Source organism: Stenotrophomonas sp. Ps181, assembly GCF_025697425.1.
In the GTDB taxonomy this organism is placed as follows: Bacteria; Pseudomonadota; Gammaproteobacteria; order Xanthomonadales; family Xanthomonadaceae; genus Stenotrophomonas; species Stenotrophomonas sepilia.
Map to the genome: position 1 here is coordinate 1 of NZ_JAHWBI010000007.1, position 113,182 is coordinate 113,182.

The 113,182-nt window shown below is 66.5% G+C and carries 102 protein-coding genes and 1 riboswitch (1 of these 103 cut by a window edge); of the genes, 48 read left to right on the plus strand and 54 right to left on the minus strand.

All coding sequences use genetic code 11. The features are described 5' to 3' along the window. Positions 1-300: 300 nt before the first annotated feature. Positions 301-2,004, plus strand: a complete 1,704-nt coding sequence (locus tag KXV01_RS16190) for a proline--tRNA ligase (RefSeq protein WP_263467922.1) — start codon at positions 301-303, stop codon at positions 2,002-2,004. Positions 2,005-2,226: 222 nt separating this feature from the next. After that, positions 2,227-2,610, plus strand: a complete 384-nt coding sequence (locus KXV01_RS16195; RefSeq protein WP_010480700.1) for an H-NS histone family protein — start codon at positions 2,227-2,229, stop codon at positions 2,608-2,610. 109 nt (positions 2,611-2,719) lie between these two features. Here the strand turns inward: KXV01_RS16195 and KXV01_RS16200 are convergent, their stop codons facing one another. Beyond that, positions 2,720-3,979, minus strand: coding sequence for a threonine/serine exporter family protein (locus KXV01_RS16200; RefSeq protein ID WP_046428410.1), 1,260 nt, complete (start codon positions 3,977-3,979; stop codon positions 2,720-2,722). 92 nt (positions 3,980-4,071) lie between these two features. Here KXV01_RS16200 and KXV01_RS16205 point away from each other — a divergent pair, with 92 nt between their 5' ends. The 5 genes from KXV01_RS16205 to KXV01_RS16225 all read left to right on the plus strand — a co-directional run bounded on the left by KXV01_RS16205 (position 4,072) and on the right by KXV01_RS16225 (position 8,633). After that, entirely contained in the window at positions 4,072-5,193 is a 1,122-nt protein-coding gene (locus KXV01_RS16205) for an ABC transporter permease (protein ID WP_049416828.1), read from the plus strand. A gap of 1 nt (position 5,194) precedes the next feature. Further along, on the plus strand, positions 5,195-6,022 hold the full coding sequence (locus KXV01_RS16210; RefSeq protein ID WP_263467924.1) for an ABC transporter ATP-binding protein: 828 nt from the start codon (positions 5,195-5,197) through the stop codon (positions 6,020-6,022). A 3-nt stretch (positions 6,023-6,025) separates the two neighbouring features. Next, on the plus strand, positions 6,026-6,952 hold the full coding sequence (locus KXV01_RS16215) for an MlaD family protein (RefSeq protein WP_049416832.1): 927 nt from the start codon (positions 6,026-6,028) through the stop codon (positions 6,950-6,952). Beyond that, positions 6,949-7,590, plus strand: a complete 642-nt coding sequence (locus KXV01_RS16220) for an ABC-type transport auxiliary lipoprotein family protein (RefSeq protein ID WP_099495420.1) — start codon at positions 6,949-6,951, stop codon at positions 7,588-7,590. The genes KXV01_RS16215 and KXV01_RS16220 overlap by 4 nt, the downstream gene beginning before the upstream one ends. Before the next feature lie 80 nt (positions 7,591-7,670). Next, the gene (locus KXV01_RS16225; protein ID WP_158229309.1) at positions 7,671-8,633 is read left to right on the plus strand and encodes a glycosyltransferase family 2 protein; all 963 of its coding nucleotides are present in this window, start codon (positions 7,671-7,673) and stop codon (positions 8,631-8,633) included. 6 nt (positions 8,634-8,639) lie between these two features. Here KXV01_RS16225 and KXV01_RS16230 read toward each other — a convergent pair whose 3' ends face one another. From KXV01_RS16230 to KXV01_RS16240, 3 genes are read right to left on the minus strand one after another with little or no spacing between them, the layout of a single operon-like run. Next, positions 8,640-9,227 carry an alpha-ketoglutarate-dependent dioxygenase AlkB gene (locus KXV01_RS16230; RefSeq protein ID WP_099486256.1) on the minus strand — a complete coding sequence of 196 codons (588 nt, stop codon included), beginning with the start codon at positions 9,225-9,227 and terminating at the stop codon, positions 8,640-8,642. A 48-nt stretch (positions 9,228-9,275) separates the two neighbouring features. After that, a complete protein-coding gene (locus KXV01_RS16235) occupies positions 9,276-9,908 on the minus strand; it encodes a CoA transferase subunit B (protein ID WP_049440689.1) in 633 nt (210 codons plus the stop codon). Between the two features lies 1 nt (position 9,909). Beyond that, the gene (locus KXV01_RS16240) at positions 9,910-10,644 is read right to left on the minus strand and encodes a CoA transferase subunit A (protein ID WP_111096336.1); all 735 of its coding nucleotides are present in this window, start codon (positions 10,642-10,644) and stop codon (positions 9,910-9,912) included. A gap of 140 nt (positions 10,645-10,784) precedes the next feature. Here KXV01_RS16240 and KXV01_RS16245 point away from each other — a divergent pair, with 140 nt between their 5' ends. Together KXV01_RS16245 and KXV01_RS16250 are read left to right on the plus strand one after the other, a co-directional pair. After that, entirely contained in the window at positions 10,785-12,131 is a 1,347-nt protein-coding gene (locus KXV01_RS16245; protein WP_049416852.1) for a phosphomannomutase/phosphoglucomutase, read from the plus strand. 11 nt (positions 12,132-12,142) lie between these two features. Further along, positions 12,143-13,546 (plus strand): mannose-1-phosphate guanylyltransferase/mannose-6-phosphate isomerase, encoded by a 1,404-nt coding sequence (locus tag KXV01_RS16250; RefSeq protein WP_099486267.1) that lies wholly within the window; start codon positions 12,143-12,145, stop codon positions 13,544-13,546. Between the two features lie 90 nt (positions 13,547-13,636). Here KXV01_RS16250 and glmS read toward each other — a convergent pair whose 3' ends face one another. The 5 genes from glmS to rfbB form a co-directional block, all read right to left on the minus strand. Beyond that, entirely contained in the window at positions 13,637-15,484 is a 1,848-nt protein-coding gene (glmS, locus tag KXV01_RS16255; RefSeq protein WP_263467925.1) for a glutamine--fructose-6-phosphate transaminase (isomerizing), read from the minus strand. A gap of 111 nt (positions 15,485-15,595) precedes the next feature. Next, the gene (gene rfbD, locus KXV01_RS16260; RefSeq protein WP_263467926.1) at positions 15,596-16,534 is read right to left on the minus strand and encodes a dTDP-4-dehydrorhamnose reductase; all 939 of its coding nucleotides are present in this window, start codon (positions 16,532-16,534) and stop codon (positions 15,596-15,598) included. Then, entirely contained in the window at positions 16,531-17,088 is a 558-nt protein-coding gene (gene rfbC / locus KXV01_RS16265) for a dTDP-4-dehydrorhamnose 3,5-epimerase (protein WP_263467927.1), read from the minus strand. Before rfbC ends, rfbD begins: the two co-directional genes overlap by 4 nt. Beyond that, a complete protein-coding gene (rfbA, locus tag KXV01_RS16270; protein ID WP_180885640.1) occupies positions 17,085-17,972 on the minus strand; it encodes a glucose-1-phosphate thymidylyltransferase RfbA in 888 nt (295 codons plus the stop codon). Before rfbA ends, rfbC begins: the two co-directional genes overlap by 4 nt. A 14-nt stretch (positions 17,973-17,986) precedes the next feature. After that, positions 17,987-19,042 carry a dTDP-glucose 4,6-dehydratase gene (rfbB, locus tag KXV01_RS16275; protein WP_263467928.1) on the minus strand — a complete coding sequence of 352 codons (1,056 nt, stop codon included), beginning with the start codon at positions 19,040-19,042 and terminating at the stop codon, positions 17,987-17,989. A gap of 259 nt (positions 19,043-19,301) precedes the next feature. Here rfbB and KXV01_RS16280 point away from each other — a divergent pair, with 259 nt between their 5' ends. From KXV01_RS16280 to KXV01_RS16305, 6 genes are all read left to right on the plus strand, one after another. Then, positions 19,302-20,048 (plus strand): electron transfer flavoprotein subunit beta/FixA family protein, encoded by a 747-nt coding sequence (locus KXV01_RS16280; RefSeq protein ID WP_099486275.1) that lies wholly within the window; start codon positions 19,302-19,304, stop codon positions 20,046-20,048. Beyond that, on the plus strand, positions 20,048-20,986 hold the full coding sequence (locus KXV01_RS16285; RefSeq protein WP_263467929.1) for an electron transfer flavoprotein subunit alpha/FixB family protein: 939 nt from the start codon (positions 20,048-20,050) through the stop codon (positions 20,984-20,986). The genes KXV01_RS16280 and KXV01_RS16285 overlap by 1 nt, the downstream gene beginning before the upstream one ends. A gap of 404 nt (positions 20,987-21,390) precedes the next feature. Next, complete coding sequence (locus KXV01_RS16290; RefSeq protein ID WP_263467930.1) at positions 21,391-22,782, plus strand: UbiA family prenyltransferase; 1,392 nt, start codon at positions 21,391-21,393, stop codon at positions 22,780-22,782. Then, positions 22,779-24,092 (plus strand): FAD-binding oxidoreductase, encoded by a 1,314-nt coding sequence (locus KXV01_RS16295; RefSeq protein ID WP_263467931.1) that lies wholly within the window; start codon positions 22,779-22,781, stop codon positions 24,090-24,092. Before KXV01_RS16290 ends, KXV01_RS16295 begins: the two co-directional genes overlap by 4 nt. Before the next feature lie 2 nt (positions 24,093-24,094). Further along, entirely contained in the window at positions 24,095-24,826 is a 732-nt protein-coding gene (locus KXV01_RS16300; RefSeq protein ID WP_263467932.1) for an SDR family oxidoreductase, read from the plus strand. Next, positions 24,823-25,251 (plus strand): GtrA family protein, encoded by a 429-nt coding sequence (locus KXV01_RS16305; protein ID WP_263467933.1) that lies wholly within the window; start codon positions 24,823-24,825, stop codon positions 25,249-25,251. Before KXV01_RS16300 ends, KXV01_RS16305 begins: the two co-directional genes overlap by 4 nt. A 360-nt stretch (positions 25,252-25,611) precedes the next feature. Here the strand turns inward: KXV01_RS16305 and KXV01_RS16310 are convergent, their stop codons facing one another. Beyond that, positions 25,612-27,210 (minus strand): hypothetical protein, encoded by a 1,599-nt coding sequence (locus KXV01_RS16310; RefSeq protein WP_263467934.1) that lies wholly within the window; start codon positions 27,208-27,210, stop codon positions 25,612-25,614. A gap of 181 nt (positions 27,211-27,391) precedes the next feature. On the opposite strand from KXV01_RS16310, the gene galE reads away from it, so the two are divergent. Continuing rightward, a complete protein-coding gene (gene galE, locus KXV01_RS16315; protein WP_263467935.1) occupies positions 27,392-28,402 on the plus strand; it encodes a UDP-glucose 4-epimerase GalE in 1,011 nt (336 codons plus the stop codon). Between the two features lie 46 nt (positions 28,403-28,448). On the opposite strand, the gene KXV01_RS16320 is transcribed toward galE, so the two are convergent. The 10 genes from KXV01_RS16320 to KXV01_RS16365 all read right to left on the minus strand — a co-directional run bounded on the left by KXV01_RS16320 (position 28,449) and on the right by KXV01_RS16365 (position 41,268). After that, positions 28,449-30,473: a glycosyltransferase family 2 protein gene (locus tag KXV01_RS16320; RefSeq protein ID WP_263467936.1), complete on the minus strand. Its 2,025-nt coding sequence runs from the start codon at positions 30,471-30,473 to the stop codon at positions 28,449-28,451. A 19-nt stretch (positions 30,474-30,492) separates the two neighbouring features. Beyond that, the gene (locus KXV01_RS16325; protein WP_263467937.1) at positions 30,493-32,664 is read right to left on the minus strand and encodes a glycosyltransferase; all 2,172 of its coding nucleotides are present in this window, start codon (positions 32,662-32,664) and stop codon (positions 30,493-30,495) included. A 2-nt stretch (positions 32,665-32,666) separates the two neighbouring features. Next, a complete protein-coding gene (locus KXV01_RS16330) occupies positions 32,667-34,907 on the minus strand; it encodes a methyltransferase (RefSeq protein ID WP_263467938.1) in 2,241 nt (746 codons plus the stop codon). Continuing rightward, on the minus strand, positions 34,907-35,632 hold the full coding sequence (locus tag KXV01_RS16335) for an ABC transporter ATP-binding protein (RefSeq protein WP_012509968.1): 726 nt from the start codon (positions 35,630-35,632) through the stop codon (positions 34,907-34,909). Before KXV01_RS16335 ends, KXV01_RS16330 begins: the two co-directional genes overlap by 1 nt. 4 nt (positions 35,633-35,636) lie before the next feature. Beyond that, complete coding sequence (locus tag KXV01_RS16340) at positions 35,637-36,497, minus strand: ABC transporter permease (protein ID WP_143592520.1); 861 nt, start codon at positions 36,495-36,497, stop codon at positions 35,637-35,639. Next, complete coding sequence (locus KXV01_RS16345) at positions 36,494-37,666, minus strand: cystathionine gamma-synthase (protein WP_180881093.1); 1,173 nt, start codon at positions 37,664-37,666, stop codon at positions 36,494-36,496. Before KXV01_RS16345 ends, KXV01_RS16340 begins: the two co-directional genes overlap by 4 nt. A 123-nt stretch (positions 37,667-37,789) precedes the next feature. Then, a complete protein-coding gene (locus tag KXV01_RS16350; protein WP_100477502.1) occupies positions 37,790-39,160 on the minus strand; it encodes a pyridoxal-phosphate dependent enzyme in 1,371 nt (456 codons plus the stop codon). Positions 39,161-39,460: 300 nt separating this feature from the next. Next, the gene (locus KXV01_RS16355) at positions 39,461-39,697 is read right to left on the minus strand and encodes a YdcH family protein (protein WP_005407964.1); all 237 of its coding nucleotides are present in this window, start codon (positions 39,695-39,697) and stop codon (positions 39,461-39,463) included. A gap of 324 nt (positions 39,698-40,021) precedes the next feature. After that, complete coding sequence (locus tag KXV01_RS16360; protein WP_263467939.1) at positions 40,022-40,906, minus strand: hypothetical protein; 885 nt, start codon at positions 40,904-40,906, stop codon at positions 40,022-40,024. Then, positions 40,903-41,268, minus strand: coding sequence for a DUF4398 domain-containing protein (locus KXV01_RS16365; protein ID WP_005415160.1), 366 nt, complete (start codon positions 41,266-41,268; stop codon positions 40,903-40,905). Before KXV01_RS16365 ends, KXV01_RS16360 begins: the two co-directional genes overlap by 4 nt. 121 nt (positions 41,269-41,389) lie before the next feature. On the opposite strand from KXV01_RS16365, the gene KXV01_RS16370 reads away from it, so the two are divergent. The 3 genes from KXV01_RS16370 to KXV01_RS16380 all read left to right on the plus strand — a co-directional run bounded on the left by KXV01_RS16370 (position 41,390) and on the right by KXV01_RS16380 (position 45,373). Next, a complete protein-coding gene (locus KXV01_RS16370) occupies positions 41,390-42,517 on the plus strand; it encodes a PilT/PilU family type 4a pilus ATPase (protein WP_049416904.1) in 1,128 nt (375 codons plus the stop codon). Between the two features lie 131 nt (positions 42,518-42,648). Then, positions 42,649-43,932, plus strand: a complete 1,284-nt coding sequence (locus KXV01_RS16375) for a putative DNA modification/repair radical SAM protein (RefSeq protein WP_235647366.1) — start codon at positions 42,649-42,651, stop codon at positions 43,930-43,932. After that, positions 43,913-45,373: a UdgX family uracil-DNA binding protein gene (locus KXV01_RS16380; RefSeq protein ID WP_263467940.1), complete on the plus strand. Its 1,461-nt coding sequence runs from the start codon at positions 43,913-43,915 to the stop codon at positions 45,371-45,373. The genes KXV01_RS16375 and KXV01_RS16380 overlap by 20 nt, the downstream gene beginning before the upstream one ends. Before the next feature lie 43 nt (positions 45,374-45,416). Here KXV01_RS16380 and maiA read toward each other — a convergent pair whose 3' ends face one another. Together maiA and KXV01_RS16390 are read right to left on the minus strand one after the other, a co-directional pair. Further along, positions 45,417-46,085 carry a maleylacetoacetate isomerase gene (gene maiA / locus KXV01_RS16385; protein WP_049414451.1) on the minus strand — a complete coding sequence of 223 codons (669 nt, stop codon included), beginning with the start codon at positions 46,083-46,085 and terminating at the stop codon, positions 45,417-45,419. 14 nt (positions 46,086-46,099) lie between these two features. Further along, a complete protein-coding gene (locus KXV01_RS16390; protein WP_099486317.1) occupies positions 46,100-47,089 on the minus strand; it encodes a fumarylacetoacetate hydrolase family protein in 990 nt (329 codons plus the stop codon). Between the two features lie 908 nt (positions 47,090-47,997). Here KXV01_RS16390 and KXV01_RS16395 point away from each other — a divergent pair. Then, complete coding sequence (locus tag KXV01_RS16395) at positions 47,998-49,419, plus strand: DEAD/DEAH box helicase (RefSeq protein WP_049414254.1); 1,422 nt, start codon at positions 47,998-48,000, stop codon at positions 49,417-49,419. A 396-nt stretch (positions 49,420-49,815) separates the two neighbouring features. Here KXV01_RS16395 and KXV01_RS16400 read toward each other — a convergent pair whose 3' ends face one another. Together KXV01_RS16400 and KXV01_RS16405 are read right to left on the minus strand one after the other, a co-directional pair. Continuing rightward, positions 49,816-52,410, minus strand: coding sequence for a M14 family zinc carboxypeptidase (locus KXV01_RS16400; RefSeq protein WP_263467941.1), 2,595 nt, complete (start codon positions 52,408-52,410; stop codon positions 49,816-49,818). 73 nt (positions 52,411-52,483) lie between these two features. Further along, positions 52,484-55,123: a TonB-dependent receptor gene (locus tag KXV01_RS16405; protein WP_164283733.1), complete on the minus strand. Its 2,640-nt coding sequence runs from the start codon at positions 55,121-55,123 to the stop codon at positions 52,484-52,486. A 192-nt stretch (positions 55,124-55,315) separates the two neighbouring features. On the opposite strand from KXV01_RS16405, the gene queD reads away from it, so the two are divergent. Together queD and KXV01_RS16415 are read left to right on the plus strand one after the other, a co-directional pair. Next, complete coding sequence (queD, locus tag KXV01_RS16410; protein WP_049414818.1) at positions 55,316-55,678, plus strand: 6-carboxytetrahydropterin synthase QueD; 363 nt, start codon at positions 55,316-55,318, stop codon at positions 55,676-55,678. 117 nt (positions 55,679-55,795) lie between these two features. Next, positions 55,796-56,143, plus strand: a complete 348-nt coding sequence (locus KXV01_RS16415; protein WP_049440089.1) for a phasin family protein — start codon at positions 55,796-55,798, stop codon at positions 56,141-56,143. Between the two features lie 1,044 nt (positions 56,144-57,187). On the opposite strand, the gene asnB is transcribed toward KXV01_RS16415, so the two are convergent. After that, positions 57,188-59,089 carry an asparagine synthase (glutamine-hydrolyzing) gene (gene asnB, locus KXV01_RS16420; RefSeq protein WP_164283731.1) on the minus strand — a complete coding sequence of 634 codons (1,902 nt, stop codon included), beginning with the start codon at positions 59,087-59,089 and terminating at the stop codon, positions 57,188-57,190. Between the two features lie 349 nt (positions 59,090-59,438). Between asnB and KXV01_RS16425 the strand changes: the two genes are divergently transcribed. Together KXV01_RS16425 and KXV01_RS16430 are read left to right on the plus strand one after the other, a co-directional pair. Further along, positions 59,439-60,128 carry a winged helix-turn-helix domain-containing protein gene (locus tag KXV01_RS16425; RefSeq protein WP_010484092.1) on the plus strand — a complete coding sequence of 230 codons (690 nt, stop codon included), beginning with the start codon at positions 59,439-59,441 and terminating at the stop codon, positions 60,126-60,128. Beyond that, a complete protein-coding gene (locus KXV01_RS16430; protein ID WP_049440093.1) occupies positions 60,125-61,471 on the plus strand; it encodes an ATP-binding protein in 1,347 nt (448 codons plus the stop codon). Before KXV01_RS16425 ends, KXV01_RS16430 begins: the two co-directional genes overlap by 4 nt. On the opposite strand, the gene KXV01_RS16435 is transcribed toward KXV01_RS16430, so the two are convergent. Continuing rightward, a complete protein-coding gene (locus tag KXV01_RS16435; protein ID WP_049414822.1) occupies positions 61,468-62,937 on the minus strand; it encodes a HAMP domain-containing sensor histidine kinase in 1,470 nt (489 codons plus the stop codon). The genes KXV01_RS16430 and KXV01_RS16435 overlap by 4 nt on opposite strands. After that, on the minus strand, positions 62,934-63,653 hold the full coding sequence (locus tag KXV01_RS16440) for a response regulator transcription factor (protein ID WP_111097235.1): 720 nt from the start codon (positions 63,651-63,653) through the stop codon (positions 62,934-62,936). The genes KXV01_RS16435 and KXV01_RS16440 overlap by 4 nt, the downstream gene beginning before the upstream one ends. Before the next feature lie 144 nt (positions 63,654-63,797). Between KXV01_RS16440 and msrB (KXV01_RS16445) the strand changes: the two genes are divergently transcribed. The 4 genes from msrB (KXV01_RS16445) (at position 63,798) to KXV01_RS16460 (ending at position 68,552) form a co-directional block, all read left to right on the plus strand. Then, positions 63,798-64,370: a peptide-methionine (R)-S-oxide reductase MsrB gene (gene msrB / locus KXV01_RS16445; protein WP_049414827.1), complete on the plus strand. Its 573-nt coding sequence runs from the start codon at positions 63,798-63,800 to the stop codon at positions 64,368-64,370. 2 nt (positions 64,371-64,372) lie between these two features. Continuing rightward, a complete protein-coding gene (locus tag KXV01_RS16450) occupies positions 64,373-66,142 on the plus strand; it encodes a cytochrome c biogenesis protein DipZ (RefSeq protein ID WP_263467942.1) in 1,770 nt (589 codons plus the stop codon). Between the two features lie 14 nt (positions 66,143-66,156). Further along, positions 66,157-66,894 (plus strand): peptide-methionine (S)-S-oxide reductase MsrA, encoded by a 738-nt coding sequence (msrA, locus tag KXV01_RS16455; protein ID WP_263467943.1) that lies wholly within the window; start codon positions 66,157-66,159, stop codon positions 66,892-66,894. Positions 66,895-67,103: 209 nt separating this feature from the next. Then, positions 67,104-68,552, plus strand: a complete 1,449-nt coding sequence (locus KXV01_RS16460) for a PLP-dependent aminotransferase family protein (protein ID WP_263467944.1) — start codon at positions 67,104-67,106, stop codon at positions 68,550-68,552. Positions 68,553-68,616: 64 nt separating this feature from the next. Here KXV01_RS16460 and bioD read toward each other — a convergent pair whose 3' ends face one another. Continuing rightward, entirely contained in the window at positions 68,617-69,309 is a 693-nt protein-coding gene (bioD, locus tag KXV01_RS16465) for a dethiobiotin synthase (RefSeq protein WP_263467945.1), read from the minus strand. A 68-nt stretch (positions 69,310-69,377) separates the two neighbouring features. Between bioD and KXV01_RS16470 the strand changes: the two genes are divergently transcribed. Together KXV01_RS16470 and KXV01_RS16475 are read left to right on the plus strand one after the other, a co-directional pair. After that, a complete protein-coding gene (locus KXV01_RS16470; RefSeq protein ID WP_004140850.1) occupies positions 69,378-69,860 on the plus strand; it encodes a GAF domain-containing protein in 483 nt (160 codons plus the stop codon). Then, complete coding sequence (locus tag KXV01_RS16475) at positions 69,857-70,219, plus strand: TfoX/Sxy family protein (RefSeq protein ID WP_099495399.1); 363 nt, start codon at positions 69,857-69,859, stop codon at positions 70,217-70,219. Before KXV01_RS16470 ends, KXV01_RS16475 begins: the two co-directional genes overlap by 4 nt. Positions 70,220-70,310: 91 nt before the next feature. On the opposite strand, the gene KXV01_RS16480 is transcribed toward KXV01_RS16475, so the two are convergent. Beyond that, positions 70,311-70,889, minus strand: coding sequence for a histidine phosphatase family protein (locus KXV01_RS16480; RefSeq protein WP_099495398.1), 579 nt, complete (start codon positions 70,887-70,889; stop codon positions 70,311-70,313). A 143-nt stretch (positions 70,890-71,032) separates the two neighbouring features. After that, a riboswitch (cobalamin riboswitch) is annotated at positions 71,033-71,256 on the plus strand. A 114-nt stretch (positions 71,257-71,370) separates the two neighbouring features. On the opposite strand from KXV01_RS16480, the gene btuB reads away from it, so the two are divergent. Continuing rightward, positions 71,371-73,212 (plus strand): TonB-dependent vitamin B12 receptor, encoded by a 1,842-nt coding sequence (gene btuB, locus KXV01_RS16485; protein ID WP_049414833.1) that lies wholly within the window; start codon positions 71,371-71,373, stop codon positions 73,210-73,212. A 108-nt stretch (positions 73,213-73,320) separates the two neighbouring features. On the opposite strand, the gene gph is transcribed toward btuB, so the two are convergent. From gph to KXV01_RS16500, 3 genes are all read right to left on the minus strand, one after another. After that, positions 73,321-73,983: a phosphoglycolate phosphatase gene (gene gph, locus KXV01_RS16490; protein WP_099495397.1), complete on the minus strand. Its 663-nt coding sequence runs from the start codon at positions 73,981-73,983 to the stop codon at positions 73,321-73,323. Positions 73,984-74,047: 64 nt separating this feature from the next. Next, complete coding sequence (locus tag KXV01_RS16495) at positions 74,048-74,839, minus strand: class I SAM-dependent methyltransferase (RefSeq protein ID WP_099486332.1); 792 nt, start codon at positions 74,837-74,839, stop codon at positions 74,048-74,050. Continuing rightward, positions 74,836-75,765, minus strand: coding sequence for a LysR family transcriptional regulator (locus tag KXV01_RS16500; protein WP_049414839.1), 930 nt, complete (start codon positions 75,763-75,765; stop codon positions 74,836-74,838). Before KXV01_RS16500 ends, KXV01_RS16495 begins: the two co-directional genes overlap by 4 nt. 108 nt (positions 75,766-75,873) lie before the next feature. On the opposite strand from KXV01_RS16500, the gene KXV01_RS16505 reads away from it, so the two are divergent. After that, a complete protein-coding gene (locus KXV01_RS16505) occupies positions 75,874-76,512 on the plus strand; it encodes an NAD(P)H-binding protein (RefSeq protein WP_099495396.1) in 639 nt (212 codons plus the stop codon). 91 nt (positions 76,513-76,603) lie between these two features. Continuing rightward, positions 76,604-77,515 (plus strand): MBL fold metallo-hydrolase, encoded by a 912-nt coding sequence (locus KXV01_RS16510; protein ID WP_099495395.1) that lies wholly within the window; start codon positions 76,604-76,606, stop codon positions 77,513-77,515. Positions 77,516-77,790: 275 nt separating this feature from the next. Here KXV01_RS16510 and dinB read toward each other — a convergent pair whose 3' ends face one another. Then, positions 77,791-78,885 carry a DNA polymerase IV gene (gene dinB, locus KXV01_RS16515; RefSeq protein ID WP_099495394.1) on the minus strand — a complete coding sequence of 365 codons (1,095 nt, stop codon included), beginning with the start codon at positions 78,883-78,885 and terminating at the stop codon, positions 77,791-77,793. A gap of 191 nt (positions 78,886-79,076) precedes the next feature. On the opposite strand from dinB, the gene fabA reads away from it, so the two are divergent. Together fabA and fabB are read left to right on the plus strand one after the other, a co-directional pair. After that, the gene (gene fabA, locus KXV01_RS16520) at positions 79,077-79,592 is read left to right on the plus strand and encodes a 3-hydroxyacyl-[acyl-carrier-protein] dehydratase FabA (protein ID WP_049412752.1); all 516 of its coding nucleotides are present in this window, start codon (positions 79,077-79,079) and stop codon (positions 79,590-79,592) included. After that, on the plus strand, positions 79,592-80,800 hold the full coding sequence (gene fabB, locus KXV01_RS16525; protein ID WP_049412751.1) for a beta-ketoacyl-ACP synthase I: 1,209 nt from the start codon (positions 79,592-79,594) through the stop codon (positions 80,798-80,800). The genes fabA and fabB overlap by 1 nt, the downstream gene beginning before the upstream one ends. A gap of 93 nt (positions 80,801-80,893) precedes the next feature. Here the strand turns inward: fabB and KXV01_RS16530 are convergent, their stop codons facing one another. The 3 genes from KXV01_RS16530 to KXV01_RS16540 are packed head-to-tail and all read right to left on the minus strand — an operon-like array spanning position 80,894 to position 83,336. Further along, positions 80,894-81,577, minus strand: a complete 684-nt coding sequence (locus KXV01_RS16530; protein WP_049412750.1) for an HAD family phosphatase — start codon at positions 81,575-81,577, stop codon at positions 80,894-80,896. Beyond that, on the minus strand, positions 81,574-82,275 hold the full coding sequence (locus tag KXV01_RS16535; RefSeq protein WP_049412748.1) for a pseudouridine synthase: 702 nt from the start codon (positions 82,273-82,275) through the stop codon (positions 81,574-81,576). Before KXV01_RS16535 ends, KXV01_RS16530 begins: the two co-directional genes overlap by 4 nt. Continuing rightward, on the minus strand, positions 82,272-83,336 hold the full coding sequence (locus KXV01_RS16540) for a class I SAM-dependent methyltransferase (RefSeq protein ID WP_049412746.1): 1,065 nt from the start codon (positions 83,334-83,336) through the stop codon (positions 82,272-82,274). Before KXV01_RS16540 ends, KXV01_RS16535 begins: the two co-directional genes overlap by 4 nt. 158 nt (positions 83,337-83,494) lie before the next feature. On the opposite strand from KXV01_RS16540, the gene KXV01_RS16545 reads away from it, so the two are divergent. Beyond that, entirely contained in the window at positions 83,495-83,758 is a 264-nt protein-coding gene (locus tag KXV01_RS16545; RefSeq protein WP_005407925.1) for a hypothetical protein, read from the plus strand. 70 nt (positions 83,759-83,828) lie between these two features. Here the strand turns inward: KXV01_RS16545 and KXV01_RS16550 are convergent, their stop codons facing one another. Next, entirely contained in the window at positions 83,829-84,122 is a 294-nt protein-coding gene (locus tag KXV01_RS16550) for a DUF3247 family protein (protein ID WP_005415124.1), read from the minus strand. A 43-nt stretch (positions 84,123-84,165) separates the two neighbouring features. After that, positions 84,166-86,154 (minus strand): ATP-binding protein, encoded by a 1,989-nt coding sequence (locus tag KXV01_RS16555; RefSeq protein WP_049412744.1) that lies wholly within the window; start codon positions 86,152-86,154, stop codon positions 84,166-84,168. A 244-nt stretch (positions 86,155-86,398) separates the two neighbouring features. On the opposite strand from KXV01_RS16555, the gene KXV01_RS16560 reads away from it, so the two are divergent. Further along, positions 86,399-86,962, plus strand: a complete 564-nt coding sequence (locus tag KXV01_RS16560) for a DUF3016 domain-containing protein (protein WP_049412742.1) — start codon at positions 86,399-86,401, stop codon at positions 86,960-86,962. Between the two features lie 88 nt (positions 86,963-87,050). On the opposite strand, the gene alr is transcribed toward KXV01_RS16560, so the two are convergent. Together alr and KXV01_RS16570 are read right to left on the minus strand one after the other, a co-directional pair. Then, positions 87,051-88,118 carry an alanine racemase gene (gene alr / locus KXV01_RS16565; protein WP_111097034.1) on the minus strand — a complete coding sequence of 356 codons (1,068 nt, stop codon included), beginning with the start codon at positions 88,116-88,118 and terminating at the stop codon, positions 87,051-87,053. Beyond that, positions 88,097-89,401, minus strand: a complete 1,305-nt coding sequence (locus KXV01_RS16570) for a D-amino acid dehydrogenase (RefSeq protein ID WP_099486354.1) — start codon at positions 89,399-89,401, stop codon at positions 88,097-88,099. The genes alr and KXV01_RS16570 overlap by 22 nt, the downstream gene beginning before the upstream one ends. Before the next feature lie 149 nt (positions 89,402-89,550). Between KXV01_RS16570 and KXV01_RS16575 the strand changes: the two genes are divergently transcribed. Further along, complete coding sequence (locus tag KXV01_RS16575; protein ID WP_005407919.1) at positions 89,551-90,030, plus strand: winged helix-turn-helix transcriptional regulator; 480 nt, start codon at positions 89,551-89,553, stop codon at positions 90,028-90,030. Positions 90,031-90,085: 55 nt separating this feature from the next. Here the strand turns inward: KXV01_RS16575 and KXV01_RS16580 are convergent, their stop codons facing one another. Both KXV01_RS16580 and KXV01_RS16585 read right to left on the minus strand, forming a co-directional pair. Continuing rightward, positions 90,086-90,259: a hypothetical protein gene (locus tag KXV01_RS16580; RefSeq protein ID WP_049440114.1), complete on the minus strand. Its 174-nt coding sequence runs from the start codon at positions 90,257-90,259 to the stop codon at positions 90,086-90,088. Between the two features lie 143 nt (positions 90,260-90,402). After that, entirely contained in the window at positions 90,403-90,774 is a 372-nt protein-coding gene (locus tag KXV01_RS16585) for a hypothetical protein (protein WP_049412735.1), read from the minus strand. A gap of 140 nt (positions 90,775-90,914) precedes the next feature. Here KXV01_RS16585 and msrB (KXV01_RS16590) point away from each other — a divergent pair, with 140 nt between their 5' ends. From msrB (KXV01_RS16590) to KXV01_RS16610, 5 genes are all read left to right on the plus strand, one after another. Next, positions 90,915-91,382: a peptide-methionine (R)-S-oxide reductase MsrB gene (gene msrB, locus KXV01_RS16590; protein WP_049412733.1), complete on the plus strand. Its 468-nt coding sequence runs from the start codon at positions 90,915-90,917 to the stop codon at positions 91,380-91,382. 91 nt (positions 91,383-91,473) lie between these two features. Next, positions 91,474-92,328, plus strand: a complete 855-nt coding sequence (gene motA, locus KXV01_RS16595; RefSeq protein ID WP_263467947.1) for a flagellar motor stator protein MotA — start codon at positions 91,474-91,476, stop codon at positions 92,326-92,328. Positions 92,329-92,331: 3 nt separating this feature from the next. Next, on the plus strand, positions 92,332-93,270 hold the full coding sequence (gene motB / locus KXV01_RS16600; protein ID WP_111097033.1) for a flagellar motor protein MotB: 939 nt from the start codon (positions 92,332-92,334) through the stop codon (positions 93,268-93,270). 98 nt (positions 93,271-93,368) lie between these two features. Continuing rightward, a complete protein-coding gene (locus tag KXV01_RS16605) occupies positions 93,369-93,863 on the plus strand; it encodes a hypothetical protein (protein ID WP_049440119.1) in 495 nt (164 codons plus the stop codon). 13 nt (positions 93,864-93,876) lie between these two features. Continuing rightward, positions 93,877-94,152: a DUF4031 domain-containing protein gene (locus KXV01_RS16610; RefSeq protein ID WP_049412728.1), complete on the plus strand. Its 276-nt coding sequence runs from the start codon at positions 93,877-93,879 to the stop codon at positions 94,150-94,152. 162 nt (positions 94,153-94,314) lie between these two features. Here the strand turns inward: KXV01_RS16610 and KXV01_RS16615 are convergent, their stop codons facing one another. Further along, on the minus strand, positions 94,315-94,857 hold the full coding sequence (locus KXV01_RS16615) for a hypothetical protein (protein WP_049440122.1): 543 nt from the start codon (positions 94,855-94,857) through the stop codon (positions 94,315-94,317). Between the two features lie 88 nt (positions 94,858-94,945). On the opposite strand from KXV01_RS16615, the gene KXV01_RS16620 reads away from it, so the two are divergent. Beyond that, positions 94,946-95,194: a DUF3297 family protein gene (locus tag KXV01_RS16620; RefSeq protein ID WP_005415112.1), complete on the plus strand. Its 249-nt coding sequence runs from the start codon at positions 94,946-94,948 to the stop codon at positions 95,192-95,194. 148 nt (positions 95,195-95,342) lie between these two features. Here KXV01_RS16620 and KXV01_RS16625 read toward each other — a convergent pair whose 3' ends face one another. The 3 genes from KXV01_RS16625 to KXV01_RS16635 all read right to left on the minus strand — a co-directional run bounded on the left by KXV01_RS16625 (position 95,343) and on the right by KXV01_RS16635 (position 98,340). Next, positions 95,343-96,992 carry a Na+/H+ antiporter gene (locus KXV01_RS16625; protein ID WP_005415111.1) on the minus strand — a complete coding sequence of 550 codons (1,650 nt, stop codon included), beginning with the start codon at positions 96,990-96,992 and terminating at the stop codon, positions 95,343-95,345. Positions 96,993-97,109: 117 nt separating this feature from the next. Beyond that, a complete protein-coding gene (locus KXV01_RS16630) occupies positions 97,110-97,898 on the minus strand; it encodes a class III extradiol ring-cleavage dioxygenase (RefSeq protein WP_099486360.1) in 789 nt (262 codons plus the stop codon). A 31-nt stretch (positions 97,899-97,929) separates the two neighbouring features. After that, positions 97,930-98,340 (minus strand): DoxX family protein, encoded by a 411-nt coding sequence (locus KXV01_RS16635; RefSeq protein WP_049412721.1) that lies wholly within the window; start codon positions 98,338-98,340, stop codon positions 97,930-97,932. A 96-nt stretch (positions 98,341-98,436) separates the two neighbouring features. On the opposite strand from KXV01_RS16635, the gene KXV01_RS16640 reads away from it, so the two are divergent. After that, positions 98,437-99,318: a LysR family transcriptional regulator gene (locus KXV01_RS16640; RefSeq protein WP_111097032.1), complete on the plus strand. Its 882-nt coding sequence runs from the start codon at positions 98,437-98,439 to the stop codon at positions 99,316-99,318. A 182-nt stretch (positions 99,319-99,500) separates the two neighbouring features. On the opposite strand, the gene KXV01_RS16645 is transcribed toward KXV01_RS16640, so the two are convergent. After that, positions 99,501-102,563, minus strand: coding sequence for an EAL domain-containing protein (locus tag KXV01_RS16645; RefSeq protein WP_049411420.1), 3,063 nt, complete (start codon positions 102,561-102,563; stop codon positions 99,501-99,503). A gap of 176 nt (positions 102,564-102,739) precedes the next feature. Between KXV01_RS16645 and KXV01_RS16650 the strand changes: the two genes are divergently transcribed. Then, positions 102,740-104,851 (plus strand): M13 family metallopeptidase, encoded by a 2,112-nt coding sequence (locus KXV01_RS16650; protein ID WP_111097031.1) that lies wholly within the window; start codon positions 102,740-102,742, stop codon positions 104,849-104,851. Positions 104,852-104,945: 94 nt separating this feature from the next. Here the strand turns inward: KXV01_RS16650 and KXV01_RS16655 are convergent, their stop codons facing one another. Both KXV01_RS16655 and KXV01_RS16660 read right to left on the minus strand, forming a co-directional pair. Beyond that, the gene (locus KXV01_RS16655) at positions 104,946-106,118 is read right to left on the minus strand and encodes an MFS transporter (protein ID WP_111097030.1); all 1,173 of its coding nucleotides are present in this window, start codon (positions 106,116-106,118) and stop codon (positions 104,946-104,948) included. Continuing rightward, entirely contained in the window at positions 106,115-107,329 is a 1,215-nt protein-coding gene (locus KXV01_RS16660) for an MFS transporter (RefSeq protein ID WP_263467948.1), read from the minus strand. The genes KXV01_RS16655 and KXV01_RS16660 overlap by 4 nt, the downstream gene beginning before the upstream one ends. 132 nt (positions 107,330-107,461) lie before the next feature. Here KXV01_RS16660 and KXV01_RS16665 point away from each other — a divergent pair, with 132 nt between their 5' ends. Next, positions 107,462-108,049, plus strand: a complete 588-nt coding sequence (locus KXV01_RS16665) for a TetR family transcriptional regulator (RefSeq protein WP_049411431.1) — start codon at positions 107,462-107,464, stop codon at positions 108,047-108,049. Between the two features lie 109 nt (positions 108,050-108,158). Here KXV01_RS16665 and KXV01_RS16670 read toward each other — a convergent pair whose 3' ends face one another. After that, on the minus strand, positions 108,159-109,088 hold the full coding sequence (locus KXV01_RS16670; protein ID WP_099495386.1) for an oxygenase MpaB family protein: 930 nt from the start codon (positions 109,086-109,088) through the stop codon (positions 108,159-108,161). 309 nt (positions 109,089-109,397) lie between these two features. On the opposite strand from KXV01_RS16670, the gene KXV01_RS16675 reads away from it, so the two are divergent. Then, positions 109,398-110,012 carry a hypothetical protein gene (locus KXV01_RS16675; RefSeq protein WP_049411437.1) on the plus strand — a complete coding sequence of 205 codons (615 nt, stop codon included), beginning with the start codon at positions 109,398-109,400 and terminating at the stop codon, positions 110,010-110,012. A 39-nt stretch (positions 110,013-110,051) separates the two neighbouring features. On the opposite strand, the gene KXV01_RS16680 is transcribed toward KXV01_RS16675, so the two are convergent. The 4 genes from KXV01_RS16680 to KXV01_RS16695 form a co-directional block, all read right to left on the minus strand. After that, the gene (locus KXV01_RS16680) at positions 110,052-110,396 is read right to left on the minus strand and encodes a hypothetical protein (protein WP_099495385.1); all 345 of its coding nucleotides are present in this window, start codon (positions 110,394-110,396) and stop codon (positions 110,052-110,054) included. A gap of 34 nt (positions 110,397-110,430) precedes the next feature. Next, positions 110,431-111,201 (minus strand): LytTR family DNA-binding domain-containing protein, encoded by a 771-nt coding sequence (locus KXV01_RS16685; protein WP_049464569.1) that lies wholly within the window; start codon positions 111,199-111,201, stop codon positions 110,431-110,433. Next, positions 111,191-112,450 (minus strand): histidine kinase, encoded by a 1,260-nt coding sequence (locus KXV01_RS16690; protein ID WP_049439164.1) that lies wholly within the window; start codon positions 112,448-112,450, stop codon positions 111,191-111,193. The genes KXV01_RS16685 and KXV01_RS16690 overlap by 11 nt, the downstream gene beginning before the upstream one ends. A 211-nt stretch (positions 112,451-112,661) precedes the next feature. Next, on the minus strand, positions 112,662-113,182 hold the 3' portion of the coding sequence (locus tag KXV01_RS16695; RefSeq protein WP_049411451.1) for a M28 family metallopeptidase. Its footprint extends 1,129 nt past the window's final position; the window shows 521 of its 1,650 coding nt (coding positions 1,130-1,650); its start codon lies beyond the right edge, outside the window — the gene reads right to left on this strand; the stop codon is at positions 112,662-112,664.

Genomic DNA, 113,182 nt, shown 5'->3' on the forward strand with positions numbered 1-113,182 from the left:
GGCGGATCAAGGGAGATTCCGGCGTGGGCGCCAAGCTACATGGCGATCGTCGAGATCCAGGCTTACACGGCGGCCCACGCCGGCTCTCGACACCTACGCTGCCAGATTCCGATCAGATAAGGCTTGGTCGCCGCATCCATGCGGCTCACACCCCGCCAACCCACGGAATGTGGGCCTCTGCTCTTGATGTTGCCGGCCAGCGGCCGGCAGTACCGCGGGTGCAGGGCGCAGCCCTGCCGATACCCCTCCCCCCGGCCGGGCTGGCAGAATAGACGTCTCTGCCGTTATCCGAAGCCGACGATGCGCCTCTCCCAGTTCCACCTGCACACCACCAAGGAAACCCCCAGCGACGCCGAGCTGACCAGCCATCGGCTGATGCTGCGCGCGGGCATGATCCGCAAGCTTGCGTCGGGCCTGTACACCTGGTCGCCGCTGGGCCTGCGCGTGCTGCGCAAGGTCGAGCGCATCGTTCGCGAGGAAATGGACCGGGCCGGCGCGGTGGAATTCCAGATCCCGACCATCCAGCCGAAGGAACTGTGGGAGCAGACCGGCCGCTGGCAGAAGTTCGGCCCGCAGCTGCTGAAGATCAAGGACCGCAAGGACCAGGTGTTCTGCTACAGCCCGACCGCCGAAGAAGCCGCCTGCGACTTCGCACGCAGCGAGCTGTCCAGCTACAAGCAGCTGCCGGTGAACTTCTACCAGATTCAGACCAAGTTCCGCGACGAGATCCGCCCGCGCTTCGGCGTGATGCGCGCGCGCGAGTTCCTGATGAAGGACGCCTATTCGTTCCACCTGCACGATGAGTGCCTGGTGCGCGAGTACGAGAACATGAAGTCGGCCTACAGCCGCATCTTCACCCGCCTCGGCCTGGACTTCCGCATGGTGCAGGCAGACTCCGGCGCGATCGGTGGCGATGCCTCGCAGGAGTTCCACGTGATCGCCGACTCCGGCGAAGACGCACTGGTGTTCTCCACCGGTTCGGACTACGCGGCCAACATGGAGGCGGCGATCGCCGCCGATCCGGCACCGCGTGCGGCCGCCACCGAAACGATGCGCAAGGTGGATACCCCCACCCAGAAGACCTGCGAGGACGTCGCGGCCCTGCTCGGCATCGATCTGCAGCGCACGGTGAAGTCGGTGGCACTGATCGCCGGCGAAGGCGAGGCACAGCAGTTCGTGCTGGTGCTGGTGCGTGGCGACCATGAGGTCAACGAGATCAAGCTGGCCAAGGTGGCCGGGCTGGACGAGCAGCGCTTCGCCAGCGAGGCGGAAATCGCCGAGTACCTGGGCAGCGTGCCGGGCTTCCTCGGCCCGGTCGCCCCGGCCAAGGCCATCCGCGTGGTCGCCGATCGCGAAGTGGCGGCAATGGCCGACTTCGTCGTCGGCGCCAACGAGGCCGGTTTCCACCTGGCCGGCGTCAACTGGGGCCGCGACCTGCCGGAACCGGAAGTGGCCGACATCCGCAACGTGCGTGCCGGTGATCGTGCCGTGGACGGCGGTGAACTGAAGATCGCCCGTGGCATCGAAGTCGGCCACGTGTTCCAGCTGGGCCGCAAGTACGCCGAAACGCTGGATGCCACCGTGCTGGATGAAAACGGCAAGGCGGCGGTGATGGCGATGGGCTGCTACGGCATCGGCATCTCGCGCGTGGTGGCTGCCGCGATCGAACAGAACCATGACGAGGCCGGCATCATCTGGCCAGACGCGATGGCGCCGTGGCAGGTCGTGGTGTGCGTGATCAACCCGAAGGGCGATGCCGCCGTGGCCGATGCCGCAGCCAGCCTGCTGCAGGAGCTGCGCGACGCGGGCCTGGACGCCGCGCTCGACGATCGCGGCCTGCGCCCGGGCGCGATGTTCGCCGACATGGAACTGATCGGCATCCCGCACCGCGTGGTGGTCAGCGAACGCGGCCTGGCCGCCGGTACCTACGAGTACCGCGCGCGCCGCGCCAGCGAGGCGGAGAGCCTGGACAAGGCCACCCTGCTGCAGCGACTGCAGGGCTGATCAGCAAAAACGACCGGGGCCTGCCCCGGTCTTTTTTTTTGCCGCGGCCTTCCCCGATATTGCAGCGGACATAATCCGGTCAAAATCACCGCGACGGCGCCTGCATGCCGCCACGCCATGACCCGCCTGCATTTGTGCTGTGATTAATTCATCTCTATTCTGTCCGCCGACGCCATGGACTGGCTTGTCCCGTCCACACATTAGTTTCCGGAGTAACCGTAAATGAGCATTGACCTGACCGGCCTGTCAGCACGCGAGCTGGGCGCCCTGATCCGTACCGCGAAGAAGCAGCAGACCATCGTCGCCAAGCGCCGGCCGATCACCAAGGTCCGGGCCCAGCTGACCAAGCTGGCCAAGACCGAGGGTTACACCATCGAAGAACTGTTCGGCAGCGCCCCGGCCACGCGTGCCCGCAAGGCCGCCCCGGCCGCCAAGGCGCCGTCGAAGACCGCCGGCCGCAAGCTGGGCAAGGTTGCCCCGAAGTACCGCAACCCGGCCAACCCCAAGGAAACCTGGACCGGCCGTGGCAAGCAGCCGCGCTGGATGGCTGAACTGACCGCCAAGGGCAACAAGAAGCCGGAAGATTTCCTGATCAAGAAGGCCTGAGGCCGGATCGGGGAGCAATGAAAAACGCCGGCGATAGCCGGCGTTTTTTGTTTGTAGAGCCGAGCCCACGCTCGGCTATCCATATCCGAAGCCGAGCGTGGGCTCGGCTCTACAGGGTCTTGCGCGCCGGCATCAGCAGGTTGCCGAACAGCAGGCCCGCCACCAGCGCCATCACCACATTCAGAACGGTGAGGAACACGCTCTGGCCGGCGCCCACGTCCTGCTGCTGGACCAGGGTCAGCACGCCACGCAGGCTGGTGCTGCCGGGCACCATCATGATGATGCCCGGCAGGCGGATGATCGCGCCCGGACGCCCGACCAGGCGTCCGAACAGGTTGCCGCCGGCGGTCAGCAGCATTGCCGACAGGAAGATACCGGCCGGTGCACCCCAGGCGTGGCCGCCGAACTTGGAGATCGCATAACCGGCCACCGAGGCGGCAATCACCCACGGATAATCGCGGCGATTGGCCTTGAACAGCATCGCGAAGGCAAACGCGGCGGTCAGCAGCGAGCCCCACTCCACCCACGGCCCCTGCGGCCGCGCGGCCCGGATCACCGGATCCAGGCCGAGCACATCGGCCAGGGTCACCGCGATCATCGCGCCGACGCTGAGCTTCATGATGGTGGTCAGCGCGCCGGCAAAGCGCGCGGTACCCGATACCCAGTGCTGGCTGGCCAGCTCATTGACCGCATTGGTCAGCGACATGCCGGGCAGCAGCACCACCAGCGAGGCGATGATCACCGTATTGAGGTTGAGCGCGCCGATGAAGGACGCCACCAGGGTGGCAACCATGCCGGCCAGCAGCGCGGCCAGTGCCTCGGCGGCTTCGCGGGTGGCCGGGCGGCGATCGGTGACCATGCCGAGCAGGCCGATCATCAGGCCGATGACACCGGCGGTGGCGATGTCCAGCCACGGCAGCTTCCACATGCCGGCCACGCCCGCCGCGCCGAGGGTGAACGACAGGATGGTGCGCAGCTTGCCGCGCCGGCCCGGATCCTTGTCCAGCTGGCGCAGCGCAGTGTGGCCCTGGGCGATGCTCATCCGCCCGTTGGACACCTCTTCGGCGATGTGGTCGGCAACGCTGAGCTTGTGCAGGTCGTTCTCACCCGGTGCCAGGCGGATCACGCGGGTGATGTCGCTGGAGCCGATCGCCTGGGCCGGATCGCTGAAGCTGAGAATGATACCGGTGGGATTCGACCACGGTTCACAATCCAGATCGAGCTGGCGGGCCAGTGCAACCACCGCCGTTTCCAGGCGCTGGGCCGTGGTGCCATAGCTGTGCAGGCGTCCGGCGATCTCGGAAACGAAGGCCACGCGCTGTGCGTAGGTGGCCTGGGGCGTGGGGATCGTGTGAGCATCTGCGGACATGCGCCGTAGTATTACCTACGCTGGGGCCCACCGGAGAAATTCATCCAAGTTCGACGCGAAGCCCGATACAGACCGGTTATGCTGCGACCCGAATGGCCCACGTCACCCCGAACCTCGCCCCCCAGCTCGAACAGGATGCCCACGACCCGGGCCTGATCCGCCTGTCCGGCACCTGGACCTTGAAGACCGCGCTGGCCGCGGCCGAAGTCCTGCGCGGCGTTCCCGACGCGCTGACCGGCATCGATGCCACCGGCATCGAGCAGCTCGATTCGGCCGGCGTGCTGCAGGTGCTGCGCGTGGCCCATCGCGCCGATCTCCACGAAGACGCGCTGCAGTTCCGCCCGGACCACCAGGCGCTGGTGTGCACCATCGAGGAAGTGGCCGATGACCGGCCCAAGGCCAAGCGCGATTTCGGCGTGCTGGCCGCGCTGGAGCGGCTGGGCGTCAGCGTCCACGCCACCGGCCACAACATCAAGGCCCTGTGCAGTTTCCTCGGCGAGAACCTGGTCAAGGCGGCGCGGCTGATCAAGGAACCCCGCCGCTTCCGGCTGACCGCCACCGTGCATCAGATGGAGCAGGTCGGGCTGGATGCGGTGCCGCTGGTGGCGTTGCTGTCCTACCTGGTGGGCGCGGTGATCGCGTTCCTCGGCTCGACCATCCTGCGCGACTTCGGCGCCGAGATCTACGTGGTCGAGCTGGTCAACATCGCCTTCCTGCGCGAGTTCGCCGTGCTGCTGACCGCGATCGTGCTGGCCGGCCGTACCGCCAGCGCGTTCACCGCGCAGATCGGTGCGATGAAGGCACGCGAGGAGATCGATGCGATGCGTACGCTGGGCCTGGACCCGGTCGACCTGCTGGTGCTGCCACGCTTGCTGGCGCTGCTGGTCACCCTGCCCTTGCTGACCTTCATTGCGATGATCGCCGGCCTGGCCGGCGGCATCACCGTCGGTGCGTTCGACCTCGACATCCCGCCGCAGATGTACATCGCGCGCATGCACGAGACGATGGAAGTGCGGCACCTGCTGGTGGGCCTGTCGAAGGCGCCGGTATTCGCCCTGGTGATCGGCCTGATCGGCTGCCTGGAGGGCCTGAAGGTCGAGGGCACCGCGCAGTCGGTCGGCGAGCGCACCACCTCCAGCGTGGTGCAGACGATCTCGCTGGTGATCATCATCGACGCCTTCGCGGCGTTGTGGTTCATGCACATGGACTGGTGACATGAGCACATCCGCCCTCCCCGAATCCATCGACATGCGCGACCTCCAGGGCCACGAACTGGCCATCCGCGTGCGCGGCCTGGTCAACCGCTTCGGCAGCCAGACCGTGCACGAAGACCTGGACCTGGACGTACGCCGCGGCGAGATCCTGGGCGTGGTCGGCGGCTCCGGCACCGGCAAGTCGGTGCTGATGCGCTCGATCCTCGGCCTGCGTGTGCCGGATGCTGGGCAGATCGAAGTCCTCGGCCGCGATGCGCGTGCCGACGACGCCGAGAGCCGCCTGCACATCGAACGCAACACCGGCGTGCTGTTCCAGGACGGCGCCCTGTTCTCCTCGCTGACCGTGGGCGAGAACGTGCAGGTGCCGTTGAAGGAACACCACCGCGAACTGCCCGAGCGCTGGCACTACGAACTGGCGCTGCTGAAAGTGAAACTGGCCGGCCTGCCCGCCGACGCGATCAACAAGCTGCCCTCGCAGCTGTCCGGCGGCATGCGCAAGCGCGCCGGCCTGGCCCGGGCGCTGGCGCTGGATCCGCCGTTGCTGTTCCTGGACGAACCCACCGCCGGCCTCGACCCGATCGGCGCGGCCGCCTTCGACCGCCTGATCAAGACGCTGCAGGAAGCGCTGGGGCTGACCGTGTTCCTGATCACCCACGACCTGGACACGCTGTATGCGATCTGCGACCGGGTAGCGGTGATCGCCGACCGCAGGGTGGTGGCCAACGCCGCCTTGCCCGACATCGAGAAACTGGATCATCCGTGGATCCAGGAATACTTCCACGGACCCCGCGCGCGCGCCGCGCGTGGCGAACAGATCGAGAGTGCCTGAGCCATGGAAACCAAAGCCAACTACGTGCTGATCGGCGCGTTCACCCTGATCACCGGCCTGGCCCTGCTGGCCTTCGGCCTGTGGGCGGCCAAGTACTCCTCCGACCGCACCTGGCAGGAGTACCGCGTGGTGTTCCGCGAAGCGGTGACCGGCCTGTCGGTGGGCAGCCCGGTGCAGTACAACGGCATCGCGGTGGGCTCGATCACCGAACTGAACCTGGTGCCGGACGACCCGCGCCAGGTGGTTGCGCGCATCCGCCTGAACTCAAACACGCCGGTCAAGACCGATACCCGCGCCAAGCTGGCGATCACCAGCCTGACCGGCCCGTCGATCATCCAGCTCAGCGGCGGCACGCCCCAGTCGCCGGCGCTGACCACGGTCAACAAGGACCCGGCACCGATCATCCCGACCACGCCCTCTGCGCTGCAGAACATCACCGACGTCGCCAACCGCATCGTCGAGCGCATGGACCAGATCCTCAGCGACCGCAACGTGGCGTCGATCAACGCGACGCTGGCCAACCTGGAGACGATCAGCGGCGGCCTGGCCGACCGTGACCAGGGCACGCAGGCGCTGCTGCTCAGCGCGCGCGATGCCGCCCGCAGCCTGGACACCACGCTGAAGACCACCAACGGCACCATCGAGCGCCTGGACAAGAATCTTGTGCAGCAGCTGCCCGGCATCATCGACAAGCTCGACGCGACCCTGGCCAAGCTCGATTCGGCCGCCGGCAACGCCGATTCGATCCTTGGCGAGAACCGCGCCGCGATCAACAGCTTCGCCAACGATGGCCTCGGCCAGTTGGGCCCGACGCTGACCGAACTGCGTGGCCTGATCCGCGACCTGCGCCGGGTCAGCGACCGCCTCGAGAACAACCCCGCGCGCTACCTGCTGGGCCGCGACGCACCGAAGGAGTTCGAACCCAAATGAGCCCGACCACCCTTCCGCGCCTGCTGCTGGCCGCTTCGATGGTCACCCTGCTGGGTGGCTGCTCCATCCTCGGCAGCAGCGAGAAAACCGCGGTGACGCTGTACTCGCCGTCCGTGCAGGTCAAGGCGGACCCGGCGTGGCCGCAGGCCAGCTGGCAGCTGGTGCTGGCCAAGCCCAGCGCCGCGCGCATGGTCGACAGCCCGCGCATCAATGTGCGCCCGACACCATCCCAGCTTGAGATCTACAAGGGGGCCAGCTGGGCGCAGCCGGCCACCGACATGATCGAGGACACTTTGCTGCGTGGCTTCGAGGATTCCGGCCGCATCCGCGGCGTGGCCCGCAGCACTGCCGGCATCCGCGCCGACTACAAGCTGTCCACCGACGTGCGCCGCTTCGAATCGGATTACCAGGGGCAGGCCACGCCGACCGTGGTGATCGAGGTCAACGCCAAGCTGATCCACGTCGCCGACCAGCGCGTGGTGGCCGACCGCACCTTCCGCCAGGCGCAGCCGGTCGGCAGCACCGATGTGCCGGCGGTGACCGCGGCGTTCGAGCGCGGCCTGCAGCAGCTGGCGCAGGATGTGGTGGGCTGGACGTTGCAGAGCGGACAGGCCGATCAGCCAACTGTTGCGCACTGATGGCAGCCTCGCCAGGCACGCCCGGCGAGGCCCCAGTGGGTACGTGCGATAATGACGAATCACGGTCTCTTGCCACACTGATGCCCGCATCCGTCTCCATCGCCGTCTGCACGTACAACGGTGAGCGCTTCCTGCAGGAGCAGCTCGACAGTCTGCTGGCACAGACACGCCGCCCCAACCAGATCGTGATCCGGGACGATCTATCAACTGATGGCACCTTGGCGTTGCTGCAGGCCTTCGTGCCACGTGCCGAAGCTGCGGGCATTACCGTGGACCTGCAGGTGAACCCACAGAACGTCGGCTATCGACGGAACTTCGATGGTGCGCTGCGTGCCTGCACTGGCGAGATCATCTTCCTGTGCGACCAGGATGATGTATGGCATGCCAACAAGATAGCGCGCTTCTGCACCGAGTTCGGTGCGCGGCCTGGCTTGCTTGCCCTGCACTGCAATGCTCAGTTGATCGATGAGGCCGGGCAGCCGCTGCAGCAGACATTGTTCGATGCGCTGCGTTACCTGCCCGAGGATCTGGCGCGCATGCATGCCGGCGGCGGCTTCCGTCTGATGCTCAAGCGAAACCTGATGACGGGCGCGGCGATGGCGTTCCGTCATTCGGTGCTGGCCGATGCTCTGCCACTACCGGACAAGGACTGGGTGCACGATGCCTGGATCGGCACGCTGGCAGCCATGCGTGGGGACATCGACAGCCTTCCCGAGGCACTCATCGGCTATCGCCTGCACAGCGGCAACCAGTTGGGCCTGGGCGGCAATGACACGGCGCCACGCGCGGTGCGACGCAAGCGGCAACTGGAGACCGAGTGTGCGCAATCGGGCTTGTTGCTGGCGCGCGGACGCGAACTGAGCCTGCCCCAGCCATTGCTGGCGTGGGTGGAGCGCAAGCAGCATCACGTTTCGGTACGAGCGACGCTGCCCACCTCCCGCATACGGCGTTTGCCGGTCGTGATGGGGCAATTGCTCTCCGGAAACTACAGCAATTTCGGTCGCGGCCTGCTGTCAGCCTGCATCGATCTGGTACGCGCGTGATTTCTTTCAGCTGGGCTGGATCCAGCGGAACGTCAGGTTGATCCGCTCGCCCTGCACCCGCGCCATCTTCGGCAGCGCGTGCTGGTAGAAGCGCTGGGTCTGCCCGGCCATCAGCAGCAGGTCACCGTGGCCCAGCACGAATTCGGCCTTGCGCGCCGTATCGTCGCGTCGGCGCAGCAGGAAACGGCGCGCGGCGCCCAGGCTCAGCGACGCGATCACCGGGGCCGGTCCCAGCTCCGGCTCGTCATCGCTGTGCCAGCCCATGGAGTCACCCCCGCTGCGATAGCGGTTCAGCAGCACGCTGTTGAAGCGGCCGTGGCCTTCGGCCTGCAGGCGCTCGCGCACGGCCTGCAACACGGGCGGCCACGGATGCGGCACGAACTCGGCACCGGAATAGCGGTAGCGGGCCTGCGGATCGCCGATCCAGCAGCTCAGTCGCGGCGAATCCACCCAGTTGCCGAACATCCGGATGCGGTGGACCTCCCACGGCACGTCGGCCTGCAGCGCCCCCATGAGCCGGTCAGCGTCGGCAGCGGCCAGCCAGCCCGGCAGGTGCTGGACGTCGGCGTCGGGCAGGTCGTGGGGGAACAGCATGGCGGCACCTCAAGAAACAGGGCGGCACGCTTGGCCGCCCTTGCAGCCTCAGCCGCGCTGGAACGCGACGCCGGTCTTTTCCTCCAGCTCTTGATCGCTGACACCCGGCGCGGCCTCCACCAGCAGCAGGCCCTTGTCAGTCACGTCGAACACGGCCAGATCGGTGATGATCCGGTCGACCACGCCCACGCCAGTCAACGGCAGCGTGCATTCGGCCAGGATCTTGTGCTCGCCGTTCTTGGCGGTGTGCTCCATCAGTACCACCACGCGCTGCACGCCGGCGACCAGGTCCATCGCGCCGCCCATGCCCTTGACCATCTTCCCGGGCACCATCCAGTTGGCCAGATCGCCCTTGTCGGTGACCTGCATGGCGCCGAGGATGGCCAGGTTGACGTGGCCACCGCGGATCATCGCGAAGCTGTCGTGGCTGCCGAAGTAGCTGGCGCCCGCACGTGCGGTGACGGTCTGTTTGCCGGCGTTGATCAGGTCGGCGTCGACCTCGGCGTCGGTCGGGAACGGGCCAATGCCGAGCAGGCCGTTCTCCGACTGCAGCCACACATCCACGCCGTCGGGAATGTGGTTGGCGACCAGGGTCGGCAGGCCGATGCCAAGGTTCACGTAGGCGCCATCGGTCAGTTCCTGGGCGGCACGGGCCGCCATTTCATCGCGGGTCCACGCCATGTCAGTTGCCCTCCGCGCGGATGGTGCGCTGTTCGATACGCTTCTCGGGATGCGGGTTGTGCACGATGCGGTGCACGTAGATGCCCGGCAGGTGCACCTGATCCGGGTCGATGGCGCCGACCGGCACTACCTCTTCAACCTCCACGATGCAGACCTTGCCGGCCATCGCACAGGCAGGGTTGAAGTTGCGTGCGGTCTTGCGGAACACCAAGTTGCCGGCCTCGTCGGCCTTCCAGGCCTTGACCAGCGCCACGTCGGCGCGCAGCGCGGTCTCCATCACGTAGTGCTTGCCGTCGAACTCGCGGGTTTCCTTGCCCTCGGCCACCACCGTGCCGTAGCCGGTGGCGGTGAAGAACGCCGGAATACCCGCGCCACCGGCACGCAAGCGCTCGGCCAGCGTGCCCTGCGGGTTGAACTCCAGTTCCAGCTCGCCGGCCAGGAACTGCCGCTCGAATTCCTTGTTCTCGCCCACGTAGGACGAAATCATCTTCTTGATCTGCCGCGTTTCCAGCAGCTGGCCCAGCCCGAAGCCATCGACGCCGGCATTGTTGGAGATCACGGTCAGGCCCTTGACGCCACTGTCGCGCAGCGCAGCGATCAGCGCCTCGGGGATGCCGCACAGGCCAAAGCCGCCCACGGCCAGGGTCTGCCCATCGGCGACCACCCCCTGCAGGGCCTCCGCCGCACTGGCGAAGCGCTTGCCGCGCTTTCCGCCGGTCGTTGCCGGATTGCTCATCTACGCCCTCACCTCGTTGATGTAATCACACCATTCTAGGCCAGCGCAGCAGGCGGTCACGTGGCATTGCGGCATGGAAACGCTTCCCATACAGGACTGGGACTACAATCGCGTGCTGAGCCACCCAAGGATCCCGATCAATGCCCCTGCCCGCCTTCAAGGCCTATGACATCCGCGGCCGCGTGCCGGAAGAACTGAACGAAGATCTGGCCCGCCGCATCGGCGTGGCGCTGGCGGCGCAGCTTGCGCCGGGCCCGGTGGTACTGGGCCATGACGTGCGCCTGACCAGCCCCGCGCTGCAGGATGCACTGGCCGCAGGCCTGCGCGGTACCGGGCGCGAGGTGATCGACATCGGCCTGTGTGGCACGGAAGAAGTCTATTTCCAGACCGACCACCTGGGCGCGGCCGGCGGCGTGATGGTCACCGCCAGCCACAACCCGATGGACTACAACGGCATGAAGCTGGTCAAGGAGAACGCACGCCCGATCAGCTCCGATACTGGCCTGTTCGCGATTTCCGATGCGGCTGCCGCCGATACGTCCGCGGCGCAACCGCCGCGTGCCGCGCAGAGCGTCCAGCACGACAAGAGCGCGTACATCCAGCACCTGCTGAGCTATGTCGACACCGGCAAGCTGCGAGCGCTGAAGCTGGTGGTCAACGCCGGCAACGGCGGCGCCGGTGCCATCGTCGATCTGCTGGCACCACACCTGCCGTTCGAGTTCATCCGCATCTGCCACGAGCCGGACGGCAGTTTCCCCAACGGCATTCCCAACCCGCTGCTACCGGAGAACCGCGCCGCCACCGCCGACGCCGTGCGCGAACACGGTGCCGATTTCGGCATTGCCTGGGACGGTGACTTCGACCGCTGCTTCTTCTTCGATCACACCGGCCGCTTCATCGAGGGCTACTACCTGGTCGGCCTGCTGGCCAAGGCAATCCTGGCGCGCAACCCCGGCGGCAAGGTCGTGCACGACCCGCGCCTGGTCTGGAACACCGTGGACATGGTCGAACAGGCCGGCGGCGTACCGGTGCAGTGCAAGAGCGGCCACGCCTTCATCAAGGAAAAGATGCGCGCCGAAGACGCGGTGTACGGTGGCGAGATGAGCGCCCACCACTATTTCCGCGAGTTCGCCTATGCCGACTCCGGCATGATCCCGTGGCTGCTGATCGCCCAACTGGTCTCTGAAAGCGGGCGCTCGCTGGCCGACTGGGTCGAAGACCGCATGGCTGCCTACCCGTGCAGCGGCGAGATCAATTTCAAGGTCAGCGATGCCAAGGCCGCCGTCGCACGCGTGATGGAGCACTTCGCGGCGCAGTCGCCCACGCTGGACCACACCGATGGCATCAGTGCCGACTTCGGCGACTGGCGATTCAACCTGCGCAGCTCCAACACCGAGCCACTGCTGCGCCTGAATGTCGAAGCCCGGGGTGATGCCGCGCTGATGCAGGCGCGCACCGACGACATCTCCCGCCTCATCCAGCAGTAACCGAGGAACGCATGAGCAGCATCCAGCCCGTCATCCTGTCCGGTGGATCCGGTACCCGCCTGTGGCCGCTGTCGCGCGAGGCGTACCCGAAGCAGTTCCTGCCGTTGGCGGGCGAACTGACGATGCTGCAGGCCACCTGGAAGCGCGTCGCGCCGATCGCCGCGCGGGGGCCGCTGGTGATCGCCAACGAAGAGCACCGTTTCGTCGCCGCCGAGCAGCTGCAGCAGGTTGGCGCCGAGCCGGCCGCGATCATCCTTGAACCGGTCGGCCGCAACACCGCCCCGGCCATCGCCGTTGCCGCGCTGGAAGCCACCCGCGACGGTGGCGACGCACTGCTGCTGGTGCTGCCGTCTGATCACGTGATCACCAACGAGGCCGCCTTCCGCAGTGCGGTGCAGGCCGCAGCCGGTGCCGCCGAGGCCGGCAAGCTGGTGACCTTCGGTATCGTGCCGACCGGACCGGAAACCGGCTATGGCTACATCAAGGCCGCCGAGGGCCAGGGCCTGCGCGCCGTCGAGCGCTTCGTCGAGAAGCCCGACCTGGACACCGCGACCGGCTACGTCAGCAGTGGCCAGTATTACTGGAACAGTGGCATGTTCCTGTTCAAGGCCTCGCGCTACCTGCAGGAACTGGAACGCTTCCAGCCCGCGATGCTGGCTGGCAGCCGCCAGGCTTGGCAGCAGGCGCGCCGCGATGCCGACTTCACCCGCCTGGATAAGGACGCCTTCACTGCCGTTCCGTCCGATTCGATCGACTACGCAGTGATGGAGAAGACCGCTGATGCGGTGGTGATTCCACTGGATGCGGGCTGGAACGATGTCGGTTCGTGGACTGCGCTGCGCGACGTCTCGCAGCAGGACGGCGATGGCAACGCGCACCAGGGCGACGTGATCGCCATCGACTGCCGCAATACCTATGCCTACGGCCAGCGCCTGGTGGCCATGGTCGGCCTCGATGACGTGATCGTGGTCGAGACCGACGATGCGGTGCTGGTGGGCAAGGCCGACCGCATGCAGGAGGTCAAGACCGTGGTGGCACAGCTGAAGGCCGAAGGCCGCAGCGAGGCCACCTGGCATCGCAAGGTCTATCGCCCGTGGGGCGCCTACGATTCGATCGACAACGGCGAGCGCTTCCAGGTCAAGCGGATCACGGTCAAGCCCGGTGGCACGCTGAGCCTGCAGATGCACCACCATCGCGCCGAGCACTGGATCGTGGTCAGCGGCACCGCCGAAGTGACCCGTGGCGATGAAGTGATCCTGCTCAGCGAGAACCAGAGCACCTACATTCCGCTGGGCGTGACCCACCGCCTGCGCAATCCGGGCAAGCTGCCGCTGGAACTGATCGAAGTGCAGTCCGGCAGCTACCTGGGCGAGGATGACATCGTTCGGTTCGAGGATACCTACGGGCGCAGCTGATGTCCCTGTTGCCTGACTAGCGCCCGGCATCCACATCTACCGGATTTGAGCGGAATCCAGTGCCACTGCGGCTCTGGATTCCACCTCATCTCACTCCACCGTCACGCTTTTGGCCAGGTTGCGCGGCTTGTCCACGTCGGTGCCGCGTGCCAGCGCGGTGTGGTAGGCCAGCAGCTGCACCGGGATGGTGTGCACGATCGGGCTGAGCACGCCGGCGTGGCGCGGGGTGCGAATCACGTGCACGCCTTCGGACGCGTTGAAGTTGCTGTCCTGGTCGGCGAACACGAACAGCTCGCCGCCACGCGCGCGCACTTCCTGCATGTTCGACTTCACCTTTTCCAGCAGGCTGTCGTTGGGGGCGATCACCACCACCGGCATGTCCTCGTCCACCAGCGCCAGCGGGCCATGCTTCAGCTCACCGGCCGGGTAGGCCTCGGCGTGGATGTAGGAAATCTCCTTGAGCTTGAGCGCGCCTTCCAGCGCGATCGGGTAATGCAGGCCGCGGCCCAGGAACAATGCGCTGCTCTTGCGCGCGAAACGCTCGGCCCAGGCAGCGATCTGCGGCTCCATGTTCAGCGCGTGCTGCACGCTGCCCGGCAGGAAGCGCAGCTGCTCCAGGTAATCCGCTTCCTGCGCCGCGTCGATGCGGCCATGCAGCTTGCCCAGCACCACGGTCAGCTGGAACAGTGCCGCCAACTGGGTGGTGAAGGCCTTGGTCGAGGCCACGCCGATCTCGGCGCCGGCGCGGGTGTAGCAGACCAGTTCGCTGGCGCGTGGAATCGCACTTTCCGGCACGTTGCAGATCGACAGCGTGTGCTTGTGGCCCAGCGATTTGGCGTACTTCAGCGCTTCCATCGTATCCAGCGTTTCGCCGGACTGCGAGATGGTCACGATCAGATGCCTGGGGTTCGCGTAGGCCGCGCGGTAGCGGTACTCGCTGGCGATCTCCACGCTGCACGGCAGGCCGGCGATGGCTTCGATCCAGTAGCGCGCGGTCAGGCCCGAGTAGTAGCTGGTGCCGCAGGCGATGATCTGCACGCCCTCGATGCCAGACAGCACCGCTTCGGCGTTCTTGCCGAACAGCTCGGCCGGGAAACCACCGGCATCGATCGCCGCCTCGATGGTGTCGCCCAGCGCGCGCGGCTGCTCGTGGATTTCCTTCTGCATGAAGTGGCGGTACGGGCCCAGCTCCAGCGATGCCAGCGACACGTCGGACAGATGCACGTCGCGCTCGACCGGCTGGTCGTGCTCGTCGAAGATGCGCACGCCATCACGCCGGATCTCGGCGGTGTCGCCCTCTTCCAGGAAGATCACCTTGCGCGTGGCCGAGATCACGGCCGAGACGTCGGAGGCAACGAAGTTCTCGCCCTCGCCCAGGCCGACCAGCAGCGGGCAGCCCATGCGCGCGCAGACGAAGCGCTCCGGCTCGGCGCGGCTGACCACGGCCAGCGCGTAGGCACCGGTCAGCTCCTTCACCGTGTGCTGCAGCGCCACCAGCAGGTCGTCGCCGGCCTTCAGGTGATGGTGGATCAGGTGCGCGATGACTTCGGTATCGGTCTGCGATTCAAACGTGTAGCCCAGCGCGCGCAGCTTCTCGCGCTGCTCTTCGTGGTTCTCGATGATGCCGTTGTGCACCAGCGCCACACCGTGGCTGATGTGCGGGTGTGCATTGGCCTCGGTGACACCGCCGTGGGTGGCCCAGCGGGTGTGGCCGATGCCCAGCACCGCATTGAAGCCCTCGGCCTCGGCCGCCGTGGCCATTTCCGACACTCGACCGGTACGACGGACGCGACGGACGCGACGGACTTCGGGGCGCTCGGCGTGGTCGATCACCGCGATGCCCGAGGAGTCGTAACCACGGTACTCGAGCCGCTTCAGGCCTTCGATCAGTACCGGCACCACATCGCGATCAGCGATTGCACCCACGATTCCACACATGTCACGCGATTCCTTGGAGACGATCCGCGCATTCTAGCCCGCCTGCCCGGCTTCCCCCTCCTGTCCGCTTAATGAAAGTGTCCGGAAAGGTGTCTGCAGGGGGGAACTAGTCTAGTTCGTCCTGGAGGCCCTGTCCCCAGCTGGTCTATCCACCAAGCGTTTGACCTCATTCATCACAATGGTCAGCCCCTCATGCCAATCCGGGAGAGGAATGCCCAAATCCTGCTGCAGCTTGCGGTTGTCAAGTACCGACCAGGCCGGACGCTTGGCCGGGGTCGGATACTCGGAGCTGGGAATCGCCTCGACCGTCGGCACCTTGGCCAACACGCCGGTGGCCAACGCTTCGGCGAAGATCGCTTCGGCGAACCCATGCCAGCTGGTCTGGCCGCTGGCGGTCAGGTGCCAGGTACCCGACAACTGCCCCGGATGCTGCAGCGCCTGCAAGGTGACATCAGCGATCAGCGCGGCCGGCGTCGGCGTGCCGACCTGGTCGGCCACCACCCGCAACGCATCGCGCTCGGCGCCCACGCGCAGCATGGTGCGCAGGAAGTTCGCGCCGTGCGAGGCATACACCCACGCCGTGCGGAAAATCAGATGGCGGCCACCGGCCGCACGCACCGCGTCCTCGCCATCGCGCTTGCTGGTGCCATACACGCCCAGCGGTGCGGTCGGCTCGTCCTCGCGGTAGGGCGCACTGCCCTGGCCATCGAACACGTAGTCGGTCGAATAGTGTACGAACGGCACGCCGTGGGCCGCGCACCAGCGCGCGATCATGCCCGGCGCCTGCGCGTTGGCAGCGAAGGCCGCATCAGCGTCCTGCTCTGCGCGGTCAACGGCGGTGTAAGCGGCCGCATTGACCACCAGCGACGGCTGCACGCGGTCCAGCAATGCAGGCAGGCCGTCGGGCTGGCCGAAATCGGCCGTTTCACAGGCACTGCCGTCCGGCAGCTTGCCGCTGCGGGTGGTCGCGACCACCTTGCCCAGCGGTGCCAGCGCGCGCAGCAGCTCCTGGCCAACCTGGCCGTTGCCACCAAACACCAGCACGGTCATGGCACGTAGACCGGCAGGCGGTCTTCAGCGATGTCCTTCAGGAACGGCGCGTTCTCGTCCTTGGCCGACAACGTCGGGACACTGACCGGCCAGTCCACGGCGATGTCCGCATCGTTCCAGCGCACGCCGGCATCGAAGTCCTTGAGGTACACCTCCGTGCACAGATAGCTGAACACCGCTCGCTCGGACAGCACGGCGAAACCGTGGGCGAAGCCCTCTGGAATCCAGAACTGCTTCTTGTTCTCCGCGCTCAGCACCACCGCTTCCCACTGGCCGAAGGTCGGCGAGCCGCGACGGATGTCCACGGCCACGTCATAGACCTCGCCTTCCAGCACGCTGACCAGCTTGCCCTGCGGCCGCGGCCACTGGTAATGCAGGCCGCGCAGCACGCCCTGCGCAGAGGTGGAGACGTTGCTCTGCACGAAACGGTCCGGCAGGCCCAGCGCGGCGAAGCGCTCGGCGTTCCAGGTTTCGAAGAAATAACCGCGGGCATCGCCGAACACCGCCGGCTCGATCACCACGCAGCCGGGCAACCGGGTTTCAATCACTTTCATGGAACGACTCCACGCACGGCGAGCTTATGCAGGTATTCACCGTAGCTGTTCTTGATCAACGGCGCGGCCAGCGCTTCCAATTGTCCAGCGTTGATCCAACCCTTGCCGAACGCGATTTCCTCGGGGCAGCAGACCTGCAGGCCCTGACGGGTCTGGATCGTCTCGATGAAGTTGGATGCTTCCAGCAGCGACTGATGCGTACCGGTATCCAGCCACGCATAGCCACGGCCGAGCGCCTCCAGGTGCAGGTCGCCTTCGGCCAGGTAACGCTTGTTGAGATCGGTGATCTCCAGTTCGCCACGCGGTGACGGCTTCAATTCGGCCGCGTAATCGCAGGCCTTGCCGTCATAGAAGTACAGGCCGGTCACCGCATAGTTGGAGCGCGGCTTTTCCGGCTTCTCCACCAGATCGATCACCTTGCCGCTCTGGTCGAACTCGGCCACGCCATAGCGCTCCGGGTCATTGACCCAGTAACCGAACACCGTTGAGCCTTCCACGCGCTCATCGGCGCGCTTGAGCACGTCGCGCAGGCCGTGGCCGTGGAAGATGTTGTCGCCCAGCACGAGGCAGCTCGGCTTGCCGGCGACGAAATCACGGCCGATCAGGTAGGCCTGGGCCAGGCCGTCCGGACTCGGCTGCACCGCGTACTGGATGTCCATGCCCCACTGCGAGCCGTCGCCCAGCAGCTGCTGGAACAGCGCCTGCTCGTGCGGAGTGTTGATGATCAGAACTTCGCGGATGCCCGCCAGCATCAGCACGCTGAGCGGGTAGTAGATCATCGGCTTGTCGTACACCGGCAGCAGCTGCTTGCTGACGCCCTTGGTGATCGGATACAGCCGGGTGCCGGAGCCACCAGCCAGAATGATGCCTTTACGCTGCGTCATGTCGTCTCCAGGATTCAGGCCGCAGTGCCGATGCGCTGCAGACGGTAGCTGCCGTCCAGCACGCCGTTGACCCAGTCCTGGTTGTCCAGGTACCAGTCGACGGTGAAGGCGATGCCCTGCTCGAAGGTGTAGGCCGGTTCCCAGCCCAGATCGTTCTTCAGCTTGGACGCATCGATCGCATAGCGACGGTCGTGGCCGGGGCGATCAGTGACATAGGTGATCTGGCTGCTGCGCGGCTGGCCATCCGCACGCGGGCGGCGCTGGTCCAGCAGTGCGCAGATGGCCTGCACCACTTCGATGTTCTGCTTTTCCGAATTGCCGCCGACGTTGTAGGTCTCGCCGACCTGGCCCTTGGCCAGCACGGTGCGGATCGCTTCGCAGTGATCGGACACGAACAGCCAGTCGCGCACCTGCTTGCCATCGCCGTACACCGGCAGCGGTTCGCCAGCCAGCGCCTTGGCAATCACCAGCGGGATCAGCTTCTCGGGGAAGTGATACGGGCCGTAGTTGTTGGAGCAGTTGGTGGTCAGCACCGGCAACCCGTAGGTGTGGTGGAACGCACGCACCAGGTGGTCCGAAGCGGCCTTCGACGCCGAATACGGGGAATTCGGGGCGTACGGCGTGGTTTCGCTGAACCTGCCGGTCTCGCCCAAGGTGCCGTACACCTCGTCGGTCGACACGTGCAGGAAGCGGAAGGCCGCGCCCTGCTCGGCCGGCAGCGCCTTCCAGTAATCACGCACGGCTTCCAGCAGGCCCAGGGTGCCCACCACATTGGTCTGGATGAACGCCCCCGGGCCATCGATGGAACGGTCGACGTGGCTCTCAGCAGCGAAGTTGAGCACCGCGTCCGGCTGGTGTTCGGCCAGCAGGCTGGTCACCAGGGCACTGTCGCCGATGTCGCCCTGCACGAACACGTGGTTCGGGTTGCCGTCCAGGCTGGACAGCGTCTTCAGGTTGCCGGCATAGGTCAGAGCATCGAGATTGACGACCTTGATGCCACGGGCGACCGCTTCGAGAACGAAGTTGCCGCCGATGAATCCGGCACCGCCGGTGACAAGCCATGTGGGCACTACCTGATCTCCTGTTGATCAATCATGTGGGTCGCAGCAGCAACCTGATTCAGCTCGACAGGATACATCGGGGCCACTTTCACGACTGCCTTCACGCTGTGAACGAATCACAGCACTCCGAAAGTTCTTGCGGCACTGCAACACAACCATACGCATTCGCATGGTCCCCTCAAGCCAGCTAGAATCAGGATCCCACCCCCGAACCGGTTGCTGTTGCAGGACCGGACGTTCTCTCCGTTATTGAAGGACCCCGTACCAGATGAAAATCCTCGTCGCGTACAAGCGCGTGGTGGACTACAACGTCCGCATTCAGGTCAAGCCGGACGGTTCCGGCGTGGTCACCGACGGCGTCAAGCTGTCCCCCAATCCCTTCGATGAAATCGCCCTGGAAGAAGCCCTGCGCCTGCGCGACAAGGGCATCGCCAGCGAGGTCGTGGTCGCCACCATTGCTCCGGCCGACGCCCAGGCGCACCTGCGCAACGGCCTGGCCATGGGTGCAAACCGTGCCATCCACGTCATCACCGACCAGGCCATCCAGCCGCTGACCGCCGCACGCACCCTGCTCAAGCTGATCGAGAAGGAACAGCCGGACCTGGTGATCCTGGGCAAGCAGGCCATCGACGACGACGCGAACCAGACCGGCCAGATGCTGGCCACGCTGTGGGGCCGTCCGCAGGCGACCTTCGCCAGCAAGCTGGACATTGCCGACGGCAAGGCCACGGTGACCCGCGAAGTCGACGCCGGCCTGGAAACGCTGGAAGTGGACCTGCCGGCCGTGGTCACCACCGACCTGCGCCTGAACGAGCCGCGCTTCATCAAGCTGCCGGACATCATGAAGGCCAAGGCCAAGCCGCTGGAGACCCTGCAGCTGGCCGACCTCGGCGTTGAAGCCGCCGATACCTTCAAGACCACCCAATACGCCGCACCGTCCAAGCGCAGCAAGGGTGTGATGGTCAAGGACGCGGCCGAACTGGTGGCCGCACTCAAGCAGAAGGGGCTGCTGTAATGAGCAAGATTCTCGTCATCGCCGAACACCACGACGGCAAGCTCAACGCCGCCACCGCCAAGACCGTCAGCGCGGCTGCCGCCATCAGCGGTGCCAGCATCGACGTGCTGGTGCTGGCCGCCGACCCGGCCGCCGTTGCCGCCGAGGCCGCGAAGATCACCGGCGTCGCCAAGGTCCTGACCGTGGCCAACGCTGCCAACGCGCAGGCCATCGCCCAGGTGCTGGCGCCGCAGATCGCGCAGCTGGCCAAGGGCTACACCCACGTGTTCGGCCCGTCGACCACCTTCGGCAAGGACCTGATGCCGTGCGTGGCCGCGCTACTGGGCGTCAACCAGGTCTCCGACCTGATGACCGTTGAAGGCAACCATACCTTCAAGCGCCCGATCTACGCCGGCAACGCGATCATCACCGTGGAAGTTCCGGCCGACCAGATCGTGGTCGCCACCGTGCGTGCCGCCTCGTGGCCGGAAGCGGCCCAGGGCGGCAGCGCCGCCATCGAAGCAGCCAGCGTCGATGCTGTCCTGCCGACCCACACCCGCTTCGTCGGCCTCGCCGCAGGTGCCAGCGACCGCCCGGACCTGCAGAGCGCCAAGCGCGTGGTCTCCGGTGGCCGCGGCGTCGGTTCTGAAGAGAACTTCAAGGTGATCTTCCAGCTGGCCGACAAGCTCGGTGCCGCCGTCGGTGCCTCGCGCGCTGCGGTCGATGCCGGCTACGTGCCCAGCGACCTGCAGGTGGGCCAGACAGGCAAGATCATCGCCCCTGAGCTGTATGTGGCGGTGGGCATCAGCGGTGCGATCCAGCATCTGACCGGCATCAAGGACGCCGGCACGATCGTCGCGATCAACAAGGACGGCGATGCGCCGATCTTCGAGATTGCCGATATCGGCCTGGTGGGGGATCTGTTTACGATCCTGCCGGAGCTGGAAAAGGCGCTGTAAGCCTCACTTCCGGCAAGTACGCTATTAACTGCCGGGAGACCAGACCACCCAATGGCAGCCCGGTGCGTAACCGGGTTGCCGGGGCACCTGTCTGGATCAGATACTCCGTTCCTGCACAGCCGACCGGCGGACCCTCCGCTCCTCCTGGCGCAGGATCACGGATAACTGCCTATCGTTCAAACGGATGAGCCCGACGACTGGGCTGAACGCCCCCCGTAAAGCACATGAGCGGCAGCCGGCGTACCGCGAGCCTCGCGCCTGAATCTCGATAGCGATTACCGAGGTTGCCATCATCTATCATTCGCCTCGTCACCGGTAACCATGAAAGGCATGAAAATGCGACAAAACAATGCGGCTACGAACCGGGGCTTTCCTCTGTGACGGCTTCCAATCGACCGCTATGCGTGGATCTTGATGGAACCCTACTGCGTTCTGACATCCTCTACGAGTCCTTGTTGGCGCTGTTGGCGCACAATCCACTGTATGTCTTCCTGATTCCCTTCTGGCTGTTGAAAGGCAAGGCGTATGTGAAGCGACAACTGGCCTCGCGCGTACAATTGCCCGCAACAATTTTGCCTTATGACGAGCGGGTCCTGGAAATTCTACGCACCACCACGCAACGGCCGCGCGTACTGTGTACGGCGTCGGACCGGCTGCTGGTCCAACCCATTGCCGACCATCTGGACCTGTTCGAAGAGGTCATGGCCAGCGATGGGTTCACCAACCTGTCCGGCACCAACAAAGGGCAGGCATTGGCGGAGCGCTTCGGTGAACGCGGCTTCGACTATATGGGTAACGGCCAGGTCGACCTGAAGGTCTGGGCACACGCCGGAGGAGCCCTTGTTGTCAACAATGGCAATGGGCTGGTCCGCGCGGCAAGCAGGCGGACGGAAGTCCTGGCCCACCTGCCATCTCAGAACGGCGGCCTGCTCACCTGGATCAAGGCCCTTCGCGTCTATCAGTGGCTGAAGAACCTGCTGGTGCTGGTGCCCTTGCTGACCGCCCATCGCTTCTTCGACATCGGCTCGGTCGTCGATGCCGGGGTAGCCTTCTTGGCATTCGGCCTGTGCGCGTCAGGCGTCTACCTGCTCAACGACCTTCTGGACTTAACTCCCGATCGTATGCATCCGCGCAAGCGCCGGAGGCCATTTGCCGCCGGGACGCTCCCATTGCTGCACGGGCTGCTGGCAGCCCCGCTGATCACGCTGGCCGGATTCGCACTCGCCCTAGCCTGTAGCCCAGCCTTCGCCGGCGTGTTGCTGTGCTATTACGTAATGACACTGAGCTACTCCCTCAGGCTCAAGCGCATTGTGATGATTGACGTCGTAATGCTGGCGGCGCTGTACACGGTGCGTATCATCGGCGGCGCGGTGGCGATCAGCTCTGAACTCTCGTTCTGGCTGTTGGCTTTCTCGATGTTCGTGTTCCTCAGCCTGGCCATGCTCAAGCGCTATACGGAACTGGCTTCGGCGCTGGCCAGTGGCAAGGAAGTGGCCATCGGCCGTGGCTACTCCGTGGCCGACCTGCCGCTGGTGCAATCATTGGGAGCCGCCGCGGGTTACATAGGCGTGTTGGTATTCGCGCTGTACATCAACAGCCCCGAAAGCCTTGAGCTATACACCAGCCCGAAGCTGCTATGGCTCCTTTGTCCGATCCTGTTGTACTGGATCAGCCGCATGTGGATCGTCTCTCACCGTGGCGACATGCATGACGATCCCATCGTATTCGCTGCGACAGACCGTAGTAGTCAAATCGTGATCGGCTCGTGCCTCCTCATTGTCCTGATCGCAATATGAGTGCACCTGCCGGCCAATCCTGGGGGCGCTATCCGCGAGTCAATCAGCGGATAGTGCCGGTTTTCGACCGCGACGTTCCGCTGCCATTGCCTGTCGACGGGGGCTCGGTGCTGCCTCACGGCAATGGCCGCAGTTATGGCGACAGCTGCCTGAACCCGGATGCCACGCTGCTCACCAGCCACGGGCTGGACCGATTCATCGATTTTGATCCCGCTACCGGCATCGTGCGCTGCGAATCCGGCGTAACCTTGGCCTCCATACTGGATATTGCACTGCCACGTGGCTGGTTCCTGCCCGTGACACCGGGCACACGCTACGCCACCGTTGGCGGCGCCATTGGCAATGACGTGCACGGCAAGAACCACCATCGCGCCGGGACCTTCTGCCATCATGTGCTGCGCTTGGAGCTGCTACGCAGCGATGGTTCGCGCCAGCAACTCACGGCAGCTGACAGTAGTAGACTATTCGCGGCCACCGCAGGGGGATTGGGCCTGACCGGATTCATTACCTGGGCCGAACTGCAGCTTCGCCGGGTACCCGGCCCATGGATCGAAACCGAGTCGATCCGATTCGGCAATCTTGATGAATTCTTCGAGCTTTCCCGGGATTCTGCAGCAGGCTATGAGTACACGGTGGCCTGGATCGACTGCCTTGCCAAAGGGCGCAACGTCGGCCGTGGCCATTTTCTTCGCGGCGACCACGCACCAGGTGACGCTCAAGCGGCCACGCCCAGTTCAGCCCCACGACGCAGCATGCCGTTGGTCCCCCCGGTCTCGTTGGTCAACGGACTTACTCTGCGTCCATTCAACACGCTGTACTACTGGCGGCAGCCCGCGCATCGGGCACGCCATGTGTCGCATTACCAGAGCTATTTTTATCCATTGGACGGCATCAACCACTGGAACCGCATGTACGGACCGCGAGGCTTCCTGCAGCACCAGTGCGTTTTGCCGCCTGCGCACGCTCGCGATGCGACAGCAGCCTTGCTGGCTGAAATCGCCCGCAGCGGTCGCGGCTCGTTCTTGGCTGTTCTCAAGGAGTTTGGCGACATCCCGTCGCCGGGGATGCTTTCCTTCCCGCGTCCAGGCACAACCCTGGCCCTCGATTTCCCCAATGACGGCCCGGGCCTGCTTACGATGCTGGAGCGCCTCGATCGCATCGTCAGCGACGCCGGTGGCGCGGTGTATCCGGCCAAGGACGCACGCATGTCCGGCGCGCTGTTCCGCCAGGCCTATCCGGCCTGGGAGCAGTTCTCCCATTTCATCGACCCTCGATTCTCATCCGGCTTCTGGCGTCGGGTGATGGAGTAACCATGCAGAAGATCCTGATCATCGGCGCGACATCGGCCATCGCCGAGGCGGTAGCACGCCAATACTCCGGACGTGCCGCGGCGCTCTATCTGGTCGGCCGTAGCGCCGGGAAGCTTGCTGCCATTGCCGCCGACTTACGCGTGCGCGGCGCCCAGCGTGTGGAGACCGGGGTTCTGGACGTGAACGATGTAGCCGCACACGGTGGACTGCTGGACAACGCATGGGCAGCGTTGGGGGGCATCGATACCGTTCTAATCGCCCACGGCACTCTGCCGGACCAGGCCGCCTGCGATGCCTCTGTGGACCTATCACTACAAGAGTTCGCCACGAATGCCACCGCGACGATCGCTCTTGCCGCTGCACTTGCACAGCGTCTACGGCATGGCGCTACTCTGGCCGTGATCTCCTCGGTGGCGGGCGATCGCGGTCGCGCCAGCAATTACCTATACGGCAGTGCAAAAGCCGCCGTTACTACCTATCTAAGCGGGCTTGGCCAGCGCCTGCACGCGAGCGGCGTCAATGTACTGGTCATCAAGCCTGGATTCGTCGATACACCAATGACAGCCGCGTTCAAGAAGGGAGCACTCTGGGCGACACCAGAGCAGGTGGCCAACGGGATTCTCAAGGCAATTGGAAAGCGCAGATCCGTCGCTTACCTGCCTCGCTTCTGGTGGGCGGTAATGATGATCATCAAGAATATCCCAGAGTTCATTTTCCGCAGGATCAAGCTTTGAGCAGTTCACGTTTGATCTTTGCCTACTCGAGCTTTGCGGCCGCCTCCATTCTGGTCAACATCGGCACCCAGGCCTTGGCTATTCTTTTGTATCAGGGACCATATTCGGTGCCGGCGTCTGTCGTGCTTGGAACTGCAACAGGCCTGTTGTGCAAGTACTTCCTCGACAAGCACTTCATCTTCGGCCATAGCTCAGAAAACGCCTACCAAGAAGCAAAGACATTCACCCTCTATGTAGTTATGGGACTGGCGACGACGCTGATTTTCTGGGGGACCGAAGCTGCTTTCCACTTCATGTTTGAAGGAGACGCCATGAGGTATGTCGGAGGAGTCATTGGCCTGAGCACCGGCTACGCGTTGAAGTACAGGCTTGATTCGCACTTTGTCTTCAAGAAGACGGCGGTGCCAGGCCCCCGTCATGACTGAGAGCGCCGGACACCGGCTGACACGTTGCCGGCGATGCAGCACGCCGCACGGGAGGAATATCCCACCCACGAGGCACAGTGGACCGGAGAATAGCTGGAGCGCCAAGCCTGCCGTTGTCCTGCGCGATCATTGATCATGCATCTGCCCTTCCCCCTACCGCTCGCGACTAGCCCCGTCATGCTTGAAGGGACGCCCCAGCGGAGGCAGTGGCAAGGACGTCGATCCCTGCGCCGACAGACGACCTAGGTACAGCGATCAACTAGTGTGCCCATCGAGCAGATCGTCGTCTCTGTAGGCGCAGCGGACGCTCTGCCTCCGCTGCCCTGCTGCCGTCGGACGCCAACCGGGGGCAGGTATCCGCTACTTGTTGCGGCTACGGTAGAGGACGAGGAATGAATACTCTCCGAAGTAACCGGGAGCGGGCGTTCCGTAGTGCTCCACGGCCTCATAGTTGGAATCAAACCAGAGCCGATCCGCATCATTCGAGAAGAGAGGCGCGTTCGGGCAACTGCGCGGAGGCGTCAGCATCACGTTCCGGTCCATCTCGAACTGCCTCTTGATGACGAATTGTGGCTGCAACTCCTTGAGCGCAGAAACGAAATACGCGCAACCGTACTTCTGTGCCAGCGGCTGTGTTTCACCATCCACCAGCCCAACTTCGTCGAAGATGCGCGCATTGTTGAAATAACCCTGCCAGCCAGCAGCCTCCATCCAGACCGAGCGAGCATGCCAACGCTCGTTCAGTTCCTTGGACAAGTGACCACGAAAACCCGCATCCTGGGTAATCCAACCGACGATCTCCGTGCGCTGGGTTGCGAGTCGGTGCCCCATCAACCAACTCGTAGACAACAGCACAATTGTGACGCCCAGCACGACTGTGCCTACATTGCCACGCAGTGCTGAGAAGCAGCAACTGATTCCCCGACTGATGAGAACGCCATACTGGACCAGCGCGAAGGAAAGCCAGAAAGTTACATACCATTCCCACAGAGAAGGAATGAACAGGACGAAACACGAATATCCTGCGACGAACGCGGGGTACACGCCTCGAACCCACGGCATCTGCTTGCGATCACCTTGCAGGAAATCGAGGATGCCGATGATTGCAGAAACGAAAATGCCCACCAGCAGAAGCACCGTCACCCCACCACCAAGACCGATGAACGAGTCCAGATAGGTGATCCGCTGTACGAAGAAATCAAGACTGTACGGTGGACTGGGATTGCCGAAGTATGCCTTCGCCTGCACTGTGCCCACGATGTAAGCGCCGGATACGAGCTTCAGCATCAACGGGAATGCCACTGCGCCTGCCAGATAGCCGACGGAGACTCGGATACGGCTCGACTTGTCCGACATCAGCAGTGCATAGAAGAGGACTGCAGGAATCAGAATGAGTGCAATTTCCGGCCGGTTCCATGACAGGAAGCCAACCAGTGTTGCGAGCAGACCGTCCCGCGCGCCCAGAGATCGGACAGCCAGCAGGCCAAGAACGCCAACACATACGAGCATGAACGGCCCTTCAAGCCCCAGATACAGGAAGCGCAGGGGCCAGAAGAACAGGACGCTCAGCAGCGCCGTGGAAGCAACCGACACAGTGCGAGTCCGCGAGGGCACGGCCATTGCAAAGGCGATAGCCGCTGCCAGCAGCGCAAACCCGCAGAAATAGTAGTGCGCCACCAGCACGTCGAGGGACGGACTTGCCAAGTAGAATGGCTTGATGGCAAGGAACGAGAAGATCCAGAAAAGCGGATTTGTCGCGCCGAGTGCCGATTCACCGCGGTTGTACACGAATCCGCTGCCCTCGAGCATGTTGCGCAGATGACGCAGTCCGATCATCGCGTCTTCCTGCATGCCAACGTGCAGCAACTCCCGCATCAGAAGCACGCCAGGCAGGAGCACCAGAACCAGGCCGACTCCCAGCAGGGCCAATCTGAGCAATGGCGCTGTGGGCGTCGCCATCAGCGCTCTGACTCGTTGCAAGCGTAGGGTTCTATTCACGGGGTCGCCTAAGGTAGATAAATTCAAGCTAACTGCGGATTTTGAGCCAGCAACAGGGGGCTAGTCAACGTGTCATCAGACCAGCGTGAGCCTGGCAGGCCATGTATGCAACAATGAAGCTTGCCGATTACAGGATCAGAAAATGCGCGTTTTGGTCACCGGTGGAGCAGGCTACCTAGGGAGCCACGTTTGTGCCGAGCTTCTGCTTGGGGGGCACGACGTCACCGTCGTCGATGACTTCAGCAATGCCCGGCCGGACGTGGGCGAACGACTCAACATGCTCACCGGCCGCGCAGTGAACATCATCACAGGCGACATCAGGGACCGCGCGATCCTTGACCGTGCCTTCCTCCAGCAGCGCCCCGAGGCGGTCATGCACTTCGCGGCTCTCAAGGCCGTGGGAGAAAGTGCAGTTGTGCCTCTGGCTTACTACGATGTCAATGTTGCTGGGACGATCAACCTGCTCCAATGCATGCAGCGTAATGCGTGTCACAAGCTCGTCTTCAGCTCATCGGCAACGGTTTATGGAAATTCTTCCCATTGCCCTATAAATGAAAGCGCCCCCACTTCAGCGACAAGCCCGTACGGTCGCACGAAGCTCTTCGTCGAGCAGATCATCAACGATGCAAAACTGGCCGACCCGTTGCTGCAGGCGATCAATCTCCGTTACTTCAATCCGGTGGGCGCACATGACTCCGGGCTACTGGGGGAAGAACCCAGTGGCACTCCCAACAATCTGATGCCCTATATCGCCCAGGTTGCAGCCGGGCTTCGCTCGCATGTTTCGGTATACGGTGCGGATTATGCGACGACTGATGGAACCGGCGTCCGGGACTACATCCACGTATGCGATCTGGCCACAGCACATATTCGAACACTGGAGGCACTACATGATCTTTCCGGTTTGAATGCATTGAATCTGGGAACCGGAATACCCCACTCGGTACTCGATGTCATCAGGGCTTTCAGCGAAGCATCGGGACGACCGGTACCCTACGAGATCGTTGGCCGGAGACCAGGCGATATCGGTGAATGCTGGGCTGATCCATCACTTGCAGAATGCCGGCTGGGCTGGAGCGCGAAATTGGATCTGGCCAAGATGTGTCGGGATACTTGGAGATGGCAACAGATTCTGATGAGCAGATCGCAGTAGCTTCTGCCGGGTGAGCCACTGAGATGCGATGGTATTGCCACGCATCTCAACGACGTAGCCGCCGCAACAGCGCCGCCAATCTGTATCCCAGCCCGACGATGCGACTACGGCGCAATGCCTGCATCTCGTCGAGCGCTTCGACAACGCCACCTAGCAACAGCCCCGATGAGCTCCCATCGATTCGCGGGGGAGCGGCCAGCGCCCCCAGCAGGTTCGGTGAAACCACCGGCCCCTGTCCAACCAACGTCGCCCCGCCCACCATCTCCGCATAAAGCAGGCTGTGGCGAGCGCGCATGGCCGGATCGTGAATCATTGAATCCGGGCGCTGCCGGTAGAAAAAATGTACGTCATTGGTGACAACGAAACGACTGCCTTGCTGCAGCGCGCGACGGTAAAGCTGCCAGTCTTCATAGGAACGCAGGCTTTCGTCATAGCCGAGTGCACGAAGTACCGAAGTCCGCGCCAGGCTGGTCGCCGTTGAGAAACGATTGCCCAGCGCACCGGAATCAAATGCCGCACCAACCATTGGCAAGCCCTGACCGAGCCGCAACTCGTTCACATCAAGCGCAGAATCGTCACCGAAGAAATAGGCGCAGCGGGGAACAACGAAGTCGTGCGCAGGCTGTCGCTGCAGTGCTCGTACAGCAATCGAAACAAACTCTGGCGACACCAGATCATCCGCGTCCAGGCACAGGGTGAACTCACCCTGCGCTGCGGCAACGCCGGCATTCCTGGCAGCAGACAATCCCTGGTTGAACTCAAGACGGACCACGCGCAGGCCAGCGGTGGGGCTTGCTTCCAGCTCTTCGATGAGCTGCACCGTGCCGGGATCCGTCGATCCATCGTCAACAACGATGACCTCCAGATCGTTCCATGAAAACTGCTGTATGTTGCGCAAGGTCTGCGGCAGCCAGCGGCCCATGTTGTAGCAGGGCACGACCACGGAGACCTTGGCTGGGCCCTGCGTACCAACGTCAAGCTTGGGCAGCGGCGGGGAAGGCCCCATCCGCAGGTGACGGGTGGGCACCCACTGCTGCGAAGCCCGCAGCGCTTCGAACAGCCCACGGGCATCCGTGTAGCCAAGATGGGTCCGCCCCTGTTCCCACCCCTGTGCGGCAGCCAGCGCCGGGTTGGCGACATCCACAATCAGGCTATGGCCATGAGCAAGCAGCTCCCGCGCCAGAGCCGAGCCTGCAGACCAGCGATCAGGCATGACCACACGCATGGGCGAAGCGCGCAGGCAATCTGCAGGCGCTTCCTGGAAACGATGGCGTAGGGCAGCAGGCACCACATGCAGCACTTCGGATAGAAGCGCAGGCTGGCAGACGACCGAGACCTGCAGCAGACCATCATTGCTCTGCTGCAGGTAACCGGAAATCGCCCGCAGGCACTGCCTGAGAGCAGGCGCTTCGGTTGCGACGCAAGCCAGTGCTGAACCCACTGCATGCTGCTCCGACACGAGTCCGGCTGAATCCAGCAGCGTCGCCTGCAGGTGAAGCGGCCTCTGGCTGCCTGGAAGGAAGCGCTGCAAGGATTCCGCGATCGCCTGACTATCGACCAGAACCTGGTCGCATTGCTCCAGGCACATCCGCTCCATGTCCATCAACATCAGCGCAGTCATCTCGACATTGCGTCCCTGCCTCAGGACTTCGATGGCCTGGATGCCGTCAAACCGCAACATCACGCGCGTAGTGTCAAACACCTCTGACAGAGCTCGCTCCTGGAGAAGTGCATAGGCCAGCGCACCACACGATGGAATCTCCACACAGTCCAGGTGCACATCCTGCTGCAGCGCCCGAAGCGCCGCCATCACCGCCAATGACCAACCGAGCTGCTCCGCGTCACCACTGCGGCGGACATCAGGCAACCGTCGGCCCTGCATCGCATGCAAAGGCGAATTCACACACAGCGTGCGTCTCTCTGCACACTCCTCGAGCAGGTCGGCGGGCGGCGCTCCCTCACCAACGATCAGCACCGAAGCAGCGGGCATCGCGCGCAGGCGGGCACGCGCCAATGCAGCCCGCTCTCCGCCAACACGCCAACACGCCAGCTGGATGACGATCACATGCATCGATGCTGCCCCGGAACGCTCACCGCAATCGGCGATAGATCGGCGCCAGTCGCTGCACCGACCATTTACCCAAGCGCAGTACCCATGGCGCCCGCTTCTGCAGAAGCCTGGCAAGTGCCAGGGTGTAGCGCACGGACTCGCTTTCCATCAGTGCCTGCAGCCGATAGGCCATTTCCGCGTTGGAGGCATCCCCCATGAACCCGCTCGGCGATACATGCGCACCGAAGATGAAGTACGCAGGCACCTCCAGTGAGCCGACACGCACGCGCTTGCGCTGCAGGCGCCGGCGCATCGCGATCTGGATCTGCTCCAAGTGCCGTTCATCTGGTTGCCCCTGATGCCGTGCAAGCACGTTCACGGCGGAAGTCACCATGAAGCGCGCACCCGACTGGCAGGCGCGCAGCATCATTTCCCATACTTCAAGTGCAGGAATGACGGGATCGAATGCGAAGCGCCTGGCAACCTCGGTCCGGATCACGTAGCTTTCCGGTGCCAGGCGGTTCTCGTAGAGTCCTGCGAGGCGTCCTTCACCATAGAAAATGCGGAATCCATCCGGGGCGACATTGCCGGCGATTACATCATCGGGATCCACGGTCACGCCCACCTGCCCCACGACCACATCAAAATCCGGGTGCGACGCCAATGCGCTCACCGCGACCTTGAGGAAGCCCGGCAGCAACTGGTCACCACCACGCACGAATCCAGCAAACGGCGTCTCAACCAGCGCAAGGCCCATGTTGCGCGCTACAGCGTCACCAACGGGCACCGCAAGCCGATGCACGGACAAACGCGGATCATTGCTACCCAGCTGGTCCAGCGCAGCGATATCGCGTGGGTCCCGCGAGGCATCGTCAATCACGATCAGCTTGTCAAGCGTCAGATTGGACGCGAGGATGCTATCCAGCGTATTCAATACGCGGCCCGCACTATCGCGGTTGACGACGACTACGGTCAATTGCCTGTCCAGGGGAATCGCAGCAGGTATTGCCACCGGATCAAGCCCCTTCCAAGGAAGCGGGTCCTTCGGCACCTCGACCGGCGACAGTCGGCCGGCGGTGCTTTCAAACAGGCCGCAAAGCGCGCGTGCCAGATCTTCGGCACTCCCATCAAACGTGCTGCAGTTGTATCCATCCCGCCACGGACTGCCCGGCCCGAAAGCCGGATTCTGCGCGTTGAGCACGCAGGCTGCGCCTGACAGCGATGCCTCGTACGCAGCAAGGCAGAAAGACTCCCACGGCGATGGGAATACGCATACCGCGCCAGAAATGCTCTTCTCGCGCGCCGCACCGGTTACGCCCCGGGCAAACACCACCCGGCTGCGCAGGTCCTCCGGCACCAGCGAGATGACATACTCCTGATAGCTCACATCAAAAGAATGCGCCAGGAAAACAATGTTGCCCTGATAACGCGGCCTGTCCCGCAGGAACTGGATGCAGCCACGGATGAAAGTATCCGGGCGCTTGATATCCTGCAGTTTCGAAGTGAACAACAGCGGCGTTGTATCATCGATCAAGGTGGTCTGCGTGACCGGCTGCATCGTATCCAGCAACACCGGCGGAGCATGCAGGCGCAGGCGTGGAGTCCACTCCTCCTCGCTGAAGCCGTAGAACACGCGGAACGCCTCGGCAACCGGCGCGATCTGACCGACGATAATATCGCAATCGGCCAGTGCCTTTCGCTCCAGGTCAAAGAGATTCAACCCGTGCACACTCTGCACGCGCGGCTCAAAATCGGCCAGGATGCTGTCTGTAGTGTGCAGGCGCACCGCCAGCGTGGCCGTCGTCAATGCGCTGCCAAGCAGCTTTTCCTGGGTTGCGGCGAACGCAGGTGCCCCCCAGTCCACGAACTCGACATACTCAAGCGGGCCTTTCAGGCGTTCCAGCTCGAGCAGCCCCTGCAGCACATGCACCGATTCCCAATGCAGCATGCTGTGGGTGAACGCCGACATTGGCGGGAAAATCTCCCCACGCTCGTCTACTTGTTGAAAGCGCGAATGCGGCCACGCGAGGAAGGTCACGCCCGGGTGGGCGACCGCGAACGCGTCCGCCTCGACGTTGTCGCCGACGTAAAGTACTGCCATCTCCGCGCGATCTTCTTCCGGCGCGGTCATCAGCATGTTCGCGATCACGCGTCCAATGCCACCGGCGGTAAAGGGGAAAAGTTCGCGGGTAACGAAAACCCTCAAGCCCATTTTTAGATTTCCATAAATTCTGAATATCGCTCGAAGGACAACGCCACCATCTGGCGCGAGTAGGACGACATCATGTCATCCATCTCCACTGCGGGAGCCGCCAATATCCGGCGCAGCGTCTGGCGCACATCGGCAACGCTGAGTGGATCGGCCACCTGGGTAATCTCGACATAGGGATGGTCTTCCAGCGCATCCATCCCCAGACGTCCCCGCAGCGCGGGAGTACCGGCAGCAAGTGCCTCCAACTCCACCATCGGATGGCAGTCGACGATGGAGGCATTCATCACTGCATCGGCTTGCGACATCGCCTCCATCATCTGCAACTGGCTGAGTTTTGGAAGACGCTTAACATTCTTGTCCACCCGGTACGGTAACGCGAAATCATCCGCCATCAGCCAAATGTTTGCCACTTCCGCGGTTGCAGCCGCGGCTGCGGCATTCGTGAAGATGTTCTTGTGAATCAGGTTCCAGGACGGAATGAATACGGTGGCTCCGGTCGCCCGCCGTGGAATGCGCTTGCCGGTATAGGCTGGCGGCATGTTATAGACTTGCCTCTGCCAGCCCGCTACATCTGCAAGCGCCGCATGGGAACCTGCGCGCATGACACTGACCCTGCGGATCAGACCAGTGCGGACCGCCTTGTAGGCCAACGCGAACAGGCGCCGTTCTTCAACATGGATCCACATCGAGGGCGCGCCATGCCAGACCATGTAGATCCGGTCGAATCCGACTGCAGCGAGGCCTTTCACCCACTGCAACATGCCATCGGAGAATCCATGAATAACCAGCCGATTCACCTTGTTGGCGGCAAGCAGACGGGCCACCTCCTCAACATCGCCGGCGCCGGGCGCTGAGGTACTGGTCACCGCAAGCTTGTGTCCCGGGAGCGAGCCGCAGGCCGCACGGATACCGAACCACTCCTGATGCATGATGTGGCAGACCCGCTCATGCCCAACCACAGCCTGTGCGAATCGCATGTCACGGCGGGCGTTGAATTCGTACACCGGAGGTGCCGGCTGACCGACCGAGGCACTGCCACCCACCGGCGCTTCGAGGTATGGCATGGCGCGCTCTTCCGTTCGGCTGCTCAGGACCTGGCGGACCTGCTCACGGAGGCCCTGTTGCCATTGCAGGTGCTGGTTGGCGCTTTGGGCAGCTTCCAACCGGGCCTGCACCTGCTCAAGCTCTCGCTCCTGCTGCGCCAGCGATTCGACAAGCGTCGCTTCACGCGCATGCAGCGCTTCAATCCGCTCCAAGGACTGGACCTGCTGCACGGAGGTCTCGCCAGCCAGCACGCCGATACGCATCGCCAATGCCGGAAGCGCATCAATGGCTGCGGTAAGATGGCCTATACCATCCAGCAGGCCCACGTCATCGCCTAGATGCTGTCGCGCGATGTCCAGATTCGTTCGCGCGCGTTCTTCGGCCTGACGATAGAGCTCCACCGCATCACGCATCTGCGCGATGTCGCCGCCAAGCGTGGCACTTTCCACTTCCATGCCACGCGCAACAGCCGTGGTAGCTTCCAGCGTCCGCAACAGGTAGTCACCGGCGGTGATCGGTTCAAACCCGCGGGCGCCCGGCACACGAAGCTGGCGTGGGATCCCGGCGGCGGATTCGTGCAGAATGTAGATGGCATGGTCCGAAAGGATTCCGTCTTCGACGTCCACATTCATGTCCGGCGCCAACGTGCCGGCAACATCATGACTCCAGCAACCTGCGTGCCACAGGTTGGCCAGCAGGCTGATCGACACCGGTCGGTTCTCGATGAAGCACAGCCGCCCTTCGGGCGCCAGCAACGCACGCATCTGTGCAAGTACGTCTGCCGCCTGTTCGCGGTCGTTGTGGATCAACACCGAGACGGTGAAGATCACATCAAACTGCTCGCCCTGCATGGCGTCGGCCAACGAAGATCCGACGCGGATGCGATGCCCGATGTCTGCGGCCAGTTCAACAGGCGGTTCACGCAGCAGTGGCTCCACCATAGCAGGGGAGATATCGAAACCGAAGTAGTCCACGAAGGCATGCTGCGGCAGCAACCGCGCAAGACGTCCGAAGCCCACCCCGAAGTCCAGAACCCGAACCGGCCGCCCCAGTTGTTCGGAACGCTCGGCGAGGAATCCCACCAGCCACGCTTCCTGCCGGGCGTAATTGCTGTTGCCCGCCTCACGCCGGATCTTCTGCTGGTCGGCATAGAGATCACCGCTCCTGTTGATCCAGTAGTCCCGGTTACGAGTATTCATCAGGCACGGGCCTCTATCGGCTGATCGCTGGTGATGCGCCCATGCTCAAGATGCATGATGCGATTGCAATTAGCGGCGATGATGTCCTGATTGTGGCTGGCCAGGACCAGAATGCTGGCCTTCTGTACGATTTCGGCGAGGCGTTGCTGAGCGCGGGCGTTGAAGTCCGCATCGCCGACACCCAACCATTCGTCCATCAGCAGAATCTCGGCATCGAAACTGGTGGCAATCGAGAACGCCAGACGCACCATCATGCCACTGGAGTACACGCGCACCGGCATGTTCACATACGGGCCAAGGCCCGAGAACTCGCAGATCTGCGGGATCTTGCTTTGGATCTCAGCACGGGAAAGCCCATGCAGCAGCCCCTTCAACCGGATGTTCTCGACACCGGTTGCTTCGAAATCCATGCCCATCGTCACGTCCAGCAGATTGGCAACGCGCCCCTGGCTGCGGATGTAGCCAGAAGTTGGCTCATAAACGCCCGCAAGTGTTTTCAGCAACGTGGTCTTGCCTGCTCCGTTATGGCCGACGAGACCCAGCTTGTCACCCTCACGCAGGTTGAAGGTGACGTTCTGGAGAGAATCCACCACGGTCACGTTGCGGCTGGTGGGAGCCACGCGCCCGCCGGTAACGGCGGACATGATGGCTCCCTTCATGGAGCGGTTGTTGGTGCCATAGATCGGCAGCTGGACGCTGCAGTCGACCACTTCAATGAAGGTCATGGTGTTACACCCACAGCGAGATCTTGTGGCGATTTGCCGCCAGGAAGGGAAGCGCGATCACAAACGCCGCGGCGATGAAGGCGAGTACGAAGTAGTACGAGTGCGCTTCTGGAACCTGTCCCATCAGCGGCATGCGCACGATCTGGATGAAGTGGTAGATTGGATTGATATCGGCAACCCAACGATGCGGGCCCAGCATGTCCGCCTTCCAGATGATCGGCGTCATGAAGAAGCCGAGCTGCATGAAGTTCGCGATCGCGGGTTGCAGGTCGCGGAAGCGAGCAGACAGCATGCCGAATATCGCCGTAATGGGAATGGTCGCCAGCACAATCAGGGCAACGCCCGGCAAAGCGAGCAACCAAACCAGCTCCGGCTCGATCTTGAGAAATACAACAAACGGCAGATAGGCGACTGCCCCATGCAGGAACACGATGAAGGTTCGTGTCACCAACCGCATCACATGAAGCGTCATTGGCAGCCGCATCGAACGGATCAGATTCTCCGAAGCAGTGAACGTGGTACATCCCTCCTGCACTGTGGTCGAGATGTAGATCCACACAATATCGCCAAGAGCGATGTAGGGCAGATAGTCCCGAAGGTTCATCCGGAACAACTGGCTGTAGAGCAGGCCAATACCGAGGATCAGCACAAACATGCTGATGGTAATCCAGAAGGGACCCAAGACTGATCGGCGATACTTGTGCTTGATGTCAAGTAGTGCCAACGCCGTCCAAGCACGCCAGGCTCCCATGCCTTCGGCAATGTCACGAATGAACGCCGGGAGAGCCTTCATCTGAGTATCGTGGCTGCTGATTCGGACCGGACGCCGATCAGCTTCCGCCTTCAAAATAGTTTCGGTGTTCAAGCCAATGCTCCTTCCAGATCCACCTGCAGATCCCCCAACTCTTCCACACCCACGCTGAGCCTTACCAGCGCATCGCTGATCCCCAGCTGCTCCCGGCGCGCGACCGGGATCGAGGCATGCGTCATCACCGCCGGATGGTTGACCAGGCTTTCCACGCCGCCCAGCGACTCGGCCAGGGTGAACAGTTCGGTCTTCTCGCAGAAGCGCTTGGCGGCTTCGAAACCGCCCTTGAGCACGATCGAGACGATGCCGCCGTAGCCCGCCATCTGCTTGCCGGCCAGCTCATGCTGCGGGTGCGAGGGCAGGCCCGGGTAGATCACTTTCTCCACCGCTGGATGCTTGTCCAGCCACTGCGCCAGCGCCATCGCATTGGCACAATGCGCCTTCATGCGCAGCGGCAGGGTCTTCAGGCCGCGCAGGGCCAGGAAGCTGTCGAACGGGCCCTGCACGCCACCCACCGAGTTCTGCAGGAACGCCATCTGCTCGGCCAGCGGCGCGTTGTCGCCGACCACGACCATGCCACCGACCATGTCCGAGTGGCCATTGAGGTACTTGGTGGCCGAGTGCAGCACAAGATCGGCGCCCAGCAGCAGCGGGCGCTGCAGCATCGGCGAGGCGAAGGTGTTGTCCACCACCACGATCAGGCCATGGCGCTTGGCGATGGCGGCCACCGCGGCGATGTCCACGATCTTCAGCATCGGGTTGGTCGGGGTTTCAATCCAGACCATCTTCGTCTTCGGGGTGATCGAGGCTTCAAAGGCCGCCAGATCGGTCAGGTCGACGAAGCTGAAGTCCAGCCCGGCGGTACGGCGGCGCACGCGCTCGAACAGGCGGAAGCTGCCGCCGTAGATGTCATCCATGGCCACTACGTGGCTGCCGGCGTCCAGCAGCTCGATCACGGTCGAGCTGGCCGCCATGCCCGAGGCGAAGGCGAAGCCGCGGGTACCGCCTTCCAGCGAGGCCACGCAGCGCTCATAGGCGAAGCGGGTCGGGTTGTGGGTACGCGAGTACTCGAAGCCCTGGTGCTCGCCCGGGCTGGACTGGGCATAGGTCGAGGTGGCGTAGATCGGCGGCATCACCGCACCGGTGCTGGGATCGGGCGACTGGCCACCGTGGATGGCCAGCGTGGCCAGGGCCAGCGCGCGGTCGGGCGAAGAGGAGTTGGACATGTCGTTTCCTGAATGGCGCCGACGTGCGGCGCCGTCAAAGGATCGGGAGTCTATCAGCGCAGCCTTAACGAGCTTTGACGCGAATAAACCGGAATTCAGCGGTGAACGGCAGCGATCAGCGGCTTACTGCACGCGACGGCGCAGATAGTTCAGCAGGTCGATGCGGGTGATCAGGCCGAGGAAGGCGTCACCGTCCATCACGATCGCCACCTGCCCGCGGTCGAACACCGGCAGCAGGGCCTCGATCGGCGACTTCACGTCCAACCGGTCCAGCTTGCTGACCATCGCAGTGGCGACGGTATCGCGGAAGCGCGCTTCGTCGCCGTAGACATGCAGCAGCACGTCACTTTCATCGACGATGCCGACCAGCTGGTCGCCGTCCATCACCGGCAGCTGCGACACGTCGTACAGCTTCATGCGCTGGTAGGCGGTGGTCAGCAGGTCGTTCGGGCCGATCACCACCGTGTCGCGCTGGCCGTACGGGCGCAGGATCAGGTCGCGCAGGTCGCCGTGCTGCGGGCGCTGCAGGAAGCCGTTGTCCAGCATCCAGTAGTCGTTGTACATCTTCGACAGGTACTTGTTGCCGGTATCGCAGACCAGCACCAGCACCTTCTTCGGCGTGGTCTGCTCCTTGCAGTACTTCAGTGCCGCGGCCAGCAGGGTGCCGGTGGACGAACCGCCGAGGATGCCTTCCTTGCCCAGCAGCTCGCGCGCGGTGTGGAAGCTCTCGGAATCGCTGATGGCGTAAGCCTTCTTGACACGGCTGAAGTCGGAGATCGAGGGCAGGAAGTCCTCGCCGATGCCTTCCACCAGCCAGCTGCCCGACTTGTCGTTGAGCACGCCGTCGTTGATGTACTCGGCCAGGATCGAGCCGACCGGATCGGCCAGCACCAGCTCGGTCTTCGGCGACAGCCTGGCGAACGCACGCGACAGGCCGGTCATGGTGCCGGAGCTGCCGCAGCCGAACACGATGGCGTCGAGGTCGCCGCCCATCTGCTCGAGGATCTCCGGGCCGGTGCCGAACTCATGCGCGGCCGGGTTGTCCGGGTTGCCGAACTGGTTGATGAAATAGGCGCCCGGGGTCTGCTCGGCGATGGTCTTGGCCAGGTCCTGGTAATACTCGGGATGGCCCTTGGCGACGTCCGAACGGGTCAGGCGCACTTCGGCGCCCATCGCCTTCAGGTTGAAGATCTTTTCGCGGCTCATCTTGTCGGGCACGACCAGGATGAGCTTGTAGCCCTTCTGCTGGGCCACCAGTGCCAGGCCCAGGCCGGTATTGCCAGCGGTACCCTCGACCAGGGTCGCCCCCGGCTTCAGGTCACCCCGCTGCTCCGCTGCCTCGATCATCGACAGGCCGATGCGATCCTTGATCGATCCGCCCGGGTTGGCGCTCTCGAGCTTCAGGTAAAGCTCGCAGACGCCGGTGTCCAGGCGCTGGGCCTTGACGATCGGGGTCTGGCCGATGAGTTCGAGGACGGAAGAATGGATGGGCATTCGGAGGACTTTCGATTCGCGCCACGCAGGGCCGGACCGATGATTATCCGACGGATGGCGCTGAATGTCAGGTCGGTGCGGGCAAGCCGCCCGCCGGCCCGTAGAGGGATGCGGGCGGCCCCGGATCGACGAGGAGACCGGTACCGCCCGCATCGGTGAGTGGTGCCTGCGGGCCAAGGCACCACTGCCTGTGGTGCCTTGGCGCGACCGCCTCATCGGCGGTGCCGCGATGCCGGGGCAGGAGCGCCCGGCGGGGCCATCGATGGCCGGGTCACGCCATTCCGGGCGTGACGACGTGCGTCAAAGCGTGGGGGACGTCGTTGGGAGCGGTGTTTCGTACATTCGCAGAAGACGTTGCTTGGCCAGCAGCTTCTCACGCTTCATGCGACCCAGGGTGACATCATCGATCGGGAGTACACCCAACTCCGCGTCCATGCACTTCTTGTTCAACTTGCGGTGCTGGTCATGGAGTGCCCTGAACTCCGGATCACGCGCGCGACGGGCGTCGATCTCGCTCTGGGGCTGATCTTCAAACATGATGGACCTCCTTCGACAGATACACGAACGCCCCGGCCGCAAGGCACGGGGCGTTGTTCATGGAGGAGTGCCGGTCGATGGCCACCTGGACGCCTGCAACGACCTGCGGCACTGGCCTGCGCACGTCGATCTGCTGCGGTTCGCGCCCTGCTCGCATCGGCCCGGCCCTCCCATCGTCCGGTCCGCGGCATTGCGTCCCGGACGATTGACCCTACGCCTGCTCAGGGCGGGGTACAAGACCCCTGCGACAAAAAGACCGAACCCCGCCGGGGCGGGGTTCAGGCTGAATGCTCATTGCAACGAAAAACAAACAATATCAATGCATTACGGCGCGATGATGACCTCGGCCGAGCGCGCCCGGGTGGACGCAGCCTTCTTGCCACTGACCTGGATCCGGTTGCTGGCGACACCACCCGCGACCAGGGCGTCGCGCAGCGCTTCGGCACGCTTCTGGCCCACGCCGTTGGCACTGTCGTAGGCCTCGATGCGCAGGCGCCCCTTCTTGCCGATGTTCAAGTACTCGGCGAGCGCTTTGGCCTGGTTGCGGGCGCCGCCAGACAGGCTGGACGCACCTGCAGCGAACGCGTCGCCCCCGAAGGTGAAGACCTCACCGCGCGCATCGAACCTCGAACCCGGCAGCTTCTGCCCAGACACCAGCTCGGCCTCCTCACGGCCCAGCCTGGCGGCGTTCTGCTGGGCAGCGCTCAGACGCTGCTGCTGCTTGCCGGCCACGCTGGTCAGGGCGTTCTCGGCGTCCTGGCGGGCAAGGGTCTCGGCCTCGGCGGCCTGGCGCAGGCGTTCGGCCTCCTCGGCCTGCATCTGCGCCTGCATGCGCAGCTGCTCGGCTTCCTGGCGGGCACGGGCGGCATCGCGGCGGCTGGCCTCGATCAGCAGGTCGCTGCGGGTACGCTCCAGGCGGTCGACCTCGCGCGCGGCCAGCGCGGTGCGCACGGCGGTCTCGGCAATCTCCACCCGGCGCTCGGCCAGGTACGTGGCCAGCTCCTGGTCGCGGCGCTTGGCCTTGTCCAGGGTGGCGATCGCCTGCTGCGCCTGCATGCGCTCGAAGGCGCCCAGCTCAGCGGTATCGGGGTTGGCCTGGATGGCCATCAGGCGCTGGCTCAGCTGCGCCACCATCGGGTTGTCGGCGGCAGTGGCCAGGGTCGGCAACGCCAGCAGCGCGGCCAGGGTTGCGGCGGTCATCGGCTTCACCGGCGGTCCTCCCCGGTCGACAGCTGGCGCTGCAGCTGGTTGACCTCGTTGCGGCGCAGCTGCAGCTGCGCGGTGACGGTGGCTTCCTCACTGCGGACGCGGGCCAGGTCGGCATCGGCGGCGGCGCGCAGGGCCATCGCCGGGGCGTTCTTGCGCTCGCGGCGGTCGCCGGCGGCGCGCTGGGCCTGCTCCAGCCCCTGCCGGGCCAGCCCGATCAGGTCCGGGGCGTACTGGTCGGCATCGGCCTGGGTGGCCTTGTCGACCGCCTGCCGGGCCTGCGCCAGTTCCAGGGCGGCGTCCTGCGCCCAGGCGGGGGCAGACAGTGCGAATGCAAACGCCATCACATACAGGCCATGGCGCATTCGTGCGAAGCTAAGTCGTTTCATTGGGGAGGCCGTACCGGTTGTCGGTTCACGGCCATTGTCGTCAAGCCGACACCGTGCTGGCAACGGGCGTCGGCCGTTTCGTTGGGGAAAATTCGCAATGGATATCGGCTACTTCCTGAAGCTGATGACCGAAAAGAACGCTTCGGACATGTTTCTGACCACCGGGGCACCGGTCTACATCAAGATCGAGGGGAAGCTCTATCCGCTGGGCAACACCGGCCTGCCGCCGGGCATGGTCAAGAAGATCGCCTACTCGCTGATGGATGAGGGCCAGGTGCCGCAGTTCGAGCGCGAGCTCGAGCTCAACATGGCCATCGCCCTGCCCGATGCCGGGCGCTTCCGCGTCAACGTGTTCAAGCAGCGGGGCGAGGTCGGCATGGTCATCCGCGCCATCCGCAGCCGCATCCCGAGCATCGAGGAGCTGAACCTGCCGCAGGTGCTGAAGGACGTCATCATGACCCCGCGCGGGCTGGTGCTGGTGGTGGGGTCCACCGGCTCCGGCAAGTCGACCTCGCTGGCGTCGATGATCGACCACCGCAACAGCACCACCACCGGTCACATCCTCACCATCGAGGATCCGATCGAGTACCTGCACAAGCACAAGATGTCGATCGTCAACCAGCGCGAGGTCGGCCTGGACACCCATGCCTTCCACAACGCGCTGAAGAACGCGATGCGTGAAGCGCCGGACGTGATCCTGATCGGCGAGATCCTGGATGCGGAGACGATGGAGGCGGCGATCGCCTTCGCCGAGACCGGCCACCTGTGCCTGGCGACCCTGCACTCCAACAACGCCGACCAGACCATCGAGCGCATCCTGAACTTCTTCCCGGAAAGCGCGCACAAGAACGTGCTGATGAACCTGGCGCTGAACCTGCGCGCGGTGATCAGCCAGCGCCTGGTGAAGAACAAGGAGGGCCGACGCCTGCCGGCCACCGAGGTGCTGATCAACACGCCGATGATCCGCGACCTGCTGCGCCGCGGCCAGGTGCACGAGATCAAGGCGGCGATGGAAGCCTCGCTGGAAGAAGGCATGGAGAGCTTCGACCAGTGCCTGTTCCGGCTGGCCAAGGCCGGCACCATCGAGCAGGAGGAAGCGCTGCGCGCAGCCGACTCGCGCGATGGCCTGGCCCTGAAGTTCCGCCTGTCCGAAGGCAGCAGCGGCGAGCACGACCCGTACGCCGATTTTTCGGCGGGCGCGCCCAGCATCACCCACGGCTTCTGATCCCACGAAAAAGGGGACGGAGGGGATTAAGTCGTTTGTGCACTTGCGACTTGATCCCCTCCAATCCCCATTTTCTGAAGAGTTCAGGGGCGGTCTCATCCAATGAGACCCCTCATCCGTAGGTTTCCTCAATGGAAACCATCCGCAAGCTGGCCATTCTGGCTGATGCCGCCAAGTACGATGCCTCCTGCGCCTCCAGCGGCTCGGGAAAGCGCGATTCGCGCGCCAGTGGCGGTATCGGCAGCACCGAGGGCATGGGCATCTGCCACAGCTACACGCCCGATGGCCGCTGTGTTTCGTTGCTGAAGATCCTGCTGACCAACTTCTGCGTCTACGACTGCGCCTACTGCGTGAACCGGGTTTCCAGCAACGTGCCCCGTGCACGTTTCAGCGTGGATGAGGTGGTCACCCTCACCCTGGACTTCTACAAGCGCAACTACATCGAGGGCCTGTTCCTGTCCAGCGGCATCATCCGCAATGCGGACTACACCATGGAACAGATGGTGGAAGTAGCCCGGCAACTGCGCGAAGAGCACCGCTACGCCGGCTACATCCACCTCAAGACCATTCCCGAGGCCTCGCCGGACCTGCTGGCCAGCGCCGGGCGCTATGCCGACCGTCTGTCCATCAACGTGGAACTGCCGACCGAAGCCGGCCTGAGCGCCTTGGCGCCGGAGAAGACGGTTCATTCCATCCGTGGCGCGATGGGGGAACTGCGCTGGCGCATCGAGGAAGCCAAGGAAGCTCGCAAGGCCCCCGCAGCGGTGGCACCGACGGCCAGCCGCAGCACGCGGGCGCGCCCTCCCCGTTTCGCACCGGCCGGGCAGAGCACCCAGATGATCGTCGGCGCGGACGGGGCAAACGACCAGCAGATCCTGGCCAGCGCCGACAGCCTGTACGGCAACTACCGCATGCGCCGGGTCTACTACTCCGCGTTCAGCCCGATTCCGGACGCCAGCCGGCAGCTGCCACTGCAGCCGCCACCGCTGCAGCGCGAACATCGCCTTTACCAGGCTGACTGGCTGCTGCGCTTCTACGGCTACGGCGTGGATGAGATTACCGATACCACCCAGGACGGCATGCTCGACCTGGATATCGACCCGAAGATGGCCTGGGCGATCCGCCACCCCGAGCGCTTTCCGGTCGATCTGAACCGGGCACCGAAGGAAATGCTGCTGCGCGTGCCCGGCCTTGGCGTGCGCAACGTCAAGCGCGTGCTGATGGCACGCCGCCACGGGCGGCTGCGCGTGGCCGACATCGCGCGCCTGAAGGCACCGATGAGCAAGCTGCTGCCGTTCGTGCTGCTGGCCGACCATCACCCGCGCAAAGCACTGGATGATCCGGCGGCGCTGCGCGCGCAGCTGGCCCCGCCGCCGCGCCAGGGTTCGCTTTTCGATGCCCCGTCTGCGTCCTGACGCGCAGCGCTGGTCGCTGCGGGTGGATCCGCCGTGGTCGCTGCAGGCCTGGCGCGATGCTGCGCGCGAAGCGTTGCTGCGCGGCGTTGCCCCGCCGCAGCTGGACTGGCTGGAAGGGAGTGACACGTCGCTGCTGGATGCGCCGGCCGTGCAGCAGGCGCCGATGCTTGCCGATGCCGGTGCACCCAACGTTCCACGTGACTTCCTGGAGCTGGCGGCCACCTGCCTGTGCCATCGCGATCCCCAGCGCCTGGCCTTGCTGTATCGCCTGCTGTGGCGCATCGCCCATGGCGAGCGATCAGTGCTGGGCAACCCCGCCGACGCCGATGTCCTGCGCGCGACAGCCCTCGCCCAGGCCGTCCGCCGTGACACGCACAAGATGAAGGCATTCGTGCGCTTCCGCGAGGTGCCTGGCCAGCCTGATGCGTTCATCGCCTGGTTCGAGCCACAGCACCACATCGTCGACCGGGTCGCGCCGTTCTTTGCGCGCCGCTTCACCGGCATGCGCTGGGCGATCCTGACCCCTTCGCGCAGCGTCGCCTGGGATGGGCAGGCGCTTGCGTTCGGCCCCGGTGCACGGCGCGAGGATGCCCCGGCCGAGGATGCACGCGAGTCGCTGTGGCAGACCTACTACGCCAGCATCTTCAATCCGGCCCGGCTCAACACGCGGATGATGATGCAGGAAATGCCGGCCAAGTACTGGCGCCACCTGCCTGAAGCACAGTTGCTGCCACGCCTGGTGCGCGATGCGGCCGACCGCGTGCAGGAGATGCATGACCGGCCGGCGCAGGCGCCGCAACGCAGGATTCGCCCACGTGCGAACGCTGCGGCGCCGGGAACCGATGCCAGCAGTCTGGACAATCTGCGCGGACAGGCCAGCGCCTGCCGCCAGTGCCCGTTGTGGGAGCACGCCACGCAGACCGTGTTCGGCCAGGGGCCGGCAGGGGCCGAGGTGATGCTGGTCGGAGAACAACCCGGCGACACCGAGGATCTGCGCGGGCAGCCGTTCGCAGGACCCGCCGGCCAGGTGCTGGACCGCGCACTGGCGGAGCTGGGAATCGATCGCGCCCAGCTGTACCTCACCAACGCGGTGAAGCACTTCCACCATGAGCGGCGCGGCAAGGTGCGGCTGCACAAGCGACCGGAAAGCCGCCACATCCAGGCCTGCCGCCCCTGGCTGATGGGCGAGATCGCGCGTGTGCGGCCCAGGGTGATCGTGTGCCTGGGCGCGACAGCGGCAGCCTCGGTGTTCGGTCGTGACTTCGACCTCTCGCGCGACCGCGGACGCTGGCACACCCTCGAAGACGGCACCCGCGGCTACGCCACGGTGCACCCGGCGTGGGTGCTGCGACAGACCGACGATGCCCGCCGCGAGGAGGCCTACCGGGTGTTCCGCGATGACCTGGCCCGATTGCGGCAGAAAGGGGACGGAGGGGATTAAGTCGTAAGTGCATATACGACTTAATCCCCTCCGTCCCCTTTTTTCAGGCGGCGTCGAGCTGGTGTTCCGGGCGGGCGCGGTCGAAGGCATCCAGTGCCTGGCAGGCCGCTTCGATGCGGCGCAGGGTCGGGTACGGTGCCAGGTCCAGGCCGAAGCGGTGGGCGTTGTACAGCTGCGGCAACAGGCAGATGTCGGCCAGGCCAGGACGGTCGCCGTGGCAGAAGGTGCCGGTGTCGCGGCTGTTGGCCAGTATCGCTTCCATCGCGTCAAAGCCTTCGGCGATCCAGTGCAGGGTCCACTGCGTGCGGGCGTCGGCAGGCAGCTGCAGGTCGCGTTCCAGGTACTGCATCACCCGCAGGTTGTTGATCGGGTGGATGTCGCAGGCTACCAGCTGGGCCAGCGCCCGCACCCGTGCGCGGCCGGCGGCGTCGGCCGGCAGCAGCGGCACCTGTGGGAAGCGCTCTTCCAGGTACTCGATGATCGCCAGCGACTGGGTCAGCGTGTGCCCATCATGCAGCAGGGTCGGCACCAGCTGCTGCGGATTGAGCGCGCGATAAGCCTCATGGTGCTGCTCGCCACCGTCGCGCACCAGATGCACCGGCCGCGCCTCCCAGGCCAGGCCCTTCAGCTCCAGCCCGATGCGCACGCGGTAGGCGGCGCTGGATCGCCAGTAGGTGTACAGCACGATGCCGTCGTCGACCGGAATCTCCATCGCCGCCTCCATGCTCAGGGCTTGGCCGCCTGTTCGATGCGCTGCTCGATCGCACCGAAGATGCTGTTGCCGGCAGCGTCGAGCATCTCGATGCGGACCACGTCGCCGAAGGACATGAACGGCGTGCTCGGCTTGCCGTCACGCAGGGTCTCGACCACGCGCTGCTCGGCGAAGCATGAGGCACCCTTGCTGGTGTCTTCGTTGGCGATGGTGCCCGAGCCGACGATGGTGCCGGCACCCAGCGGGCGGGTCTTGGCCGCATGCGAAACCAGCTGGGCGAAATTGAACTGCATGTCCACGCCCGCTTCCGGCGCGCCGAACCACTGGCCGTTGATGTGGGTCAGCAGCGGCAGGTGCACCTTGCTGTCCTGCCACGCAGCGCCCAGCTCGTCAGGGGTGACGAACACCGGCGACAGCGCCGAGCGCGGCTTGGACTGCAGGAAGCCGAAGCCCTTGGCCAGCTCGCCCGGGATCAGGTTGCGCAGCGAGACATCGTTGACCAGGCCGACCAGCTGGATGTGGCCGGCGGCCTGTTCCGGGGTGGCCGCCATCGGCACATCGTCGGTGATCACCACGATCTCCGCTTCCAGGTCGATGCCGTAGTCCTCGCTGACCACCCTGACCGCATCGCGCGGGCCGTAGAAACCGGCGCTGGTGGCCTGGTACATCAGCGGGTCGGTGTAGAAGCTCTCCGGCACCTCCGCACCACGGGCGCGGCGCACGCGCTCGACATGCGGCAGGTAGGCGCTGCCATCGACGAACTCATAGGCACGCGGCATCGGCGCTGCCAGTGCCTGCGGATCGAGATCGAACACGCCATCGGCGTCGCCGGCGTTGAGCGATTCGTACAGGGCGTTCAGGCGCGGTGCGATGTGGCTCCAGTCCTCCAGGGCCTGCTGCAGGGTGGCGGCAATGCCGGTGGCGCGCACGCCGTGGCGCAGGTCGCGCGAGACGACGATCAGGGTGCCGTCGCGGCCGCCTTCCTTCAAAGAACCAAGCTTCATGGGTGGGTGTCCGGAGTCGTGGGCAAACAAGTTTCAAGTGTAATCAAATCTGCGGCGGCGCCAAGCTGCAGCGCGGCATCGGCCCACCCTACCGTAGTGGGGGGTTCGGCAGGGCTTGCAGCCCTGCACCTGCTTCAAGCCAAGGCAACAGCCGACGCAACAGCAACAGCGGGCATTCCGTGGGATGGCGAGGCACTGTGGGTTTGCGGGGACGCCGTAAACCCATCCATGGGGGCTTGGTCGCGGCATCCATGCCGCTCACACCCCGCAAACCCACAGTACCCCGCCTTCGACAGTAGGCCGGTGGCCAGTAGATCCACGCCCTGCATGGATGAAATCTGTCAGATATCGAATGAAATTCCGGGGTCAGATCCGTTTTCCTGCGGAAAACGGATCTGACCCCATGCCATTCCGACAGATCGCAGGAAACTGTCGAAGGGGGGGTGGGTCCGGTGGCGGGAGTGTCCGCGGCATGGATGCCGCGGCCAAGCCCCCAGGGACGGGTTTACGGCGTCTCCCGCCACCGGACCCACCCCGCCATCCCACAGGAAATCAGCTTTTGCCGTTGCCATTGCCATTGCCCTGGCCTCTGCGGGTGCAGGGCGCAGCCCTGCAGAGAGAACCCCTACCTGAACAGGCCTTTTTGCGTGAAGTCTCAAACATCGTTTAGACTTGCGCGGTCTGCAGCGGCCGTCCGTTTCCCTTCGGGATCGCCGGCGACCAGGGTCCGCCCTCTTCGCCCGCCCCCACTCCGACGCCGTTCGTCACGCATTCCAGCCTGCGCTTCGTGCCGGCTGCACCCAATTCTCGCAGCGCGGTTCACGGGAACGCTCCGAGTCAGCCGATCACTTTGATCTGCCCCCGTCTGTCCGTTCGGACAGGCGTTTCTTGTACCTGGAGCAATCTCAATGTCTTTTGAATCGCTGGGCCTGGCGCCCTTCCTGCTGCGTGCGCTTGCCGAGCAGGGCTACGAAAACCCGACCCCGATCCAGCAGCAGGCGATCCCGCTGGCGCTGGCCGGTCGCGACCTGCTGGCCGGCGCACAGACCGGTACCGGCAAGACCGCCGCGTTCGGCCTGCCGCTGCTGCAGCACCTGGGCACCGCCTCGCAGGAAGTGCGTGCCGGCCCGCGCAAGCCGCGTGCGCTGATCCTGGCCCCGACCCGCGAACTGGCCACCCAGGTGCATGACAGCCTGCGCGGCTACAGCAAGTACCTGCGCATTCCCAGCGCCTGCATCTACGGCGGCGTCGGCATGGGCAACCAGCTGGACATCCTGCGCCGTGGCGTCGACCTGCTGGTGGCCTGCCCGGGCCGCCTGATCGACCACCTGGAGCGTCGCAGCGTCGACCTGTCCGGCATTGAACTGCTGGTGCTGGACGAAGCCGACCGCATGCTCGACATGGGCTTCCTGCCGTCGATCAAGCGCATCCTGGCCAAGCTGCCGAAGCAGAACCGCCAGACCCTGCTGTTCTCGGCAACCTTCGAGGACAACATCCGCCAGCTGGCGCTGGAGTTCATGCGCAACCCGGAACAGATCCAGGTGACGCCGAAGAACACCGTGGCCGAAACCATCACCCATCGCGTGCATCCGGTCGATGCCGGCCGCAAGCGCGACCTGCTGCTGCACCTGCTGGCGCAGGACAGCCGCGAGCAGACCCTGGTGTTCGCCCGTACCAAGCATGGCAGCGACAAGCTGGCCACGTTCCTGGAAAAGTCGGGCATCAAGACTGCGGCGATCCATGGCAACAAGAGCCAGGGCCAGCGCCTGCGTGCGCTGGGCGACTTCAAGGCCGGACGCGTGACCGTGCTGGTGGCCACCGACATCGCCGCGCGCGGCATCGACATCAACGAGCTGCCGAAGGTGATCAACTTCGACCTGCCGATGGTGGCCGAGGACTACGTGCACCGCATCGGCCGTACCGGCCGCAACGGCGCGACCGGCCAGGCGATTTCGCTGGTGGCGCAGGATGAAGTGAAGCTGCTGCGCGCGATCGTGCGCCTGCTGGGCCGCGACATGGACATCCGCGATGTGCCGGGCTTCGAACTGCAGACGCCGATCCGCTGGGGCAACAGTGCGCCGGGCAAGGCCGAGCACGATACCGGCGAGCGCGCACCGCGCAAGAGCCACGCACGCCGTCCGCACGGTGATGCGCCGCGCCATGCGCATGCCGGCCCGAAGAAGGCCGGTGGCGGCCGCCGCGAGGGTGGTGGCAACGGCCAGCAGCGTGCGGGTGCAGGCGCCGGTCAGGGCCAGCGTCGTGGCGGTGGCGGTAATGGTGGCGGCCGTGGCCGCGGCCAGGGAGGCAACGGCGGCGGTCGCGCCGGCTGATCACAGCTGACAGCTGTTGTGCTTCCCGTTGCGCGGGAGGCTATCGAGGGACGGCGCTGACGCGCCGTCCTTTTTTGTTGCTGGCTACCGGGTGATGAAGCACGCGGTGGCGGTACCGAGGGCGGATGGGCATGGGGCAGCGCAGAACACGCTGTAAATACGTCCATGTAAGCCGAAGTCGCGATTCCTGGCTGTGCTTTTGCTTTTGCCCTTGCTCCCGTCTTGGGGTCTGATGCGTCCGCGCCCGCAGGAAACCGTCGAGGGGCGGCCGGGCGGGCTGCGCAGGACCGTTGGCGCCATGGATGGCGCCATCGAGCCCCCAAGGACGGGTTTACGGCGTGTCCTGCGCAGCCCGCCCGGCCGCCCCCACACGCATCAGTCAAGGCGCCAAACGCCTCAACCCCGCGCTTTACTCGGATTCACCAGATTCCCGAAGAAGATCGCGTTGATCAGCAGCCGATCCGTCCCGTGCCAGTACTTGCGGTGCGCCGGGTCATCGGCAAACAGCACCACGTTGCCCTGCCCCTGCGCCGACACCAGCACCCACGCGCTGCCCGCCACCCGCGCACGGTTGCGCTCGGAAAGATAGCCATTCACCCGCGGCGGTGTGTCGATGCGTACCACCGTCGAGAACGGATTCGTGCTCGGCTGCAGCGTCACCGTGCTCTCCTTGTTGATCGCCAGTTGCCGGCGCGGCACGCCAAACGCCAGCGGATGACTGGTGTCCACATCGGCGCTCAGGATGTTGCCGCTGACCCGCTCGATCGCGGCGATGTCGCGCTGGTCACCGAATGCACGGCGGCTCTCGTCGGCAGTCTCTTCTTCCTTGCCGAGCTTCTCGCCGTCGGCCAACTTCTGCTCGATCGCCCACTTCGAGGCACTGCCGTAGGTAACCAGCGAGCCACCCGCCTGCACCCAGCGCTTCAGCGCAGCCACCGCCGTGGTATCGACGCCGGTGTAGCTCCCCCCGGACAGCACGATCGTGGTGTAGCGGTCCAGGGACACTTTGCCCAGCTGCTGCGGGTCCAGCTTGCTGGCAGGCAAATGCAACTGCTGGTCGAGCAGGAACCAGGCCGAGCCGATCTCGGTGGCGGCCACGCCCTCACCCATCACCAGCGCAACCGCGGGTTTGCGCAGCGCCTTGACGCCGTCACTGCCCAGATCGATGCCTTCGCGGCTGCGGCCACTGGACAGCGCGTGCACCTGCACACCTGCCTCGCGCGCGGCCGATGTCACTGTCTCAAGCAGCGCCGCGCCCTGCAGCGTTTGCCCGGCAACCGGAATCACCAGGCTGCCGGCGGCGAAGCTGACGTCGCCCTGCGCGGTCGCCGTGGTGAACGGCTGGAATGCCGCACGTGCGCTCACACCCTTGCCCTGCAGCGCGGCCAGCGCGCGCCCGGCGTTGTAGTCGCGCCAGTCGATCGCGTAGGCGAACCCGGCCTGACCACCCAGCACCGCGCCCTGCTGCGCCGGCAACGCAGTCACGCGTGCGCCGCCCTCGATACGGCTACGGCTGCCGGCGAAAGCCACGCCGTAGGCCGGTGCGATCGCATAGCTGGTGCTGCCGTAGAACACATCCCCCTTGATCGGCGGTGTCTCGGCAAAGATCGAATGCACCAGGCGGAACTGCGCCTGCTGCACCTGCACCACGTAGGCGCTGCCGGCATCGAAGCGCTGCCCATCGACGGTGACTGCACGCTCCAGCGCACGTACCTCGATGCGATGCAGCAGCAACAGTTCCAGCAGGCGACGGGTCAGTGCCGGATCGTGCGCGTCGCCGAACACGAAGCTCTTCACCGGCTGCTGTGCGGCCTGCTTCAACGCGCTCTGGAAGAACTGCTTCTGCAGGTCGAACAGGCCACTGCGCTCGGCCACTGCACCACGCACCGTGCCCAGCCCGGTGGCGACCTGGTTGCGGATGGTGAACGGGAAGGTCAGCAGGCCATTCACCGATTCCTGCACGCGGCCACGTGAACTGGCCTGCTCGACGGTGACGCCGACCGCGCCGTGGAAGTCCGGATAGGTCGAGCCGTACACCGGCGAGAAGTTGTCGAAATTCTCGCCGGTGTAGTACAGCGAACCCAAGGCATCCAGCGCCTGCGCGTGGTACTTGGCCAGGGTGTTGTTGAACTCGTACGACGGCGCCGGAATCAACGGGCTGTGCATGCTCTTCGGCGAAGGCTCGAAGTAGTACGTGCTGTCCTTGCCCATTTCGTGGAAGTCGATCTGCACGTTCGGGTACCACTGGTGGAACACCTCCACCTTCGGCCGCGAGTCCTGCTGGGTCAGGGCCAGCCAGTCGCGGTTGAGATCGGTGAAGTAGTGGTTGGTGCGGCCCTGCGGGAACGGCTCGACGTGCTCCTTGTCAGCCGGGTCGGCCGAGGCCGGATCGGAGGCCCACGCGTTGTGCCAGTTGGCGGCGCGATCGCGACCGTCCGGATTCTGCGCCGGGTCGAACAGCACCACCGCCTGCTGCAGCCATTGCTGGGTCTCGGCACTGCGGTTGGCCACCAGGTAGTAGGCGGTCAGCATCGCCGCCTCGGCGCTGGAGGTCTCGTTGCCATGCACGCTGTAACCCAGCCACACCACCACCGGGCTGTCGCCCGCCGCACTGCGCGGCTGCGCCGGATCGACCAGGGTCGCGTGCTGCTGGCGGATCTGTTCCAACCGCGCGTGGTTGCCGGCAGCGGTTACCGTGGCGATCAGCAACGGGCGGCCCTCGTAACTGCGGCCGATCTCGCGCACGCTGATCTTGTCCGAGCGTTTCGCCAGTTCCTGGAAGTACGCCACCAGCTGGTCGTGCCGGGTGTAACGGCTGCCGATCGGGTAGCCGAGGAACTGCTCGGGTGTGGGAATGGACGTATCGAACGCGGCCGCGTCGACGGCCTGCGGGAAGAAGTACGCACTCTGTGCCTGCGCTGGCTGCGGGCAGGACAGTGCGGTGGCGGCGGCGATCAGCAACGGAAGAACGGCACGACGATGCAAGGACACGGTGACTCCCCAGGACACAACGGCAGACGGTCGCGCGGCCGGCTCCCTGAAGAAACCGGCCGCAGCGGATGGATCAGAAGCGGTAATCGAAGCCCAGCGTGAAGTAGCGGCCGCGCAGGTCGTACTGGCTGAAGTCGTATGGCGCGCGGATGCCCGGGAACGAAGCGTCGTACGGCGGCGTCTTGTCAGCGAGGTTCTGCACCTTGGCATACAGCGTCAGCTTGTCGATGCCGGTGTAGCCCAGGTACAGGTCGTACTGGCTATAGCTGCCGACGCGCTGCTGCACGGCCTTGGCTGCGGTGCTGGCTTCCTGGCGGTAGCTGCTGGTGTAGTACCAGGTTACTGCGGCGTTGAAATCACCGTACTTCCAGTCCAGCGTGGTGGTGGCCTTGTCCTTGGGCAGGGTCGCGCCCAGGTTGCTGCCGGCGTAGTCGACCAGCGGGCCACCGACCACGGTCGGGCGACGGTAGTCGCGCACGTGGGTATAGGCCGAGGACACGGTGAAGTCACCCAGCGCCGCGGTCGGGATGCGCTGGCGCAGTTCGACGTCGATACCCGAGGTCTTCAGCTCGCTCAGGTTCTGGTAGCGGTTGTAGACCGCCTGCAGCTTGCCGCGCTCATCGCGCTGCACCGCGCCAGCCACGTTGTCGTTGACCAGGGTCTGGGTATTGTTGGTGCCCACCAGGTTGTCCAGCTGGATGCGGTAATAGTCCACGCTCAGGTTGGTGTTGGCCCACGGTGACAGCACCACGCCGAAGTTCACGCTCTTGGTTCGCTCCGGCTTCAGTGCGTTGTTACCGACGGTGAAGAAGGTCGGGTTCTGGCGCGAGCCCGGCACGTCCGGATCACGCGGATCAACCACGCTGCCGTAGGCGATGCTGGTGCTGTTGGAGTTTTCCGACAGCGACGGTGCGCGGAAGCCCTTGGAAGCGGACGCACGCACCAGCAGGACATCCAGGGGCTGCCAGCGCAGGCCGATCTTCGGCGAGAATGCATCGCCGAAATCGTCGTAGTGGTCGGCGCGCGCGGCGGCGGACAGCTCCAGCGTCGAGGCCAGCGGCACGTTCACTTCGGCGTAGGCCGCACTGACCTGGCGCTTGCCGTGTACTTCGGCAATGGCCGGGCGCACCTGCAGGCCGGCATCGATCTGCCACGGGTTGTTGGAGTCGAGCTTTTCGCGGCGCCACTCGGCACCGGCCGCGAAGCCGATCTCACCCGCCCAGGTATGGCCCAGGCTGCCGGAAATCTTCGCATCGATACCCTGCAGCTTGGATTCGGCCGGACGCAGCGTGGCGATGTTGATCGAATCGCGCACCGACTGCGGCGTGGCCGCCGGGTTGAGCAGGTTGTAGCTGCCGGTGGCCAGCGCGTCGGCCAGCGCCCAGCGATTGGCGAAGCCGCCGGACACGCTCTCGCGCTCGCTGCTGCGTGCGCCGAACGCGGCCACTTCCCAATCCCACGACGCGGTGGTGCCACGCAGGCCGAACACGCCGCGGTAGGCGGTGGAACGGTTGGTCTTGATCGTGCCGCCGAGGTCGAAGAAGGTGTACTCGATCGGGATCGCGCGGCCGTACGGGTTGTACGGATTGTTGGCCGGCAGCAGCGACGACACCGGCTCGGCCAGGCCGCTGTTGGCGTTCAACGCGAAGCGGCCGCTTTCCAGGGTAAAGAACGGGCTGCTGCCGAACCAGGCGGCGCTCTTGATCTGGCTGTACAGCACTTCGCCGAAGGCCTCGACGTTGTCGTTCAGGCGGAAGGTGCCGTTGGCATAGGCCTGGTAACGCTTGGTCGAGGGGATCAGCGTGGTGAACGGCGCCTGGTTGAAGCCGCAGGTGTCACCGGACCGGCCATCGATCGGCGCGCTGGCAACGCGGGTGCTGCCGGCCGGGCAGTTGCCGTTGGCGTCGAGCATCGGCACCGACACGCCGTTGATGAGGTAGCGCGCGCCCTTGGCCGACCAGCCGTTCCAGCGGCCACCGGGCTTGTCGGTGTAGATGCCACTGCGGGTCAGGTTGCGCTCGTCCTGGTCCAGGCGCTCGCGGTTGTAACCCTGCAGGCTGAAGAGGATGTTGTAGCCGTCGGTGTCGAGATCACCGAGGCCGCCGACGAACTTCAGGTTCTGCTCGTGCAGGCCGCCCTGGTCGGCACCGCCGAAGCTGCCGCCGATCTCGGCGCCTTCGAAGTTCTGCCGGGTGATGATGTTGACCACGCCGGCCACGGCGTCGGAGCCGTACACCGCCGAGGCGCCGTCCTTGAGCACTTCGATGCGCTCGACCGCGACCAGCGGCAACGCGTTGAGATCGACGAAGGTGTCGGACAGGCCACCGGCCGGGAAGCCGTAGTTGGCCAGGCGGCGGCCGTTGAGCAGCACCAGCGTGTTCTTCTGCGACAGGCCGCGCAGGCCGATGCCGGCCGAGCCGGAGGCCCAGCCGTTGTTGGTGGTTTCGTTGGCGGCGTTGCCGGTGTTGGCCGAGATCGAACGCAGCACGTCGGCCACGGTGGCCTTGCCGGTCTGTTCCAGCTGCTGGCGACCGATCACCTGCACCGGGTTGGAGGCCTCGGTATCGGTGCGCTTGATGTTGGAACCGGTGACGCGCACGGCGGCCAGGGTATTGGCGTCGCCAACGGCGTCGGTGGAGGTTTCGGCGGCGGCGGACAAAGGCGCGGCCAGAGCGACGGCCAGGGCCGCCACGAGCAGGGTGTGCTTGGGCATGACGATGTGGGGGAGGTGGTGAGGACGACGAAGTTCCGCAGTAGTCCATGCCTGGCCGGCGCCCGGCCAATAACATCTCTTCATACGGATATAAGAGAAACTATCATCTCTTCATCCGGATGGAAAGAGTAACTTCACGGAAGACCAACGTCCGCTCAGGCTGCCGGGCCGCCTGCGGCGTACAATTGCGCCATGGAAATCTTCAAAGTCTTCATGCTCGAGGCGGCGCACCGCCTTCCCAACGTGCCGCCGGGGCACAAGTGCGCGCGCCTGCACGGCCACTCGTTCCGGGTGGAACTGAAGGTCGAGGGCGAGCCCGGCGCGCAGACTGGCTGGATCATGGACTTCGGCGACGTGAAGGCGGCTTTCCAGCCGATCTATGACCGCCTGGACCATCACTACCTCAACGACATCCCCGGCCTGGAGAACCCGACCAGCGAGAACCTGGCGGTGTGGATCTGGAATGAACTCAAGCCCAGCCTGCCGGCGCTGAGCGAGATCACCGTGCACGAAACCTGCACCTCCGGCTGCCGCTACCGCGGTCCGACGTCCTGATCAACCCATTGATCTTAAAGCTTTTTCAAAGGCGCCCTGAGCGCCTTTGTTATTTTTGTTGCATTGCCGCATCAAGGGCGTATGCTGCATTGCATCAAGCCACTCCCTGATGCCCCCATGGCCGCCGCCTTCAGCGATCGCTTCAGTGATGCCACCCGCCAGCTCGCCGCCGCGGCAACGCGTGCGAACCGGTTGGCGTTGGAGAACGCGGAAAGCATGTTCGGCGTGCAGTTGAAGGCGATGGAGCGCAACCTGACCGCGACCGGCGGCTGGCTGGGTGAACTGGCCCGCAGCGACGACGCGGCCGGGATGCTCAACAAGGGCGCACAGCTGTGGCAGGACAACCTGCAGCGGCTGGGCCGGGCCCAGCAGGATGTGGTCGGTCTTGGCCTGCAGGCCAGCAAAGCGTGGTCCGAACTGGTGCAGGGCTACAACGAATCAACGGCGGACGCGAGCAACCACTGACGCGACGCAACGCTCATTGCGTGGGTCCCTCCCCCCACGCAATCCGGACCCGGCAGATCCCTCCCTCTGCCGGGTCTTTTTTTGCCTGGCGTTTGGGTATCGAAGTGAGTCTTCGCCCGACGTCTCGGCCGGCTGAAGGGCCCCGACGAGGCTCGGTGTGCGGTGAGGAGAGCGCAGCACGCGCGGCCGCCATTCAAGGAAGCGCCGACGAACTCCGAACGCAGGGCGGAGGCCCTTGCGTACGAAGTAAAGGGGGAGGTGACGGCCAACGGCCGGCGCCGGAGGACATTCGTACGCAAGGGCATCCGCCCTGCGCCGCGCTGAATGAATCCGCGACACGCGTGTCTTCATCCGACGTCTCTGCGGCTGAAGGGCCCCGACGAGGCTCGGCGTGCGGTGAGGAGAGCGCAGCACGCGCGGCCGCCTTTCAAGGAAGCGCCGACGAACTCCGAACGCCGGGCGGATGCCCTTGCGTACGAAGTAAAGGGGGAGGTGACGGCCAACGGCCGGCGCCGGAGGACATTCGTACGCAAGGGCATCCGCCCGGCGCCGCGCTGAATGAATCCGCGACACGCGTGTCTTCATCCGACGTCTCTGCGGCTGAAGGGCCCCGACGAGGCTCGGCGTGCGGTGAGGAGAGCGCAGCACGCGCAGCCGCCTTTCAAGGAAGCGCCGACGAACTCCGAACGCAGGGCGGAGGGCCTTGCGTACGAAGTAAAGGGGGAGGTGACGGCCAACGGCCGGCGCCGGAGGACATTCGTACGCAAGGGCCTCCGCCCGGCGCCGCGCTGAATGAATCCGCGACACGCGTGTCTTCATCCGACGTCTCTGCGGCTGAAGGGCCCCGACGAGGCTCGGTGTGCGGTGAGGAGAGCGCAGCACGCGCAGCCGCCTTTCAAGGAAGCGCCGACGAACTCCGAACGCAGGGCGGAGGCCCTTGCGTACGAAGTAAAGGGGGAGGTGACGGCCAACGGCCGGCGCCGGAGGACATTCGTACGCAAGGGCTTCCGCCCTGCGCCACGCAGAACACGCCGCGAAGTAACCTCAGCGCCCGTGATTACCGTGCCAGTGCTGGTGCCACGCCTGGAACATCAACACGTTCCACAGGTGCGTGTGCCACTTGCGCTCGCCGCGCACGAACGCTTCCCAGATGCCGCGCACCCGTGCCGCGTCGAAGCAGCCCTGGTTGCGCAGCAGCTGCGGGTCCAGCAGCGCCTCCGCCCAATCGCGCAACGGACCGGCCAGCCAGCGCGCCATCGGCGGGCCAAAGCCGCGCTTGGGACGGTACACCAGCGGCTCGGGCAGGTAGCGTGCCAACAGGTGCTTCAGAATCAGTTTGTGTTCGCCATCGTGGTACTTCAGGTGCTGCGGCAGGCGCCAGGCCAGTCGCACCACCTCCATGTCCAGCAGTGGCGCGCGGGTTTCAACGCCCGCCGCCATGCCCGCGCGGTCAACCTTGGCGAGGATGCCCTCGGCCAGGTCCATGCGGAAATCCAGCAGCTGGATGCGCGCCTCGGCCGGCAGCGCCGAGTCCTGCTGCTGGAAGATCGTCACCGGTTCACGCGCGCCCAGCACCACCTGCGCCGGCTGCCGCCAGCGGGTCACCCGCTGCAGGTAGTGGCCTTCCACATCGTTGGCAGCAACCTCGGCCACCAATGCACGCCATCCACCCAGGCGACCACGCTCGGCGTTCAAGCGATTGCCGCTGCGCCGCGCCAGGTCGCGTACCCAGTCCGGCAAGCCACCGCACAGGCGCGCATTGCGCAGCGCGCGGCCATAGCTGGGGTGGCCGAAGAACAGTTCATCGCCACCGTCACCGGTCAGTGCCACCGGCTTGCGCGCCCCCAGCAGTTCACTGGCCAGCAGCGTCGGCAGCTGCGAGGCGTCGGCGAAAGGCTCGCACCAGACCTGCGGCAGGCGCTGCAGCAGGTCCAGGCCCTGGCGCGCATCCATGCGGTGCAGGTGGTGCTGCACCCCCAGGTGACGCGCGACCTGCGACGCCCAGTCGCTCTCGTCATGTCCCGGATCGTCGAAGCCGACCGTCCATGCTTCGATCGGCAGGGTGGATTGGGCCTGCATCATCGCCGTCACCAGCGAGGAGTCGGTGCCACCGGACAGGAACGCGCCACAGGCCAGCGGCGAGTGCATGCGTGAAGCGATGGCTTTCTGAAGTACCGCCTCAAGCTGGTCGGTGGCCTGTTCCAGACTCGGCGCCGGTTGCTGCGGCTCCTGCAGTGCACTCTGCATCGCTTCGCGTGCGCACCAGTAACGCGCGCCCCCCTGCGCGGCCTGGCTGGAGCAACCCGCGGCATGGTCGCTGAGATCGATGCGCAGCATCGCGCCCGCCATCAGCTTGTGGATGCCGCGGTAGATGGTGTGCGGCGCCGGCACATAGTCGTGGCGCAGCAGCAGGCTCAGCGCATCCTGGTCGATGCTCGGTGCGAACCCGGCGAAGGCCTGCAGCGCCTTCAACTCCGAGGCGAACAGGAACTGGCCCTGGTACCAGCCGTAATACAGCGGCCGCTCGCCCACCGGGTCGCGGGCCAGCCACAGCACGCGCGACTCGCGGTCCCAGACGCTGAAGCCAAAGGCGCCCTCGATACGCGCCAGCGCCCGCTGCACGCCCCATTCGACGATCGCCTGCAGCAGCAGCCGTGCATCGCTGCAGCTGCGTGGCAGATCGCGCAACTGCGCCTGCAGGTCAGCGCGGTTGTACAGGCGGCCGTCCAGGCACAGCACGTAGCGACCGCAGCCCGAGCTCAGCGGCTGCAACGGCGTATCGGTCGGCGCCCGGCAGTGGCCCAGCGCGAGGCCGGCCTCGGCGTCGGTCCAGTAGCCGATGCGGCCACGCCCACGCTGCTGCAGCGCCCGCAGCATCGGTGCCAGCTGCTGCAGCAGCTGCTCGTCCTCGGCGGGCGGCAACCAGGCCCCGACCACGCCGCTCATCGGGAGCCTCCGCACTGGCGGCGGCGGGACGGGTTCAGCAGGCAAGAGGCGGCGGGCGACATGGGGACGGCACGCGGAGCGGAGGAGACTCCATGCTCGGCGCCGGGCCGCGCGGCGTCAGTCGCTTTGCTGTCAGCGATCGTCACCCGCCGTATCACGAAGGTAACGCTTTGTAACAGCCTCGGGCTATGCTCAACGCCAAGCTGTTGCCAGGCCTGAAGCGCGGCCCCAGCGCCAGCAACCCCGGCTGAATGGCGCCCACCCGCTGTACCCGGTCGGCCCGCAGGCTGGGATAGCATCGCCGCGCTCGTGCCGTGGCGGTACGTTTGCGTCCACGGAGGCCTTGGAAATGCTGGATATCGTACTGGTCGAAGACGATGCCCGCCTGGGAACGATGGTCAGTGACTACCTGCAACGGCATGGCTACCAGGTGGCCCACGAGCGTAGCGGCGAGCGCGCAGTGGCCCGCATCCTGGCCGAGAAGCCAGCCCTGGTGCTGCTCGATGTCGGCCTGCCCGACCAGGATGGTTTCGAAGTGTGTCGGCAGATCCGGCCCCACTATGACGGCATCATCTGCGTGCTGACCGCCCGCACCGACAACATCGACCAGGTTCTGGGACTTGAGCTGGGGGCCGACGACTACATCGGCAAACCGATCGAACCGCGGGTGCTGCTGGCGCGGCTGCGCGCCCACCTGCGCCGCCACCGCCGGGTCGAACCGCGCGACGGCAGCCTGCGCTTCGGCGAGCTGAACATCGACCCGTCCACCCGCAACGTGCACCTGCAGGGCGGCCTGCTGGAGCTGACCACGGCCGAGTTCGACCTGCTGTTCCTGCTGGCCAGCAACGCCGGCCAGATCCTGGACCGCGACGCGCTGCTGCGCGGCCTGCGCGGGATCGCCTTCGACGGCCTGGACCGTTCGATCGATGCCCGCATCTCGCGCCTGCGCCGCAAACTGGGCGACAACCCCGAGCAGCCGGAACGGATCAAGACCGTGCGTGGCCGCGGCTACCTGTTCAGCCGCTCGGCATGGGGATGAAGCGCACGCCCTCGGCGATGCGCGGCCACGCCTTCCACTTCCTGCGCTACGGGATCGGCTTCCTGGTCGCCCACCTGTTGTTGATCGTGCTGGGCCTGTGGGCCTGGGACGCCCTGCTGGAAGACCGCACCGAAGCCGGACTGCAGGCCGAGATGCGCGGCACCCATGCGCTGCTGCAGCATCGCTTCGCCGAAACCCCGCGCGAGCAGTGGCCGGCACTGGCGCGCGAACTCGACGCCGATTTCGCCTACGCGCTGCGCATGGTGCCGCTGGCCGAGGCGGTGAAGGCGCTGCCGGCCAGCCAGCGCCCGCCGTTCAACAACGGCCGCGTACAGATCGACCTGGAGCACATGCGCAGCCTGCAGCGGATCGGCGACAGCGACTACGCGGTGATGCTGGGGCCGCTGGACGAAGCGCTGCCGGACGAGGGCTGGCAGGACAGCGAAGTGTCCGGCGTGGCGATCCTGCTGCTGATCCTGATGGTGGCGGTGGCACTGCCGATGTACGTGATGGTGTACCGGCTGTGGCGCGACGTCTCGCAGCTGGCCCAGGCGGCGCGGCGCATGCGCGACGGCCAGCTGGACACGCGTGCGCCGCGCGCCGGCACCGCACTGGTGCGGCCGCTGGCCAATGCCTTCAACCACATGGCCGAGCAGCTGCAGCAGCTGCTGGAAAGCCAGCGTGTGCTGGCGCAGGCGGTGGCGCACGAAGTGCGCACGCCATTGGCGCGGATGCGTTTCGGCCTGGCCGACCTGGAGGACACCGCGCTCGATGATGGGCAGCGCGATGCACTGGGCGGGCTGCGCACCGACGTCGATCGGCTGCAGCACCTGACCGATGCAGGCGTCGAGTACGCCGCACTGGGCCGCTGCCATCAGCTGACCCGGCAGCGCCTGCAGCTGGCGGCACTGGTGCGCGGCGTGGTCGCCCAGTTCGCACCGCTGCCGATGCCGGTGCAGCAGGCGCTGTCGCCGGTGGGCCTGGTCAACGTCAACCGGCACATGCTGGAGCTGGCACTGCGCAACCTGCTCGGCAATGCACTGCGTTACGCGCGCCGGCAGATCCGCATCGCCAGCACGGTCAATGACGGCTGGCTGTGCCTGCAGGTGGAGGACGACGGCCCCGGCATCGCACCCGAACTGCGCGGCCAGGTACTGCAGCCCTACGTCCGGCTGGACCCGGGCAGTCCCGGCTTCGGCCTCGGCCTGGCGCTGGTGCAGGTGGTGGCCGACAAGCATGGCGGCCACGTCGAAGTGACCGATTCGGCGCTGGGCGGTGCCTGCATCCGCCTGCACCTGCCGCTGGAAAACGGCGGCATCGTCGAATGCGAAGCGGCCTGCTAGGCCGCCGGTTCCGCACGCGGCAAGGCAAACACGAACAGCGCACCACGCTCGCTGTCGCGCAGTTCGATGCGGCGGCCATGCAGCTGCACGATGCGCTGCACGATCAACAGGCCCAATCCGCCGTTCTCGCCGCGCCGCGCGCCCAGCGCGGCCGGTGCCTGGAACAGCTGGGTGCGCAACGCCGGCGCCACCCCGGGGCCGTCATCGGCCACGCTGACCTCCACGCTGTCGGAGGTCGCGCGCAGGCGCACCTCGATCTGTCCACCGTCGGGTGCATGCCGCAGCGCGTTGTCGAGCAGGTTGGTCAACACCCGTTCGACCAGGCCCAGGTCGGCGCGGACCAGCGGCAGGCCGGGGGGGAAGGCCGCGTGCAGCTGCTGGCCACGCGCCTGTGCCGCCAGTTCGAACTTCTGCAGCACGTCCTGCAGCAGCTCCGGTAGTGCGAACACCTCCCACTCCAACCGCACTTCGCCATGCTCCAGCCGCGCCAGTTCGAACAGCGCGCGCGCCAGCCGGCCGACCTTGGCGCTCTGTGCCAGCGCAATGCCGAGATAGCGGCGGCGCTCGTCCGGCGACAGCGTAGCGTCCTTCAGTGCCAGCGTTTCCAGGTAGCCATGCAGCGACGACAGCGGCGTGCGCAGGTCGTGCGAGATGTTGGCGACCAGTTCGCGGCGCTGCAGGTCCTGCTGGCGCAGCTGCTGCCACTGCTCGCCCAGCCGCTGCGCCATCTGCGCGTGCGCGTGTTCGAGGATCACCAGCTCGTCGCGCTCACCGGGGCGCAGCGGCGCCGGCGGCGGCAACGGCGTGGGTGCGTCGATGTCGAAGGCCTGGATGCGCCGGGTCAGCCGCCGCAGCGGACGGGTCACCCAGTAGAACGCCACCAGCCCGGCCAGCAGGCCGAGGCCACCGACCAGCACCACCGACCACAGCGTGGTGTTCCACTGGCTGCCGGCGGCAAGATCGTCGGCCAGCATTTGCCGATGCTCGCCGACCAGCACCACGTACACATAGCCCGCCGGCCGGCCCTGCACGATCAATGGTGCCGCGCTGAACACCTTGCGGCCATTCGCGCTGCGCGGGTCATCGCCGAGGATCGGCAACGGCGCACCGGCCAGCAGGCGGCGCAGCGGCGCCACGTCCACCCGGTTTCGCACCAGGTGCCCACTGGGTGCATCGTGGCCGAGGATGCGACCCTGGTCGTCCAGCAGGTACACCTCGACGCTGGGGTTGACCGCCATCAGCTGGCCGAACAGCGCGCGCACCGCGGCATCGCGCATGCCGCTGGTGTCCATCAGTTCGCTGCGCTGGGCAATGTGTTCGGCCAGGCCCAGCGACAGCCGCTGCACGACTTCCTGCTCGTGGCGGGTGTTGGCACGCATCTGCAGTGCCAGCAGCGCCATGCAGCACATCAGCATCAGCGCGGCGGTCACCACCGCCAGCTTCTGCCACAGGTTCGGCTTGATCATGCCGCCGCCCCGGCCGGGTCGACCAGCTTGTAGCCGCGGCCCCACACCGTCAGCAACCGCCGTGGGTTGGCCGGGTCGGGTTCGATCTTGCTGCGCAGGCGGTTGATGTGGGTGTTGACCGTGTGCTCGTAGCCATCGTGCTGGTAGCCCCAGACCTGGTTGAGCAGTTCCATGCGCGCGAACACCTGGTCCGGGTGACGTGCGAAGAACAGCAGCAGGTCGAACTCGCGCGGGGTCAGCTCCAATGGCTTGCCATCCACCGAGGCGGTGCGCGCGACCGGGTCCAGCTGTAACCCGCCCAGCTCGATCGCACCCGCATCGATGCGCGCGCTCTGTGCCATCGCCTCGGCGCGGCGCAGCAGCGCGCGCACGCGTGCCACCAGTTCCGGCATCGAAAAGGGTTTTGCCAGGTAATCGTCCGCGCCCAGCTCCAGGCCGACGATGCGCTGCGTTTCGCTGCCGCGCGCACTGATGATGATGATCGGCACGTAACGCGCCATCGCGCGTGCACGCTGGCAGACCTGCAGGCCATCCACGCCGGGCAGCATCACGTCCAGCACCAGCGCATCCCAGGGACCTTCCTGCTCGAGCAGGCGCAGGCCGGCATCGCCGCTGGCAGCATGGGCGACGTCGTAGCCCTCATCGCCCAGGTGCATGCGCAGCAGGTCGGCGATGTGGGCATCGTCTTCAACGATCAGCACGCGTTTGGTCGACATCGGCAACTCGGGGCCAGCGGGGGGGCTGGCTGCATTGTGGCGCGGGACGGCCGCCGATACCTCACGAAAAATTGAATCCTGCGTGAGGATTCGTTGACCCGGGCGGGCGCAGCATGGCCCCGTCGCCCCTTCCCGGAGTCCGCCATGTCCCTCTCCCGCCGCCATCTGCTGGGCCTGGGCGGTGTTGCCACCGCCGCCGGCCTGCTCGGCCTGGGGGCCTGCAGCCGCGCCGCCCCGGCCGCCGCCGAAGCGCGTCCGTCGCGACAGTTCGAGGTCATGCACAGCGATGCCGAGTGGCGCCAACGCCTGACCCCGGCGCAGTACGCGGTGCTGCGCCAGCAGGCGACCGAGCGCCCCTACAGCAGCCCGCTCAACAAGGAACACCGGCAGGGCACCTTCGCCTGCGCCGGCTGCGCGCTGCCGCTGTTCTCCTCGTCCACCAAATTCGAGAGCGGCACCGGCTGGCCCAGCTTCTGGGCACCGCTGCACAACGCCATCGGCGAAGACCGCGACGTGACCTTCGGGATGCTGCGGGTGGAGGTGCACTGCCGCCGCTGCGGTGGCCACCTCGGCCACGTGTTCAACGACGGCCCGCGCCCGACCGGGCTGCGCTACTGCATGAACGGTGCGGCGATGGTGTTCGTTCCCGGCGCCACGGATGGCACCGCCGACGGCTGGCGGGTGCCGGTCGGTTCTTCTTCTGTTTCCGGAGCCTGACCATGCTGCTGTTGCTGCTTGCCTACCTGGGGGGCGCGCTGACCCTGCTCAGCCCGTGCATCCTGCCGGTGCTGCCGTTCGTGTTCGCGCGTGCCGACCGTCCGTTCCTGCGCAGCACGCTGCCGCTGCTGCTGGGCATGGCGCTCACCTTCACCGTGGTTGCCAGCCTGGCCGCGGTGGGCAGCCAGTGGGTGGCGCAGGCCAACCAGGTCGGACGCTGGATCGCCCTGCTGCTGATGGCGCTGTTCGCGGTCGCCCTGCTGTGGCCGCGACTGGCCGACCATCTGCTGGCGCCGTTCCAGCGCGTGGGTGCCCGTCTGAGCGCGCGCGCCGATGCCGCTGATGCCGCTGGGCGCGGCGGCGCGTGGACCTCGCTGCTGATCGGCATCGCCACCGGCCTGCTGTGGGCACCGTGTGCAGGTCCGATCCTCGGCCTGGTGTTGACCGGTGCCGCCCTGCATGGTGCCAGCGTGGGGACCAGCACCCTGCTGCTGGCGTATGCGCTGGGCGCGGTCACTGCGCTGGCGCTGGCGGTGTGGGTGGGTGGCCGCGTGTTCCGTGCGCTGCAGGCGCGGCTTGGCCTCGGCGATGTGCTGCGCAAGGGGCTGGGCGTGGCCGCCCTGCTGGCGGTGGTGGCGATCGGCCTGGGCTGGGATACCGGCCTGCTGACCCGTCTTTCCACGGTCAGCACCGCGCGTATCGAGCAGGGCCTGCTGGATGCGGTACCCGGCGCGCAGCCGGCGGCACCGCCGATGATGATGATGGCCGGTGCCAACGCCGCTGCCGATGCACCGCTGCCGGTGGAAGGCACCCTGCCCGCGCTGGACGGGGCCACCGGCTGGCTCAACAGTCCCCCGCTGGCAGCCCAGCAGCTGCGCGGCAAGGTCGTGCTGATCGATTTCTGGACCTACTCCTGCATCAACTGCCTGCGCGCGATGCCGTTCGTGCACGAATGGGAGCGCCGCTACCGCGACCACGGCTTGGTGGTGGTCGGCGTGCACACACCGGAGTTCGCCTTCGAGCGTGACCCGCGCAACGTGATGAAGGCGGTGCAACAGCTGAAGGTCGAGTACCCGGTGGCGCTCGACAACCAGTACACGATCTGGCGCGCGTTCAACAACCGCTACTGGCCGGCGCAGTACTTCGTTGATGCGCAGGGCAACATCCGCGGCCACCAGTTCGGCGAGGGCAATTATGCGCGCTCGGAACAGATGATCCGTCGCCTGCTGACCGAAGCCGGCCAGACGAATCTGCCGCCGCCGGCCGATCCCGCTGCCGCCGAGCTGAAGGGCGTGGCCGTGCAGGCCGACATGGGCAACCTGCGTTCGCCGGAAACCTATCTGGGCCACGCCCGCGCCGAGCAGTTCGCCTCGCCCGGCGGGCAGCGCAGTGATGCCGCGTTCGACTACTCCTTGCCGGCGACTCTGGCGCTGAACCAATGGGGACTGTCGGGGCGCTGGACCGTCACCGATGAAGCCGCACAGCTGCAGCAGGCCGGTGGCCGCATTGCGTTCCAGTTCCATGCGCGCGACCTGCACCTGGTGCTGGCGCCCACCCGCGACGGCTCGCCGGTGCGCTTCCGCGTCTGGTTGGACGGCAAGCCACTTCCCGCCACCGATGCCGGCAGTGATGTCGGCGCCGATGGCAGTGGCGTGGTCGACGAGCATCGCCTGTACCAGCTGGTACGCCAGCGCGGCACGGTCAGCCCGCATCGCTTCGAGATCGAATTCCTCGATGCAGGCGTGCAGGCCTATGCCTTCACCTTCGGTTGAACCGGGAGCACATGATGAAACTCTCCTTTGAACAGGGCATCGCCGCCGGTGTTGCCGGCCTGTTGGCCATGGCATTGATTGCCGGGGTGCTGCTGGTCGATCACGGCGCGGCTGCGGCGCCGGTCGAAGCCAGCGCGCAGATCCAGGCACTGCCGGCCCCCACCGGCGACGCGGCGTTCCGCGATGACGCCACCCACGCCAGCGTGGTGTTTGCCGGCGGTTGCTTCTGGGGCGTGCAGGGCGTGTTCCAGCACGTCAAGGGCGTGAGCAATGCGGTGTCCGGCTATATCGGTGGCAGTGCGGCCAATGCGCGTTATGAGCGCGTCAGCGGTGGCCAGACCGGCCATGCCGAAGCGGTGAAGATCGACTACGACCCGCGCCAGGTCAGCTATGGGCAGCTGATGCAGGTGTTCTTCTCGGTCGCGCACGACCCGACCCAGCTCAACCGCCAGGGTCCGGACCACGGCAGCCAGTATCGCTCGGCGATCTTCAGTGATGACGCCCGCCAGCAGGCCGCCAGCCGTGCCTACATCGCCCAGCTCGGCCAGGCCGGCAGCTACCGCGCACCGATCGTCACCCAGCTGGTCAGCGGCCAGCGCTTCTACCCGGCCGAGAGCTACCACCAGAACTACATGACCAACTACCCGCAGGCCGCCTACATCCGCTACTACGACGCACCGAAGCTGGCGGCCCTGGCCAAGCAGTTCCCAGCGCTGTACCGGCGCGAGGCGGTGCTGGTGCCGATGCGCTGACGACCTGGGTAGTGCCGGCCGCTGGCCGGCAACCGCACCGTTCCGGATCCAGGGATTGCCGGCCAGCGGCCGGCACTACCCAAAAAAGACGCACGGCCATCCAGCCGTGCGTTTGGGAAGTATCGGCCACGCCCCGATCAGGCCCGGCCGACGACGACATGGTAGGCTCGCCATCATCATGGGTACAGCACCAGATGGCGGGATGTTCGATGGATACAGATGACCAGGCCACGATGATCCCTCCGCGCTACCAGCGGCTCTCCGACGAACTGGCCGAGGCCATCCACGGCGGTCGCCTTCCGGTCGGCAGCCGCCTGCCTTCGCTGCGGCAGATGGCGTCGCAGCGCAGGCTCAGCCTCAACACGGTGATCGCGGCCTATCGCCAGCTGGAAGATGCCGGGCTGGTGATTCCGCGGCCGAAGGCGGGCTTCGAAGTCGCGCCGCGGCTGTCGGTGCCGGAGCGTTCGCTGCGCGACACCCCGTCCGCGCCCACCGCGCCGCTGCAGCAGGTGCTGATGGCCCGGGTACTGGAAGCACAGCGCCGCCCGGGTGTGGTCGATCTGGCCTTCGCCGGCCCACGTGGTCGCCAGTTCTATCCCGGCGCGCAGCTGGCCAAGCACACGGCGCAGGTACTGCGCCATGGCCAGCAGACCGTGGAGACCTATGCGAGACCCAACGGCTCCCCCCGGCTGCTGGCGCAGATCGTGCGCCGCAGTCCGCGCATGGGACTGCACACCCACGCCGAGCGACTCCTGCTGACCCATGGTGCGATGGAAGCCCTGCAGCTGGCGTTGCGCGCGGTCACCCAGCCCGGTGACGCGGTGGGCATCGAGGCGCCGTCCTACTTCAACCTGTATCCGTTGCTGGCCAACCTCGGCCTGCAGGCCATCGAGTTGCCCACCCACCCGCAGCACGGACTGGATGTGGATGCACTGGATGCGCTGCTGGAGCACACGCCGTTGGCCGCACTGGTGGTGATGCCGACCGTGCACAACCCGCTCGGCTGCACCATGCCGACCGCCGCCAAACAACGCCTGGCCGAGCTGGTCAACGCACGGCAGCTGCCCCTGATCGAGGATGCGGTGTACGCCGAGCTGCAGTTCTGCGAACCGCCGGCACCCTTGCTGAAAGCCTTCGATCGCGATGGCTGGGTGATGGTGGTCGGTGGCTTCTCAAAGACACTGGCGCCGGATTACCGCATCGGCTGGCTGGATGGCGGCCGCTTCGCAGAGCGCATCGCACTGCTGAAGTTCCAGTCCACCGGCGGCGAGCCGCAGCTGCTCGGCGATGCGGTGGCCGCGTATCTGGAAGCCGGCAGCTACGAGCACCATCTGCATCGCATGCGCCGCCTGTACCGCGAACAGGTGGGACGGCTGCGCCAGCTGGTAGCCGAGCATTTCCCGGCAGGCACCCGCGCCACCGAACCACAGGGCGGATTCCTGCTGTGGCTGGAACTGCCGGGCGTGGACACGCGCGAGCTGTTCGAGCGAGCGCTGCAGGAGGGCATCGTGTTCATGCCCGGCCAGGTCTATTCGCGTGGCGCGCGCTATCGCCACTGCCTGCGGCTGTCGTGCTGCCAGACCCTGGATGCGCGCTTCATCGGCGCGGTGGAACGGCTGGGTGCGATCGCGCGGGAGCTGGCGGCTGCAGCACGGTAGTGCCGGCCGCTGGCCGGCAATTGCACGGACGTGATTCATCGAGGTTGCCGGCCAGCGGCCGGCACTACCCCAGGTCGTCGAGCAGGTGCGCGCTCAGCGCTTCGCCATCCGCTCCCGGCAGATGCGGCAGCCGCCCCCAGCACGGCATCGGCAGGCGCTGCTGCAGCGTGGCGATGTTCTCGTCCTGGCGTTGCATCGCCGGGTCGATGTGGTTGCCGATCCAGCCCAGGCAGTCCACGCCGCTGGCCTGCAGCGACTGCGCAGTCAGCCGCGCATGGTTGACGCAGCCCAGCCGCATGCCCACCACCAGCAGCACCGGCAACTGCAGTGCTCGCACCAGGTCGAGCTGGTCCAGCGTGGCCGAGACCGGCGCCAGCCAACCGCCAACACCCTCCACCACGACGATATCGGCGTTCGCGCGCAGGCGTTCGAACGCGGCCACGATCGGCGCCAGCTCCACCTGCACGCCGTCCTCGGCAGCGGCCAGCTCCGGTGCCAGCGGCTGCCGCAGCGCATAGGGATTCAGGTCGGCATAGTCCGGCACCGGCCAGCTGGCCGACTGCAGCGCCAGCGCGTCCTCGTTGCGCAGGCCCTGCCCCAGATCCTCGCTGCCGCTGGCCACCGGCTTCATGCCCACCGCGCGCAGGCCGCGCCGGCGCAGCGCATGCAGCAGCGCGGTGCTGGCCGCGGTCTTGCCGATCTCCGTATCGGTGCCGGTAACGAACAGGGCGGGCGGCAGCGTAGCGGGCAACGGCATCGATGGGCTCCAACAGGGCAACAGTGCGTGCATTATCGCCGGCCCGGTGCACTTGCTAGACTGCAGGCATGTTCGCCAATGCCTCGCTCACCGGCAGCAAGCCGGAACAATACGCCCAGCTGCTGGAACAGGCCCGTGGCCTGGTCTACGCCGAGTCCGACCGCATCGCCAACGCGGCCAACCTCTCCGCACTGGTCTACCACGCCCTGCCCGACCTGAACTGGGTGGGTTTCTACCTGTACGATGGCAAGGAACTGGTGGTTGGCCCGTTCCAGGGCCTGCCGGCCTGCGTGCGCATCCCGCTGGACAAGGGTGTGTGCGGTGCCGCCGCCAGCCAGCGGGTGACCCAGCGCGTGGACGACGTCGATGCCTTCCCCGGCCACATCGCCTGCGATTCGGCCTCGCGTTCGGAGCTGGTGGTGCCGCTGCTGCGCGGCGATGAACTGATCGGCGTGTTCGATATCGACAGCCCGAAGGTCGGCCGCTTCGACGCCGACGATCAGGCCGGGCTGGAAGCCATCGCCCGCGTGTTCGTCGAGGCGCTGGGATGAGCGCACCGAAGCTGCGCAACATCGGCCCGAAGAGTGCAGCGTGGCTGCGCCAGGTCGGGCTGCGCAGCCGCGAGGACCTGGTCGCGACCGGCGCGGTCGGCGCCTTCGTCAAGGTCAAGCGGGCCGGCTTCAAGCCCAGCCTGAACCTGCTGTACTCGCTGGAAGGCGCATTGCTGGACTGCCACTGGCAGGAACTGAGCGAGCCGCAGCGTGAGGCGCTGGTGCAGGATTACGAAGCACGCATCGCCGCGCACCCGCTGAAGGCGGCCGGCCCGGCGTCGGGTCCGGTGCATGAGCGACGCTTCGATGCCGACGATGACGCGGAAGACAGCGTGACCGAGGATGCGGACGCGGATTGACTGCACCGGTAGTGCCGGCCGCTGGCCGGCAACTGCGTGATCCTTGCAACGTTCCTGAGGCTGCCGGCCAGCGGCCGGCACTACCGGTGGGTTACGGCTGCTGCAGTTCCAGCAGCTCGCCCACCAGCCCGGCTTCGCCCCGCTCCAGCCACACCCGCAGGCGCGTGCCGTGGTCGATGCGCAGGGCCCAGCACAGCGACATCGGCAGGCCGCAGACCTGCGACAACACCATGCGCAGCGGGCCACCATGGCTGACCACCAGCGTCGGCACCGGATCATCATCATCGAGCAGGCGATCCAGCGCGCGCGCGATGCGCCGCTCGAAATGACCCCAGCTCTCGCCGTTCGGCGGCGGGAACGCATGCGGATCGGCGTGGAAGGCCGCCAGTGCATCCTCCGGCAGCTCGAACAGCGACTGCCCGTCCCAATCGCCGAAATCCAGTTCTTCCCATTCCTCGTCCGCTTCCACGTCCAGCCCGCGTGGGGTGGCCAGCGCCATCGCCGTGTGCAGCGCGCGCAACCGCGGTGAGCTGATCACCCGCTCCCAGCGTTGCTCGGCATAGGCCTCGACCAGCTCCTGCGGCAGGCCGGCCAGCTGCGGTGGGTCGCTGCGGCCATCGAGGAACTCATCGCGACCGTTGCCGGCATGGCGGACCAGGTCGAGGATCATGCGTGCGTCCCGGACGGGCGACGCAGGTACAGCGGAGAACGGGCGGACATCGGCAACGGCACCACGGGATCGAGCAACCATTCTAAAGGCACAGCAAAGGCAGCCGCGCAGGCGCGACGCAACGGACCAGCCTGCGATGCCGTAGACTGCGCGCACTTCCAGGTGACCTGCGGCCACGGCCGGCAGGTTGAAACGGGAAGCCGGTGACGCGTGATTCCACGCCAGGCCGGCGCTGCCCCCGCAACGGTAAGCACGTCAGTTCCAGGCAACACCGCCACTGTGCCGCAGGCATGGGAAGGCGCCTGGACGGTGGCCTCGCGCCACCCGGCGGCAAGCCCGGAGACCGGCCCGGAAGCCTCAGGTCGCGATGCGGTGGGCATGGCGCTGGATGACCGCAGCGTGCGCTGCGGCATCGGCGCGTGCCTGCCTTCGCGGCTCCTCCCCTTCGCCACGCGGGCGTGCGTGGCACCTGGAGTCCCCCATGAAGCTGCAGTCCCGAATCTTGTCCCTGGCCGTGCTGGCGGCCCTGCCCGCGCTTGCCCAGGCCGCCGAAGACACCACCGCGCTCGACCAGATCCTGGTCACCGCCACCCGTACCCCTATCGCCCTGCAGGACAGCATCGCACCAGCCCAGGTGATCGACCGCGCGCAGATCGAATCCAGCCAGGCCACCTCGCTGCAGGAACTGCTGCGCGGCCGCGCCGGCATCAACCTGACCAATGCCGGCGGGCTCGGCAAGCAGAGCTCGCTGTTCCTGCGCGGCACCAACTCAGGCCACACGGTGGTGCTGGTCGATGGCGTGCGCATCAACAGTGCCGACCTCGGCCTGGCCATGTACCAGGACCTGCCGTTGGCGCAGATCGAACGCGTGGAGATCGTGCGCGGCCCGCAGTCCAGCCTGTACGGCGCCGACGCCATCGGTGGCGTGATCCAGATCTTCACCCGCCGCAACCAGGGCGATTTTGCTCCGCACTTCCAGCTCGGTGGTGGCAGCAACGGCTTGCGCGAAGCCAGCGGCGGGATCGGCGGCGGGACCGAACGCGGCTGGTTCGGCGCCGACATCGCCTACCAGCATTCCGATGGCATCGATGCCTGCCGCGGCTCGGCAACGCTGTTCACCGGCTGCTTCGCCGACGAACCCGACCGCGACGGCTACCGCAACCTGTCCAAGAGCCTGCGTGGCGGCTACACCTTCAACGACCAGTGGAACGTGGAAGGCAGTGCGCTGCGCGCCGACGGCAAGAACCACTACGACGGCTACTACAACTATTCGGAAACCCGCCAGCAGGTGCTGGCCGGCAAGGTGCGCTACACCCCGTCCGAACGCCTGGCGTTCACCGCCAATGTCGGGCGCAGTGACAACGAGTCGGACAACTTCGGTGACTTCGGTGCCCGTGGCAGCGCTCAGACCCACCGCGACAGTGCCTCGCTGCAGGGTGACTTCGCCTTGGCCGAAGGCCAGCTGCTGAGCACCGGCGTGGACTGGAGCGAAGACAACCTGGATGGCAGCAGCGCGGGCTACCTCGTCGACAGCCGTCGCAACACCGGCGTGTTCGTGCAGTACCAGGGACGCTTCGGCCGCCACCAGCTGCAGGCCAGCGCGCGCAACGACGACAACCAGCAGTTCGGCAACCACGCCACCGGCAGCCTCGGCTGGGCGATGGAGCTCGGCCACGGCCTGCGTGTCAATGCCAGCTACGGCACCGCGTTCAAGGCGCCGACCTTCAGCGACCTGTACGACCCGTGGAGCGGCGTGCCGACGTTGAAGCCGGAGAAGTCCAAGAGTGCCAACCTCGGTGTGTCGCAGCAGGGCCAGGGCTGGCACTGGGGCCTGGACGTCTATGAAACCCGCATCGATGATCTGATCACCTACGATGCGGCGACCTTCCAGATGCAGCAGGTGGAGAAGGCGCGCATCCGCGGTGCCGAACTGACCGGTGGCGTGCTGCTGGCCGGCTTCGACATCAACGCCCAGCTGAGCTACACCGACCCACGCAACCGCACCGGCGGCAGCACCCAGTTCGACAACTGGCTGCCGCGTCGTGCACAGCAGACCGCGCGGCTGGACATCGATCGGCGTTTCGGGGACTTCCGCGCAGGCCTGACCGTGCAGGGCGCGGGCAAGCGCTATGACGATGCCGCCAACGCGGTGAAGGTGGGGGGGTACGGCACGCTGGATCTGCGCGCCGAATACGCGCTGACGCCGTCGTGGTCGCTGCTGGCGCGTGCCGCCAACGTGTTCGACCGCAGGTATGAGACGGTGGCGTGGTTCAACCAGCCCGGCCGCGAGTACCAGCTGAGCGTGCGTTACCAGCCGAAATGACCGCGACGGTCATGGTAGTGCCGGCCGCTGGCCGGCAACATCATGACCCTCGGCAACGTCCTCGGGGTTGCCGGCCAGCGGCCGGCACTACCTGTTGCGTCGGCCGGGTTACCGGCCCGCGGCCAACCCCGGCAACTCACGCAGGTCGTCAATCACCGCCACCGCATGCGCGGTGGCCAGGTCCAGGCCGCGCGGATAGCCGTAGCGCACCAGCGCGATCGGCATGCCCGCATCTTCGGCGGCGCGGTAGTCGGTCAACGAATCACCCACCATCAGGCAGGTATCCACCGCCAGCCCGAAGTGCGCAGCGATGTGCCGCAGCGGCTCACCGCTGGGCTTGCGCTGCGGCAGTGAATCGCCGCCCAGTACCAGCGCGAACGCATCACCAATGCCCAGGTGCTGCAGCAGCGGCGGCACCAGTGCTTCGGGCTTGTTGGTGCAGATCGCCAGCGGAACAGCGCGTGCACGCAGCTGCATCAGCGCTTCGGCCACGCCATCGAACAGGCGCGGGCTGCGCAGCAGGCACTCACGGTAGTGCACCATGAACACCGGCATCACCTCGGCCAGGTCGACTTCACGACCGGCGGCGTGCACCGCCTGTTCGACCAGGCGGCGCACACCGTCGCCGATCCAGCCGAGCACGGTGGCTTCCGGCACGCGCGCCATGCCGATGTCTTCCAGCGTACGGTTCAGCGCCTCGGCGATGTCAGCTGCGCTGTCGACCAGCGTGCCATCGAGATCGAATACGACCAGCGGATAGGGATACGACAAGGGACGACGCCTGTACAACGTGGAGCCGTCCATTGTACGCCGCGCTTTTGCCCCGGGATCCGCCTCAGCCGATCCTGCGTGCGCGGGTGGCCAGGAACGTGGGCAGGTAACGGTCGATCAGGAAGCGTGGCTTCGGCTGCCAGTCTTCCATGAACCGATCAATCACGAAGCCTGCATCCAGCTGCCCGCCGATCAGTTCGGTCAGGCTGTGGCCAAAGGTCAGCGCATCGCCGCGGGTGAGTTTCGCCTCACGCTCTGCGGCGGGCAGGTCTTCCAGGTCCGAATAGGGAATGGCGTACTGCGGTCGGATCAGGCCCTGCGCATCGAGCTGCGGATCGCGCGCACCGACGAACAGCACCGGATTGTAGAAGCTGGCCATCAACATGCCATCGCGCGCCAGCACGCGGCGGCATTCGGTCCACACCGGGCGCACGTCGGGTACGTACAGGTTGGAGATCGGATGGAACACCACATCGAAGCTGTCGTTGGCAAATACGTGCAGGTCGCGCATGTCGCCCTGCACCGTGCGCAGCCGCAGGCCGTCGCGCGCAGCGACCCTGCGGTCCTGTTCCAGCTGCCCGTCGGACAGGTCGAACACGGTGACGTCGGCGCCCGCAGCGGCCAGCACGGGTGCCTGCTGGCCACCGCCCGAAGCCAGGCACAGGATGCGACGGCCACGCACGTCGCCCAGCCAATCCAGCGGCAGCGGGCGTGGGGTCAGGTGCACCTGCCAGCGGCCTTCGCGCGCGGCGGCAATGGTTGAACTTTCCACCGGGCGCGACCATTCGCGCACTTCGCTGGCCTGGCGGTCCCAGGCAGCACGGTTGTGCTCGATCAAGGCCTGTCCATGGTTCATGTGTTCTCCTTGCCCGGTGGGCGCCAATCCAGATCCTGGAAGGCCGGGCTGGCGAAACACTCGGCCAGGTAATCCAGGAATCGCCGCATGATAGCGGGCTGCTGGCGCCGTGACGCGTACACGGCATGAATGCCGAGCTCGTCCAAACTGAATCCGGGCAGCACTTCGATCAGCTCGCCGCTGCGCAGCAGTGGCGCCACCTGGTAGGTCGGCAGCATGGCGATCCCGGCACCGGCGCGTACCGCCTCCAGCAGCAGCGAGGCCTCGTTGGCGCTGATGTTGCCGCCCACCGCCACCGACAGCGAACGGCCATCCCGGTGCAGCTGCCACAGGCTCTTGCCGACGTAGTGGTGGGTCAGGCAGTTGTGCGCGGCCAGGTGCTCCGGTGCGGTCGGCGTGCCACGCGCCTGCAGGTACGACGGCGTCGCGCACAGCACCGAGCGGCAGGTGGCCAGCCGCCGCGCGATCAGGCTGGGGTCGATCTGGCGCGCGATGCGCACGGCCAGGTCCACGCGCTCCTCGATCAGGTTCACCGTGCGGTCGACCAGCAGCAGCTCGATGCGCGCCGCCGGATGGCGCGCGACGAAACCGGCCACCGCCCGTGCCAGGTGGCTCTGCCCGAACGACACGCTGGCGGTCACCCGCAGCGTACCGTGCGGCTCGGGATCATCACTGGCCAGCTCGCCCTGCAGTTCTTCGCCGATCGCCAGCATCTGCCGGAAGCGCGCCAGCGCCGCCTCGCCCGGGCCGGTCAGGCTGACCCGGCGTGTGGTCCGGTGCAGCAGGCGTGCACCCAGCCAGCCCTCGACCTCGGCCAGGTAGCGGCTGACCATCGCCCGCGACATGTCCAGCACTTCCGCCGCGGCGGTGAGGCTGCCGCGCTCGGCCACCTCGACGAACACGGTCATGGCGGTCAATCGGTCCATATGCTCGATCCACGCAACAAACAAGCGCGTTATACGCTGTTTTTCGAGCGACTGCAGCGGCCTAGAGTGGCGCCATTCCCAGCCCACACCGCCCCACGGAGTCCTGCCATGAAGATCGCCCTCGTTGGTTCCACCGGCAACATCGGCCGCCAGATCGCCCGCCACGCGCTGGCCCACGGCCACGAACTCACCCTCATCGTGCGCAGCGCGCAGGACCTCCCGGCCGAGCTGGCCGGTGCCCATCCGGTGATCGCCTCGCTGGATGACCAGGACGCGCTGGTTGCCGCCATCGCCGGCCACGACGTGCTCGCCAGTGCCTACGGCCCGCGCCCGGGCGATGACATCGGCCGCGTCGGCGAGGTCGCCGCGCAGCTGGCGGCCGCCGCACGCAAGGCCGGCGTGCCGCGCCTGGTAGTGGTCGGCGGTGCCGGCAGCCTGGAAGTCGCACCCGGCGTGCAGCTGGTCGATACCCCCACCTTCCCGGAGGCGTACAAGCCGTACGCGCTGGCCCATCGTGAAGCCTTCAATCGCCTGCAGGCAGTGGACGACCTGGACTGGACCTTCTTCTCGCCAGCCGCCGAAATCGGCCCGGGCGAAGAACGCGGCCGGTACCGCGTGCAACCCAGGGCCTTCCTGGCCGACGCCAGCGGCCACAGCCGCATCAGCTATGCCGACTACGGCGCCGCGTTCGTCGCCGAGCTGGAAGCGCACGCGTACCCGAAGCAGATCATCACCGCAGCGTATTGATCCACGCACGTCCCATGTAGAGCCAAGCCCGCGCTCGGCTCTACGCGAACATGCAGCCGGGCATTGGCCCGGCTCTAGACAAGGAATTCCCATGCGTACCGCTGCCCTGCTGCTTCCCCTCGCCCTGGCCGCCACTTTCACCAGTGCGCCGCTGCTGGCCGCACCGGCCACCGCGGCGCCGACCACCGCGACGAAATCACAACTGCACCTGCAGACCTTCCATCCCGGCCCGCAGGCGATGTTCCCGGTGTCCTCGGTGCTGATCGAAGGCCGCCATGACGCGATCCTGGTCAACGCGCAGTTCGGCGCCAGCGACGCGCGCAAGCTGGTCGAACTGATCCGCGCCAGTGGCAAGCAGCTGACCACGATCTACATCAGCCACGGCGATCCGGACTACTACTTCGGCCTGGCCACCCTGCAGGATGCCTTCCCGCAGGCACGCATCGTCGCCACTGCGCAGACCGTCGCCCACATCCAGCAGACCCAGGCCGGCAAGCTGGCCTACTGGGGACCGAAGATGGGTGCCGACGTGCCCGCGCGCGTCGTGGTGCCGCAGGTGCTGGATGGCGATGCCCTGCAGCTGGAAGGCCAGCGCCTGCCGTTGATCGGCCTGGATGGCCCGACCCCGGACCGCACGGTGCTGTGGGTACCGTCGCTGCGCGCGATCGTCGGCGGCATTCCGGTGGTGGCCGGTGAGCACGTGTGGATGGCCGACACGCAGACGCCGAAGTCGCACACTGACTGGCTGCAGACCCTGCAGCGACTGCAGGCATTGAAGCCGAAGGTGGTGGTGCCCGGGCACTACGCGCCGGGTGCCGCACTGGATGCCAGTGCGCTGCGCTTTACTGCGGACTACATCCGCGCGTTCGATATCGAAGCGGCAAAGGCGAAGGACAGTACGGCGCTGGTGCAGGCAATGCAGGCGCGCTACCCGAAGCTGGATGGCGTCGCATCGCTGGAGCTGAGCGCGAAGGTGGTCAAGGGCGAGATGCAGTGGCCATGAGGTAGGGAGTTTTCTTTTGCAGGGCTGCGCCCTGCACCTGCAGAGGCAACAGCAACAGCCGAAGCAACAGCAAAAGCAACAGCTGGCTATCCGTGGGAGGGCGAGGTGGGTCCGGTTGCGGGGGACGCCGTGAATCCGTCCATGGAGGCTCGGTCGCGCCATCCATAGCGCTCACGCCCCCGCAACCGGACCCACCCCGCCTTGGACAGATCTCGGCAATCTGCCGGGGTCGGATCCCGTTGCTGCGCAACGGGCTCTGACCCCGCCTTTGCCGATCAGAGGGATGTGGACTCGTTCGGTCCGTGCTCGAACAATTCCCCCTGCACCACGGCCTCCTTTTCGCGGAACCCACCCAGCCCGACCCCGACCAGCCGATAGCGCGTCTCCGCCGGCAGGTCGACGCGGGCGCGCAGGGCCAGTGCTATGTCGCGCAGTTCTTCCATCGACTCCGGCGGACGTTCCGGGGTGAAGCTGCGGGTGAGGATGCGGAACTGCGCGGTCTTCAACTTCAGCACCACGGTATGGCCGACACGTTCGGTCTTGCGCGTGGCCTTCCAGGTCTTCTCCGCCAGTTGCACGATCGCCTCGCCCAGGTCTTCCAGCAGCAGGTCCTCGGCGAAGGTATCCTCCGAGGAAATCGACTGCACCTGCTGGTCCGGTTCCACCGGCCGCTCGTCGATGCCGCGCGCCCGGTTGTACAGGCTGCGCCCGAAACTGCCGAACGCCTCTTCCAGATCGGTCAATGCCCATTGCCGCAGATCGCCGCAGGTGACGATGCCGCGCGCGGCCAGCTTGCCCTCCATCACCTTGCCGACGCCGGGCACCCGGTTCACTGGCAACGGCTGCAGGAACGCGTCCACCCGCTGCGGCGGAATCACGAACTGGCCATCCGGCTTGCGCCAGTCCGAGGCGATCTTGGCCAGGAACTTGTTCGGCGCGATCCCGGCTGAAGCAGTCAGGTTCGTTTCCTCGCGGATCTGCATGCGGATGGTACGGGCGATGTCGGTAGCCAGTTCGATGCCGCTCTTCGGCTCGGTCACGTCCAGGTAGGCTTCGTCCAGCGACAACGGTTCAACCAGGTCGGTGTGGCGCAGGAAGATCTCGCGCACCTGGCGTGACACCGCCTTGTAACGTGCGAAGTCGGGCGGTACGAAAATCGCGTCCGGGCACAGGCGCTCGGCGCGCACCGCGGGCATCGCCGAACGCACGCCGAACATGCGTGCCTCGTACGATGCCGCGCACACCACCGAGCGTGCGCCGCGCCATGCCACAACCACCGGCTTGCCGCGCAGTGACGGATCGTCGCGTTGCTCCACCGACGCGTAGAACGCGTCCATGTCAACGTGGATGATCTTGCGCAGTCGGGTCATGTCAGGCGGGAAAGGCGGGGGCGAGGCGGGCAGGCCACACGCCGAAGTATGGTCGTTGCACATCAACAGGATGCGCGTATTCCCTTGAAAACACTACGGTTGCGTACGGTTGAAATGTTTGATCGGGACAGTTTCCACGGGCATCCTCGAGAACTTGTTTTCCCGTTTCCCCGCTTCCAGGATTGTGTTTCATGACCCGTCTCCACGCGTTCAACCGCGATCAGCTGCTGGCCAGCGCACGCGGTGAACTGTTCGGCACCGCCGCCGGCCGTTTGCCCAACGATCCGATGCTGATGTTCGACCGCATCACCGATATCCACGAGGATGGCGGGCCGCACGGCAAGGGCATGGTACGCGCCGAACTGGATATCCGCCCGGACCTGTGGTTCTTCGGCTGCCACTTCATCGGCGACCCGGTGATGCCCGGCTGCCTCGGCCTGGATGCCATGTGGCAGCTGACCGGCTTCTTCCTGACCTGGCTGGGCGCTCCCGGCAAGGGCCGTGCACTGGGCTGCGGCGAGGTGAAGTTCACCGGCCAGGTACTGCCGGACGCCAAGCTCGTACGCTACGAGATCGACATCAGCCGGGTCATCAACCGCAAGCTGGTGATGGCGCAGTCGGACGCCCGCATGTACGTGGATGACCGCGAAATCTACAGCGCGCGCGACCTGCGCGTCGGCCTGTTCACTGAAACCGGGAGCTTCTGATGCGTCGTGTTGTCATCACCGGCATGGGCATCACCTCCTGCCTCGGCAATGATCTGGATACCGTTTCGGCCGCGCTGCGCGAAGGGCGCTCGGGCATCACCGCCCTGGCCGACCACGCCGAAGCGGGCCTGCGCAGCCAGGTCGGCGGCCGCGTCGACCTCGACCTGGACGCCCTGATCGACCGCAAGCAGAAGCGCTTCATGAGCGACGCGGCGGCCTTCGCCTACCTGGCCATGCGCGATGCCATCGCCGATGCCGGGCTCAGCCCCGAGCAGGTCAGCAGCCTGCGTACCGGCCTGATCGCCGGTTCCGGTGGCGGCTCCAGCGAATGGCAGATCGGTGCCGTCGACCTGCTGCGCGAACGTGGCGTGCGCAAGGTCGGCCCGTACATGGTGCCGCGCACGATGTGCTCGACGGTCTCGGCCTGCCTGGCCACGGCCTACCAGATCAAGGGCGTCAGCTACTCGCTGTCGGCTGCCTGCGCGACCTCGGCGCATTGCATCGGCGCCGCTGCGGACATGATCCGGCACGGTGCGCAGGACATCATGTTCGCCGGTGGCGGTGAAGACCTGCACTGGTCGATGAGTGTGATGTTCGACGCGATGGGTGCCCTGTCGACCAGCTTCAACGATACCCCGGCCAGCGCCTCGCGCCCGTACGACAAGGACCGCGACGGCTTCGTCATCGCCGGTGGTGGCGGCATGCTGGTGCTGGAGGATTACGACCACGCCGTCGCACGCGGTGCTCACATCCATGCCGAACTGATCGGCTATGGCGTCACCTCCGACGGTGCCGACATGGTCGCGCCATCCGGTGAAGGTGCGGTGCGCTGCATGAAGATGGCGCTGCAGGGTGTCGATCGCCCGCTGGACTACCTGAACACCCACGGCACCTCGACCCCGCTGGGCGACGTCACCGAGCTCAACGCGATCCGCGAAGTGTTCGGCGATGCGGTGCCGCCGCTGTCTTCGACCAAGGCGTTGTCCGGGCACTCGCTCGGTGCAGCCAGCGTGCACGAGGCGATCTACTGCCTGCTGATGATGCGCGATGGCTTCGTTGCCGGTTCGGCCAACATCGGCGAGCTGGACCCGAAGGTGGAGAGCTTCCCGATCCTGCGCGAGAGCCGCGAGCAGAAACTGGATACGGTGATGTCCAACAGCTTCGGCTTCGGTGGCACCAACGCTGCGCTGGTGTTCGGGCGGGTGTGAGGGGACAGGTATGCCGACCAACAGTCGGCACCCACCCACGGATGTAGAGCCGAGCCCTGCTCGGCTCAGTGCCAACCAAGGTTGACACCCACCTTACCTCGGCAGCAACGGCAGCAGCAGCGCGTGCGCGTCCACCAGGGATCCAACGATGCGGTGCCCCAGGGCACGCAGCTCTTCATCCGGATGCACCAGGTCAGGCACCTGGATCACGGTCATGCCGGCCGCCAGTGCCGCGCGCGTACCGGCCGGTGAATCCTCCAGCGCCAGGCAACGCCCGGGCACCTGCCCCAGCCGCTGCGCGGCCAGCAGGTAGATATCCGGCGCCGGCTTCGGCCGCGCCACGTCGCCACTGGTGATCACCACATCGAAATACGGCAGCAGGCCGGCAGCGGCCAGCTTGCGGTTGGCCCGCGGCTGCCGCGTGGTGGTGGCCACCGCCCGCGGTACCGCGTGCGCCTTCAGCAGCTCCAGCAGCTCCAGGATGCCCGGACGCAACGGCAGGCCGGTCTGTGTGCGCGCTTCGTACAGTTCGTGGCAGCGTGCAGCGACCGCCTCGATCACGCTGTCCTCGATACCCTGCGCACGCAGCAGCGCGTGCGTGTCACGGTCACCGAGGCCGACCATGCGCAGGAACACCGCCTCGTCCAGGCCCAGCCCGAATGCGTCGGCGGCCTCGCTCCAGCAGGCCAGCGAGACCCGCTCGCTGTCGATCATCAGGCCGTCCATGTCGAAGATGACGGCGTCGGGAAGGAACGGCAGCGCAGCGAAGGGGGTCATGGAGCGAACAACGTATCCAGGTCGGTGGAGGTGAGCTGCCGCCATTGCCCTTCGTCCAGCCCCTGCAGGTCCAGCCCGCCGACGCGGCTGCGGTGCAGGGCCTGCACGTGGTTGCCGGTGGCGGCGAACATGCGGCGTACCTGATGGTAGCGGCCTTCGTGCAGCACCAGCCGCGCACGGCGCGCATCCAGCACCTCCAGTTCAGCCGGCAGCAGGGGCGTCTTCTCGGACTCAAGCATCAGCGTGCCGCTGGCGAACAGCGCTGCCTCGTCGCCGCGCAGGTCCTCGCTCAACTCGACCTCATAGACTTTCGGCAGCTTCGACTTCGGCGAGATGATCCGGTGCAGCAGGCCACCATCGTCGGTCAGCAACAGCAGGCCACTGGTCTCGCGGTCGAGGCGGCCGACCGTGGACAGCACCGGATCACGGTCGCGGAAGCGCGGCGGCAGCAGGTCGTAGATCAGGCGGCCGGTGTCCTTGGTCGAGCAGGTGTAGCCGGCCGGCTTGTGCAGCGCGATCGACAGGCCCACCGGCGGGTCCAGCGGCTCGCCATCAACCCGGATCGCCTCATGCGGCACCTGGTCGTCGGCATACAGCACCTCGCCGTCGGCGTCGGTGATGCGGCCTTCGCGGAACATCCACTGCACCTGCTTGCGGCTGCCGTAGCCCAGGTTGGCGATGTGCTTGACCAGCTTCACTTGCCCTTCCCCTTCACTGCTTCAACCAGCTTGAAGCCGTCGCGCTCGGCGACCACGCGCACCGCGCCAAAGCTCTCGTTGAGCGTGTACTCATACGGCAGGTGGCGATTGGCCACCACGTACAGGCGTCCGCCCGGGCGCAGCGCCTGCGCGGCCACGGCGATGAAGCGCTGGCCAATGTCCGGGCGATCGGCGCGCGACGGCGTGTGGAACGGCGGGTTGCTGATGATGACGTCGTAGCCCGGCTCGATGCCGGCGGTGACGTCGCGCCACAGGAAGCGCAGCGGCAGCGGGCGCGGCGGCGGCGCCAGGTTCAGCTCGGCCAGCGCCAGTGCGCGTTGCTCGGCTTCGTACAGGTCCAGCGCGGTGATCTTCGGGCAGCGTTCCAGAAGTTCGCGCGACAGATAGCCGTAGCCGGCGCCGAGGTCGGCGGCGCGTCCGGCCAGGTCGGCCGGCAGGTGCTCGGCCAGCAGCGCCGACGCCGGATCGATGCGATCCCAGGCGAACACGCCCGGGCGGCTGAGGTAGCGACCGCCCACGATCGGGCGCACCGCATCCAGCGCCGACCAGCGCTTGGCCAGGTCAGCGTCGTGCTGGCCCTGCAGCGGGGCGGTCCAGTACACGCGGCAGTGGTTCTTGGTCAGGCAGCCACCGAGGCCGGCCAACTGCTTGAGGTCGCCCTCGCCCGAACGCGCACCTTCGTTGTTGGACTGGCAGGCAACGATGCGGCCGCCATCGGCGACCAGCGCCAGCGCACGGGCGAACAGCGCACGGGCTTCTTCGCGCTGGCGCGGCGGCAGCACCAGTACCAGCGGATAGCGGCCCTTGCCGGCCGCGTCATCCAGCTGGCCGCTGACGGTCCAGCCGGCAGCCTGCTGCAGCGGTTGCGCGAACGGGGCGAAGCTCTGTTCGCAGTGCACCTCGCGGTTGCCGGCCGCTTCGCGCAATGGCCAGCCATCGCGGGCACGCAGGAAGGCCACCGGGCCCTCCGGCCAGTGCAGGGCGCCTTGGGAGAACGGCAGGAGCAGGGTCTGCAGGGGGGCGTCGTCGCTGGAGGCCATCGGCGCGGGTACTTCAGGCGTGAGGGCCGTCCATTGTACCGGCTTGGCCGGGCCGGCCCCGGCGGCCCGCTTTGCGAAACCCGAACGGGGCCTTGATCCGCCAGAAACATTGAAACGTTCAGGGTAGAGGCTCCCCCCGGAAACCCAGGAGAACCTGCATGCGAGCCTTGTTCGTCGGTGGCGTGGTCGACAACAGTGAAATGGACCTGGAAGGCAGCCATCCGCCCGTGCACTACCCCGAGGACACCGGCGGCGGCCACTCGCGCTACCGGCTGCACCAGGTCGGTCATGGCGCCGACGGCAGCGTTGCCTACGCCGTCTATGGGGCACCGGACCTGGCCGATGACGAGGTGGCGAGGGTTGCAGAGGAGCGGGCGTACGCACGCCGATTCGAGGCGACGCCGACCCTGTTCGAGCATTGACACACCGGTAGCGCCCGAGCCCACGCTCGGGCGACGGCGCAGCCGAGCGTGGGCTCGGCTCTACATCCGATCAAGGCGCCTTGGGTGGCAGGCGGTTGATGCTGGCGATTTCATCCAGCCACACGTGGTGCTGCTGCACCGGCGTGTCGTAGTCATCCAGGCGCAACTGGCCGTTGCTGCCTTCGTCGCCGGCCTCGTTGCGGTATTGCTGCACGGTTGGCCTCACCGCCACCGTGCCGAGCAGGCGGCGGCCATCGTGCAGAATCAGTTCCACCTGCGTTTCGCCATCCAGCTGCGGCAGCAGGGCTTCCAGGCGCGCGATCTGCGCCGGATCGGTGTGGATACGTGGAGCTATACGGGACATCGGCGACCTCCTGACTGCAGGGTCGCCGATCGGCCGTGAATGTTCAGTGCAGCGCGCTGTCCGCGCGCGGCACCTGCACCTTGCGCACGGCAGCCACCAGCTGCGCCACCGAGTACGGCTTGGCGACGTGCTCCTGGAAGCCCGAGGCCAGCGCGCGGCGACGGTCGTCGGCACGCGCCAGTGCAGTCACCGCCACCGCAGGCAAGGTCGCCGCGTCCACGCCCATGTCCTCGCGCAAGGTGCGCACCAGGCCATAGCCATCCATGCCCGGCATGCCGATGTCGGTCAGCAGCACGTGGTACTGCAGGTGGCCGGTGTCGGCCAGCAATGCCAGCGCTTCGCCGGCCGAACTGGCCGCCGACACGCTGGCGCCCTGCTCTTCCAGCATGCGCCGCAGGTACTCCAGCACTTCCGGCTGGTCTTCCACCGCCAGCACATGCATGCCGCGCAGCGGATACGGCTCGACGATCACCGGCTCCAGGATCGGCCCGCTGATCACTTCACGCAGCGGCCGCCGTTCGGCATCGGGAACATGCTGGGGCAGGCGCACGGTGAAGGTCGCGCCGTGGCCGTGGCCCTCGCTGGCGGCAGTGACCGTGCCACCATGCAGTTCGACCAGCTGCTGCACGATCGCAAGGCCCAGGCCCAGGCCGCCATGGCGACGGGTGGTGGTGCCGTCGGCCTGGCGGAAGCGGCTGAACAGATGATTGAGGAATTCAGGTGCGATGCCATCACCGCTGTCACGCACGGTGATCTCCCAGTAGTTGCCGTCGGCCCGCAGCTGCAGGTCGATGCGGCCTTCAGCCGGGGTGAACTTGATGGCGTTGGACAGCAGGTTCCAGAACACCTGCTGCAGGCGCGTGGCGTCGCCCAGCACCAGGCTGGGTTGCGCGGGCAGCTGCAGGTGCACGTCCAGCGCCTTGCCTTCGGCCACTAGTTCCTGCGCGCCGATCGCCTCACCCAGCACCGCGCACAGGTCCAGCACTTCCACCTCCAGCTGCACCTTGCCCAGCAGCATGCTGCTGAGGTCGAGCATGTCCGAGATCAGCCGCTTCTGCGCACCGGCGCTGTTGGCGATCACGTTCAGGCCCTTGTACAGCGGGCTGGTGTTGTCCACGCGCTGCAGCAGCAGTTCGCTCCAGCCGAGGATGGTGGTCAACGGCGTACGCAGCTCATGCGACAGCGTGGCCAGGAATTCATCCTTCAGCCGCGCCATGTTTTCCGCAGCACTGCGCGCGGCGCGCTCGGACTGCAGCAGTTCCTCGCGGGCGAGCTCGATCTCGCGGCGTTCGGTCACGTCCGGGCTGCTGCCGGCCAGGCCGATGAAACGGCCCATGCGCGAGAAGCGCGGGCGCGCGTTCATCTCCAGCCAGCGCCACTGGCCATCGGCGCGGCGTGCGCGCACCAGCGCATGCATCGAGCGCTGCGCTTTCAGTGCTTCCTGCAGTTCGTACTCGAAGACCGACGCGTCGTCCGGATGCACCAGGCCGCGCCAGACGTCCTCCGGCACGCGCGTCTCGTCGCCACCGAAGAACTCGCTGAAGGCACTGTTGACGAAACGGGCATGGCCGCGCTCGTCCAGCACCCACACCGGCATCGGCAGGCCGTCGGCCAGCGCGCTGAAGCGGGCTTCGCTTTCGCCCAGCTCCACTTCCATCTGCTTGCGTGCGGTGATGTCGAAGAACAGGATGCCGACCTTGTCCTCGCCCGGCCGGCCCACGCGCACCGCATCCACCGCGAACGAGCGGCCCAGCGCACGCGCTTCCATCTCGAACTGGGCCGGGCGGCCGCTGCGTGCGACCTCGCCATAGATGCGGAACCAGTCCTGCTCATGGCCGGGCTCCAGCGCCGTCATGCGCTTTCCACGCGCATCCTTCAGCCCGGTGTGGCGCTCGAAGGCATCGTTGACCTCGATGAAGCGGTAGTCGACTGCGCGATCACCCTCGAACAGCACCTGGATCACGCAGAAACCCGCGTTGATGCGCTCAAGCACGCCACGATGCAGGTCAGGTTCGGGCGCCGGCACCATCATCGGTGGGCGCTCCACGAGGGGCGGCAGTGTGGACAAGGGTGTCTGTGCAGGCCAGGTTGGAGGCACAGCATCTTCCAAAGGGCGTATTCACAGCGTCAAGCGCCGTCAGTCATGGTTGACGTCGATGAATTGGCGGCAACCGCCCCTGCACACGACGCAGCCGGCCATTGCCGATACCGGGAAGCAGGATCACACTCGATCTGAGATCAACATCGCCCCCATCGAGGGGACGCAGGAGACCGTGATGAAACGCTCACTCGCGATTGCCCTGTTGGCAGGCGCCCTGGCGGCGGGCGGCGCCAGCGCGGCACCGCGCACCGTGACCGACCCGGAAGCCCCCCGCGCATTGCAGGCCGATGGCCCGGTCAGCGTGAAGTGGGACGATCCGGCCAAGTTCACCGAGATCCGCCAGAGTACCAACCGCTTCGAAGCCGAGCGTGGCGACTGGGTGCAGCAGCTGGCACGCTACCTGCAGACCGCTGCCGCCAAACCGCTGCAACCGGGACAGACGCTTGATGTGACCCTGGTCGACATCAAGCGCGCCGGTGACTACGAGCCGTGGCACGGCCCGCGCGGCCGCGACATCCGGATCATGCGCGACATCTATCCGCCGCGGATCAGCCTGCAGTACACGCTGAAGGACGCCAGCGGCCGCATCGTCAGCGAGGGCGACGCGCGCCTGAGCGATACCGGCTACCTGCACAACATCGGCCTGAAGAGCGACAGCGATCCACTGCGCTACGAGAAGCGCCTGATCGACGACTGGGTGAAGCGGCAGCTGACAGCGCAGGCCACCGCAGCACGGTAGGTCCATCGGTAGGTGTCGACCTTGGTCGACACGCATTCACAGCGCCAACCAAGATAGGCTGCTGCTGAAGCCGAGCGTGGGCTCGGCTCTACACGTACAGCTTCGCCACGCGCTTGACCGCGCACGGCAGCTGGTAGGCACTCACGCCACAGCGCGGCGCCAGCTCCGACAGCGTCGGCGCGGAGCCCCACAGCTCCACCACGCTGCCGATGCCGGCCTGCGGATGCGCGGTCAGGTCCACCGTCAGCATGTCCATCGACACGCGCCCGATCAGTGCACCGGGCTGGCCGTCGATCAGCACCGGGGTGCCATTCGGTGCAAACTGCGGATAACCGTCGGCATAGCCGAGTGCAACCACGCCCACGCGGGTGCGCGCCTTGGCCACGAAGCGCGCGCCATACCCCACCGGTTCACCGGCTTCGATCCAGCGCTCGGCGATCACCTTGGACTGCATCGTCATCACCGGGCGCAGTCGCTCGGTCAACACGGTGTTGTCCGGCAGCGGGTTGGCGCCATACAGCATCAGGCCCGGGCGCACCCAATCGCTGCGCACCTCCGGCCAGCCCAGCAGTGCGGGCGAGTTGCACACGCTGGTCTCGCCCTCCAACCCGTCAATGGCGCGCGCGAAGGTCGCCGCCTGTTCGCGGGTGCGTTCGCTGTCCAGCTCATCGGCGCGCGCAAGGTGGGTCATCAGCACAATGCGCTCGACCTGCGGCAGCGCCGACAGGCGCGCGTGCGCCGCGCGGAAGCTGTCCGCGTCCAGGCCGAGGCGGTGCATGCCGCTGTCCAGCTTCAGCCACACCGTCAACGGGCACGGGCTGTCGAACGCCGCCAATGCCTCCACTTGCCACGACGAACCGACGGCGAACCAGAAGTCATGCTCGGCCACCAGCGCCATGTCGCTGGGCTCGAAGATGCCTTCCAGCAGCAGGATCGGCGCACGGATGCCGGCCTGGCGCAGCTCCAGTGCCTCTTCGATGGTGGCCACGCCGAATCCATCGGCCTCGCCTTCCAGCGCCTGCGCACAGCGCACCGCGCCATGCCCATAGGCATCGGCCTTGATGATCGCCAGCGCCTTGCCCCCGCCCAGTTCACGGGCGAGGCGGTAGTTGCTGCGCAGGGCGCCCAGATCGATCAGCGCGCGGGCAGGACGCATGTGCGGTTCTCGTGTTGCGGCGCGTGACCGTACTGGCCGTAGCGGAAAATATCCAGGCCTTCGGTGCTGATCTGCGGCTGTCGCGCGCTCATCAGGTCGGCAAGGTAGCGGCCTGAGCCGCAGGCCATGGTCCAGCCCAGCGTGCCGTGTCCGGTGTTGAGGTACAGGTTGCGGAACGGCGTGGCGCCGATCACCGGCGTACCGTCCGGCGTAGCCGGACGCAGGCCGGTCCAGAACTGCGCGCGCGACAGGTCGCCGCCCTTCGGATAGAGATCCCTGACCACCAGTTCCAGGGTCTCGCGGCGGCGCTGCGACAGCGACAGGTCGAAGCCGGCCACTTCGGCCATGCCACCGACACGGATGCGGTCGTCGAAGCGGGTCACCGCCACCTTGTAGCTCTCATCGAGGATGGTCGAGGTCGGCGCCATCGCCGGGTCGGTGATCGGCAGGGTCAGCGAATAGCCCTTCAGTGGGTACACCGGCAGGCGCATGCCCAGCGGTGCGACCAGCGCTGGCGAGTAGCTGCCAAGCGCGACCACGAAGCGGTCGGCGGTTTCCAGCTTGCCGTCGATGCGCACGCCGGTGATGCGGTCGCCATCGAATTCCAGGCCGGTGATGTCCTGGTCGAAGCGGAATTCAACGCCGGCATCCACGCACATCTGCGCCAGGCGGCGGGTGAACAGCTGGCAGTCGCCGGTCTGGTCACGCGGCAGGCGCAGCGCGCCGACCAGGCCATCGACGTGGGCCAGGGCCGGTTCGGCCTGGATGATGCCGGCGCGGTCCAGCACCTCGTACGGCACGCCGTACTGGGCCAGGATCTCGATGTCCTGCGCCGAGGCATCCAGCTGCTGCTGGGTGCGGAACAACTGGGTGGTGCCCAGGTCGCGGCCTTCGAATTCGATGCCGATCTGCGCGCGCAGCTCGTTCAGGCAGTCGCGGCTGTACTCGGACATGCGCACCATGCGCGCCTTGTTGATCGCATAACGCTCGTGGGTACAGTTGCGCAGCATCTGCCACAGCCAGCGGTACTGGGCCAGGTCCATGCCCGGCCTGATCGCCAGCGGCGCGTGCTTCTCGAACAGCCAGCCGATCGCCTTCTTCGGCACGCCCGGCGCCGCCCACGGCGAGGTATAGCCAAATGACAGCTGGCCGGCATTGGCGAAGCTGGTCTCCAGCGCCGGGCCGGGCTGGCGGTCGATGACCGTGACTTCAAACCCGGCCTGTCGCAGGTACCAGGCACTGGTAGTGCCGATCACGCCGCTGCCGAGAACTAGGACTCGCATGGGACTTCTCCAACCCGATCATTCCCTGCACTGGAGCGTGCCGGGGCCATAATTGGGGAAGTATAGACAGGCGATACCAGTTGATTTGCCTGAATTGAAATCCACCGGCAGGATGTTCTCCTGCAATTCATTCCCCGAGGTTGACGGCCATGGCCACCCGTACCCGCGAACTGGACAAGATCGACCGCAAGATCCTGCGCATCCTGCAGGCCGAAGGCCGCATTTCCTTCACCGAGCTGGGCGAGCGGGTCGGCCTGTCGACCACCCCGTGCACCGAGCGCGTGCGCCGCCTGGAACGCGAAGGGGTGATCACCGGCTATCACGCCCACCTCGACCCGGCCGCAGTGAAGGCCAGCCTGCTGGTATTCGTGGAGATCAGCCTGGCCTACAAGTCCGGCGACATCTTCGAGGAATTCCGCCGCGCCGCGCTGAAGCTGCCCAACGTGCTGGAGTGCCACCTGGTGTCGGGCGACTTCGATTACCTGCTGAAAGCACGGATCAGTGAAATGGCCTCCTACCGCAAGCTGCTCGGCAGCACGTTGCTGACACTGCCGCATGTACGTGAGTCGAAGAGCTACATCGTGATGGAAGAGGTGAAGGAGACGCTGAGCCTGCCGATTCCGGATTGAGGCCGCCTGTGGGTTGGGGTCAGATCCCGCAACGCGGGCTCTGACCCCGGATCCGTCAGCGCTGCTGCGGATGCTTCTGCGAGCGCTGTTCCTGCTGCTTGCCGCCCTTGTGCGGCGGCTGCGGCTCCATCTGCTGTTGCTGTTGCTGCTGCGGGTTACGGCCCTGCGGTTCCTTGCCGGGATGACGGTTCTGCTGGTTTTTCATGGTCGCGATCCAGTGGAAGGACATGCGGCGGCGGAATGCCGGCGCAGGGCCACGGTGGTCCCGCAACGGTTAATCGCAGGCGAAAAAGCAGTGATCGGCTGGATGCTGTTTTCGTGCGTTCAGCCCGCTCAGCGTCAGCTAGCAGCCAACCTTGGTGGCACCCGGACTCAGCGCTTGATCTGCTGCCCATCGCCGGCCGGCACGCTGTCGTAATAGCGGCCGGTGCGCGAATCGAACACGCGGTTCGGGCCGGCCGGGCGCACGCCAGGAACGATGCGGCCATTGCGGTCATAGACCTTGTCGGCCGGCTTCGGCACCGGCGCCGGCGCGACCCTGGCCGGACCGGTGGACTTGATCGGCTGCGCCGGTTGCGGCGACGGCAGCACCTGCGGTTGCGGGCGAGCGGCCTGTGCCGGTGGTGCCACGGGCTGCGGCGCCACGGTGGTCGCGCTGCGGGTCGCAGTCGGGTCGGCGGTCGGTACCTGCGCCAGCGCCACGATGGGCAACAGGGCCAGCAGCAGGGGAAGGATCGGTTTCATGGCACGCTCCAACGTGGATCGCGTTCACCTTGCGCCTGCCCCTGTGTGCCGCCCATGAACAGCCATCACACTTGCAAGGTTGCGCTTTCACCCCCACGTTTTCCGCCATCCCCAGGCCATCGACCCCACGGAGCGCCACCATGACCGCCTTCGACCTGACGCCCCCCACTGCCACCCAGACCGAGGCGCTGGTCGCCGGCCTCAGCAGCGAAGAACGCCGCGTGCTGCTGCAGCACGGCACCGAGGCACCGTTCTGCGGGGTGTTCCTCGACAACAAGCGCGAGGGCGTCTACTGCTGCCGGCTGTGTGCGCTGCCGCTGTTCCGCTCCAGCACCAAGTTCGACTCCGGCACCGGCTGGCCCAGCTTCTTCGCCCCGTTCGACCCGGCGCACGTGCGCGAGATCCGTGATACCAGCCACGGCATGGTGCGCACCGAGATCACCTGCGCGCGCTGCGGCAGCCACCTGGGCCACGTGTTCCCGGACGGTCCGCCGCCCACCTACGAGCGCCACTGCCTGAACTCCGTCTCACTTTCGTTCACCGCCAACGGCGAGCCCTGGCCCGATCCCTTGCAGCGCGGCGGTGCAGAAAGCGGCGTGGCGGGCTGAAACACCCCGCTGACCGATTTCACAGAATTCCCTCTTCAGAAAACCAGGCGACGGGCCGACAAGGAGATATCCCCTCTCCTTGCGTCGCCCCATGCTCATCATCGTTGGATTCCTGGTCGTCATCATCAGCGTGATCGGCGGCTACCTCGGTGCCCACGGCCGCCTGGGTGCCCTCTGGCAGCCCTATGAGCTGGTCATCATCGGCGGCGCCGCGCTCGGCGCCTTCCTGGTCGGTACCCCGGCCAAGACGGTCAAGCAGACCCTGCAGGCCATGGTCGGTGTGTTCAAGGGCCCGCGCTACAAGCAGCAGGACTACATCGATGTGCTCAGCCTGCTCTATGAACTGCTCAACAAGGCCCGCCGCGAAGGCTTCATGGCGCTGGAAGACCATGTCGAGCGCCCGGCCGAAAGCGCGCTGTTCGGCAACTACCCCAAGGTGCAGGCCGACCACCACCTGATCGACTTCATCACCGACTGCCTGCGCCTGATGATCGGCAGCAACATCGAGCCGCACGAGCTGGAGCCGCTGCTGGAACTGGAACTGGAAAAGCACCACGCCGAGGCCATGGCACCGTCGCAGGTGCTGACCAAGGTCGCTGACGGACTGCCCGGTTTCGGCATCGTCGCGGCGGTGCTGGGCATCGTCATCACCATGGGCTCGATCGGCGGCGACATCATCGAGGTCGGTGGCCACGTGGCCGGTGCACTGGTCGGTACCTTCCTCGGCATCCTGCTGGGCTATGGCTTCGTCGGTCCGATGGCCGCCGCGATGGAGGCCCGCGCCGAGCAGGACAGCCGCATCTACGAATCGGTCAAGACTGCCCTGCTGGCCTGCCTGCGCGGTTACAACCCGAAGATCGCGCTGGAATTCGCCCGCAAGACGCTGCCGTCGAACGTGCGCCCGGCCTTCTCCGATTTCGAGCAGCACCTGAAGACGGTCAAGTAAGCCATGGCCGAGAACAAGCCCACTGTCATCGTCCGCCGGGTCAGGAAGGCCGGCCACGCCGCCCATCACGGAGGGTCGTGGAAGGTGGCCTATGCCGACTTCGTGACCGCGATGATGGCGTTCTTCCTGGTGCTGTGGCTGATGGCCACCACCAACAAGAACGACCGTGCGGCCATTTCCGAGTACTTCCGCAACCCCAGCCCGCTCAGTGGGCAGAACGCCACGCCGGCGCCCGGCATGGCCGGACCGGGCGGCGCCAGTACTTCGATGATCAAGCTGGGCGGTGCCACCGACATCTCGCGCGGCAACAGCAACGATCCCTTCCAGAACCAGAAGGAGGCCGTGCCGCAGCCGGTGGACCAGCAGCAGCGCGACAAGCAGCAGCTGGAAGCGCTGATGAAGGAACTGCAGGAGGCGATCAGCAGGAGCCAGGCGCTGGAGCCGTTCAAGGACCAGCTGCTGCTGGACCTGACCCCGGAAGGCCTGCGCATCCAGATCGTGGACAAGCAGAACCGGCCCATGTTCGACCTTGGCAGCGCCACGCTGAAGCCGTACACGCAGCAGATCCTGCACGAGCTGGCCGAGTACCTGAACCATGTGCCGAACCGGATCAGCCTGACCGGCCACACCGACATCACCGCCTATTCGGCTGCGCGTGGCTACGGCAACTGGGAACTGAGCGCCGACCGTGCCAATGCCGCCCGGCGCGCGCTGGTGGACGGCGGCCTGGAGGACAGCAAGATCACCCGCGTGGTCGGCCTGTCTTCATCGGTGCTGTTCGACAAGGCCGACCCGCAGAACCCGATCAACCGCCGCATCAGCATCGTGGTGATGACCCGGGCCGCCGAAGCGGCCGCCCTGGCCGGCGCCGGTCCGCAGGTCGGGTTGTCGGCACCTACCGCTGACGCCGACGTGCAGGCCGCGCAGGGGCCGACAAAGTAATAGACGGTAGCTGCGGGCCAGGGTCCGCACCTACCAGGGGCATCACCCCGCACACCCGCTACAATGGTGGTCTTTCCGTTTCCAGGTGACCCCACCCCATGTCCCAGTCCTCCAAGGCCAAGCGTGACAAGCGCAAGAAGCAGCAGGGCAAGCGCCCGTTCCTGCGCCTGAATGCCCAGCAGCAGGTGCAGAACCATGCCGTGCTGACCAACGAAGACGGCCAGGTGGTCGCCGCCATCGGCCTGCAGGGCCGCGAATGGCTGCTGGCCATCGGTGGCCAGACCATGGGCAACGCCGAGAACCCGGTGCCGATGCTGGCCATGCTCAAGCACCTGTCCAACGTGCAGGAAAAGGAAGGCCGCAAGGTCAACCTGGAGTATTCCGAGCTGCTGCAGAAGCTGCTGGACACCCTGGCCGCCGAATCCGGCCAGACCGCTGACGAGTACCTGGACAAGCTGGTGTCCGAGTTCGAGACCGTGGAAGCCGAAGAAGGCGAAGAAGCCGCTGAGGCCGCCGAAGGCGATGTGGTTGAAGCTGCTGCCGACGCCGAGGCTACCCCGGCCGCTGACAGCGACAGCAAGCCGCAGGCCTGAACCGGCCGCGGCGGTGACGGTCTACGTCGATGACGCGGTGCATCCCTGGCGCGGACAGCGCTGGGCGCACCTGATGGCCGACACCCTGGCCGAGCTGCACGCGATGGCGGCGCAGCTCGGCATCCCCCCGCGGGCCTTCCAGAACAAGGCCAGCGGTGCCCACTACGATGTCACGGCCGAGCTGCGCGCGCAGGCGATCGCGCTTGGCGCCCGGGCAATTTCCCGGCACACCGAGCGCGAGCTGGTCAAGGCGGTGATCGCCAACGCCCGGGCGCAGTACCGGCCGTAGGCTCGGCTGCCGTTTGCCTCCTGTAGAGCCGGGCCGATGCTCGGCTGCTCTTCGCGAAATGCCGCCGTGGTGGGTGCGGACCTTGGTCCGCACATCTGGCACAGGGCATGCCAACCAAGGTTGGCATCCACTTGTAGGCGGGCTCCGCACCCACCTGCCCGCTCAGAACGGGTCGCTGCCCAGCCGGATTTCCACGTTCAGCAGCGAGCACAGCGCCAGCATCGCGTCATCGTCGCGGGTCAGCGCCATCACCCCGGCAAAGCCATCACTGCCGGCATCCACGCTCCACAGCGTGTAGTTGTGCTCGCGCAGGCGGTCGAAGGCGGTGGCCATCAGCTGCACGCCGTCCAGGCCTTCGGCAAAGTCCTCGTCGTCCAGGTCGCCACCCCAGTCCAGCTGCAGGTTGAAGCGCGCCGACAGCTCGTTGACCGCCGACTGCAGCGATTCCAGGTCGTCGCGCTCCACATCGAAACCGGACTGCCAGGCGATGGCGGTGAACAGCGCCGGCAGCCAATCACTGTCCGCTTCCAGCGGCTGCCCGTCCTCGGACAGGCGCTCGCGCCAGCGGTTGAACTGCTGCAGGGCCAATTCTTCGTCGCCCGGGTTGATCAGCACCAGCAGGTTCCAGACCCGCGCCTCGAATCCGTCCTCGTCGAAGTCGTGGATGTCTTCCTCGAAGTCAAAATAGTCGCTGTTGTCGGGCATGGCGGAACGTCCTCTGGGGCAGGCCGGCATTCTACGGTTTATCCTGTGCCGCTGAAGCCGGCCTTGGTGGCCGTCACTGTGAATGAAGATGAGCGATACCCCTCCCGACCACCTGGCGATCAACCCGGCCAGCCCCTTCCATGATGCACAGGCGCTGGAGCGCGGCGTCGGCGTGCGTTTCAACGACGTCGAGCGCGACAACGTCGAGGAATACTCGGTCAGCGAAGGCTGGATCCGCGTGCAGGCCGGCAAGGCCCGCGACCGCCGCGGCAACCCGATGACCATCAAGGTCAAGGGCAAGGTCGAGGTGTATTTCCTGGACCAGAAGCCGGAATAACCGGCACCGGCATGTAGAGCCGAGCCTGTGCTCGGCTGCTTTTCGTTCCGGGTTCATGACGCCTGAAGCAAGCGCAGCCGAGCACGGGCTCGGCTCTGCATGCCAGGGTGGAATCCGCGTCAGCGTCAGCAACGCCCGGTCCCAGGCGTCATTCGCGCTTGCGCGATTCCAGCAGGTCAAGGTTGCGGATCAGGCGCCGCGAGATCTCGTCGGAGATCACCCCGCGCCGGGTCAACCGGAACAGTTCCTCGCGTTCGGCATTGAGGCCGGCGCTGCGCAGCTGGCGGTACCCCAGCTCCATCCGCCGCACCTTCTCCGGGTCCACGTCGGGCCCGTCGTTGTCCTTCTCCAGGTGCCGCTGGTACAGCAGGCTCACCCGCGAGGCAGCGTCGTTGTACAGCTGCACGTTCTCGGTGTTCTGGTTCATCACCAGCTGCTGGCGCATGCGCTCGACCCCAGCCAGCGCGGCCTTGGACGACAGCCGGCGTGCCAGGTCCTCTTCCTTGCGCTCGCCCGAATCGGCCGGCAGCTGCAGGCCCTTCAGCAGCTGCGGCAGCGCCACGCTGGCGCCGACCAGCGAGAACAGGATCACCGCCGCGGCCAGGAAGATCACCAGGTCGCGCGCCGGGAACGCGCTGCCATCAGGCAGGAACAACGGCAGGGTCAGCACGCCGGCCAGGGTGATCGCGCCGCGCACGCCGGCCACCGAGGTCGCCACCACGATGCGCCAGTTCGGTGCCTCGCCGCGCTCCAGGCCTCGACGGCGTGCACGCAGCAGGTTCCAGCGCAGCGACAGCCATACCCACAGCAGGCGCAACAGGATCAGCGCTAGGTTGATCACCACCACGTACACCAGCAGCCACCATGCACTCTGGTGGCCGGACTCGTTCATGGTGGTGGTGGCGCGTTCGACGATGCCGGGCAGCTGCTCGCCCAGCAGCACGAACATGATGCCGTTGAAGCTGAACTGCAGCATGTTCCAGACGCCCGCGCGCTGTACGCGCATGCTGCCGGAGACACGGCCGGTCAGCTCGACGTAGCTCATCGCGATGCCGGCCGCCACGGCAGCGAGGATGCCCGAGGCATGGATTTCTTCGGCCAGCAGGTAGGCCGCGAACGGGATCAGCAGGTTGACCAGCATTGCCGCACCCGGTTCCTCGCCGAAGCGGCGCCACAGCCAGCGCTGGAACGTGGACACGCCGAGGGTAACCGCTACGCCCACCGCCAGGCCGGCCACCGCCACCCACAGGAAGGTCAGCGAGGCCGTGGCCAGCGAGAAGGAGCCGGTCATCACCGCCGCCACCGCGAAGCGGAAGCAGACCAGGCCGGACGCATCGTTGAGCAGCGACTCGCCTTCCAGGATGTGCATCAGTCGCTTGGGAATCGGTGCCTTGGAGGCGATCGCGCCGACCGCCACCGGGTCGGTCGGCGAGACGATGGCCGCCAGCGCAAAGCACACCGCCAGCGGCATCACCGGAATCATCCAGTGGATCAGCAGGCCGGCACCGATGACGGTGAACACCACCAGGCCGAACGCCAGTTCGAGGATCGCGCCCTTGTCGCGGAACAGGCCCTGCTTGGGAATGCGCCAGCCGTCCAGGAACAGCAGCGGCGGCAGGAACAGCAGGAAGAACACTTCCGGCTCCAGCGCGTGGCCGCGGTTGAACACCCCGGCGATGACCGCGCCCAGGCCGATCTGCACCAGCGGCAGCGGCAACGAGAACGGGAGGACGCGAACCAGGTAGCCGCTGGCGACAACGGCCACCAGCATCGCCAGGACGACTTCAATGGTATGCATGCTTCTTCCAGGAAGCGGCGCGCGGGGAGGCTCGAAGGCCAGCGCCGGAAACCCGGAAAAAACTACCACATGCGGCCATGAGCGCGACGGCCGGGGCGGTCGCGCGTCAGCCCCGGCTCATGCCCCGTCGAAGCGGTACAGGTCCATGGCGAGGAAGCCGGCGTCGATGCCGGCATCGATGCGGCGTGCACCGAAGCCGTCCTCGCCGGCTGCGCCCATCGCGAAGAACAGCGGCAGCAGGTGCTCGTCGGTCGGGTGCGCGCGTTCGGCGAATGGCGCCCGCCGGCGGTAGTCGAACAGGGCCTGGCGATCATCGGCGGCCAGGCGCTGTTCTACCCATTCGATGAAGGGCCGCACGTACGGCGCTTCCTTGCCGTCCTGGTAGTCGCCCCAGTCGTGCAGGTTGTGGGTGATGCTGCCCGAGCCGACCAGCAGCACGCCCTGCTCTCGCAGTGGCGCCAGTGCGCGGCCCAGCGCGAACTGGTGCTCGGGGCCGAGCAGCGGCTGGATCGACAGCGGCACCACCGGGATGTCGGCCTGCGGGCGCAGCAGCCGCAGCGGCACCCACGCGCCATGGTCGAGGCCACGCTGCGGGTCGAGCGCCACCGGCAGGCCGGCGGCGGCGATGCGGCCGGCCACTTCTTCGGCCAGCGCCGGATCGCCCGGCGCCGGGTACTGCAGTTCGAACAGCGCGCGCGGGAAGCCGCCGAAGTCATGGATCGTCGGCGGCTGCGGATGCGCGCCGACCAGCGGCTGCCGACCCAGCCAGTGCGCCGAGGCCATCACGATGGCGCGCGGCGTCGGCAGGTCGCGCGCCAGCTCGGCCAGGCGCACGCCGACCTGGCCCGGATGCAGGGCGGTCATCGGCGAGCCGTGGGAGATGTACAACGAAGGCAGGCGGGACATGGAATGCTCCAGTTGCAGGATCAGGCGGCGATCAGCGCGAACGCAGGGTCCACTTGCCGTCGCCGACCAGGAACAGCACCACCAGCGCCAGCGACCAGAACGCCGGGTATTCCCAGCCGCCGCCGGCATTGGCGAAACCGAAGCCGTTGGCGCCGTGCACGGTGACGATGGTGCCCAGCAGCAGCGGCACGCCGGCCAGGCCCACCCAGCGCGCGTAGACGCCCAGCAGCAGCGCGACGGCGATCACCAGCTCGACGCCGATGGTGAGATAGCCGAGCACGCCGGGCAGCCCCAGCGACTCGAAGAACGCCGCCGTGCCCGCCGGCGTGAACAGCAGCAGCTTGGTCAGCGCGTGGACCAGGAACAGCACACCCAGGGCCAGGCGCAGCAGGGCGGCCCCGTACGGGGCCAGCGGCGAGACAGGAGCGGTCGTGGTGTGCATGGCAAAGCACCTTGAAGGGAGTGGAGACAGGTTATTGCGCCTTCAAGGGCCGATAAATACGATCGCTTGACCGTATTTGTTTCAGAAGGCGCAACAATGGACACCCTCGAGGCGATGCGCGTGTTCGTGGCGGTGGTCGAGCGCAACGGCTTCAGTGCCGCGGCCCAGGCCCTGGACATGTCGACCGCCGGCGTCACCCGCCAGGTCGCGGCACTGGAAAAGCGCCTGTCCACCCGCCTGCTCCACCGCACTACGCGGCGGGTCAGCCCCACCAGCACCGGCGCCGCCTATTACGCCAAGTGCGTGCGCCTGCTGGCCGAGTTCGACGCACTGGAAGCCAGCATCGGCGCGCAGGCGCTGGAACCCTCGGGCACGCTGCGCATCAACGCACCGGTCAGCTGGGGCATCGCCCGCCTTGGCCCGTTGCTGGCCAGCTACCGCGAGCGCTTCCCGCAGGTGGAACTGGACCTGGCCCTGTCCGACCGCCTGGTGGACATGGTCGAGGAAGGCTACGACGTGGCCATCCGCATCACCCGCGAGCCGAGCCCGGCGCTGATCGCGCGCCGGCTGGGCGAATCGCGGGTGAGCCTGTGCGCGGCGCCGTCCTACCTGGCTGCACGCGGCACCCCGCAGAGCCCGCAGGACCTGCAGGATCACGCGTGCCTGAGCTACAGCTACTGGGCCGCTGGCGACCAGTGGCCGCTGCAGGGACCCGGCGGTGAAGTGAGGGTGGCGGTGAACAGCCTGCTGCACGCGAACAACGGCGACGTGCTGCGCGAAGCGGCGATCGCCGGCATGGGTGTGATCCTGCAGCCGGATTTCCTGCTGGAAGACGCGCTGGCCGATGGCCGCCTGGTGCGCGTGCTACCGGAATGGGAGGCCTCGCCGATCGGCATCTTCGCGGTGTATGCCAGCCGTAGCCACCTGGCGCCGAAGGTGCGCAGCTTCATCGACCACCTGGTGGAAACCGGGGTGTAGCCGAATCGGGCGCCTGCCGGCCAGCGGCCGGCACTACCGTCATGCTTCGGTCGGGTGCTTGCCGGCCAGCGGCCGGTACTACCGTCATGCTTCGGTCGGGTGCCTGCCGGCCAGCGGCCGGCACTACCGTCATGCTTCGGCCGGGTAGTGCCGGCCGCTGGCCGGCAAATACGACGCCCCGATCAGGCAGGGACTTCATCCAGCGCGTCGATGATGCGCTCCAGCGGCGCCGGCCGCCCCAGCAGGTAGCCCTGCACCTGGTCGCAGCCATGCGCAGCCAACCAGTCCAGCTGCCCCGGCGTTTCAACGCCCTCGGCGATGATGGTCAGGCCCATGCTGTGGCCGAGCGACAGCAATGCGCGGCAGATCGAAGCGTTGCGCGGATTGGTTTCCACGTCGGCGACGAAACTGCGATCGATCTTCAGGATGTCCAGCGGCAGGTGCTGCAGGTAGGACATGCTGGAATAGCCGGTGCCGAAATCGTCCAGCGACACGCTGATGCCCTGCTCGTGCAGGCGTTGCATGGTCTGCATCGCCTGCGCCGGCTTGCGCATCAGGCTGCTCTCGGTCAGCTCCACGTGCAGTGCGCCGCGGGCCAGTCCGAACTCCTGCTGGACGCGGGTGAATTCGGCCACCAGGTCGCTGTTGAAGAACTGCACTGCCGACACGTTGACTGCGATCGGCAGCTCGCCCCAACCGGCCTCGACCAACCGCCGCTGTGCCTTCGCCGCGGCGCGGATCACCCAGCGGCCCAGTGCCAGGATCAACCCGGTGTCCTCGCACAGCTGGATGAACTCGTTGGGCGGGATGAAGCTGCCATCGGCCTGCGGCCAGCGCAGCAGGGCCTCCAGCGCGGCCGGGCTGCCATCGCTGGCGTGCCGGATCGGCTGGAAGTACAGCTGGAACTCGTTGTCGATGGCGGCGTGGATGCGCCCGGCCAGGCGCAGGCGGTCGGCCAGCCGCGTGGTCACTGCCGCATCGAACCAGACCACCACGTTGCCCTCGGCACGCGCCGCGTGCGCGGCCTGCGCGGCCATGCCGATCACCTGCTCGGCGCTGTGGCCGTCACCGGCAGTGTGCACGGCCACACCGATGCGCGGTTCGAACTGGTGCAGTGAATCCTTGCCACGCATCGGCGCTGACACGATCTGCAGCAGGTCATCCAGCACGCGCTGGGTATCGTGCTCGGCCCCAATGGCCAAGACGAAATCTTCGGCCGGCTGGAACGCCAGCGTGCCATAGCGCGCGCCCAGGCCCCCGAGCCGGGTCGCCATCGACTGCAGCACCGCATCGCCGATCTCACGGCCCAGCGTATCGGCCACAAGCTGCAGGCCACGCAACTGCACGAAGGCGATGGTGTAGCCCTGCTGCTGCTCGTCCAGCTGTTCAGTCAGGGCGCGCACGTTGAGCAGGCCAGTGGCCGGGTTGTGCCGTGCCCGATAGGCCAGGTCACGCTCGTAGGCCAGCCGTTCGCTGACATCCTCGGCCAGCACGAGGCACGCGGGTTGTCCGTCGAAATCGAGCTTGGACAGGTGTGCGCGCACCTCGAACACACTACCGTCCTTGCGCCGGTGCAGGCGCACGGTCGCGTCGGGTGGATCGCCCACCTGTGCCCGCTGGATGGCACCACGCACTTCGTCCCAGCCTTCGCGCGGGCGGATGTCGAGGATGCTCATCGACAGAAACTCGTCGCGGCTGTAGCCGTACTGGCGCACCGCAGCGTCGTTGACCTCGATGAAGCGCAGCGTATCCGGGTCGAACACCCAGAACGGTGCAGGATTGCGGTCGAACAGCAGCCGGAAGCGGCGTTCGACCTCGCTCACCTGCTCGCGCGCCTGGTAACGCTCGCTCAGGTCGGTCAGCGCGCCGATCATGCGCCGCTCGCTGTCGGCCACTTCCACCCGCTGCCCACGTGCGCCCACCCAGCGCACCTCGCCCCCCGGCAGTACCAGGCGGAACACCTGGTCGAGCACGGCGCTGCCGGCGAATGCCTGGTCAAAGGCATGCTGCAGGCGCGCGGCATCGTCGCGGTGCACGCGTGCGAAGAAATCGGCAACCGGCAGCGCATCGGTCTGCACGCCAAAAATCTCGCGCGCCAGCGGCGACCAGCGCAGCAGTGCGGCGTCCTCATCCACGTACCAGGTACAGACACGACCGACCTGGTGCGCAAGACGCAGCTCGGCGTGGCCTGTTTTCAGCTCCTCGGCCATCGCCTGCTGGCTGCGGGTGCTGCGCCGCACGGCGTACAACAGCACCAGCAACACCGCGATGTAAGCCAGTACGATCGCCACCGACGCCTGCAGGTACGGCCACCACGGCGCCAGTACGTCTTCGTCGGCCAGGCCGACCTGCACCGCCAGCGGGCTGTGTTCCAGCGTGCTGATGGTGATGATGCGCGGTACGCCGTCGACCGCACCCGGCACGCTGCCCAGCTCGACCACCGCCTGCGTGCCGAGCAGGTCACGGCGCGGCAGGTCGTAGCGGCGGCCCACCGTGCCGTGCGGATCAGGCACGCGGGCCAGCATGTAACCCTCGGCATCGCTGATCGAGACCAGTCCGTTGGGGCCGACATCGAGGCCGCCGACGATGCGTTGCAGTTCGCCACAGCGCAGCCGCGCCAGCAGCCAGCGCCCGTCGGCCATCGCCAGCGCCAGCGGGACCACCCAGCCGTCATCGCTGGCACGCTGCGGCGGGCCGATGTACAGCGCGCTGCTCAGGCCACGGCGCTGCGGATCGGTCCACAGCGGCAGCTGCAGGTCGCCCGTGCCGGCCGTCAGCGGTCGGCCATGGCTGTCGAGCACGACGATGCTGTGCAGCTCGGCATGCCGGCGCAGCACGCCGCCGATGGAGGCATCCATCAAGGCCGGCGCCTGTACCGGCACACTGCGGAACACCTCGGCGGCGTCGGCGGCGATGCCGGACATGGCGCGTTCCAGGTTGCGCAGCTCGAGCGCCAGCAGGCGCTCGCTGCCCACCGCCAGCGCGCGGCTCTGGCGCTGTGCCGCTTCCAGGCGGCGGTGGTAGTCATTGACCAGCATGAGGGTCAGGCCGGTCACCAGCAGAACGCCCAGCAGCACACCGCCCCAGGTGATGGCGCGCAGTGGCCGGGCCAACGCGCGTTTCAGCGCGGGCATCGGCGGGTGTTCCTTGTGCAGTCGGCTGGCTTCATGCGCGAACGAATCCTCCACGTCCCCGACCTCAACGGCCGGTGGACGCCATTCTTGACGCCTGATCCGCCCCCGCATGGCCACCTCCCCGTGTCCGCGCAGGGCTCCAGGGTCCAGCATGCACCACCCCGGTGACGGCGTGAAGATCGCGTCTGCGCGTTCAGCCAGATCCTGCACAGGACGGGCGGCGCAAGGACGCGGCCAGTGGCGCCGGAGCGGATTAGACTTGGGGTTTTCCGCTGCAAGAGAAGTCCATGTCCAAGCTGCGCCGTCCCACCCTGGCGCTGGCCATCGTTGCCAGCCTGTCCCTGGCCGCCTGTGACCGGCCGGCCGAACCGGCCGCCGGTGCCACTGCGCCGGCCGATGCCGCCCCCGCTGCGGCCAAGCCGATGCTGGGCAGTTTCGGCTTCGATGCCAGCGGCATGGACCGCAGCATCGCCGCTGGCGACGACTTCTTCGGCTTCGCCAATGGCACCTGGGTGAAGAACACCGAGATTCCGGCCGATCGCTCGCGCTTCGGCAGCTTCAACGTCATTGCCGAGAAGACCCTGGCCGACACCCGCGCCATCCTGGAAGGTGCCGCCGGCAACACACAGGCCAGCGGTGACGACAAGCTGATCGGCGATTACTACGCCGCTTACATGGACGAGGCCGGCATCGAGCAGCGCGGCGTTGCACCCGTGGAGCCGCAGCTGAAGGCGATCGATGAGATCGCCGACAAGGCCGGCCTGGCGCGTGCCCTCGGCGGCGACCTGCGCGCCGACGTCGACCTGCTCAATGCCACCAACTTCTACACCGACCGCCTGTTCGGCCTGTGGGTGTCGGTGGACCTGCTGCAGCCCGACCGCAATGCGCCCTACCTGGTGCAGGGCGGCCTGGGCATGCCCGACCGCGATTTCTACCTGGGCGGCGGCCGCATGGCCGAACTGCGCAAGCAGTACCAGGCCTACATCGCACAGATGCTGCAGCTGGCCGGCGTCGCCGATCCGGCCGGCAAGGCACAACGCATTCTCGCGCTGGAGACCAAGATCGCGCAGGCGCATGCCACCCAGGAAGAAACCAATGATGTGACCAAGGGTGCCAATCCGTGGACCCAGGCCGACTTCAATGCCAAGGCGCCCGGCATGGACTGGAACGCCTTCCTCGACGCGGCCGCGCTGGGCAAGCAGCAGGACTTCATCGTCTGGCAGCCCAAGGCCGTGGCCGGCCTGTCCAGGCTGGTCGCCACCGAGCCACTGGAGGTGTGGAAGGACTACCTGGCCTTCCACGCGCTGGACCGTGCCGCCGCCTACCTGCCGAAGAAATTCGCCGATGCCCGCTTCGCCTTCCACGGCACCGCGCTGAGCGGCACGCCGCAGCAGAGCGACCGCTGGAAGCGCGCGGTGGACGACGCCAACCACGCAGTGGGCGAAGCGATCGGCAAGCGCTACGTCGAAAAGCACTTCGACGCGAAGACCAAGGAACGCGCGGACGAGATGGCCAGGAACATCATTGCCGCCTTCGCCAAGCGCATCGACGCGCTGGCGTGGATGTCGCCGCAGACCAAGGCGAGCGCCAAGGCGAAGGTGGCCGGCCTGACCGTGGGCATGGGCTATCCGGAAAAGTGGCGCGACTACACCGGCCTTGAGATCCGCCGTGATGACCCGCTGGGCAATGCGCAGCGCGCCGAGCTGTTCGAGTACCAGCGCAACATCGCCAAGCTGGGCAAGCCGGTCGACCACAGCGAGTGGGCGATGCTGCCGCAGACCATCAACGCGATGAACGTACCGCTGGAGAACCGCCTGGTGTTCCCGGCCGCGATCCTGCAGCCGCCGTTCTTCGACGGCGCCGCCGACGACGCGGTGAACTACGGTGCGATCGGCGCGGTGATCGGCCACGAGATCAGCCACGGCTTCGACAACGCCGGTGCGCTGTTTGATGAAACCGGCAAGCTGCACAACTGGTGGACCGCCGAGGACCTGAAGCAGTTCAACGCCGCCGGTGACGCGCTGGCCGCGCAGTTCAGCAGCTACGAGCCGTTCCCGGGCGTGCATGTGAACGGCAAGCTGACCCTGGGCGAGAACATCGCCGACGTGGCCGGCCTGGGCACCGCCTACGATGCCTACCAGCTGTCGCTGCAGGGCAAGCCGGGACAGACTCTGGAAGGTTTCACCCCGGACCAGCGCTTCTTCCTTGGCTTCGCCCAGGCCTGGCGCAGCAAGAGCCGCGAGCAGGCGCTGCGCAACTCGCTGCTGACCGATGTGCATGCACCGGGCCAGTTCCGCGCACTGACCGTGCGCAACATCGACGCCTGGTACCCGGCGTTCGAGGTGAAGGAAGGCCAGAAGCTGTACCTGGCCCCGGACAAGCGGGTCAAGGTGTGGTGATGTAACCGGAACGGGCGCCGCAAGGCGCCCGTTTCATTTCAGGTGGCGGCCAACCTTGGTCGGCACAGGGTGGGAATCCACGCATGGCGTGGCTCTACCTGCGGGTGGTGGCAACCATCAGCAGGGCACTCCCAGCCAACACCGCTGCAGCCCACAGATTCGCATGCAGGCCCACGCCATCCAGCAGGCGGCCACCACTCCAGGCGCCCATTGCGATGCCGATGTTGAATACCGCCACATACAGCGCGGTGGCGATCTCCACGGCCTGCGGCACCGCCTTCATCATCCAGCTCATCAGGCCCACCGATACACCGCCATAGGCCAGACCCCACAGCAGCAGCACCGCAATACCTGCGGAGGGCGTATTTCCCACCCACAGGAACAGCAGAGGCGTCAGCAGCAGGCCCGAGGCTATCGCCAGCAGCATGCCCCGTGGATGGCGCGCAGCCAGAGGCCCGGCGATGAAGTTGCCGGCGATGCCAGCCAGGCCGTACCCAAACAGCAGTGCACCTATCCACGACGCATCCACGCCCGATACGGACGTCAGCAGCGGCCGCACGTACGTGAAGGCGATGAAGTGCCCGGACACCAGCAGCCCGGTCAGCCACAGGCCACGCCGCAGGTTGCGCTGGCCAAGCTGCTGCACGAACTGCCGCGGCCGCACCGATGTGCTGACCGGCAACGCGGGAACCACCCGCAGATGCAGCAGCATCACCGCCGCACTGAACAACGTCATCGCCACGAACGCACTGCGCCAGCCCCAGGCATCCCCGATCAGCACGCCCAACGGAACACCCAGCACCGAAGCTGCGGCCACGCCTCCGAAGATGATCGAAGTGGCCAGGCCAATGCGCTGCGCAGGTACCAGGCGCGCTGCCAGCCCACCGGCGATGGCCCAGATGCCACCCATGCAGAACCCCACCAGTACGCGCGCGGCCAGCAGCGAGCCGATGCCCGGTGCCAGTGCCGACGCAAGGTTGGCGACCAGCAGCAGGCCCAGCAGCGCGTACAGGATGCGGCGACGATCGATGCCACCGGCTGCAATCACCACCAGCGGTGCGAACACCGCCGCCAGCACGGCCGGCAGCGAGATCATCAGGCCGGCCGTACCGGTGGACGCGCCGAGATCTTCAGCGACCGGGGTCAGCAGGCCGACCGGCAGCATTTCAGTGGTGACCACCGAAAACGTGGCAAGGCCCACGGCGGACACCGCCCACCACGGATGGCGGGCCACGGGCGCGGGATGCGCAGGCGATGACGCGCTCACGGGATGATTCCTTCGGGGGATCTGGACGCGGAAGACGGGCGCAGCGCACGCTGCGCGAACACGGCGAACAGCAGCACGCCGCCGCCTGCCGCCAGCGCCACCACAAAACCGCTGCGCACGCCCCCCGCATCGACGCTCTGCCCGGACAGCGCTGCGCCCAGCGCCACGCCGATGTTCAATCCGGCCAGCAGCCAGGTCATGCCCTCGGTCAGGCGCGATTGGGGCACGTGTTGTTCGACCAGCGACATCGCCACGATCATCGTCGGTGCGAAGAACACCCCGGCCAGCAGCACCGCAAGGGCCAGCACCGGCAGGCTGCCGACCCACAGCAGCGGCACCGTGGCCAGTGCGGTGGCCGCTGCTCCGGCCAGCAACAGGCGCGGCAGCGGCATCGGCAGCTTCAGGGCACCAAACAGCAGGCCCGCCGCGCAGCTGCCCAGCGCGTAGGCCGACAGCACCCAGCTGGCAGCTAGTGGCTGTCCGCGCTGTTCGGCGAAGGCGACGCTGGTGATGTCGACCGTGCCGACGATCATCCCCATCGCCAGCATCAACAGCGCAAGCAGGCGGATTTCTGGCCGCCGCAGCAGTGATCGCACGGGGGTGACGCTCTCGCGGGGCTGCAGCGGCGGTTCGGTGCCGCGCTGCAGGACCAGTGCGATCACCCCGAGCACCAGCAGCAGAGCCGCCGCCAGAACGCCCGCCTGTGGCCATACGGCCACCGACAGTCCCACCGACAACGGTGGTCCGGCAATGAAGGTCACCTCGTCGAACACCGTCTCCAGCGAGTTCGCGGTCTGCAGCAGCGGACGGCCGCGATGGATCGCGGTCCAGCGCGCACGCACCATCGCCGACACGCTGGGCATGCAGCCGCACAGCATCGCCGCAATGAACAGCATCCAGTCCGGCGCAGCCAGCAGCGTGCATGCGGGCAGCAGCAACAGACCGGCCGCGCTGGCCGCAGTGGCCCACGGCAGCACCTTGTTTTGCCCACGCCGGTCGACCCAGCGCGACACCTGTGGCGACAGCAGCGCGTAGGTCAGTACGAAGGTGGCCGACACCGCACCGGCCAGCGCATAGCTGCCACGCAGCTGGGACAGCAGGGTGATGATGCCGATCCCGGTCATCGGCAGCGGCAGGCGCGCCACCAGCCCGGCCAAGGCAAGGCCGGCAGTGCCGGGGGCAGTGAACAGGTCGCGGTAGGGGGTAGCCATCAGTTCTCCAAGGCAGCGACTTGCCTGGCGCACAGCGCGCCACGACAATACATACACAGCGTATGAATAAGAGGCTACATTCATACGCGTCGTATGTAAATAATCATGCACTCCGTATGTAAGGAGCTCCGAATGGTTCGTCGCACCCGCGCCGAGATGGAAGAAACCCGCGCCACCCTCCTGGACACCGCCCGCCGGGTGTTCAGCGAGCATGGCTATGCCGCCACCTCGATGGACGACTTGACCGCCCAGGCCGGGCTGACCCGCGGCGCGCTGTACCACCACTTCGGCGACAAGAAGGGGCTGCTGGCGGCTGTCGTCGCCCAGCTCGATGCCGAGACCGACCAGCGCCTGCAGGCGATCAGTGATGCCGCCGACGATGCCTGGGAGGGCTTCGTGCAGCGTTGCCGCGCCTATCTTGAGATGGCGCTGGAGCCGGAGATCCAGCGCATCGTGCTGCGCGATGCGCGCGCGGTGCTCGGTGGCGCCTCACCGGACTCGCAGCGCCACTGCGTGCACTCGATGCAGCACCTGATCGAACATCTGGTTGCCCAGGGCGCGGTGGCGCCGGTGAATGCGCAGGCGCTGGCGTCGCTGATCTATGGCAGCCTGGCCGAGGCCGCGTTCTGGATCGCCGAGGGCGAGGATGGCGACGTGCGCCTGCGGCAGGCGACGGCGGCGCTGGAGATGCTGTTGCGCGGGTTGAAGTCGGCGGGGTAAGGCCCATCCACGCATGGCGTGGATACTGCGGAATCCGCGCTGGTAGATGCCAACCTTGGTTGGCGCTCCTGCGGCACCACGCGCAACGCGTGCCAACCAAGGTTGGCACCTACCGGGGAACGGTGGGCCACTCGCGCAGGATCTCCACCGGCGCGCCCATGCGCGCACAGGCGCGACTGGCCAGGCCATCGGGCAGCGCACGGCGGAACAGCGGCGCCATGCCCTGCATCAGCTTCGCAGACCCCGCCGCCTGGGCGCGCTGACGGCCACTGCGTTCAAGCATGCCTTCGGCCCAGTCCGGCAGCAGCGCCGCGCCCGCACCGAGGAACACCTCGCGCGACAGCCCCGGCACCGGTACCGGCAGGCGCACGCCGGACAGCACCTCCAGCACCTCGCGCGAGCGCTCATCCACACGCAGCTCCGGCTGACGTGCACAGAAGTACGCCGCCACTTCCGCTTCGCTGCGCGGCACATCCACCGCGCCCAGTGCCTCGGCCACGCAACGGTACTCGTCGTAATAGCGATCGGCGATGTTCGCCGGCACCTCGCGCCCGTAGCGTCGGAAACCCTGCAGGAAACCGAAGGCTTCGGTCACGTGTACCCAGGTCAGCAGCTGCGGATCGTCCGCGGCGTAGGGCTCGCCCTGCGCGGTCTGGCCGCGGATCTGCGCATGGATGCGGCGCACCTTGGCCACCAGCGCCTCCACCTCGCCGCTGGGCGCGTAGCTGGTGCCGGCAACAAAGGCCGTGGTACGACGCAGGCGTCCCACCAGGTCCTGGCGGAAATTGGAGTGGTCATAGACCCCGGCCAGCGCGCGTGGGTGCAGGGTCTGCAGCATCAGCGCGCACAGGCCACCGGCGAGCATCGAGGGGAACTCGGCGTGCAGGCGCCAGGTCACGCTGTCGGGTCCAAACCAACCCGGGTCACCCAGCGGCTGGTCGTAATCGATGCCGCTCTGGCCACGGGGGAAGGCCTCCAGCACCCAGCGCCGGATCGGCGCCGTGACGGGGCGGGAGAGTCGCTGCAGCAAAGCCGGCATCACAGGTCCAGGAGAGGCGGAAGAACAGTCGCGTCTTGCGCGGTTGGCTCCGATTCTCGGCGATCACGCCTCCGGCGGCGAGCCTCCCCGCTCAGCGACGGTTTCATGTGCGGCCGCAGCACGTTTCACCCTGCGACATCCTGTCGCAGGCTGCGACTACGCTGCTGCAGCGCATCAATTTTCACTCCCACCGGTCAAACCCTTGCGCCGCTTGGCATTGCCCCCGTTGCACGGCCCGCTGGAAGTGCTAGAACTGGACCTGCCACACCGTCCAATGCTGATCGACGCACGTTCCACAAGGAGCCAGCCATGATTGCCTTGTTCAAGGGTTTGGGAATTCTGCTTCGCGACAACGAGCTCTACAGCAGCCCGTTCGACAAACAGGTGGCGCACTGGCGCAACCTGAGCGAGCAGCAGATCCGCGATGAAGTGGCGGTGCTGGCCCAGGCCAAGTGCCAGTGGCTGATCGCGTCGATCGTTGGCTGGCAGGCGGCCTCGCTGCTGATCCTCGGCCTGATTGCCAACTACCTGTGGCGCGACGATTTCCATATCACCTTCACCCGCGTGGTGATCGTCTTCGGCTCGTGGGTCTCGATCCTGTTCGTGATCTGGTTCATGGCCAACATGTTCGATCAGCAGGCCGGCTTCGAGCGCTGGATGAAGGCCTTCAACAGCCGCGCCCGCATCAGTTCCAAGGCCGACAGCGTCGAGCACGTGGCCGAGGCGCTGGACCTGGCCGAGCACTACCCGGAAGTGCTGGACTACAAGCAGGCGGTCACCGCCAGGCGCGAACTGCGCCACGAGGACATCCGCATCATGACCGAGATCGGCCGGATGAAGCAGCACTCCGAACTGGTCGGCCGCCTCAACCATGTGGGCGAGACCGAGCACCATCACGACCTGACACTGCAACCTGCCTACTGAGCCTTCAGGGAAGCGGGGGGACCCACACTGCCACCGTGATCACTCACGGTGGCAGTGTTCTATCGGGTCCTGGCTGACGCACTGGCGGAAGCCGTTGGGTAGCCCACGCATGGCCTCGGTCTTGCCTGCTGCAACTGCGAACCGGCGCAGCGGCGGTGTGGCACACGCCGCATCGGGGCTGCAGCCCGGATCGAGCACCAGGTAGTGGCAGGCGCCACTGCTGCTGGCGATGCACTGGAAACGCGCCTCGCCATCGACGACGGTAGCCTTGCTGTACAGCGTGTCCACGCCGTTGGCGTGGGTGCGCGTGATCGAGGTGTTGCGGGACCTTTCGCAGCCGGCCAACGCCAGCACGACGATGCACGCAATCAACAGTCGGGGCATGTTCGTTCCTCGGTGAAGGGGGATGCTGCTGCGGCTACATGCCGCGGAACAGGCTCATGAACGGCTGGCTGACCACCAGCGTCTCCGTGCGCCCGCGCAGGCGCAGCACGCCGCGCCCGGTATCGTCGCGGCTGACCGCCGCCACCGCCTTCATGTTGACGATGGTCGAACGGTGGATCTGGCGGAAATGCTGCGCATCGAGCACTTCCAGCAGCTCGCGCAACGGCGTGCGCAACAGGCTCTCGCCAGCGGCGGTGACCACGGTGGTGTACTTGTTGTCGGCGCGGAAGTAGGCCACGTCCTCGAGCATGATCAGCTGCGTCTCGCGGCCGTTGCTGGCGGTGATCCAGGCCAGCGGCGGGCGCTCCGCCGCGCCCTGCGGGGTGCCCAACCGCTGCAGCAGGCGCTCGAGCACGGCATCGTCCTGCCGCGTCGACGGCAGCCGCGACAGGATGCGCTCGCGGGTCGCCAACAGGCGTTCGTCGCTGACCGGCTTCAGCAGGTAATCCATCGCGCCCTGCTCGAACGCGTCGATGGCGTACTGGTCGTACGCGGTGACAAACACCACCTGGGTGCGCGGGCTCAGCTCGGACAGCGAACGTGCCACCTCGATGCCACTGATGCCGGGCATGCGGATGTCGAGGAAGGCGATGTCCGGCTGTTTCTCGGCCAACTGCTCCAGCGCGCTGGCGCCGTCCTCGCACTCGGCCACCAGCTTCAGTTCCGGCCACAGCCGGCCCAGCTGCTCCACCAGTGACTGCCGCAGCAGCTCTTCATCTTCGGCGATCAGGGCTTCAAGCGGCATGGCTGCGCTCCTTGGGCGACTGCGGCAGGGTCATGGTCGCCGCCACGCCGCTGGGGAAGTTGGCGACGATCGCCACCCCGGCCTGCTCACCGCAGGTCAGGCGCAGGCGCTCGCGCAGGTTCTTCAGGCCGATGCCGGTGCCGCTGGTACCGTGGCCGAAGCCGAGGCCATCGTCGGCCACGGTCACGGTCACGTGGTCGTCGAAGCCGCGCGCCAGGATCCAGATCGTACCGCCGCCGGGCTTGGGTTCCAGGCCGTGCTTGATCGCGTTCTCCACCAGTGTCTGCAGCGCCATCGCCGGCAGGTGGACGCTGTGCAGTTCGTTGGGCACCTGCACTTCCACCGCCAGGCGTGCCCCCATGCGGATGCGCAGGATCTCCAGGTAGGCGCGGGTGCGTTCCAGCTCCACGCCCAGCGTGGACACCGATTCGTCCACCTGTGGCAACGAGCTGCGCAGGTATTGGATCAGGTGGCCGAGCATCTGCTCGGCCCGTGCCGGGTCGGTGCGGGTCAGCACCTGCGCATTGGCCAGCGTGTTGTAGAGGAAGTGCGGTTCCACCTGCGCATGCAGCAGGTTCAGCCGCGCCACCGACAGTTCCTTTTCCACCTGCGTCTGTTCGGCCGCAGCCTGCTCGTCGCGGCGCTGGTCACCGACGCGGCGGCTGATCGCGCGGGTGACCGCTTCGGCATTCTCGTAGTTGCTGCCTTCATCCAGCGCCAGCAGGTCGGCCCACCAACCCGCGTCGGGTTCGAACAGCAGGGTCACGGTGCTGGTGCCCTGCCCCGGTGTCACCGTGGCCAGCACGCTGTTGCGCTTGATCGCCAGCCGCGCCGGCAGGTTCCAGCGCGAGGGCTGGCGACCGTTCCAGAGGTCGACCCGGCGGACATAGGCACGCACCTGCAGGCTGCCGGCCGAACTTTCCACGTCTTCCACGCGGGGCAGTTCGGAGATCGCCGCCTCCACCACCGAGAAGGCGTGGCCGGCGTCCATCGGCAGTTCGATCTGGCGGCGTTGGCGGCCGGACAGGGTGGTGGCATCCAGGCGACCGGCCACCAGCCAGACCCGGCGGATGTGGGTGATGGCACTGCCGAGCGCGGAAATGATCAGGAACATCGCCAGCAGCCCGAAGATCCAGCCCGGGCCATCGTTCATGCCACTGAAGATGCCGCTCCAGACCATGCCAGCGACGAACAGCGCCGCAGCCCAGGCCAGCAGGTGACGGAACAGGAGAGAGAGGCTGGCGAACACGGCGGCGCCTTGAGGAAGGGGGTGAGCCGAGCATAGGGCGGCCCGCCGGGCAAGCAAGCAGGCTGCGACGAAGGCCGGGAAAGTGGGGATGGAAGGCCTTCTGGTAGTGCCGGCCGCTGGCCGGCTCCCCATGACCTCCGCAAGCATCACAAGGTTGCCGGCCAGCGGCCGGCACTACCCGGGAGGCGCCGGGCGAACCCGGCGCATTCCCTTACCTGCGCTGGTCGGCGCTGGCGTCACGCACGGCGCGGAACGACTCGTCCTTGCTCCAGTTCGGCCAGCTGCGCGCGTTGGCCAGCTGGTTGCCCAGCGTGTACAGCACTTCCAGGTCGCGGGCGGCACCGGCGAACACCCAGTCCGGCTGCCATTCGTCGCCCTGCTGGTGGTAACGCTTGGCGGTGTAGTCCTCGGAGGCCTTCTTGCCTGCGGCGACGCCACCGTCCACCCAGTCCTGGCCGGCCGACCAGGACAGCGCCGGCACGCCACGCTTGGCGAACGGGAAGTGGTCGGAGCGGAAGAACAGGCCCGCTTCCGGCTTCGGGTCCGGCGTGTAGCGGATGTCCCAGCCCTTGGCCACGTCCTTCAGCTGGTCCAGCAGCTCGAAACGCGCGGCACCGTAGATGCCGAAGTCACGCGACGGGCCGAACGGCGCCATGCCGTCCATGTTGATCACCGCCACGGTCTTTTCCAGCGGGTACAGCGGATGGGTGGCGTAGTACTCCGAACCCAGCA

What these genes read in the sequence shown, in the direction of transcription:
- KXV01_RS16640 (WP_111097032.1), top strand. Translation starts at nt 98,437, where the DNA reads ATGGACACCCTCGAGGCGATGCGCGTGTTCGTGGCGGTGGTCGAGCGC.
- KXV01_RS16330 (WP_263467938.1), bottom strand. Translation starts at nt 34,907, where the DNA reads ATGAATACTCGTAACCGGGACTACTGGATCAACAGGAGCGGTGATCTC.
- KXV01_RS16505 (WP_099495396.1), top strand. Translation starts at nt 75,874, where the DNA reads ATGAAGATCGCCCTCGTTGGTTCCACCGGCAACATCGGCCGCCAGATC.
- KXV01_RS16635 (WP_049412721.1), bottom strand. Translation starts at nt 98,340, where the DNA reads ATGCACACCACGACCGCTCCTGTCTCGCCGCTGGCCCCGTACGGGGCC.
- dinB (WP_099495394.1), bottom strand. Translation starts at nt 78,885, where the DNA reads ATGACCCGACTGCGCAAGATCATCCACGTTGACATGGACGCGTTCTAC.
- KXV01_RS16540 (WP_049412746.1), bottom strand. Translation starts at nt 83,336, where the DNA reads ATGGCCTCCAGCGACGACGCCCCCCTGCAGACCCTGCTCCTGCCGTTC.
- KXV01_RS16220 (WP_099495420.1), top strand. Translation starts at nt 6,949, where the DNA reads ATGAGCCCGACCACCCTTCCGCGCCTGCTGCTGGCCGCTTCGATGGTC.
- KXV01_RS16620 (WP_005415112.1), top strand. Translation starts at nt 94,946, where the DNA reads ATGAGCGATACCCCTCCCGACCACCTGGCGATCAACCCGGCCAGCCCC.
- KXV01_RS16615 (WP_049440122.1), bottom strand. Translation starts at nt 94,857, where the DNA reads ATGCCCGACAACAGCGACTATTTTGACTTCGAGGAAGACATCCACGAC.
- KXV01_RS16675 (WP_049411437.1), top strand. Translation starts at nt 109,398, where the DNA reads ATGATTGCCTTGTTCAAGGGTTTGGGAATTCTGCTTCGCGACAACGAG.
- KXV01_RS16295 (WP_263467931.1), top strand. Translation starts at nt 22,779, where the DNA reads ATGAGTGCACCTGCCGGCCAATCCTGGGGGCGCTATCCGCGAGTCAAT.
- KXV01_RS16500 (WP_049414839.1), bottom strand. Translation starts at nt 75,765, where the DNA reads ATGGACCGATTGACCGCCATGACCGTGTTCGTCGAGGTGGCCGAGCGC.
- KXV01_RS16480 (WP_099495398.1), bottom strand. Translation starts at nt 70,889, where the DNA reads ATGATCCTCGACCTGGTCCGCCATGCCGGCAACGGTCGCGATGAGTTC.
- KXV01_RS16205 (WP_049416828.1), top strand. Translation starts at nt 4,072, where the DNA reads ATGGCCCACGTCACCCCGAACCTCGCCCCCCAGCTCGAACAGGATGCC.
- KXV01_RS16545 (WP_005407925.1), top strand. Translation starts at nt 83,495, where the DNA reads ATGCGAGCCTTGTTCGTCGGTGGCGTGGTCGACAACAGTGAAATGGAC.
- KXV01_RS16235 (WP_049440689.1), bottom strand. Translation starts at nt 9,908, where the DNA reads ATGGCGTGGACCCGCGATGAAATGGCGGCCCGTGCCGCCCAGGAACTG.
- KXV01_RS16660 (WP_263467948.1), bottom strand. Translation starts at nt 107,329, where the DNA reads ATGGCTACCCCCTACCGCGACCTGTTCACTGCCCCCGGCACTGCCGGC.
- KXV01_RS16380 (WP_263467940.1), top strand. Translation starts at nt 43,913, where the DNA reads ATGCCCCGTCTGCGTCCTGACGCGCAGCGCTGGTCGCTGCGGGTGGAT.
- rfbA (WP_180885640.1), bottom strand. Translation starts at nt 17,972, where the DNA reads ATGACGCAGCGTAAAGGCATCATTCTGGCTGGTGGCTCCGGCACCCGG.
- motB (WP_111097033.1), top strand. Translation starts at nt 92,332, where the DNA reads ATGGCCGAGAACAAGCCCACTGTCATCGTCCGCCGGGTCAGGAAGGCC.
- KXV01_RS16215 (WP_049416832.1), top strand. Translation starts at nt 6,026, where the DNA reads ATGGAAACCAAAGCCAACTACGTGCTGATCGGCGCGTTCACCCTGATC.
- galE (WP_263467935.1), top strand. Translation starts at nt 27,392, where the DNA reads ATGCGCGTTTTGGTCACCGGTGGAGCAGGCTACCTAGGGAGCCACGTT.
- maiA (WP_049414451.1), bottom strand. Translation starts at nt 46,085, where the DNA reads ATGGAGATTCCGGTCGACGACGGCATCGTGCTGTACACCTACTGGCGA.
- btuB (WP_049414833.1), top strand. Translation starts at nt 71,371, where the DNA reads ATGAAGCTGCAGTCCCGAATCTTGTCCCTGGCCGTGCTGGCGGCCCTG.
- KXV01_RS16350 (WP_100477502.1), bottom strand. Translation starts at nt 39,160, where the DNA reads ATGCCCATCCATTCTTCCGTCCTCGAACTCATCGGCCAGACCCCGATC.
- KXV01_RS16555 (WP_049412744.1), bottom strand. Translation starts at nt 86,154, where the DNA reads ATGATGGTGCCGGCGCCCGAACCTGACCTGCATCGTGGCGTGCTTGAG.
- msrB (WP_049412733.1), top strand. Translation starts at nt 90,915, where the DNA reads ATGACCGCCTTCGACCTGACGCCCCCCACTGCCACCCAGACCGAGGCG.
- KXV01_RS16230 (WP_099486256.1), bottom strand. Translation starts at nt 9,227, where the DNA reads ATGCTGTTCCCCCACGACCTGCCCGACGCCGACGTCCAGCACCTGCCG.
- KXV01_RS16670 (WP_099495386.1), bottom strand. Translation starts at nt 109,088, where the DNA reads ATGCCGGCTTTGCTGCAGCGACTCTCCCGCCCCGTCACGGCGCCGATC.
- alr (WP_111097034.1), bottom strand. Translation starts at nt 88,118, where the DNA reads ATGCGTCCTGCCCGCGCGCTGATCGATCTGGGCGCCCTGCGCAGCAAC.
- KXV01_RS16435 (WP_049414822.1), bottom strand. Translation starts at nt 62,937, where the DNA reads ATGATCAAGCCGAACCTGTGGCAGAAGCTGGCGGTGGTGACCGCCGCG.
- KXV01_RS16280 (WP_099486275.1), top strand. Translation starts at nt 19,302, where the DNA reads ATGAAAATCCTCGTCGCGTACAAGCGCGTGGTGGACTACAACGTCCGC.
- KXV01_RS16605 (WP_049440119.1), top strand. Translation starts at nt 93,369, where the DNA reads ATGTCCCAGTCCTCCAAGGCCAAGCGTGACAAGCGCAAGAAGCAGCAG.
- KXV01_RS16680 (WP_099495385.1), bottom strand. Translation starts at nt 110,396, where the DNA reads ATGCCCCGACTGTTGATTGCGTGCATCGTCGTGCTGGCGTTGGCCGGC.
- KXV01_RS16470 (WP_004140850.1), top strand. Translation starts at nt 69,378, where the DNA reads ATGTTCGCCAATGCCTCGCTCACCGGCAGCAAGCCGGAACAATACGCC.
- KXV01_RS16245 (WP_049416852.1), top strand. Translation starts at nt 10,785, where the DNA reads ATGCCCCTGCCCGCCTTCAAGGCCTATGACATCCGCGGCCGCGTGCCG.
- KXV01_RS16575 (WP_005407919.1), top strand. Translation starts at nt 89,551, where the DNA reads ATGGCCACCCGTACCCGCGAACTGGACAAGATCGACCGCAAGATCCTG.
- glmS (WP_263467925.1), bottom strand. Translation starts at nt 15,484, where the DNA reads ATGTGTGGAATCGTGGGTGCAATCGCTGATCGCGATGTGGTGCCGGTA.
- KXV01_RS16320 (WP_263467936.1), bottom strand. Translation starts at nt 30,473, where the DNA reads ATGCATGTGATCGTCATCCAGCTGGCGTGTTGGCGTGTTGGCGGAGAG.
- KXV01_RS16645 (WP_049411420.1), bottom strand. Translation starts at nt 102,563, where the DNA reads ATGCGGGGGCGGATCAGGCGTCAAGAATGGCGTCCACCGGCCGTTGAG.
- KXV01_RS16650 (WP_111097031.1), top strand. Translation starts at nt 102,740, where the DNA reads ATGTCCAAGCTGCGCCGTCCCACCCTGGCGCTGGCCATCGTTGCCAGC.
- rfbC (WP_263467927.1), bottom strand. Translation starts at nt 17,088, where the DNA reads ATGAAAGTGATTGAAACCCGGTTGCCCGGCTGCGTGGTGATCGAGCCG.
- KXV01_RS16190 (WP_263467922.1), top strand. Translation starts at nt 301, where the DNA reads ATGCGCCTCTCCCAGTTCCACCTGCACACCACCAAGGAAACCCCCAGC.
- KXV01_RS16425 (WP_010484092.1), top strand. Translation starts at nt 59,439, where the DNA reads ATGCTGGATATCGTACTGGTCGAAGACGATGCCCGCCTGGGAACGATG.
- KXV01_RS16630 (WP_099486360.1), bottom strand. Translation starts at nt 97,898, where the DNA reads ATGTCCCGCCTGCCTTCGTTGTACATCTCCCACGGCTCGCCGATGACC.
- KXV01_RS16510 (WP_099495395.1), top strand. Translation starts at nt 76,604, where the DNA reads ATGCGTACCGCTGCCCTGCTGCTTCCCCTCGCCCTGGCCGCCACTTTC.
- KXV01_RS16355 (WP_005407964.1), bottom strand. Translation starts at nt 39,697, where the DNA reads ATGTTTGAAGATCAGCCCCAGAGCGAGATCGACGCCCGTCGCGCGCGT.
- KXV01_RS16530 (WP_049412750.1), bottom strand. Translation starts at nt 81,577, where the DNA reads ATGACCCCCTTCGCTGCGCTGCCGTTCCTTCCCGACGCCGTCATCTTC.
- msrA (WP_263467943.1), top strand. Translation starts at nt 66,157, where the DNA reads ATGAAACTCTCCTTTGAACAGGGCATCGCCGCCGGTGTTGCCGGCCTG.
- KXV01_RS16285 (WP_263467929.1), top strand. Translation starts at nt 20,048, where the DNA reads ATGAGCAAGATTCTCGTCATCGCCGAACACCACGACGGCAAGCTCAAC.
- KXV01_RS16210 (WP_263467924.1), top strand. Translation starts at nt 5,195, where the DNA reads ATGAGCACATCCGCCCTCCCCGAATCCATCGACATGCGCGACCTCCAG.
- bioD (WP_263467945.1), bottom strand. Translation starts at nt 69,309, where the DNA reads ATGCCGTTGCCCGCTACGCTGCCGCCCGCCCTGTTCGTTACCGGCACC.
- msrB (WP_049414827.1), top strand. Translation starts at nt 63,798, where the DNA reads ATGTCCCTCTCCCGCCGCCATCTGCTGGGCCTGGGCGGTGTTGCCACC.
- KXV01_RS16625 (WP_005415111.1), bottom strand. Translation starts at nt 96,992, where the DNA reads ATGCATACCATTGAAGTCGTCCTGGCGATGCTGGTGGCCGTTGTCGCC.
- KXV01_RS16310 (WP_263467934.1), bottom strand. Translation starts at nt 27,210, where the DNA reads ATGGCGACGCCCACAGCGCCATTGCTCAGATTGGCCCTGCTGGGAGTC.
- rfbD (WP_263467926.1), bottom strand. Translation starts at nt 16,534, where the DNA reads ATGACCGTGCTGGTGTTTGGTGGCAACGGCCAGGTTGGCCAGGAGCTG.
- KXV01_RS16475 (WP_099495399.1), top strand. Translation starts at nt 69,857, where the DNA reads ATGAGCGCACCGAAGCTGCGCAACATCGGCCCGAAGAGTGCAGCGTGG.
- KXV01_RS16550 (WP_005415124.1), bottom strand. Translation starts at nt 84,122, where the DNA reads ATGTCCCGTATAGCTCCACGTATCCACACCGATCCGGCGCAGATCGCG.
- KXV01_RS16335 (WP_012509968.1), bottom strand. Translation starts at nt 35,632, where the DNA reads ATGACCTTCATTGAAGTGGTCGACTGCAGCGTCCAGCTGCCGATCTAT.
- KXV01_RS16300 (WP_263467932.1), top strand. Translation starts at nt 24,095, where the DNA reads ATGCAGAAGATCCTGATCATCGGCGCGACATCGGCCATCGCCGAGGCG.
- KXV01_RS16495 (WP_099486332.1), bottom strand. Translation starts at nt 74,839, where the DNA reads ATGAACCATGGACAGGCCTTGATCGAGCACAACCGTGCTGCCTGGGAC.
- KXV01_RS16365 (WP_005415160.1), bottom strand. Translation starts at nt 41,268, where the DNA reads ATGCGCCATGGCCTGTATGTGATGGCGTTTGCATTCGCACTGTCTGCC.
- KXV01_RS16325 (WP_263467937.1), bottom strand. Translation starts at nt 32,664, where the DNA reads ATGGGCTTGAGGGTTTTCGTTACCCGCGAACTTTTCCCCTTTACCGCC.
- asnB (WP_164283731.1), bottom strand. Translation starts at nt 59,089, where the DNA reads ATGAGCGGCGTGGTCGGGGCCTGGTTGCCGCCCGCCGAGGACGAGCAG.
- KXV01_RS16195 (WP_010480700.1), top strand. Translation starts at nt 2,227, where the DNA reads ATGAGCATTGACCTGACCGGCCTGTCAGCACGCGAGCTGGGCGCCCTG.
- KXV01_RS16225 (WP_158229309.1), top strand. Translation starts at nt 7,671, where the DNA reads ATGCCCGCATCCGTCTCCATCGCCGTCTGCACGTACAACGGTGAGCGC.
- KXV01_RS16250 (WP_099486267.1), top strand. Translation starts at nt 12,143, where the DNA reads ATGAGCAGCATCCAGCCCGTCATCCTGTCCGGTGGATCCGGTACCCGC.
- KXV01_RS16460 (WP_263467944.1), top strand. Translation starts at nt 67,104, where the DNA reads ATGGATACAGATGACCAGGCCACGATGATCCCTCCGCGCTACCAGCGG.
- KXV01_RS16415 (WP_049440089.1), top strand. Translation starts at nt 55,796, where the DNA reads ATGGCCGCCGCCTTCAGCGATCGCTTCAGTGATGCCACCCGCCAGCTC.
- fabA (WP_049412752.1), top strand. Translation starts at nt 79,077, where the DNA reads ATGACCCGTCTCCACGCGTTCAACCGCGATCAGCTGCTGGCCAGCGCA.
- KXV01_RS16395 (WP_049414254.1), top strand. Translation starts at nt 47,998, where the DNA reads ATGTCTTTTGAATCGCTGGGCCTGGCGCCCTTCCTGCTGCGTGCGCTT.
- KXV01_RS16560 (WP_049412742.1), top strand. Translation starts at nt 86,399, where the DNA reads ATGAAACGCTCACTCGCGATTGCCCTGTTGGCAGGCGCCCTGGCGGCG.
- KXV01_RS16370 (WP_049416904.1), top strand. Translation starts at nt 41,390, where the DNA reads ATGGATATCGGCTACTTCCTGAAGCTGATGACCGAAAAGAACGCTTCG.
- motA (WP_263467947.1), top strand. Translation starts at nt 91,474, where the DNA reads ATGCTCATCATCGTTGGATTCCTGGTCGTCATCATCAGCGTGATCGGC.
- KXV01_RS16665 (WP_049411431.1), top strand. Translation starts at nt 107,462, where the DNA reads ATGGTTCGTCGCACCCGCGCCGAGATGGAAGAAACCCGCGCCACCCTC.
- KXV01_RS16570 (WP_099486354.1), bottom strand. Translation starts at nt 89,401, where the DNA reads ATGCGAGTCCTAGTTCTCGGCAGCGGCGTGATCGGCACTACCAGTGCC.
- KXV01_RS16440 (WP_111097235.1), bottom strand. Translation starts at nt 63,653, where the DNA reads ATGTCGACCAAACGCGTGCTGATCGTTGAAGACGATGCCCACATCGCC.
- fabB (WP_049412751.1), top strand. Translation starts at nt 79,592, where the DNA reads ATGCGTCGTGTTGTCATCACCGGCATGGGCATCACCTCCTGCCTCGGC.
- KXV01_RS16450 (WP_263467942.1), top strand. Translation starts at nt 64,373, where the DNA reads ATGCTGCTGTTGCTGCTTGCCTACCTGGGGGGCGCGCTGACCCTGCTC.
- KXV01_RS16585 (WP_049412735.1), bottom strand. Translation starts at nt 90,774, where the DNA reads ATGAAACCGATCCTTCCCCTGCTGCTGGCCCTGTTGCCCATCGTGGCG.
- queD (WP_049414818.1), top strand. Translation starts at nt 55,316, where the DNA reads ATGGAAATCTTCAAAGTCTTCATGCTCGAGGCGGCGCACCGCCTTCCC.
- KXV01_RS16375 (WP_235647366.1), top strand. Translation starts at nt 42,649, where the DNA reads ATGGAAACCATCCGCAAGCTGGCCATTCTGGCTGATGCCGCCAAGTAC.
- KXV01_RS16240 (WP_111096336.1), bottom strand. Translation starts at nt 10,644, where the DNA reads ATGAGCAATCCGGCAACGACCGGCGGAAAGCGCGGCAAGCGCTTCGCC.
- KXV01_RS16685 (WP_049464569.1), bottom strand. Translation starts at nt 111,201, where the DNA reads ATGCCGCTTGAAGCCCTGATCGCCGAAGATGAAGAGCTGCTGCGGCAG.
- KXV01_RS16405 (WP_164283733.1), bottom strand. Translation starts at nt 55,123, where the DNA reads ATGCCCAAGCACACCCTGCTCGTGGCGGCCCTGGCCGTCGCTCTGGCC.
- KXV01_RS16390 (WP_099486317.1), bottom strand. Translation starts at nt 47,089, where the DNA reads ATGAAGCTTGGTTCTTTGAAGGAAGGCGGCCGCGACGGCACCCTGATC.
- KXV01_RS16430 (WP_049440093.1), top strand. Translation starts at nt 60,125, where the DNA reads ATGAAGCGCACGCCCTCGGCGATGCGCGGCCACGCCTTCCACTTCCTG.
- KXV01_RS16200 (WP_046428410.1), bottom strand. Translation starts at nt 3,979, where the DNA reads ATGTCCGCAGATGCTCACACGATCCCCACGCCCCAGGCCACCTACGCA.
- KXV01_RS16580 (WP_049440114.1), bottom strand. Translation starts at nt 90,259, where the DNA reads ATGTCCTTCCACTGGATCGCGACCATGAAAAACCAGCAGAACCGTCAT.
- KXV01_RS16345 (WP_180881093.1), bottom strand. Translation starts at nt 37,666, where the DNA reads ATGTCCAACTCCTCTTCGCCCGACCGCGCGCTGGCCCTGGCCACGCTG.